General features: G+C 68.4%; 84 protein-coding genes and 14 pseudogenes. 47 read left to right on the forward strand and 51 right to left on the reverse strand.

The window, feature by feature from the left end; all coding sequences use genetic code 11:
- Positions 1 to 123: 123 nt before the first annotated feature.
- On the reverse strand, positions 124 to 1,092 hold the full coding sequence (locus NP777_RS37585) for a LysR family transcriptional regulator (RefSeq protein ID WP_256654675.1): 969 nt from the start codon (positions 1,090 to 1,092) through the stop codon (positions 124 to 126).
- Between the two features lie 137 nt (positions 1,093 to 1,229).
- On the opposite strand from NP777_RS37585, the gene NP777_RS37590 reads away from it, so the two are divergent.
- From NP777_RS37590 to NP777_RS37635, 8 genes and pseudogenes are all read left to right on the forward strand, one after another.
- On the forward strand, positions 1,230 to 2,390 hold the full coding sequence (locus NP777_RS37590; protein ID WP_256654676.1) for an iron-containing alcohol dehydrogenase: 1,161 nt from the start codon (positions 1,230 to 1,232) through the stop codon (positions 2,388 to 2,390).
- A 25-nt stretch (positions 2,391 to 2,415) separates the two neighbouring features.
- Positions 2,416 to 2,793: an aldehyde dehydrogenase family protein gene (locus NP777_RS48280; protein WP_256654677.1), complete on the forward strand. Its 378-nt coding sequence runs from the start codon at positions 2,416 to 2,418 to the stop codon at positions 2,791 to 2,793.
- Between the two features lie 69 nt (positions 2,794 to 2,862).
- A complete protein-coding gene (locus NP777_RS48285) occupies positions 2,863 to 3,171 on the forward strand; it encodes an aldehyde dehydrogenase family protein (protein ID WP_256654678.1) in 309 nt (102 codons plus the stop codon).
- Positions 3,172 to 3,286: 115 nt separating this feature from the next.
- Positions 3,287 to 4,027 (forward strand): class I SAM-dependent methyltransferase, encoded by a 741-nt coding sequence (locus tag NP777_RS37605; RefSeq protein WP_256654679.1) that lies wholly within the window; start codon positions 3,287 to 3,289, stop codon positions 4,025 to 4,027.
- A 258-nt stretch (positions 4,028 to 4,285) separates the two neighbouring features.
- Positions 4,286 to 4,786 carry a TetR/AcrR family transcriptional regulator gene (locus NP777_RS37610; protein ID WP_256654680.1) on the forward strand — a complete coding sequence of 167 codons (501 nt, stop codon included), beginning with the start codon at positions 4,286 to 4,288 and terminating at the stop codon, positions 4,784 to 4,786.
- A gap of 13 nt (positions 4,787 to 4,799) precedes the next feature.
- Positions 4,800 to 5,191, forward strand: a pseudogene (locus tag NP777_RS37615) (hypothetical protein).
- Positions 5,164 to 6,191, forward strand: a pseudogene (locus NP777_RS37620) (alpha/beta hydrolase family protein). The pseudogenes NP777_RS37615 and NP777_RS37620 overlap by 28 nt, the downstream one beginning before the upstream one ends.
- Before the next feature lie 534 nt (positions 6,192 to 6,725).
- Entirely contained in the window at positions 6,726 to 7,529 is an 804-nt protein-coding gene (locus NP777_RS37635) for an SDR family NAD(P)-dependent oxidoreductase (protein WP_256654683.1), read from the forward strand.
- Between the two features lie 124 nt (positions 7,530 to 7,653).
- Here NP777_RS37635 and NP777_RS37640 read toward each other — a convergent pair.
- Positions 7,654 to 7,941, reverse strand: a pseudogene (locus tag NP777_RS37640) (IS5 family transposase); the annotation flags it as partial.
- A gap of 36 nt (positions 7,942 to 7,977) precedes the next feature.
- Positions 7,978 to 8,580 (reverse strand): annotated as a pseudogene (locus NP777_RS37645) (aldo/keto reductase); the annotation flags it as partial.
- Between the two features lie 228 nt (positions 8,581 to 8,808).
- On the opposite strand from NP777_RS37645, the gene NP777_RS37650 reads away from it, so the two are divergent.
- Complete coding sequence (locus NP777_RS37650; RefSeq protein ID WP_256654684.1) at positions 8,809 to 9,501, forward strand: GntR family transcriptional regulator; 693 nt, start codon at positions 8,809 to 8,811, stop codon at positions 9,499 to 9,501.
- A 470-nt stretch (positions 9,502 to 9,971) separates the two neighbouring features.
- Here NP777_RS37650 and NP777_RS37660 read toward each other — a convergent pair whose 3' ends face one another.
- The 9 genes from NP777_RS37660 to NP777_RS48290 all read right to left on the reverse strand — a co-directional run bounded on the left by NP777_RS37660 (position 9,972) and on the right by NP777_RS48290 (position 22,076).
- Positions 9,972 to 10,961 (reverse strand): TIGR03619 family F420-dependent LLM class oxidoreductase, encoded by a 990-nt coding sequence (locus tag NP777_RS37660; RefSeq protein WP_256654685.1) that lies wholly within the window; start codon positions 10,959 to 10,961, stop codon positions 9,972 to 9,974.
- Between the two features lie 46 nt (positions 10,962 to 11,007).
- On the reverse strand, positions 11,008 to 12,348 hold the full coding sequence (locus tag NP777_RS37665; RefSeq protein WP_256654686.1) for an amidohydrolase family protein: 1,341 nt from the start codon (positions 12,346 to 12,348) through the stop codon (positions 11,008 to 11,010).
- A 446-nt stretch (positions 12,349 to 12,794) separates the two neighbouring features.
- Positions 12,795 to 13,928 carry a serine hydrolase domain-containing protein gene (locus NP777_RS37670; protein ID WP_256654687.1) on the reverse strand — a complete coding sequence of 378 codons (1,134 nt, stop codon included), beginning with the start codon at positions 13,926 to 13,928 and terminating at the stop codon, positions 12,795 to 12,797.
- A 206-nt stretch (positions 13,929 to 14,134) separates the two neighbouring features.
- Positions 14,135 to 14,854, reverse strand: a complete 720-nt coding sequence (gene cofC, locus NP777_RS37675; protein ID WP_256654688.1) for a 2-phospho-L-lactate guanylyltransferase — start codon at positions 14,852 to 14,854, stop codon at positions 14,135 to 14,137.
- A 2-nt stretch (positions 14,855 to 14,856) separates the two neighbouring features.
- The gene (locus NP777_RS37680) at positions 14,857 to 17,427 is read right to left on the reverse strand and encodes a bifunctional FO biosynthesis protein CofGH (RefSeq protein WP_256654754.1); all 2,571 of its coding nucleotides are present in this window, start codon (positions 17,425 to 17,427) and stop codon (positions 14,857 to 14,859) included.
- Positions 17,428 to 17,649: 222 nt separating this feature from the next.
- Complete coding sequence (locus NP777_RS37685; protein WP_256654689.1) at positions 17,650 to 19,176, reverse strand: class I adenylate-forming enzyme family protein; 1,527 nt, start codon at positions 19,174 to 19,176, stop codon at positions 17,650 to 17,652.
- Between the two features lie 160 nt (positions 19,177 to 19,336).
- Entirely contained in the window at positions 19,337 to 19,885 is a 549-nt protein-coding gene (locus NP777_RS37690) for a nuclear transport factor 2 family protein (RefSeq protein ID WP_256654690.1), read from the reverse strand.
- 33 nt (positions 19,886 to 19,918) lie between these two features.
- Positions 19,919 to 20,773, reverse strand: a complete 855-nt coding sequence (locus NP777_RS37695) for a fumarylacetoacetate hydrolase family protein (protein WP_256654691.1) — start codon at positions 20,771 to 20,773, stop codon at positions 19,919 to 19,921.
- A gap of 10 nt (positions 20,774 to 20,783) precedes the next feature.
- Positions 20,784 to 22,076 (reverse strand): quinone oxidoreductase family protein, encoded by a 1,293-nt coding sequence (locus NP777_RS48290; protein ID WP_256654692.1) that lies wholly within the window; start codon positions 22,074 to 22,076, stop codon positions 20,784 to 20,786.
- Between the two features lie 67 nt (positions 22,077 to 22,143).
- On the opposite strand from NP777_RS48290, the pseudogene NP777_RS48875 reads away from it, so the two are divergent.
- Positions 22,144 to 22,334: pseudogene (locus tag NP777_RS48875) on the forward strand (transposase); the annotation flags it as partial.
- 1,366 nt (positions 22,335 to 23,700) lie between these two features.
- On the opposite strand, the gene NP777_RS37715 reads toward NP777_RS48875, so the two are convergent.
- A complete protein-coding gene (locus NP777_RS37715; RefSeq protein WP_256654693.1) occupies positions 23,701 to 23,982 on the reverse strand; it encodes a (4Fe-4S)-binding protein in 282 nt (93 codons plus the stop codon).
- A 31-nt stretch (positions 23,983 to 24,013) separates the two neighbouring features.
- Positions 24,014 to 24,322 (reverse strand): GNAT family N-acetyltransferase, encoded by a 309-nt coding sequence (locus tag NP777_RS37720; RefSeq protein WP_256654694.1) that lies wholly within the window; start codon positions 24,320 to 24,322, stop codon positions 24,014 to 24,016.
- Between the two features lie 385 nt (positions 24,323 to 24,707).
- Between NP777_RS37720 and NP777_RS37725 the strand changes: the two genes are divergently transcribed.
- The gene (locus NP777_RS37725; protein WP_256654695.1) at positions 24,708 to 25,175 is read left to right on the forward strand and encodes a MarR family winged helix-turn-helix transcriptional regulator; all 468 of its coding nucleotides are present in this window, start codon (positions 24,708 to 24,710) and stop codon (positions 25,173 to 25,175) included.
- Positions 25,176 to 25,433: 258 nt separating this feature from the next.
- On the opposite strand, the gene NP777_RS37730 is transcribed toward NP777_RS37725, so the two are convergent.
- The 6 genes from NP777_RS37730 to NP777_RS37755 all read right to left on the reverse strand — a co-directional run bounded on the left by NP777_RS37730 (position 25,434) and on the right by NP777_RS37755 (position 29,275).
- A complete protein-coding gene (locus tag NP777_RS37730) occupies positions 25,434 to 25,787 on the reverse strand; it encodes a hypothetical protein (protein ID WP_256654696.1) in 354 nt (117 codons plus the stop codon).
- Entirely contained in the window at positions 25,784 to 26,632 is an 849-nt protein-coding gene (locus NP777_RS37735) for an ABC transporter substrate-binding protein (protein ID WP_308405335.1), read from the reverse strand. Before NP777_RS37735 ends, NP777_RS37730 begins: the two co-directional genes overlap by 4 nt.
- Positions 26,517 to 27,173, reverse strand: coding sequence for a hydrolase (locus NP777_RS37740; protein ID WP_256654697.1), 657 nt, complete (start codon positions 27,171 to 27,173; stop codon positions 26,517 to 26,519). The genes NP777_RS37735 and NP777_RS37740 overlap by 116 nt, the downstream gene beginning before the upstream one ends.
- A 404-nt stretch (positions 27,174 to 27,577) precedes the next feature.
- A complete protein-coding gene (locus NP777_RS37745; protein ID WP_256654698.1) occupies positions 27,578 to 27,976 on the reverse strand; it encodes a hypothetical protein in 399 nt (132 codons plus the stop codon).
- 155 nt (positions 27,977 to 28,131) lie between these two features.
- Positions 28,132 to 28,524 carry a hypothetical protein gene (locus tag NP777_RS37750; RefSeq protein ID WP_256654699.1) on the reverse strand — a complete coding sequence of 131 codons (393 nt, stop codon included), beginning with the start codon at positions 28,522 to 28,524 and terminating at the stop codon, positions 28,132 to 28,134.
- Between the two features lie 109 nt (positions 28,525 to 28,633).
- Complete coding sequence (locus NP777_RS37755) at positions 28,634 to 29,275, reverse strand: hypothetical protein (protein WP_256654700.1); 642 nt, start codon at positions 29,273 to 29,275, stop codon at positions 28,634 to 28,636.
- A 159-nt stretch (positions 29,276 to 29,434) separates the two neighbouring features.
- Between NP777_RS37755 and NP777_RS37760 the strand changes: the two are divergent.
- Positions 29,435 to 30,037 (forward strand): annotated as a pseudogene (locus tag NP777_RS37760) (helix-turn-helix domain-containing protein); the annotation flags it as partial.
- A 234-nt stretch (positions 30,038 to 30,271) separates the two neighbouring features.
- On the opposite strand, the gene NP777_RS37765 reads toward NP777_RS37760, so the two are convergent.
- Positions 30,272 to 30,967 (reverse strand): MmyB family transcriptional regulator, encoded by a 696-nt coding sequence (locus tag NP777_RS37765; RefSeq protein WP_391858659.1) that lies wholly within the window; start codon positions 30,965 to 30,967, stop codon positions 30,272 to 30,274.
- Between NP777_RS37765 and NP777_RS37770 the strand changes: the two genes are divergently transcribed.
- Together NP777_RS37770 and NP777_RS48700 are read left to right on the forward strand one after the other, a co-directional pair.
- The gene (locus NP777_RS37770; protein WP_391858654.1) at positions 30,853 to 31,710 is read left to right on the forward strand and encodes an SDR family NAD(P)-dependent oxidoreductase; all 858 of its coding nucleotides are present in this window, start codon (positions 30,853 to 30,855) and stop codon (positions 31,708 to 31,710) included. The two genes, NP777_RS37765 and NP777_RS37770, sit on opposite strands and share 115 nt — an antisense overlap.
- A 94-nt stretch (positions 31,711 to 31,804) precedes the next feature.
- A pseudogene (locus tag NP777_RS48700) lies at positions 31,805 to 32,057 on the forward strand (telomere-associated protein Tap); the annotation flags it as partial.
- A 184-nt stretch (positions 32,058 to 32,241) separates the two neighbouring features.
- On the opposite strand, the gene NP777_RS37780 reads toward NP777_RS48700, so the two are convergent.
- The 3 genes from NP777_RS37780 to NP777_RS37790 form a co-directional block, all read right to left on the reverse strand.
- Entirely contained in the window at positions 32,242 to 32,493 is a 252-nt protein-coding gene (locus NP777_RS37780; protein WP_256654703.1) for a hypothetical protein, read from the reverse strand.
- Positions 32,494 to 32,546: 53 nt separating this feature from the next.
- Positions 32,547 to 33,761 carry an SGNH/GDSL hydrolase family protein gene (locus NP777_RS37785; protein WP_256654704.1) on the reverse strand — a complete coding sequence of 405 codons (1,215 nt, stop codon included), beginning with the start codon at positions 33,759 to 33,761 and terminating at the stop codon, positions 32,547 to 32,549.
- Between the two features lie 70 nt (positions 33,762 to 33,831).
- Positions 33,832 to 34,554 carry a DUF998 domain-containing protein gene (locus NP777_RS37790; RefSeq protein WP_256654705.1) on the reverse strand — a complete coding sequence of 241 codons (723 nt, stop codon included), beginning with the start codon at positions 34,552 to 34,554 and terminating at the stop codon, positions 33,832 to 33,834.
- 296 nt (positions 34,555 to 34,850) lie between these two features.
- On the opposite strand from NP777_RS37790, the gene NP777_RS37795 reads away from it, so the two are divergent.
- A complete protein-coding gene (locus NP777_RS37795) occupies positions 34,851 to 35,441 on the forward strand; it encodes a TetR/AcrR family transcriptional regulator (protein WP_256654706.1) in 591 nt (196 codons plus the stop codon).
- Here the strand turns inward: NP777_RS37795 and NP777_RS48705 are convergent.
- A complete protein-coding gene (locus tag NP777_RS48705; RefSeq protein WP_391858655.1) occupies positions 35,401 to 35,595 on the reverse strand; it encodes an aromatic-ring hydroxylase C-terminal domain-containing protein in 195 nt (64 codons plus the stop codon). The two genes, NP777_RS37795 and NP777_RS48705, sit on opposite strands and share 41 nt — an antisense overlap.
- Before the next feature lie 184 nt (positions 35,596 to 35,779).
- On the opposite strand from NP777_RS48705, the gene NP777_RS37800 reads away from it, so the two are divergent.
- The 4 genes from NP777_RS37800 to NP777_RS37815 are packed head-to-tail and all read left to right on the forward strand — an operon-like array spanning position 35,780 to position 37,168.
- Entirely contained in the window at positions 35,780 to 36,052 is a 273-nt protein-coding gene (locus tag NP777_RS37800) for a hypothetical protein (RefSeq protein ID WP_256654707.1), read from the forward strand.
- A 48-nt stretch (positions 36,053 to 36,100) separates the two neighbouring features.
- Complete coding sequence (locus NP777_RS37805) at positions 36,101 to 36,430, forward strand: integrase (RefSeq protein ID WP_256654708.1); 330 nt, start codon at positions 36,101 to 36,103, stop codon at positions 36,428 to 36,430.
- The gene (locus NP777_RS37810) at positions 36,346 to 36,588 is read left to right on the forward strand and encodes a helix-turn-helix domain-containing protein (protein ID WP_256654757.1); all 243 of its coding nucleotides are present in this window, start codon (positions 36,346 to 36,348) and stop codon (positions 36,586 to 36,588) included. The genes NP777_RS37805 and NP777_RS37810 overlap by 85 nt, the downstream gene beginning before the upstream one ends.
- Positions 36,482 to 37,168: an integrase core domain-containing protein gene (locus NP777_RS37815; protein WP_256654709.1), complete on the forward strand. Its 687-nt coding sequence runs from the start codon at positions 36,482 to 36,484 to the stop codon at positions 37,166 to 37,168. The genes NP777_RS37810 and NP777_RS37815 overlap by 107 nt, the downstream gene beginning before the upstream one ends.
- Positions 37,169 to 37,261: 93 nt before the next feature.
- On the opposite strand, the gene NP777_RS37820 is transcribed toward NP777_RS37815, so the two are convergent.
- The gene (locus tag NP777_RS37820; RefSeq protein WP_256654710.1) at positions 37,262 to 38,038 is read right to left on the reverse strand and encodes an alpha/beta fold hydrolase; all 777 of its coding nucleotides are present in this window, start codon (positions 38,036 to 38,038) and stop codon (positions 37,262 to 37,264) included.
- A 111-nt stretch (positions 38,039 to 38,149) separates the two neighbouring features.
- Between NP777_RS37820 and NP777_RS37825 the strand changes: the two genes are divergently transcribed.
- Positions 38,150 to 38,977, forward strand: coding sequence for a helix-turn-helix domain-containing protein (locus tag NP777_RS37825; RefSeq protein ID WP_256654711.1), 828 nt, complete (start codon positions 38,150 to 38,152; stop codon positions 38,975 to 38,977).
- Between the two features lie 656 nt (positions 38,978 to 39,633).
- Here the strand turns inward: NP777_RS37825 and NP777_RS37830 are convergent.
- From NP777_RS37830 to NP777_RS37870, 8 genes and pseudogenes are all read right to left on the reverse strand, one after another.
- Positions 39,634 to 40,662, reverse strand: coding sequence for an IS3 family transposase (locus NP777_RS37830; RefSeq protein WP_256654712.1), 1,029 nt, complete (start codon positions 40,660 to 40,662; stop codon positions 39,634 to 39,636).
- A gap of 274 nt (positions 40,663 to 40,936) precedes the next feature.
- On the reverse strand, positions 40,937 to 41,488 hold the full coding sequence (locus tag NP777_RS37835; RefSeq protein ID WP_256654713.1) for a GNAT family N-acetyltransferase: 552 nt from the start codon (positions 41,486 to 41,488) through the stop codon (positions 40,937 to 40,939).
- Positions 41,489 to 41,542: 54 nt separating this feature from the next.
- Entirely contained in the window at positions 41,543 to 41,959 is a 417-nt protein-coding gene (locus NP777_RS37840) for a hypothetical protein (protein ID WP_256654714.1), read from the reverse strand.
- 198 nt (positions 41,960 to 42,157) lie between these two features.
- Positions 42,158 to 42,369, reverse strand: a pseudogene (locus NP777_RS37845) (IS5/IS1182 family transposase); the annotation flags it as partial.
- Complete coding sequence (locus NP777_RS48710) at positions 42,356 to 42,907, reverse strand: mycothiol transferase (protein ID WP_391858656.1); 552 nt, start codon at positions 42,905 to 42,907, stop codon at positions 42,356 to 42,358. The pseudogene NP777_RS37845 and the gene NP777_RS48710, both read right to left, overlap by 14 nt.
- A gap of 482 nt (positions 42,908 to 43,389) precedes the next feature.
- Positions 43,390 to 44,487, reverse strand: a complete 1,098-nt coding sequence (locus NP777_RS37860; protein ID WP_256654715.1) for an alkene reductase — start codon at positions 44,485 to 44,487, stop codon at positions 43,390 to 43,392.
- Between the two features lie 122 nt (positions 44,488 to 44,609).
- Positions 44,610 to 45,572 (reverse strand): Lrp/AsnC family transcriptional regulator, encoded by a 963-nt coding sequence (locus NP777_RS37865; protein WP_256654716.1) that lies wholly within the window; start codon positions 45,570 to 45,572, stop codon positions 44,610 to 44,612.
- A 359-nt stretch (positions 45,573 to 45,931) separates the two neighbouring features.
- A complete protein-coding gene (locus NP777_RS37870; protein ID WP_256654717.1) occupies positions 45,932 to 46,669 on the reverse strand; it encodes an SDR family NAD(P)-dependent oxidoreductase in 738 nt (245 codons plus the stop codon).
- A 93-nt stretch (positions 46,670 to 46,762) separates the two neighbouring features.
- On the opposite strand from NP777_RS37870, the pseudogene NP777_RS47880 reads away from it, so the two are divergent.
- Positions 46,763 to 47,480: pseudogene (locus NP777_RS47880) on the forward strand (LysR family transcriptional regulator).
- A 317-nt stretch (positions 47,481 to 47,797) separates the two neighbouring features.
- Positions 47,798 to 48,121 (forward strand): hypothetical protein, encoded by a 324-nt coding sequence (locus tag NP777_RS37885; protein ID WP_256654718.1) that lies wholly within the window; start codon positions 47,798 to 47,800, stop codon positions 48,119 to 48,121.
- 141 nt (positions 48,122 to 48,262) lie between these two features.
- On the opposite strand, the gene NP777_RS37890 is transcribed toward NP777_RS37885, so the two are convergent.
- The 4 genes and pseudogenes from NP777_RS37890 to NP777_RS37905 all read right to left on the reverse strand — a co-directional run bounded on the left by NP777_RS37890 (position 48,263) and on the right by NP777_RS37905 (position 51,071).
- On the reverse strand, positions 48,263 to 48,589 hold the full coding sequence (locus NP777_RS37890; protein WP_256654719.1) for a hypothetical protein: 327 nt from the start codon (positions 48,587 to 48,589) through the stop codon (positions 48,263 to 48,265).
- 16 nt (positions 48,590 to 48,605) lie between these two features.
- Positions 48,606 to 49,031: pseudogene (locus NP777_RS37895) on the reverse strand (hypothetical protein); the annotation flags it as partial.
- 10 nt (positions 49,032 to 49,041) lie between these two features.
- Positions 49,042 to 50,130, reverse strand: a complete 1,089-nt coding sequence (locus NP777_RS37900; protein WP_256654759.1) for an integrase core domain-containing protein — start codon at positions 50,128 to 50,130, stop codon at positions 49,042 to 49,044.
- A 242-nt stretch (positions 50,131 to 50,372) separates the two neighbouring features.
- Entirely contained in the window at positions 50,373 to 51,071 is a 699-nt protein-coding gene (locus tag NP777_RS37905) for a FadR/GntR family transcriptional regulator (RefSeq protein WP_256654720.1), read from the reverse strand.
- A 238-nt stretch (positions 51,072 to 51,309) separates the two neighbouring features.
- Here NP777_RS37905 and NP777_RS37910 point away from each other — a divergent pair, with 238 nt between their 5' ends.
- From NP777_RS37910 to NP777_RS37935, 6 genes are all read left to right on the forward strand, one after another.
- A complete protein-coding gene (locus NP777_RS37910) occupies positions 51,310 to 52,554 on the forward strand; it encodes an aminotransferase class V-fold PLP-dependent enzyme (protein ID WP_256654721.1) in 1,245 nt (414 codons plus the stop codon).
- 85 nt (positions 52,555 to 52,639) lie between these two features.
- Positions 52,640 to 53,941 (forward strand): ABC transporter substrate-binding protein, encoded by a 1,302-nt coding sequence (locus NP777_RS37915; protein ID WP_256654722.1) that lies wholly within the window; start codon positions 52,640 to 52,642, stop codon positions 53,939 to 53,941.
- 2 nt (positions 53,942 to 53,943) lie between these two features.
- Positions 53,944 to 54,933: a carbohydrate ABC transporter permease gene (locus NP777_RS37920; RefSeq protein ID WP_256654723.1), complete on the forward strand. Its 990-nt coding sequence runs from the start codon at positions 53,944 to 53,946 to the stop codon at positions 54,931 to 54,933.
- Positions 54,930 to 55,766, forward strand: a complete 837-nt coding sequence (locus NP777_RS37925; RefSeq protein ID WP_119986427.1) for a carbohydrate ABC transporter permease — start codon at positions 54,930 to 54,932, stop codon at positions 55,764 to 55,766. Before NP777_RS37920 ends, NP777_RS37925 begins: the two co-directional genes overlap by 4 nt.
- Before the next feature lie 5 nt (positions 55,767 to 55,771).
- Complete coding sequence (locus NP777_RS37930; RefSeq protein WP_256654724.1) at positions 55,772 to 57,397, forward strand: hypothetical protein; 1,626 nt, start codon at positions 55,772 to 55,774, stop codon at positions 57,395 to 57,397.
- 62 nt (positions 57,398 to 57,459) lie between these two features.
- The gene (locus NP777_RS37935; RefSeq protein ID WP_256654725.1) at positions 57,460 to 57,720 is read left to right on the forward strand and encodes a hypothetical protein; all 261 of its coding nucleotides are present in this window, start codon (positions 57,460 to 57,462) and stop codon (positions 57,718 to 57,720) included.
- A gap of 335 nt (positions 57,721 to 58,055) precedes the next feature.
- Here the strand turns inward: NP777_RS37935 and NP777_RS48300 are convergent, their stop codons facing one another.
- The 3 genes and pseudogenes from NP777_RS48300 to NP777_RS37950 form a co-directional block, all read right to left on the reverse strand.
- Positions 58,056 to 58,256, reverse strand: a complete 201-nt coding sequence (locus tag NP777_RS48300) for a hypothetical protein (RefSeq protein ID WP_256654762.1) — start codon at positions 58,254 to 58,256, stop codon at positions 58,056 to 58,058.
- A 49-nt stretch (positions 58,257 to 58,305) separates the two neighbouring features.
- Positions 58,306 to 58,929, reverse strand: a pseudogene (locus tag NP777_RS48305) (APC family permease); the annotation flags it as partial.
- 25 nt (positions 58,930 to 58,954) lie between these two features.
- Positions 58,955 to 59,359 carry an amino acid permease gene (locus NP777_RS37950; protein ID WP_256654726.1) on the reverse strand — a complete coding sequence of 135 codons (405 nt, stop codon included), beginning with the start codon at positions 59,357 to 59,359 and terminating at the stop codon, positions 58,955 to 58,957.
- A 177-nt stretch (positions 59,360 to 59,536) separates the two neighbouring features.
- Between NP777_RS37950 and NP777_RS37955 the strand changes: the two genes are divergently transcribed.
- The 6 genes and pseudogenes from NP777_RS37955 to NP777_RS37980 all read left to right on the forward strand — a co-directional run bounded on the left by NP777_RS37955 (position 59,537) and on the right by NP777_RS37980 (position 64,798).
- Positions 59,537 to 59,806 carry a hypothetical protein gene (locus NP777_RS37955; protein WP_256654727.1) on the forward strand — a complete coding sequence of 90 codons (270 nt, stop codon included), beginning with the start codon at positions 59,537 to 59,539 and terminating at the stop codon, positions 59,804 to 59,806.
- Positions 59,803 to 60,156 carry a hypothetical protein gene (locus tag NP777_RS37960; RefSeq protein ID WP_256654728.1) on the forward strand — a complete coding sequence of 118 codons (354 nt, stop codon included), beginning with the start codon at positions 59,803 to 59,805 and terminating at the stop codon, positions 60,154 to 60,156. Before NP777_RS37955 ends, NP777_RS37960 begins: the two co-directional genes overlap by 4 nt.
- A 220-nt stretch (positions 60,157 to 60,376) precedes the next feature.
- The gene (locus NP777_RS37965) at positions 60,377 to 61,078 is read left to right on the forward strand and encodes a class I SAM-dependent methyltransferase (RefSeq protein WP_256654729.1); all 702 of its coding nucleotides are present in this window, start codon (positions 60,377 to 60,379) and stop codon (positions 61,076 to 61,078) included.
- A gap of 131 nt (positions 61,079 to 61,209) precedes the next feature.
- Positions 61,210 to 61,857, forward strand: a pseudogene (locus NP777_RS37970) (integrase core domain-containing protein); the annotation flags it as partial.
- A gap of 152 nt (positions 61,858 to 62,009) precedes the next feature.
- Positions 62,010 to 62,831, forward strand: coding sequence for a YbfB/YjiJ family MFS transporter (locus NP777_RS37975; protein WP_256654730.1), 822 nt, complete (start codon positions 62,010 to 62,012; stop codon positions 62,829 to 62,831).
- Positions 62,832 to 63,136: 305 nt separating this feature from the next.
- Positions 63,137 to 64,798 (forward strand): ABC transporter substrate-binding protein, encoded by a 1,662-nt coding sequence (locus tag NP777_RS37980; RefSeq protein WP_256654731.1) that lies wholly within the window; start codon positions 63,137 to 63,139, stop codon positions 64,796 to 64,798.
- Here the strand turns inward: NP777_RS37980 and NP777_RS37985 are convergent.
- The 4 genes from NP777_RS37985 to NP777_RS38000 are packed head-to-tail and all read right to left on the reverse strand — an operon-like array spanning position 64,771 to position 68,361.
- Positions 64,771 to 66,006 carry a C45 family autoproteolytic acyltransferase/hydolase gene (locus NP777_RS37985; RefSeq protein ID WP_256654732.1) on the reverse strand — a complete coding sequence of 412 codons (1,236 nt, stop codon included), beginning with the start codon at positions 66,004 to 66,006 and terminating at the stop codon, positions 64,771 to 64,773. The two genes, NP777_RS37980 and NP777_RS37985, sit on opposite strands and share 28 nt — an antisense overlap.
- Entirely contained in the window at positions 66,003 to 66,764 is a 762-nt protein-coding gene (locus NP777_RS37990) for an SDR family NAD(P)-dependent oxidoreductase (RefSeq protein ID WP_256654733.1), read from the reverse strand. The genes NP777_RS37985 and NP777_RS37990 overlap by 4 nt, the downstream gene beginning before the upstream one ends.
- Complete coding sequence (locus NP777_RS37995; protein ID WP_256654734.1) at positions 66,761 to 67,573, reverse strand: SDR family NAD(P)-dependent oxidoreductase; 813 nt, start codon at positions 67,571 to 67,573, stop codon at positions 66,761 to 66,763. Before NP777_RS37995 ends, NP777_RS37990 begins: the two co-directional genes overlap by 4 nt.
- Positions 67,570 to 68,361, reverse strand: a complete 792-nt coding sequence (locus tag NP777_RS38000; RefSeq protein WP_256654735.1) for a polysaccharide deacetylase family protein — start codon at positions 68,359 to 68,361, stop codon at positions 67,570 to 67,572. Before NP777_RS38000 ends, NP777_RS37995 begins: the two co-directional genes overlap by 4 nt.
- Before the next feature lie 269 nt (positions 68,362 to 68,630).
- On the opposite strand from NP777_RS38000, the gene NP777_RS38005 reads away from it, so the two are divergent.
- Together NP777_RS38005 and NP777_RS38010 are read left to right on the forward strand one after the other, a co-directional pair.
- The gene (locus NP777_RS38005) at positions 68,631 to 70,088 is read left to right on the forward strand and encodes an APC family permease (protein ID WP_391858657.1); all 1,458 of its coding nucleotides are present in this window, start codon (positions 68,631 to 68,633) and stop codon (positions 70,086 to 70,088) included.
- A gap of 57 nt (positions 70,089 to 70,145) precedes the next feature.
- Positions 70,146 to 70,376: pseudogene (locus NP777_RS38010) on the forward strand (oxidoreductase); the annotation flags it as partial.
- A gap of 159 nt (positions 70,377 to 70,535) precedes the next feature.
- Here NP777_RS38010 and NP777_RS38015 read toward each other — a convergent pair.
- Positions 70,536 to 71,144 carry a TetR/AcrR family transcriptional regulator gene (locus tag NP777_RS38015; protein WP_256654737.1) on the reverse strand — a complete coding sequence of 203 codons (609 nt, stop codon included), beginning with the start codon at positions 71,142 to 71,144 and terminating at the stop codon, positions 70,536 to 70,538.
- Positions 71,145 to 71,276: 132 nt separating this feature from the next.
- Between NP777_RS38015 and NP777_RS38020 the strand changes: the two genes are divergently transcribed.
- Complete coding sequence (locus tag NP777_RS38020) at positions 71,277 to 72,206, forward strand: alpha/beta hydrolase family protein (RefSeq protein ID WP_256654738.1); 930 nt, start codon at positions 71,277 to 71,279, stop codon at positions 72,204 to 72,206.
- On the opposite strand, the gene NP777_RS38025 is transcribed toward NP777_RS38020, so the two are convergent.
- Positions 72,159 to 72,953: a hypothetical protein gene (locus tag NP777_RS38025; protein WP_256654739.1), complete on the reverse strand. Its 795-nt coding sequence runs from the start codon at positions 72,951 to 72,953 to the stop codon at positions 72,159 to 72,161. The genes NP777_RS38020 and NP777_RS38025 overlap by 48 nt on opposite strands.
- A gap of 248 nt (positions 72,954 to 73,201) precedes the next feature.
- Between NP777_RS38025 and NP777_RS38030 the strand changes: the two genes are divergently transcribed.
- Together NP777_RS38030 and NP777_RS38035 are read left to right on the forward strand one after the other, a co-directional pair.
- A complete protein-coding gene (locus NP777_RS38030) occupies positions 73,202 to 74,092 on the forward strand; it encodes an alpha/beta fold hydrolase (RefSeq protein WP_256654740.1) in 891 nt (296 codons plus the stop codon).
- A gap of 803 nt (positions 74,093 to 74,895) precedes the next feature.
- On the forward strand, positions 74,896 to 75,072 hold the full coding sequence (locus NP777_RS38035) for a hypothetical protein (RefSeq protein ID WP_256654741.1): 177 nt from the start codon (positions 74,896 to 74,898) through the stop codon (positions 75,070 to 75,072).
- Between the two features lie 634 nt (positions 75,073 to 75,706).
- Here the strand turns inward: NP777_RS38035 and NP777_RS38045 are convergent.
- Positions 75,707 to 76,537, reverse strand: a complete 831-nt coding sequence (locus tag NP777_RS38045) for an oxidoreductase (RefSeq protein WP_256654742.1) — start codon at positions 76,535 to 76,537, stop codon at positions 75,707 to 75,709.
- 92 nt (positions 76,538 to 76,629) lie between these two features.
- Here NP777_RS38045 and NP777_RS38050 point away from each other — a divergent pair, with 92 nt between their 5' ends.
- The 6 genes from NP777_RS38050 (at position 76,630) to NP777_RS38075 (ending at position 81,606) form a co-directional block, all read left to right on the forward strand.
- Entirely contained in the window at positions 76,630 to 77,205 is a 576-nt protein-coding gene (locus NP777_RS38050) for a TetR/AcrR family transcriptional regulator (RefSeq protein ID WP_256654743.1), read from the forward strand.
- A 344-nt stretch (positions 77,206 to 77,549) separates the two neighbouring features.
- Complete coding sequence (locus NP777_RS38055) at positions 77,550 to 77,864, forward strand: TetR family transcriptional regulator C-terminal domain-containing protein (RefSeq protein WP_256654744.1); 315 nt, start codon at positions 77,550 to 77,552, stop codon at positions 77,862 to 77,864.
- A 19-nt stretch (positions 77,865 to 77,883) separates the two neighbouring features.
- Positions 77,884 to 79,077: a sensor histidine kinase gene (locus NP777_RS38060; RefSeq protein WP_308405338.1), complete on the forward strand. Its 1,194-nt coding sequence runs from the start codon at positions 77,884 to 77,886 to the stop codon at positions 79,075 to 79,077.
- Positions 79,064 to 79,735 (forward strand): response regulator, encoded by a 672-nt coding sequence (locus NP777_RS38065; protein ID WP_256654746.1) that lies wholly within the window; start codon positions 79,064 to 79,066, stop codon positions 79,733 to 79,735. The genes NP777_RS38060 and NP777_RS38065 overlap by 14 nt, the downstream gene beginning before the upstream one ends.
- A gap of 279 nt (positions 79,736 to 80,014) precedes the next feature.
- Positions 80,015 to 81,241: a serine hydrolase domain-containing protein gene (locus tag NP777_RS38070; protein WP_256654760.1), complete on the forward strand. Its 1,227-nt coding sequence runs from the start codon at positions 80,015 to 80,017 to the stop codon at positions 81,239 to 81,241.
- Positions 81,238 to 81,606, forward strand: coding sequence for a hypothetical protein (locus NP777_RS38075; RefSeq protein WP_256654747.1), 369 nt, complete (start codon positions 81,238 to 81,240; stop codon positions 81,604 to 81,606). Before NP777_RS38070 ends, NP777_RS38075 begins: the two co-directional genes overlap by 4 nt.
- 26 nt (positions 81,607 to 81,632) lie before the next feature.
- Here NP777_RS38075 and NP777_RS38085 read toward each other — a convergent pair.
- Positions 81,633 to 83,200 (reverse strand): annotated as a pseudogene (locus NP777_RS38085) (NRAMP family divalent metal transporter).
- Positions 83,201 to 83,486: 286 nt separating this feature from the next.
- Between NP777_RS38085 and NP777_RS38090 the strand changes: the two are divergent.
- Positions 83,487 to 84,581 (forward strand): integrase core domain-containing protein, encoded by a 1,095-nt coding sequence (locus NP777_RS38090; RefSeq protein ID WP_256654750.1) that lies wholly within the window; start codon positions 83,487 to 83,489, stop codon positions 84,579 to 84,581.
- Positions 84,582 to 85,513: 932 nt separating this feature from the next.
- Here NP777_RS38090 and NP777_RS38095 read toward each other — a convergent pair.
- Positions 85,514 to 85,900, reverse strand: a complete 387-nt coding sequence (locus tag NP777_RS38095; RefSeq protein WP_256654751.1) for a hypothetical protein — start codon at positions 85,898 to 85,900, stop codon at positions 85,514 to 85,516.
- 81 nt (positions 85,901 to 85,981) lie between these two features.
- Positions 85,982 to 89,281 carry an ALF repeat-containing protein gene (locus NP777_RS38100; RefSeq protein ID WP_256654752.1) on the reverse strand — a complete coding sequence of 1,100 codons (3,300 nt, stop codon included), beginning with the start codon at positions 89,279 to 89,281 and terminating at the stop codon, positions 85,982 to 85,984.
- A 530-nt stretch (positions 89,282 to 89,811) separates the two neighbouring features.
- Between NP777_RS38100 and NP777_RS38105 the strand changes: the two genes are divergently transcribed.
- On the forward strand, positions 89,812 to 90,849 hold a 1,038-nt coding region (locus NP777_RS38105), incomplete at its 3' end, for a trypsin-like serine protease (protein ID WP_256654753.1).

The raw sequence follows: 90,849 nt of genomic DNA on the forward strand, positions 1-90,849 counted from the left end.
TAGCGGAATGGCTGGACGCCAAGCCTTGCCCCCAGGGGCAACGTCAACAGGTGTGCAGGGAATAACCGCGCTGGAAAACGGTTGGTGACCGGTGAGCCGGCGCGGCCGGGGAATCCGGCCGGGCTATTCGGGAAGCAGTTCCGCGGCGCGGTCGGCGACCTCTTGATGCAGGGCGTCGCGCACGGCCCGTACGGCGGGATGGGTGATCGCTTCCCGCCGCACGGCCAGCGTGATCGGCAGTCGGATGTCGACCTCATCGGGCAGCAGCCGCCGCAACTGGGCCCGATGGGCGAGGAAGGCGGGCAGCACGCCGATACCGGCCCCCAGGCGGGTGGCTTCGACCTGAGCGAAGACGTTCGTGGAGGAGAACGCGGGGGTGACTCCCGGCAGATGGCGTTCGATATCCAGGTCGCCGACCTGGAGCATCGACTCGATGTAGAAGATCAGCGCGTGTTCCCGCAGGTCGGCCAGGGCCTCGGGCGATCCGCACCGGGCAAGGTACTCGTCGCTGGCGTACAGCCCCAGCGCGTAGTCGGTGAGGTGTTCGGTGACCAGACGGCTCCCCGGCGTCCGGCCGATGGCCAGGGCGAGATCGAAGCCCGACGGGTGCAGGGTCAACTGCCGGGTGGCCGTGATCAGCTCGGCCTGCAGCCCGGGATGGCGTCGGCGCACCCGGGCCAGGGCGGGCGTGGCGAAGACGGTGCCGAAGCCGTCCGGGGCGTTCACCCGCACGGTGCCGTGCAGCGACGGCGCGTCCTGGCCGGACACCGCGTCGACGACGCGGGCCAGGGCGTCCTCGATCGCGCGTGCGTTCTCCGAAACGGCCTTACCGGCGTCCGTCAGGGCCCAGCCCTCGGAGCCGCGCTCCATCAGCCGCAGACCGAGGCTCTTCTCCAGCGCGGTGATGCGGCGGGACACGGTGGTGTGGTCCACGCCGAGTGCGTCGGCCGCGGCCACCAGACGTCCCGTACGGGCGACCGCGAGCAGGTAGCGAAGATCGTCCGCGCGGAGCCTGCGCGGATCGAGCCTGCCGCGGTCCGCCCGCGGAGGCGGGGCCGGATCCTCGGCGGCCGGGCGGGAAGCGGAGTGCACGGGACCCAAGGTATCTGCATTTCTGCACATCGCATCTGCACCATTGGCGATTGAACGCAGAACCTCGCGGGCGGCACAGTCGAACAGCCCCGGCCGGAGCACCCAGCCCCCTTCCTCCCACCGTTGAGAGGTTCTCCATGGTCGCCAGTCTGTCCCTGCCGCGGATCATGCATGTCGGCCGCGGAGCCGCCGATGAGCTGGGCGACGTCATCACGAGCCTGGGGCTGAGCCGCCCGCTCCTGGTGACGGACGCGTTCCTGGCCGGGACGGGCGCGGCGGAACACCTGAAGACAACGCTGCAGAAGGCCGGACTGCACCCGCGACTGTTCTCCGACACCGTGCCCGACCCGACGACCGACTCGCTGGCCTCGGGCCTGAAGGCGTTGCACGACCACCGGGCGGATTCGGTGATCGGCTTCGGTGGCGGCAGCCCGATGGACACCGCCAAGGCACTCGCCCTGCTCGGCGTCCAGGGCGGTCACATGCGCGACTACAAGGCCCCGCGGGTGAACCTCGGCCCGGCGCTCCCGGTGATCGCGGTCCCCACCACCGCCGGCAGCGGATCGGAAGCGACCCAGTTCACCATCATCACCGACAGCGCCACGGACGAGAAGATGCTCTGCACGGGCCCGGCGTTCCTGCCGCTCGCCGCCGTGGTCGACGCCGAACTGACCATGTCGATGCCGCCCCGGCTGACCGCCGACACCGGCATCGACGCCCTCACCCACGCCGTCGAGGCATATGTGAGCCGCAAGGCCAACCCGTTCTCCGACAGCCTCGCCCTCACCGCGATCGGCACCATCGGCCGCCAGCTCCGCCGCGCCTACGCCGACGGCGGCAACACCGAGGCCCGCGAGGCCATGATGCTCGCCGCGACCCAGGCCGGTATCGCGTTCTCGAACTCCAGCGTCGCCCTCGTGCACGGCATGAGCCGCCCCATCGGCGCCCACTTCCACATCGCCCACGGCCTGTCGAACGCCATGCTCTTCCCCAGCGTGACCGCCTTCTCCGTCCACGCGGCGCCCGACCGGTACGCCGACTGCGCCCGCGCCCTGGGAGCCGCGACCACCGCGGACGGCGACACCGCGGCCGCCAACAAGTTGGTCGACGCACTCGGCGGCCTGTGCCGTGACCTGGCCGTACCCACGCCCCGCGACTACGGCATCGACCAGGACGCGTGGAACCGCCTGACGCCCCTCATGGCCGAGCAGGCCCTCGCTTCCGGCTCCCCCGCCAACAACCCCGTCGTACCCACCGCCGAGGAGATCGAAGAACTCTACTCCCGGATCTACGCCTGATTCCCCGCCACCTCGAGGAGCCGCGATGACCACGACAGCAAACGCCCCCGCACACATCGACCACTACATCGACGGCCGTCTCGACGACCGCGGCGCCCAGCGCCGCGGTGAGGTGTACCACCCCGCCACCGGCCAGGTGACCGGCCGCGTCGCACTGGGAACGGCCGCAGACGTGGACGCCGCCGTCCGGGCCGCCGCCGACGCGTTCGAGACCTGGTCCGTCACCCCATCACACGTCCCCGCCCGCGTCCTGTTCCGGTTCCGGGACCTGGTGGAACGCGAGACGGATCGCCTGGCCGCGATCATCACGGCCGAGCACGGCAAGGTGCTCGACGATGCCAAGGGCGGATCGTCCGTGGGCTCGAAGTCGTCGAATTCGCCTGCGGCATCCCCCAGCAGATGAAGGGCGAGTTCTCCGAGAACGTCGCCCGCGCGGTGGACGGACGCGGTATCCCTCCGCCAGCCGCTCGGGGTGGTCGCCGGCATTTCGCCGTTCAACTCGATCCTCGCGCACGAAGACGTCGAGGCGGTCAGCTTCGTCCGCTCGGCTCCCATCGCCAGGTACGTCCACAAGACGGCTTCCGCCAACGGCGCGCGGGTCCAGGCACTCGGCGGCGCCAAGAACCACATGGTCGTCATGCGACACGGCGGGCTGAGAACGGTGGACCTCACTCGGCCCTGTCTCGCGAATAGTGCGCGGAACGAGAACGCTGGAGGAACTCACATAGCGACACCGTCTCTTGGCTGGGTCCTCCATCCAGCTCAGCCAGGGTCTTGGTGAGTGGAGCGGGCTCGTCCGGCGGATCATGGGCCGAGCCAGGGCCGGACCGAGGCGAGGGCCGGCCAGTGCCCTAATCGTGTTGACCGCCCCCGGCAGGCAGTGCTGGAGTCGGCACGTGGACAGCATCCCCGCCAACCGGCGGCTCTGGAACCAGATCAGCAGCGCCTACCAGCACGAGCACGACCCGCGAATCGGCGCCACACCCCGGCTGTGGGGCATGTACTCCATCCCCGACGCGCACCTGCACGCCCTGGGCGACGTCACCAGCAAGCGCGTCCTCGAACTCGGCTGCGGCGCCGGCCAGTGGTCCAGGGCGCTCGCCGCCGAGGGCGCCACCGTGGTCGGGCTCGACCTGTCCGAAGCCCAACTCGCCGCAGCGGCCCGCGCGATGGGTGCGGCCCGCTATCCGCTGGTGCAAGGCGCCGCCGAACAACTCCCCTTCGCCGCCGACAGCTTCGACCTGGTGTTCTGCGACTTCGGTGGGCTCAGCTGGGCGCCCCCGCACCTGGCCGTCCCGGAGGCCGCACGCGTCCTGGGCCGAGGCGGGCGCCTGGTGTTCAACGTCGCCAGCCCATGGTTCGAAGCTTGCTACGACGAAGCCGCCGGCCGCGTGACCACGACGCTGCAGAAGGACTACTTCGGGCTGAACACCATCGCCGAGGACGACGGCGCGACCAGCTATCAGCTCACCTACGGCGACTGGGTCAAGGTCCTGCGAGGCGCGGGTCTCATCATCGACGACCTCATCGAGCCACGGCCCGAACTCGGAACACTCAACGGCTACAACGAAACCGACCCACCCGACTGGGCACACCGCTGGCCGGCGGAACTGCTCTGGGTAACCCACAAACCGTAAGTTCCGCCGCGCCGAGACGTGAAGGCATCCCCTCGCCGGGTTATCGGGTCTGAGGCTGTTGACCTGGGTGTCGCCGGGTGCTGGGGCCGGCGTTGTTCTCTCCGGCTCCGTATCCGGAAGTCATGCGGCACCTGGCGGAGGGACTGCGGTGCCAGGGGCTGTCCCACAACTGCTGGAAGAGCGGACCTCGAAGGGGATCGGCGATTGAGGAACGATCGTTCTTGACTGATCGTTCCTCAACTGCCTACTGTGGCGGTCATGGGCAGGCCAAGAGCATTCGACGAGGACGAAGCGGTACGTGCCGCCGTGGGTCTGTTCGGCGGACGCTCGTATGACGGTGTGTCCGTTGACGATCTCGTCAGCCACCTCGGCGTGCACCGCAACAGCCTGTACAAGACGTTCGGCAGCAAGCGCGGGCTCTACCTGATCGCCCTGCGCCGCCACCTGGCCGACGACGTCCGCCCTTTGCTCGACGCGCTCGCCGACGCACCGGATGCCGGGGCCGCACTGCGGCTCGTCACATCGGCCGACCTCGGCCTGCTGCTGCTCGCGGCGGTCGAACGCGCACCGGTCGACGAGGAGGTCGCCTCCGAAGTGACGGCCGCTTTGGCCGCCGTGGACCAGGCGATCGCCCACGCGCTCGGCGTTCCCGCCGACCTGGCCGCCGCGCTCACCGCCGCCGCACTGGGCCTCCTCCTGCGCGGCAACTCCGACGGCGCCACCACCGCGCTGATCCAACGCCTCGCCCCTCTCACCTGAAAAGGGAACCGACATGGCACTCGTTCGCATCGACGGCGACGACCTCGTCGTCGTGATCGAGGCCTCAACAAGCTCTGGGCCTTCAAGAGCAGCCTGACCATCCCGCTGGCCAACGTCCGTGGCGCGACCGCCGACCCGGGCATCGCCACCGAACCCAAGGGAATCCGCGCGCCGGCGGCCCGCGTCCCCGGTGTGATCACCGCGGGAACATTCCATCAGGACGGCGAGAAGATCTTCTGGGACGTCAGGGATCCGTCGAAGGCCGTCGTGGTCGAACTCGCCGACGAGCAGTACGCACGCCTGATTCTCCAGGTTGACGACCCCCGCGCGACTGTCGCCCTGGTCGAGAACGCCCTTGTCCGAAGGGAGGTAGGCCAATGTTTCGCCACTTGGCAGCGGCTTTGATGGCACTGGCCGTCGTCACCGCCACTCCGGCCGAGGCGACGCCCGGTCTCGTGCCTGCCGCCGACCGCGAGGTCGTCTTCACGGCCGACGGCACGACCGCGTACGGCACCCTGCACGTTCCCGAGCATCGTGCCGGGCAACGGCTGCGGGCGGCACTGCTGCTGCCCGGCAGCGGACCCACCGACCGCGACGGCAACCAACCGCCCGGGTCCGCACCGCACACCCTGGCACAGTTGGCCGACGCGCTCGACAGGGACGGAATCGCCACGCTGCGGTTCGACAAGTACGGCACCGGGCGCACCGGACTCGGCGCCTACCGGGACCGCCCGGAAGAACTCGCCTACCCGGCATTCGTCCGCCAGGCACGGGCCGCCTACGAGTCGTTGCGCGATCAGCCGGAGACCGATCCGAGTGCGCTGCTGGTCGTTGGACACAGCGAGGGCGCGATGACGGGACTGCTGCTGGGCGGCACCGTCCGCCCGCGCCCGGCCGGCCTGGCGCTTCTGCAACCGCAGGCGATCCGCCTGCTGGACCTGGTCGCGCTCCAGCTCAAAGCCCAGATCGCCGAAGCGACCCGGCAGGGCCAGTTCACACCGGAGCAGCAACGCGCTGTCAACGCGGCCATCGACGCCGCCGTCACTTCCCTGCGCGAACACCGACCGGTCGACACCACCGGCCTGCCCCCGCGATCGCCCAGCTCTTCGAGGCGTTCCACGGCCCGAGCGCCCGGTTCGTGGAAAGCGACGACGCCGTCTGCCCACCGGACACCGCCGCCGCACTCCGGCCGGGGACCAACGTGCTGCTGACGTGCGGCACGAACGACGCCCAGGTCCCTTGTGTCACAACGACCGCCCTGATGACCGCCCTGCATCACGCGCATGCTGGTGGACCGGGCCGCGTGGCGCTGCCGGGAGTGGACCATCTGCTGCACAACGCCGACCACCCGCACACGCTCGCGCCGCCCGTACTCGACGCCCTGCGCCGGTTCGCTCGACACTGACGCCGGCCGAGGACGTCCCCCGACTTCCAGTGCTCTGACCGCACAGGCTCGCCGGATCCGGTCAGGCTGCGCCGGCGAGGGGGCGGCCGCCCCAGCGAATTGCCTGACCAAGACCGCGGCTGCCGGGCACGGTTCATGGTCCGGGACCGGGACGGGAAGTTCCCCGTCCTCTTCGATGCCGTCCTCAAGGACGCAGGGATCGAAGTCGTCCTCAGCGGCATCCAGACGCCCAGAATGAACTCGATCGTGGAAAGCCGGCCCGGCGGGCCACCGTTACGGGTGGGTCGACGCCCTGGGCCGCGAAGACCTCTCGTGCGGCCTTCAGGACGCGTTCGCGGTGGCGGCGGGCGTCGGCGCGCAGGTCCGCGGAAGGCTTACGGCCGTTCCCAGGGGCGCCGCCGAGGCGGGATCGTCCGCGTTATGAGAGATCCCATCAGGCGTGTTTCTCACTTGCCGGCCAAGTGGATGGTGCCGCCCGCTGACGTGGTTAGCGTGAACGAACCAAGCCTATCGGCCTCCAGTCCGAGGAGAATCATGCACGACCTGTCTCGTCTGTCCGGTACCACGGCGCTGGTTACGGGGGCGTCGGGTGGTATAGGCGCCGAATTCGCCGCCAGGCTCGCCCAGCGTGGTGCTGACCTCGTCCTCGTGGCCCGATCGGGCGACAAACTGGAGGCGCTCGCCTCGTCCCTGCGCTCCGCACACGGAGTGCGCGTGCTGACGGAGAAGCTGGACCTGTCCGAGCCCGAGGCGCCTCGGGCAATGTTCGAGTGGACCGTCGAGCACGGGCTGGAGGTCGGTTTCCTCGTGAACAACGCAGGCGGCGGTGTCGGCGGGGCAGCGGCGAAAGCCGATCCGGCGGTCGTCGCAGCGATGGTGAACCTGAACGGGCAAGCCGTGGTGGAGAACACGATCCGCTTCCTGCCGGGTATGGTCTCCCGTGGCCGCGGAACAATCGTGAACGTCACGAGCGCTTCCGCGTTCATGCCCACGCCCTACCTGGCCGCCTACGGCGGGAGCAAGGCGATGGCGCAGTCATTCACACTGGCGGTCGGTGCCGAGGTCGCCGACGCGGGCGTCCGGGTGCTGGCGGTCTCTCCCGGGGTGACCGTCACAGGGCAGAAGTCCGAGGACATCCTGCCCGCGATGGCGAGACTGGGTGGGCTGCGGCAGCCGGAGCACGTCGTCACCACCGCTTTCCGCGCACTGGACTCGCGCAAGGCGTCGGTGGTCGACGGCCGCCGCAACGCGCTGTTCGCTCGACTGGTCCAACGCCTGCCGCATCGGACGACCCGCGCGCTGGGACGCCGGCTGGCAGCGAGGCTCACCGGCTTTTGACCGACGGGGCACGCGCCGATCACTACCGCTCGCCCTCGTGACTACGACGACGCCGCGGCCACGCCCGCCCTGCACGACCGCGCCCGCCCCGCACGACCGCGCCCGCCCTGCACGACCGCGCCTGCTACACCGGCGGCCGCGCCGCCCACCCTGGGCGGGCATTCTCTGTCAGGCGGCGGGTCATGAGGTTGATCATCGCGAGGTGAACCATGGCTTCGGGGTGGTGGGGGTGGGTTTCGTAGTCGCGGGCCATGCGACGGTGGTTCATCAGCCGGCCCAGCGTTCTCTCGACGGCCCATCGCCTCGGCAGGACGGTGAATCCTCTGGTGGCGGGGTCGCGGCGGACGATGTGCATGTCGATGCCGAGGGCCGCGGCGTGCTCGACGAGGTGCCGGCGGCAGCCGCCGCCGACCTTTCCGATCGGTCCGGACTACCACTTGGGGTGGGGTCAGACCCAGTCGGGGACGTGCCCTTCGGCGTAGCGGGCGCCGAAGCCGCCGGTCGGGAGGATCTCGTGGATCGCGGCGAGATCGGCATCGGTGAGGGCGACGTCGGCGGCGTGGGCGTTCTCCCGCACGCGGGCGGCGCTACGGGTGCCGGGGATCGGGACGATGTGCTCGCCTTGGGCGAGCAGCCAGGCCAGGGCGAGCCGGGAGGCGGTGATGCCCTTGGCGGCGGCCGGCTTGCCGAGTCGGCCCACGGCTTCGATGTTCTTCTCGAAGTTGCCAGGCTGCCAGCGCGGGTCGGTGTTGCGCATGTCGGTGGCGTCGTACTGGCCGGCGGGCTTGGCGGTGCCGGTGATGAAGCCGCGGCCGAGCGGTGAGTAGGCGACGAAGCCGACGCCGAGCTCCTGCAGAGTCGGGAAGAGCCGCTCGACGTCGCGCTCGAAGAGCGAGTACTCGGTCTGCAGAACCGAGACCGGCTGGACGGCGTGCGCGCGGCGGATGGTCCGCGGGCCCGCTTCGCTGAGGCCGAAGTACTTGACCTTGCCCGCGTCGATGAGGTCCTTGACGGTGCCGGCGACGTCCTCGATCGCGACGGGCGAGTTAATCGGCCTCGGGCATCCGATCGCCGCATCCACACCGTATGGGAGATCCTGAACGCTACGGGCATCGATCCGGCCCCACGCCGCGCCGAGGGGCGCGCCTGGTCCTCGGCAGACAGGCGGGGCTGAGTGCAGCGACGCGGACGCGTGCTTACATGTCCGCGTTTGGTCGATATGCACTAAGGTTTCGAAAGTCGCCGCAGCTTACCCATAAGCCAGGTAAAATGATGGACCATGGCGAAAGAAGGTCGATCGGCGACACGCGCGGCCGCTGTGCATCAGAGGCTGAGGGACGACATCCTAGGGGGACGGTTCCGCCCTGGTGAACGTCTGAAGTTCCAGCAGATTTGTGAGGATTACAAAACCTCGGTAGGTGCCGCGCGCGAGGCACTGACCCGACTGACATCAGAGGGATTCGTCCGCTCGCAGCCCAATCTTGGCTACATGGTGACACCGCTGTCCCTCGAAGATCTCGAGGATCTCACGGCTGCACGCGTGGAGCTGGAGTGCATGGCTCTGCGCATGTCGATCGAGAAGGGTGACCGGCAGTGGGAGGCCAACGCGGTCGCCGCACATCACCTGCTTGCCCGGACCCCCTTCACCTCACCTGAACAGCCCAGCCGCCCGACGGACGAGTGGGCGCGAGTTCACACCGAGTTCCATTTCGCCCTGATCGCAGGGTGCCCGAACCGACGCATTCTGCAGATGGCCCGGAGTCTTCGCGAGGAGGCGGGCCTGTACCAGCTGTGGTCGGTTTCCTTCCAGCGGAAGCCGGACCGCGACGGTGCGGCCGAACACCGGGCACTCCTCGAGGCGTGCGTCGACCGGGATGCCGAGCGCGCCGCACTCCTGCTCCGCGAGCACCTCCAGCACACGGCACGCCTGCTGCAAGCAGACGGCCTTCACGAGCTGCACGCCGGAAGCTGATCGCAGAGGTCGACAGGCCACTACCGGAACGGATTGCCGGCCCTCGCCCTTCAGGGCCACCTCGGAGTGGATCGCCGTGGGTCGGTGATCGCGCTCGTGTGGTCATGATGCGAGGGCGGGGTTGTGCAGGTGAGTGCTGTTGGAAGACACCGTCGCCGACATCGGCCCGCCGGGTAACGTCGAAGTGCATGCCGTGAATGGCTCCACTGAGCAAACCCAGTACGACGAGGTTGTCCTCGAACCCCTGATCGCCCGCTCGACGGTGTTGCGCTTCTTGTACCGCTCCTCGTTGGGTGCGGTCCGCGCGCCGTCCACCCGTGTTCAATCAGGGAGCGGGCGGCGGCGGCCGTCGGCGCTCAGGTGGAGCTTGCTCGTGAGCCCGCCGCGCGAGCGGCCCAGGCCCTCATCTCCCATACCACCTCCGGTCGGCCTCCTCCTGAGAGAGGGAGACCGAGCTGAGGAACCGCTGGTCAGACCGTCGGCGCGACCTCGGTCATGAAGGTCTCCAACATCCCGATGAGCTCCTTGACAGAGCGAAAGACTGGCTTCACGTCGATCACGCTGGCCCCGGCGTCGCGATACTCCTGGCACCGTGCGGCGATCTCGTCCGGTGTGCCGACGAGGTTGCGAACCGGCAAGTGGTCGCCGAAGGAGTCCTCCAGGGTCCCCCGGCAGGCCGCCCGTGCTGCCGCCGCAGTGTCATCCATGCGCCAGAACACGTTGAGCACACACTCGGGCGGTCGGTAGCCCAATTCGGCGAGCGACGCCAGGCCGCCGACGACCTCAGCAGGGGTGGCGTGGTTGGGCAGCCATGAGTAGCCGCCCCGGGCGGTGCGTCGCAACGCGGCCGGCGTGTTGCCGGCGATCAGGATCGGAGGCCCCCCGGCCTGTGCGGGCTTGGGGAATACGTCAATCCCGTTGAACCGGATCAACTCCCCGTCGTAGGAAGCGGTGTCGTCGGTCCAGATGCGCCTGAGCGCCGCGAGTTGCTCGTCGGCGAGTCGGCCACGGCTTGTTACGTCCACTCCGAGCGCAGCCATCTCCACAGCGGCGTTGCGCGAGAGCGTTTCGAGGACCTGCGGGTCGCGGTCGGTTCCGGACAGGCCAACACCGACCCCCACGACCATCCGCCCGCCGGAGAGCTGGTCGAGCGTCGCGACCTGTTTGGCCGCGAGGATGGTCTCGCGCGCCGGCAGCAGCATGACGCTGGTCATCAGCCGGATCGTGGACGTGGTCCCGGCCACGTAGCCGAACGTGGTGAGCTGCTCGAACACGGTTCGACGGTCACTTCGGCCTTCGTCGTCCTCAGCACCGCAGCCGAGCCACATGCCATCAAAGACGATGTGGTCGTGCATCGACACGGCCCAGAACCCGAGTTCCTCGGCAGCCTGGGCGACATCGCGAATCGCCGCAGTGTCCCCGACGCGGTTGGACTGTGGTAGCGCCACTGAGAATTTCACGGTTGCATCCTCCAAGTCGTGGATGGGCTGTGGTGACGAAAATCGTTCAGTTCTGCTGCAGCCAGGGCGGAGTCATGCCGCTCGAACGCAGCACGTGGTCACGGGACCGCTCCGCGTCGGCCCGGAGACGGGCGAGGTCGACCCCGACAAGCTTCCCGGCCCGCTTGCGGATCTCACCGCGGACGATCACGGTGTCGACATTCGCCGTGTCGGCACTGGTCACAACGGTGGCGACGGGGTCGACCAATGGCATCGTGTTTATGTCGTCCGCCCGGATCAGGACGATGTCCGCGTCCTTGCCAGGAGCCAGGGTCCCGATGCGATCGGCGAGCCCGCAGGCCTGGGCACCAGCGAGGGTTGCGAAGCCGAGCACGTCCGCATGGGTGAGTGTCGGCGCGAACGCGACATCAACGTCGTCCCCGAACGAGGAGATACGGCCTTGAGCGAGTGCGGTCCGCATCTGGGTGAACATGTCGCCGGGAACCGAGGTGGCGACGTCGATGCTCAGCGACGGCGTCACCCCTTGTGCCAGCATTCGTGTGATCGGTGGATGGCCGTGCCCCATCAGCATCTCGACGTACGGAGCGACCGAGGCAGAACCACCGGTGCGTTTGATCATTGCGAGCTCGTCGTCGGTACTGGTGTTGGCGTGGACGTAGGTGGTGTCCGCGCCGAGCAACCCTATGCGGTCGAGTTCGGCGATCGCCTGCCCGTGCACCCCCGTGATCCGCATCCCGACGTGGACGGAGATCCTGGCTTCCAGCTCGCGAGCGAGCCGCCAGTCGTGCACGCACACGTCGGGGCGGCTCACTCCTGGCCCGCGGACGGCAAGGGCGAAGGTGAGGAGGTCGTCCTCCGATGAAAAGTACTGCTCGCGGACACGGCGGGCGTCCGCTGGGTGGCCGAGTTCGCTGTAGGCCCACCATTCGCCACCCGCCGGCGTCCCATGGGCGTACATCGCACGGATACCGGCTGCGCGCAACGCTGCGATGCCGGCGTCCGCGTGCTCGGGCGTGTTGTTGCAATGCGACCAGTCAACGATCGTGGTGATGCCCGCGTTGAGGGCCTCGAGCGCGCCGAGCAGGTTCCCGGTGTGGACGTCCTCGGGGCGGTAAGCGGGGCCGATGGCACCGATCACCTGGGCGAGGTAACCGTCCAGCGTGCACGCCGGCAGTACGCCGCGCAGCACGGTCTCCCACATGTGCCGATGAGTATCGACGAACCCCGGGACGACTACGGTTCCGGCGGCGTCGAGAGTTTCCGCGTCTGTCACGGGCAGGTCCGGACCGATCTGAGCGATCTTCCCGTTCTCGACGAGTACGTCAGCACGGGGTAGATCACCCAGTGCAGGGTCGAGGGTCAGGACGAATCCGTTCTTGAGCAACAACCTTGACGGCATTGTTCAGCCTCCGTTGTTTGGTGTGCAGATGGGCAACGGGTCCCGGCGTTGGCCGATCGACGCTGAAGGGAGGTTCTGACAGCCGGCCGATGGCGAAGGACCGTACGGAACGTTCAAGGTTTCTGGGGCAGCGGAACCGGTCGGCCGTGCGCCCCTTGCTCAACTGTCGTGTACGCATCGGCGGCCCACTCCAGCGGATGAGTCGCAATGACCGGGTGAGCGCGCCGCCGACCGCGTCCACCGCCGCGGTCGCACCCTCCGCACCCGCTGCCCGGGTGAGTTGGTGTCATCACGAAGCTCTCCCGCCGTCGGGGTGACAGGCCGTTCTGCCACAGCTAAATTTGTTTATAATCGCTCACTAGTAGCATGTCAATGCTACTTTCGAAAATGACACCGCGGCGAGCACACCGGGGCTCAACCCGCGCGATCAATGTCTACGGCTGGAGTAACTGAGAACGCGTCCGGCACAGTTCCTGACCCACGAGTGTGGTCATGGCCTGCTGCGTGTCCTGGCCGCCGTCACGGGTGACGTACACCACGGCGGTCCGGGTCCCGTCTCGGGTGGCGCCGCCCCAGGTGACGTAGCCGAGAAGCTCGCCCCGGTGGCCGAAGTAGCTGCCGCCACAGGGCAACGGGATCTCGGCCAGACCGAGCCCGTACCTCACGCCCAGCCCGGGCGCGGGCATGGTGGTCGTCATCTCGTCGAGCTGCGCCGGAGCCAGCAGACGGCCGCCGAGCAGCGCGGCGTAGAACCGGTTCAGGTCGTGCGCGGTGCTGATGATCGAGCCGGAGCCGACGGCCATAGTCGAATTCAGCTCCGTGACGTCGATGCTGATGTCGGTGCCGAACGCGGCGTAGCCCTGGGCGTGCGGACCCAGGATGGACGGGAAGACGCCGGGCGTACTGGTGTCCCTCAGATCCAGGGGGCGGATGATCCGGTCCTTCACCTCCCGTGCCCAGCTCCGGCCGGTGACCTTGTGGATGATCATCGCGGCGAGAATGTAATTGGTGTTGGAGTAGGACCAGCCGGCGCCCAGGGCGAACTTGGGAGAGTGCCGCATCGCCAGACCCACCAGCTCCTCGGGGGTGTACGTGCGAAACCGCTCGGCCCGATAGCCGTCCGCACTGTTCAACGCGGGTATCTCCGGCCCGACATCAGGGATGCCGCTGGTGTGCTGCAGAAGCTGCCGCACGGTGATCTGGCCGCCGTCGATGCCGCTGCCCCGGACCACTCCCGGCAGCCACCGCTCGACGGTGTCCTCCAGGGACATTCGCCCCTCGCCGACGAGTTGCAGCACAACCGTGGCGGTGAAGGTCTTGGTGGCACTGCCGATCCGGAACCTGCCGTCCCGCGGCATCGGCCTCCCTGTGTGCATCGCGGCCGTCCCGGCGTACGCGCTGTCGCGTGCGTCCGGTGACATCACCTCGGCGTGCACACCGACCGCCCCTGTGTCGTGGATCGCCTCCACCTGCCGTTGGAGCGGATCGGCCGGCCGCGGCTTCGCCGCCGCATTGGGTGCGGTCGATGCGGCGAGGACGGCTGTAGCCAGGCTGGTCAGGACGACCATGCCTCGCCGACGCCTTCTTAACCCATGCATGACGACCCCTTCTCTGTTCAGGTTGCACGCCTTCAGGGACCGCTCAGGCTGTGGCCCGCGACTGTGTCGCCCCCGGAGCCGACGGTCCGCAACCATCCCACCAGCAGAGGGGGGATCGCCCCACCCGGCTTTCCCCCTGACGTACCGATGCGCTGTCCCCAGGGCGGTGCCGGGGGCTACCCGGATGCCGAGGCTCCCGAGGGCGCGCCATGATCATCGAAAACTCGGCCCGGTACCTGGCTGGCCGGGGGCAGTTCGCGCATGTTCGATCGCAGAGCTGTGGAGTACGGACCGACGCCCAAGCTCAGCGCTGCACCCAGGTCCATCGGTGTGTCAACGTCCAGTCGGGCGCCGGGAACGTTGGCGATGGTGAGTTCGTGGGCCCCCGTGACAGCGTGCTGGGTGCGGGAGGCGCCCTCGAAGCGAGGGAGGAGCATTCGCGGTGTGCTCGCTGTCAAGATCGTGGTGCCAGAGCCCGTGTGGTCGGCGAGGAAGGCTCGGGGGTGATGCCGCGCGTCAGTCAAGACCTGCATGAGTTCCGCAGGCCGCAGGGCCGGCAGATCCGCGGTCAAGACCGCCACGGGGCCCCCTGTGGGGCTGCTTGCAGCGTGGGTAGCGCCACGGTGGACAGCGGCGTTGAGGCCACGGACAGGGGTGTCGTCGGCGACCTTCGCTCCGGCCCGGACAGCCAGAACGTGTGCCTCGCTGTCGGCCGTCACGACGATGACCTGTCGCACCAGCGGGGTATGGAAGACCGCGTCCAGGGTGTCCAAGTAAAAGGCCCGCGCCCATTCCGCCCGGCTCGCACCAGACCACATTGCCAGGCGGCTCTTGCCCAGGGCGAACGGTTTGACCGGCAGCAGCACGGTCCAGCGGGTGCTGTCAGTGTGGGACACGATCACTCTTCCAGGACGGGCAGCAGCTCGGGCAGGCGCCCGTCGGACGCCGCCGCGGCCCGCCGCCGTTCCTCCGGCACCTCGCCGTACAGCGTCGTACGCGGCCTCGCGGGCCGGCCGGCCGCCTCCGCCACCGCGATCAGGTCCCGCACCGACTTGTAGGAGCCGTAGGAAGAGCCCGCCATCCGGGAGATCGTCTCCTCCATGAGAGTGCCGCCCAGGTCGTTGGCGCCGGAGCGGAGCATCTCCGCCGCGCCCTGGGTGCCCAGCTTCACCCAGCTCGTCTGGATGTTGGGGATGTGCGGGTGCAGCAGCAGCCGCGCCATCGCCGTAACCGCCCGGTTGTCCCGCATCGTCGGGCCCGGACGGGCGATGCCCGCCAGATAGACCGGCGCGTTGGTGTGGATGAAGGGCAGGGTCACGAACTCCGTGAATCCGCCGGTGCGTTGTTGGATGCCGGCCAGCGTGCGCAGGTGGCCGAGCCAGTGGCGGGGCTGGTCGACATGGCCGTACATCATCGTCGACGACGAGCGGATGCCCAGCTCGTGCGCCGTCGTGATCACCTCGATCCAGGTTGCCGTGGGCAGTTTGCCCTTGGTCAGGACCCAGCGGACCTCGTCGTCGAGGATCTCCGCGGCCGTGCCGGGGATCGAGCCGAGGCCCGCCTCCTTGGCGCCGCTCAGCCACTCGCGGACGGACATCCCGGTGCGGGTCGCGCCGTTGACGACCTCCATCGGGGAGAAGGCGTGCACGTGCATCCCCGGCACGCGCTCCTTGACCGCCCCGGCGATGTCGAAGTACGCCGTGCCCGGCAGGTCCGGGTGGATGCCGCCCTGCATGCACACCTCCACCGCGCCCACGTCCCAGGCCTGCTGGGCGCGGTCGGCGACCTGGTCCAGGGAGAGGGTGTAGGCGTCGGCGTCGGTACGGCGCTGGGCGAAGGCGCAGAAGCGGCAGCCGGTGTAGCAGACATTGGTGAAGTTGATGTTGCGCGTGACGATGTACGTGACGTCGTCGCCGGCCACCGACTTGCGCACCTCGTCCGCCACCTGGCACAGCGCGTCCAGCGCCGGGCCGTCCGCGTGCAGCAGGGCCAGGGCCTCGGCGTTGGTGAGCCGGGTGGGGTCGTCGGCCGCCGTCGCCAGGGCCTGGCGGACGTCGGTGTCGATGCGCTCGGGGACCATGCCGGGGGCGGCCGCGGCGCGCAGTTCGGCCCAGTCGCCGTAGACCTCGTCGAAGTCGTCGCGGCGGTCGGAGGTGCGGCCCTCGGTGTCGATCGCGGTGTGCAGATCCGTACGGCCGGAGGGCACGAACACCTCCTCCGGCTCCTGCCAGGGGTGGCCCTCGACCACCGCGTCCGGGCGGGCGAGGCCGGTCTGCGCGTCGGCCAGGGCACGCACGTGCGGGCGCAGCCGCGGGTCCAGCCAGGGCTCGCCGCGCCGCACGAACTCGGGGTAGACGCACAGGCGTTCACGCAGCTCCAAGCCGGCCGCCGCGGACCTCGCCGCCAGTTCCTCGATCTGCGGCCAGGGCCGCTCGGGGTTGACGTGGTCGATGGTCAGCGGGGAGACCCCGCCCCAGTCGTCGATGCCGGCGCCGATCAGCCGCTCGTACTCGGCATCGACGAGGTTGGGCGGGGCCTGCAGGCATGCGCTCGGGCCCATGATGTGCCGGGCGACGGCCACCGTGGCCACCAGCTCGTCCAGTTCGGCGTCCGGCATGCCGCGCATCGCGGTGCCGGGCTTGACACGGAAGTTCTGGATGATCAGTTCCTGGATGCCGTGGTACGCCCGCGCCACCTTGCGCAGCGCGAACAGCGACTCCGCCCGCTCCTCGTAGGTCTCCCCGATACCGATGAGGATGCCGGAGGTGAAGGGGACGGAGGAGCGGCCCGCGTCCTCCAGCACCCGCAGCCGGACGGCCGGCTCCTTGTCCGGGGAGCCGTGGTGCGGGCCGCCGGGCTCGGACCACAGCCGGGTCGCGGTCGTCTCCAGCATCATGCCCATCGAGGGCGCGACCGGCTTCAGGCGCTGGAGGTCCGTCCACGACATGACGCCCGGGTTGAGGTGGGGCAGCAGGCCCGTCTCCTCCAGGATGCGGACGGAGATGGCGCGGACGTAGGCGATGGTGTCGTCGTAGCCGTGCGCGTCGAGCCACTCGCGCGCCTCCGGCCAGCGCTCCTCGGGCTTGTCGCCGAGGGTGATCAGGGCTTCCTTGCAGCCGAGGGCGGCGCCCTCGCGGGCGATGTCGAGGACCTCGTCCGGCGACATGAACATCCCGTGCCCGGCGCGGCGCAGCTTGCCGGGCACGGTGGCGAAGGTGCAGTAGTGGCACTTGTCCCGGCACAGCCGGGTCAGCGGGATGAAGACGCTCTTCGAGTACGTGATCACGCCGGGGCGGCCCGCCGCGTCGAGGCCCGCGTCGCGGACCCGGGCGGCGGACTCCGCGAGGCCGGTTAGGGCCTCGCCGCGCGCCTGGAGCAGGACGGCGGCCTCGGTGACGTCCAGGGCGACGCCGTCCCGGGCGCGTTTGAGAGCGCGACGCATGGAGTTCTCGGTGAGGGCCACTGGTATTTCTCCAGATTGCGATCATGTCTGCTGTGAAGGGCACTGTTCCTGCCGGGTGAAGCGCCGGCTGCGAATGATCTTTACTGAGGTGCAGGCGGTTTGGCTGACATCACCGGCCTGCCTTTCCGGCTGCGAGCTAGTCCCGGTCGGGGCGCGGAAGCGGCAGCTCGTGGTATCTGGTTTCAGGTGTTCAGGGGCCCGGTCGTGCTGAGGTGTTTCCCCGTGGTGTCACCGAATGATCTGGCGGTCAGCCAGGTGTGTCTCCTCGCGGAGTTGCCTTTTGACGATCTTTCCGGTGGCGTTCTTCGGCAGATCGTCGACGAAGACAACCGACCTCGGCTTCTTGAACGAAGCGAGGTGCGCTTTGCAGAGCCCGACCAGCTCATCTGCGCCCAGGGTTCGGTCCGTTACGACATAAGCGACGACGGACTCTCCCCACTCGCTGTCCGGAACTCCGACAACCGCGACTTCACGCACTGCCGGATGGGTGAGCAGGACCTCTTCGACCTCGCGCGGATAGACATTGGATCCGCCCGTGATGATGACGTCCTTCGCACGGTCGGTCAGGTAGAGGTACCCGTCGTCCGGGTCGAGATGACCGATGTCACCGGTGTGCAGCCAACCGTCCACGAGAGTCTCCGCGGTGGCTTTCGGGTTCTTCCAGTAGCCGTTCATGACCACGGCGCCCCGGACGATGACCTCACCGTCACTTCCGTCGGGGACGGGAGAACCGTCCTGCGCGACAATGCGGAGGTCTATTCCACCGAAGGGGCGGCCACAGGAGCCGGGATGAGCGAGGGCGTCCCCCGGGGGCATCACCGTGATGGTCATGGGAGCCTCTCCCTGACCGTACATCTGGGTGATGATTGGTCCGAAAGCGTTCACCGCGGCGCGCAAGTCCTCCTGGTAGAGGGGGGCGCCGCCGACGACGATGCTGCGCAGGCCCGACAAGCCGTACTTTGCGAACTGAGGGTCGCGCACGATCCTGTTCAACATTGTCGGCGCGAGGAACGCCGCGTGTGTGATCTTGTGCCTCTCGATCTGCCCGAGATAGTCGCCCGGCGAGAAGTTGCCGGAAGGCGAGATCACGTTCGTCGCCCCGCGGCCGATCGCGGGGAGGAGGTAGAGGCCGCTGCCGTGGGTGAGCGGGGCAGCATGCAGGAAGGAACTGCCGGGAGCAACCGGATCTATATCGGCGTGGTAGGCGGCGGTCATCGCAGCCAGGTTGCGGTGACTCAACGTGGCACCTTTGGGCCTGCCGGTGGTGCCGGAGGTGTAGAACAGCCATGCTGGATCCGCGTCGTCGACGGCCGCCATGTCGAGCGGCCGAGCGGCGGCTACGGCTGAATACGCGGTGCTCGCGTCCGTCCCCTCGGCGGCCGTGGCGCGAATGATCCGGACTTGCGGCGGAAGCATGTCCGCCGCGGCAGAAGTCTCCGCCGAGACGAGGATCGCCGCGGCGCCGCTTTGCTCCACCACGTAGGCGATCTCGTCGGGGTGGAGGTGCCAGTTCAGCGGGACCGCGACGAATCCGCCCCAGAAACACGCCCAGAGCATCTCGACGAGTTCGGGCCGGTTGGGCAGGAGCAGCGCGACCCGATCACCAGGACGCAGACCGAGCCGGCGCAATCCGGCCGCCACTCTTGCTACCCGATCGACAAGTTCGGGATAACTGGTCCTGCGGCCCTCGAAGACAAGGGCGTCGGCGCCGCCGGCGCGGCGGCTGCCGTCGACGAGCAGGTGGGCGACGTTCAAGGCGTTCTCCGTGGTTTCACTGTGTGATAGCCGAATGGATCGCCGTCAGGCCGGCGAGCCCTCAGATTCGAGGGCTCGCCCACGTGCAGTCAGCTTGACGAGATAACTGGTGATTTCGCCCTGAAGGCGGAGAGCGGCCGAACGGGTGACAGAGCCGATCTCACCACTGCCCGTAGTGCGGGCCGTCGGGGTAGTCGGTGACGACAGCTCCTTCAGGAATGTCGTCGGCATCGCGGGGACCGCGGAACTCCCGGGACATCTCGTATGCGATCTCCCGCGCGATCCGGCCACCGCGCATCTCGAAGCAATGAACGAGGCGCATGCTCACCCGGTCACCGGGCTTGAATCCGAGGTTCGGCATTCCGTCCCCGACCACGGTGAGGTCGCAGATCTGGTCGTCGAAGACGTAGTCCTCGGTGGCGAAGCGGCGAAGCGTCGTGGTCCGGTTGAAATGCACTGTCTCGAAAATCGCCAGGTAGGCTTCTTTCACGGTGGCGGCGTCTTTGTACACCTGACCACGGAACGGTGCTTCCCAAACGATGTCGTCGGTGTAAAGCGCGATCGCTTTGTCGACACTTTCCGGGTTCTCGTTGTGGAAATGCGCCTCGACGACCCGGAGATTGTGTGCAATAAGCTCCTCGCGGCTCAGAGTCGATACATCGACCTCGAGAAGACTGCCGGTGTAGGCGGTGTCTTCGCTCGTCGTCATGGTCTTTCCTCCTTGCGATGCAGTGTGGGCAGTTCAGCGATCGGCGGTGAAGACCTGACGGATCTCGCCGATGCCTTCGGCCCAGCTACGGAGTTCCTCCCCGGGCTGGAGGTAACGCTGCGGTTGACGGGCGAGGCCGACTCCCGCGGGTGTGCCGGTGAAGATCAGATCGCCGGGATAGAGGGTCACGCCGTGCGACAGCGATGAGATCAGCTCCGGCACGTCGAAGATCAGGTCGCTGGTGCGGCCTCGCTGGACCACGTCGCCGTCGATCGCGCAGCCCAGCTCGAGGTCGTCCCGATCGGACAGCTCGTCCGGCGTGACCAACCACGGGCCGACCGGTGCGAAACCCGCGTACGACTTGCCGAAGCTGAACTGCGGTGCGGGTCCCTGCAGCTGAGAGATCCGTTCCGAGAGGTCCTGTCCGACGGCGAGTCCCGCAACACTGCCCCAGGCTTCGGCCTTACCGACCCCCTTGGTTTCCCGCCCGATCACGACGACGAGTTCCACTTCCCAGTCCGTGTTCCCGCCGGCTGGAAGCGTGACGGTCGTGTCGGGTCCTGTCAGCGACGACTGGAACTTGGTGAAGACCGGGGGCAGCCGGTCCGGAAGGTCGAACCCGGACTCCGCGGCGTGGTCGCGGTAGTTCAGGCCGATCGCAAAGATCTGCCGAGGCTCCGGGGAGGGGGCTCCCAGACGCGACCGATGGAGTGTCAGGACGCTGTCCGTGGGGTTCACAGTGGCTGCCCAGTCGACGAACACGTCCCAGACGCCGTAGACCGACGCGGGGTTGGACCCGAACTTGCCTTTGCTGGCCGATTCGACATCGATGCCCGTGGTGTCGTTCAGGACGATGGTGGCTCGGCCATCGTGGTTGGCGAAACGCATGGATCTCCGATCATTTGGTGCCGGTGCCGACGGTGTCGGCACCGGTCGGACCGTGGGGAAGCAGCACCGGCCGTCCGCGTACGCCACGCTCGGCCGCGGCGAACGCCTGTGCTACCTCTCCCAGGGAGTAGGTGGCGTGGACAGGCGTTGGCCGAAGGCCGCCGTCCCCGAAACCGGGGGCGAGTTCGCGCAGCCGGGCGGCTGCCGACGCCGGAGTCAGCCGGCCGGTGTTCAGGCCGAGCAGGTGCAGTTCCCTGCGGTAGAAATCCAGCAGATCGATGGCGGCGACTGAGTCCTGTGGCGGGCTGCTGAGCAGGCAGATCTTGCCCCGTGCGCCCATGGCGCGGGTGATGTCCGCCGCCAGGGGGCCACCCACGACGTCGACGGCGGATGTGGCGCCTGCCGGTCCTGCGGCGTCCACAAGACGATCGCCCAGTGACAGATCGGCGTCGATCACCGTGTCGATTCCGGCGGCAACTGCCAGGCCGAGTTCGTCGGCCCCTTTGACGACGCCGATCACGCGTCGTGCGCCGCGCCAGCGGGCCACATCAGCGGCGGCCGCTCCGACTCCTCCCACGGCACCGGTCACGATCACCGTCGACTCGCGTCCGACCGGACCGGCCAGCCGTAGGGCGGCAGCGGCAGTGAGGTAGGACAGCGCGGAGGCCGCGGCCTCGGCGAAAGACAGCCCTGCCGGCATCGGGGTCACCGCTGTTCTCGACGACGCGAGGTACTGGGCGTAGGCGCCGTCGCAGGACAGGCCGATCTCGCCACCCGCTCCCCAGACGGAACGGCCAAGGAGTTCGCGCGTGCCCGCGACGACAACGCCGGCGAAGGCTCGCCCGAGAACGCGAGGGAACGGCCCCGGCAGGATTCCGCGGCAGGCGAGTGCGTCGCTTCGATTCACCGCGGCGGCACGAACTTCGATCAGTACTTGGTCCGGACCGTCGATGCTCGGTACCGGGATGTCCTCGACCTGGAGCAACGCCGGCTCCATCGAGGAAGCCGGTCGGACTCCGAGCATCACACCGGCGGGCGCCCCGGCCGAGGGAGCCTGGTCCGCGCCGGAAGCACGGGCGGCCTGCCGTCCCATCGTCAACTGCTTCTCCCGTCGTTGGGAGAGCGGCGGCTCCGCTCTACTCATATGTTCATACGCTTCCAATGCGAGCATGTCAATGTAATTTTCGAAAGTTGCTTCGGCCTGCGGCCTGCCGCTGCTGGGTGAGCCGGGTGGGATGGCGTTCGCGGGCGACGGACCGGCCGCCGTGGTGACCGTGCGCGGCTGGTGGTAGCCGTTGCGCACGACCAGGCGGTGGCCCTTCTAGGCCGTGGATCGAAAGTGGCTCTTGAGCTGTGAATGATCACGGTTCATGGGGCGGGGAGATCTCACGGATGAGCAGTGGGCGGTGTTGGAGCGGTTGTTGCCGAAGGGGGCGAAGGCGGGGCGCCCCTCTGGCCCCGGCGGCTGCTGATCGACGGCATCCGGTTCCGGGTCCGGACCGGTGCACCGTGGCGGGATGTGCCCGTCGAGTACGGTCCTGGGGACCGGATCTACGGACTCGGCGGCCTCATCCACGAATACACGCAGATCGCACAGGGTGACACCGTTTCCGGCACCCACAGGCATCCGGGCCCACCAGACCCCGACACACCGTCAGACACCCATGCCCCGACAACGTGACAGCGCCGGTATGCGGTCTCCCCCGACCACCGACCCAGCGTCTGCATTCATCGGTACCATTACTTCCACCCGCTTGGCACACTATTTATTCCGACAAGGCCCCGCAAGGCTGTCTCGTTACACGCTCCAGAACCGGATACAGCACTCACACCCTGCGAACTGCGGCTGACCACCGTCACCAATCCCCAGGGCCTGACCTGGACCTACACCTACGGCGGGGCCGGACGGCTCACCTCCGGAACCGACTTCAACGGTTGCACCCGCACCTACGAACACGACGCCACCGGCCGTCTCACCGCCCGAACCAACCCACTCGGCCAAACTCTCCGCTATACCCTCGACCCAGCGGGACAGCCCATCACCCAGCGGGACGAGACCACCGGTGAAGAGACGACCTACGCCTACGACGCCCACGGCGCCCTCATCCGCGCCACAAACGCGGATGCCGAACTGATTCTGAAACGCGACCTGTTGGGCCGCCTCGCCGCGGGGACCGTGAACGGCCGCACCACGACCTACGGCTACGACGCGGTGGGCCACCAAACCCATCGTTCTATGCCCTCGGGCCTGATCTCCACTCGGACCTACGACCCCACAGGCCGCCCCCCTGTCGGCGCCCCCACTGAACTCCTCACCCCGGACGGTCGTTTGGCCTGGCAACACCGCACCACCCTCTGGGACACCCCTCCCCACCCCACCCCTCGGTGATAAGAGCGTCGACTGCCCCCTGCGCTTCCCCGGCCAATACGCCGACCCCGAAACCGGCCTTAACCACAACCACTTCCGCTACTAGCATCCCGAAACCGCCCGGCGTGCACATCGTCGTGCACGAGTACGACGTCGACAAACCGGCGCACGCTCATGTCACCGGTGGCGGGGGCCGCGAGGTGCGGATCGGGCCGAACGGCCACCCCCTCGACGGCCAACCAGAGCTCACGCGCACGCGGCGACAAGCGGTGGAACATTACAAGACGGAGATCAGGAAAGCCGTCAGGAAGTTCGGCAGGCGAATTCGGCGGGAGGAGCAGGCTGACCGGGAGCGGCGCGAGGCCGCCAAGAACAAACCTTGTGACAAGGGATCTTGTGGGCTCCTTTGCGGGGAAACGGGCACGACGGCGTCACTGAACGCAGGGCCCCGCGTGGTCACGGTACGGCTGGAGGCCGCTCCGCCCACAGCCTCATAGCACGCCTCTGGTCCCGGCGCGCGGGCCTTCCGGGTGTCCACACCCCGCTCACCCGCGCACGGTCAGCTGCCCGGTGGGACCGCGGGTGATTGCGGTAGGCCGGTCGGGGTCTGCGTCCCGCCGTCCACGAGTTCGTACTGCAGCGCACCCGAGGGACAGCGCCGCACCACCTCCGCCAGGCGCTCGGCCGTGGCGTTGTCCGGCTGGATCCACGGGCGCTTCGCTATGTCGAACACCTCAGGCAGGCCCCGGACGCATTCGGCGGCGTGCAGGCAGCGCCTGGCTTCGAAGGTCACCGTGATCGACTGCGCCTGGTACGCCTTCTTCTCGGATCCACCGCTCATACCTGCCTCCGTCACTGCCGTGCTCGGCTCTTCAGTCACTGACCCTGCTGCGGGACTGGTACAGCAGGTCCTGGTACTCGGGGTGCCGGCTGATCCAGCCCGCGAAGAAGGGACAGGTGGCCAGCACTCGCAGGTTCGCGGCGCGTGCCTCGTCAAGGGCGGTGCGGGCCAGCGCGGACCCGACTCCCGCGCCCTCGTACTCCGCCTCGACCTCGGTGTGCACGAACGCGACGAGTTCGGTCGTACGAATGTATTCCGCGACGCCCGCCACCTTGGACTCTCCATCGACGCGGGCCTCGTAGCGCTTCGCCTCGGGCACGTCGCTCACTTCGACCGTCATGTGTCCTCCTCCTGGGCCTGATCCCGCTCAACTCGGCAGAATCCCGTCAGTCAGGGCATCAGCCTAACCCCACCAGGTTGATGCATCAACTTAACCGCCAGTAAGCACGCTCGTACCACAGAGCGAGAACGAGGGTCAGAGAATGCGGCACCACGTCCCGACATGACCGCGGTCTACCCCCTTCATTCTGCGGTGAGAGCTTCCACACAGGGAGAGGCGAGCAGGAGAATTGCCGGCTATGAGGTCGAGTGGCGCCAGAACGGGTCGCGGCAGATCGTCTGTCACCACCGGGATCGTTCCTCCGAGGGCGGACGCGGCCTCGCCGAGGGTGCATCGCCGCCATCGCGAGTAGATGAGCTGTCAACGATTTCGTTAGACTGCCCCTATGGACGCACCGCCACGCTGGCTCGACCGAGAAGAGAAGGCCGCCTGGGACAGCTTCATCCGTATGCAGGAGACGCTCATCGGACGGCTGTCCCGCCGTGTCCAGACCGACTCCGGAATGTCCGCCTCCGACTACATCGTGCTCGTCAGCCTCACCGAAAGAGGCGGCGGGCGGATGCGCTTCTTGGATTTGGCCAAACTCGTGGAGTGGGAGAAGAGCCGAATGTCCCACCAGGTCACGCGGATGGCGAAACGCGGACTCGTGGCCAGGGAGGATTGCCCCGACGACGGACGCGGAGCATTCATCGTCGCCACCCCGGCCGGGTACAAGGCGATCGAAGAGGCCGCACCCCAGCACGTCGAGCACGTCCGCCGCCTCTTCATCGATGCCCTGACCCCGAACCAGCTCAGCACACTCGGCCGGCTCTCCAAGCGCGTCCTGGACCACATGGAGAAGCAGCCGGACTGACCAGACGGGGGGCGCGACTGTCTGGATCACGAGAGGTCGGCCCTGCACTGACCCGAAGGGACGTCCTGGTGCGCGGGGCCGCCAACAATGACGGCCTCCGCCCTCTCCTCCCACACCGGGGCCGAAAGGGCGCAGGGCTGGCTGCGCTTTCATCCAGAACCCCAGGGCAACATGGTTGACGTGTCCACCTCTGATGAGGATCAGGGTAGAAGTAGCCACACCCTGCATCACGTCCGCCGTTGGCATCAGCCTCCATCCCTATCTTGGACGTGAGCGCGGGTGATCGCCCGTTCGGGGGCAGCGATCACTTCTGATCTGTATTGCGCAGCCGTATCGGCTCAGCATTGGATTCCCGCCGGCGGTTTGGTCGTCCGGCACGTACGACTGGTCGAAACCGTCTGTCGCTTCAACGGCTTGGGCGACCACCTGCAGCTGCGCATAGGCGAGTGGAGCCATGTAGTGTCCCAGGAGGTCGACACCGGCTTGGGCGGACTGTTCCTGGTAGGTGTTCAGCAGTTCCTGAACGGCCGGGAACATCACCATTTTGGGCACCGGCGCCCAGTACTCGTAGTTCACGAAACCGTTGAGCAGCGGGCCGAGTTGTGTCCTCACCGCCGTGTTCTGCGTCCGATCATGGCACCGCCGACCATCTCCGGCCGGAAGCGATGAGAACGGATGGTGCGGGCCAGGCCTACCGAGTCGGCCAAGTAGGAACACAGGAGCAACAGATCACTGCCGCTTCGGGCGACCGCGTCGATCACGGGAGCAAAATCCCCGGTCGACAGCGGACACGTGGCTTCGTGGACCACCCGTATGCCGTAGTTCTCGGCATTCGCCTTGGCGCCGAGAACGGGATTACGCGAGAACTCGGCGTCGGCAGACACGAGCGCCACGGTTTCCGGCCGGGGAGTCTGCTCCGCAGCGAGCGCGAAGAACCCCTCCGTGAGTGCGGCGTTCGGATCCGGACCGGCGGGAATCACGGCGAAGTAGTTCGGATAGAGGAGCGCGTTGTTGACGCCGAGGCCCATCAGCCCGACGAAGAAGCGCTCCCGCTCCACTATCAACGGCATGGCCGGCAGCAGGGTACTGGTGCCGTATCCACCGATGACGAGATCCACGTCGTGCTCGTCGATCAACCGCTCGTAGATCCTGGGAGCGTTGTCGGCATTCCCTTCGTCGTCGTTACCGGACGAACTCCACAGGGCGGCCGGGCCGCCCCGGCTGTTGACGTCCTGACGCCAGATTTCATGGGCCAGACGGGCCGACCGGCCGTTGTCCGCGAGGGAACCGGTTAACGACAGGCAGTACCCGATACGAATCGGTGCCGGGGCGGCGGCGATGTCAGCCCTCGTTTCCGGTGGGCGTGGCCAGGAGCTGCGTCTCCCAGGCGTAGGCCACACCGCTGGCACCGCCGTGCTGCGCCTGGACCTCGACGATGCCCGGCACGGTCTTCTCACGGGCCCAGTCGCGCTGCCACTCGGCCATCACGGCAATCCAGGTGATCGGGGTCACGCCCGCCTGGATCATGCGCCGCACCGCCATGTCGTGGGCCTCCTTCGAGGCACCGCCCGACGCGTCGGTGACGACGAAGACGTCGAAGCCCTCGCCCGCCGCCTGTATCGCCGGCATGGCCACACAGACCTCCGTCCAGAGGCCGGCGATGATCAGCTTCTTGCGTCCTGTCGCCTTGACGGCATCGACGACGCGCTCGTCCTGCCAGGTGTTGACGAAGGTCCTGTTGATCGGCTTCTGCTCCGGGAACACATCCTGCAGACCCTGGAGAAGAAGGCCGCCGCGCTCCTCCAGGACGGTTGTCAGAATGGTCGGAACGTCGAACACCTTGGCGGCCTTGGCGAGCCCGACGGCGTTGTTGATGACCATCGTCGGTTCGTGGCTGTGCAGGTTGGCGACCTGGAACGGCTGGTGGTCGATGAGGGCGAGCACACTCTCCTCGGGCGTCAGCAGCGCGCCAAGTCCGGCCTTGTTCTCAGTACTCACGAGATTCCCCTTCTGGAACTTTGCGTCCGCGGGTCTCCGGCAGCGCACCGACAACTCGATGCCCCGCAGTGAGGCAGATACGGGATGGCCGGGCTGGCGACCCCCAACCATTTGGTTGACGCATCACCTACGTTAGATGCTGATGATTGACGCGTCAACTAGCGTCGGTCTTGGGCGTTCAGGCGAACTGGTCGGGCATGGCCATCGGCGTTCTCGCCCGCACCAGCGCAGCCCTGAAGGGGGTCAATATTCCGACCAGGCCGCTGAGCTGGGCGTTGCCTGTGGGTGGTGAGGCGGTCGGGGTGGCGTGGTGTGGTACTCGTTGAGCAGTCCGCACCAGGGGCTTTGCGGTGGCCCGGATATGGGCGTGATCGCTGATCGCTGATCGTGGGTCTGAGACTGCTCTACCTGATCTTCTGCCGACTGCTGGCATACCTCCTCCTGCTGGGACGTTCGTCCGCCGTGAACAACTCAAGCGCCTTTACGTCTTCTTCGTCATGGAGATCGCCACCCGGCGCGTCCACGCCCTGGGCGTCACAGCCCGTCCCACCGGCGCATAGGTTGCCCAGCTCGCCCGCAACCTGCTCATGGACCTCGGCCACAGGGCCGGATGCTTCCGGTTCCTCATCCGTGACCGGGACAGCGAGTTCACCACCGCATTCGACACCGTCTTCGCCGGCAACGGCACAGCCGTCATCCCGACACCGCCGCAAAGCCCACGCTCCAACGCGTTCGCCGAACGATGGATACGCACAGCCCGCGCAGAGTACACCGACCGCGTCCTCATCACCGGCGAACGGCACTGCGCACGGTCCTCAACCAGTACGCCGAGCACTACAACGCCGGACGAGCCGACCGCAGCCTCGGCCTACGAGCACCCGACGGCGACGGCCAGGGTCTCCCGGTGTGCGTGCGGGTGCTGGCCTCTATTGTGCCCGCGCGCCATGGGCGGCCCCGGCTACCCGGGCAGCTTGGCGGCGGCCGGGTTGTCGAACACCTCGACCGCGCCGCCGAGTTCGACGTCGCCCGGCTTGAATCCGGAGGCGTCCGCCTTCTGCACCCGGGAGTCGGCGAACGTGACCTTGGACGTGTACTGGCCTGGTCTGCCGAGGAGGTGGTTCGGGTCGTTGGCGGCGGTGATGGTGCTGTTCTGCGTGGCGGTGCTCACCGTGGCGGAGATGGTTTTCAGCGCCGTGGCGGCGTTGACCTGTGGGGTGGCGCGGGCGGGCTTGTCGTCGGTCTTGGTGCCGCTGGTGTCGTCGCTGCTCCCGCAGGCGGTGAGCGGGAGGCAGAGAATGGCGGCAAGGCGGCGGTACGGGTACGGGCGGCCGTTACGCGGGTTGCTTGGCACAGTGTGCCTCCCGCCTGTTGGGGCGGTGCCACCCGGGCCGCAGTGTGCGTTTGTGTCCGGGCACGCCGGGCTTGAGGTCAGTCTGCGGCATGATCGACCGCTCGCTCAACTACTGCTGTAGTGCGATCTGCCAGTGGCCTTCGCTGTCCTGGACCATGTGCCGTCCGCATCCCTCGCAGAGCGCGGTCGGGTGCGCGTCGTCCATCGCTGTGGTGTCCACCGGGCGGTGCTCGAAGCAGCTGCCGGTCTTCCGGAGGGCGATGGTGAGCGCTGCCGGACTGCCGGGCTCGGGTCGGATGCCGAGCAAGTCGTGTTCGAGGACGGCGATCTGGACCGGGTTCGCACGCGGGCGCTCAGGGGCAGATGTGGCGCGTCGGCGGGGTCGCTTACCGATGGCGACTCGCTCACTGCCCAGCAACGCCGTATGCGTCGCCGCTGTCACTATCAGCAAGATCAGCAGAAGCCCTGAGAAAGCGTCCTCGTCAGGCTGCACGGTAACCATGACGAGGACCGTCACGTTGACCGCTACATACAGGATCGCGACCCATGGCCTGATGACCCTCTTCACAGCGGCAGTGACAAACGGGACTGCCGCCGCGAAGCCCAGGGTGACGATCGGGACAATGGTCCAAAGGATCTGCGCGGCTCTGCTGTTGAACATCCTCGGGCGGCCGCCAGGCGGCATCGGCTCCGCCCCGTCGGGGCTGGGGCCCGGCTGGTCATTCACGAAATCCCCCCGAGGTTGCAGCATTTAGGCATTTCAGCATATGCAGACCGATGTGGGCCAGGTGTGAGCGTCTGGAGCGGGCAAGTGGTGAGGCCCCGTCGCGACGGGGGGCGCGGCGGGGCCTCGGTGCCGGGCGCTACCCGGCGTGAGCCTCCAGTGTGCAGTGCCCTTGCCGGAAACCTCATCCGTCCTGATGGGAGCCGGTGCATCGGGCTTCGCCAACTCGGCAAGGGCAAGATCCGGTTCACGCCGAGCGATCGAGCGTACCTGGCGGCGCTGCCGCACCGGCTGCCACTGCACGTCCTGCGAAGATCACGGCTACTCGTCCGCCCCGACACGGTACCGCGTTGGCACCGCACCCTCGTCGCACACCACCATGCCGCCTCCTGCCGGCCCAAACGCCCGGGACGGCCACGCACCGTGCGCTCGATCCGCATCCTGGTGCTGCGCCTGGCAAAGGAGAACCCGAGCTGGGGGTGCCGACGACTGCACGGTGAGCTGCTCGTGCTGGGAGTGAGGGTGGGCGCGTCCACCGTCCGGGAAATCCTGAAGGAGGCCGGCATCGATCCTGCGCCCGAGCGGAACTCCGTTACCTGGGCCAGTTTTCTGCGTTCCCAGGCTGAGGCGCCTCTGGCCTGCGACTTCATGGAAACAGCCACCCTGTCGGGGGTACGGGTATACGTGCTCGTGGTGATCGAACACGGCAGTCGCCGGATCCGCGTCCTGGGCGCCACGACGCATCCGAGCGCCTCCTGGGTAGCGCAAGCGGCGAAGAACCTGGTCATTCAGCAGCGCCGGAGGCAAGGAAGCGGAGTCAGGAGGTCGGGCGGTCTGGGCCGCAGGCCGTTGAAGGCTCGGCTCACGTAGCGGCGCCACAGGCCGGAGGTCCGCGTGGCCCAGGGGGCCGGCGCTTGGGAGACGGCGTTGGGCAGCAGCACGATGTCGGGGCCGGTGGCGTTCTCGCACACCGCGCCTTCGCTGCTGGTTCGGGCGGTCAGCGCGGGTGATGGCTGGGGCCGTTCAGCCGGGTATGTCCATGCGCTGTGTGCCGATCACCGACAGCAGCTGCAGTGCCTCCTCCGCGGGGGAGCCGGGCTCGGCCGTGTAGATCACGACGCGCTGGTCCCGGTCGGTCAGGTCCAGGATGTCGCAGTTGACGGTGATGGGACCGATCAGGCGGTGGTGGAAGGTCTTGACCAGCATGGGCTCGGCCGACACCTCGTGCGCGGCCCACAGCCGGGCGAATTCCGCACTGCCGGCCAGCAGGTCTCGCACCAGTGCGGTCGTCGCACCGTCTTCGGGGTAGCGCGCGGAGGCCGCCCGCAGGTGCTGGACCGCGGCGCGGCCGAAGGTCTCGCGGTCGATGAGGCCGTACCACTGCCGCTCCTGCGGCGGTGGCGGGACGAGGAAGGCGCGGCGGATGAGGTTGCGGTCGCGCCGGGGCAGGACGGAGAAGTCCTCCAGGAGGGCGGCCGCCAGGTCGTTGTGGGCGAGCACCCCGTAGGTCGCGGAGAGCACGAGCGCCGCCGCGTGCGGCAGCCGGTGCAACAGGTCCTGGACGCTCGGCCGTACCTCGCGCGAGGGGCCCGGTGGCGGAGCGGGTGGGGCGCCGGCTAGGTGGTGCAGGTGGTTACGCTCGGTGTCCGACAGACGCAGGGCGCGGGCCAGCCCGGACAGGACCTCACGCGAGGGGCGCGGGGCGCGGGCCTGTTCCAGCCGCGCGTAGTACTCGGTCGACCGGTCGCGGCATCGGCGCCGCGGCGGCGCGGCTGTTCGCCCGCGAAGGCGCAAAAGTGCTGCTCGCGGCCCGCACGGAGACCCAGCTGAAGACGGTGACCGAGGAGATCCGGGCGGCGGGCGGCATCGCGGAGTACGTGGTGTGCGACCTGGCCGACCCGGCGAGCGTGCGCGTGGGCGTGAAACGCGCCCTGGAGGTGTACGGCCGGCTCGACGCCGCCTTCAACAACGCGGGGGCCGGTCATCAGCCCGGCCCCCTGGACCAGACACCGGAGGCGGACTTCGATCATGTCTACCGGGTGAACCTCAAGGGCGTCTGGCTGGCCATGGCCGCCCAGGTCGCCGCGATTCGGACCACCGCCGGCACGGGTGCCATCGTCAACACCTCCTCGGTCGGCAGCCTCGCGGGCAACCCCGCACTGCCCGCCTACGGTGCGATGAAGCGGGCCGTCAACAGCCTCACCGAGTCCGCCGCCGTCACCTACGGACCCGAGGGCATCCGCGTCAACGCCATCGCTCCCGGCACCACACTCACCGAGATGATCCAGGACTGGGAAGCGCAGACCCCGGGCGTCGTCGACCAGCTCAACGCGCACACCCCGCTGCGTCGCGCGGCCGAACCCAGCGAGATCGCCGAGGCCGCCGCCTGGCTGCTGAGCGGCCGCGCCTCCTACGTCACCGGAGTGGTCCTCTCCGTCGACGGTGGCATGCAAGCCGCCTGAGCCGGCCCCGGCCACCTCCCGGGCGGACGCCGGCCAACGCACCACGCCTCCGGCCCAGGCGTCCGCCCGGACTCCATCAATACGCACCTAAAACATCGTGGAGTGGACGTTGCGGGACGCGGGGGCCGGGTGCGTCCCGGCTGCACCGGCACGGCAAGGACTCCGACCCGCTGGTCGCCCTGACCCGCGAGGCCGCCGTCAGGTTCGGTCTCCCCGAGCGTCTGGAGGACCGCCGCGGACTGCGCCTGGAGGAAGGCCACCCCGTCCTGAAGCAGCCGGCCAAGGCCAAATGGCAGCTCACCGAGCGTGGGTTCGGGCCGTGGGCGCGGATCTACCGGCCCGCGCGGGAACACGTACTTCGACGTGCGGGCCCGGAGATACTGCGCGACCGGTTCCTGCGCGGAGCGCGAGGTGTTTCCCTGGTCGATCCGCTGGCCCGCTCCGACCTCCACCCAGATCATGTACTCGCGGAAGGCATTGCTGGGGTCGCGTGGTCCTTGATCTGGTCGAAGGCCCTGCGACCCTGCGGGGCTATTCGGCGGCGGCGAGGAGCCGAAGGCGGGTCAGGGTCTCGCGGATGACGTCCCGCAGGTCGCGGTTCTCGGTGGCGTCGCCCCATTGGCTGAAGGCGACGCGGAACACGGCGCTGCCGGTCTCGGCGGCCAGGCCGGCTTCGATGTTGCCGACACCTCGCTGCCGCAGGGCGTCGGTCAGCGCGGCTGTCAGGGCCGCCTGCTTGATCAGCTCGCGTTCGCGGAGATCGGTGTTGGCCGCGACCGGCATCGACGCGTTCCAGGAACCGGCGAGCGGAGAAGCAAAGCCGCCTCGGTCAGGAATCAGTCGAAGAGGGTGAGGTCGATGGATTCCGCGAGGGCGGCGTAGCCCGCGTCGTTTCCGTGGAGGCTGTCGCCCATGTGCAGGTCGCTGTGGATACGGCTGGGATCGGCGGGGTCACGCCAGGCGGCATCGAAGTCGAGTACGCCGTCGAAGGCGCCGCTGGTGCGGATCCATGCGTTGATCTGCTCGCGAGCCTTGTCTCCCTCGGGTGTGTACATGTCCGAGCCGCCGTAGGGGGCGATGGTCGCGGCGTACGCCTTCGCGCCGTGTGTGCGGGCTCGCGCCGCCAGCTGGAGGTGGGCGGCGATGATGTCGTTCACGCCGACGGGTTCGCCGGGGAACATGTCGAGGAATCCGGCCGTCTCCTCGGTGTGCGGGGCGAAGGAGGAGATGAGGTCGTTGCCTACCGCGATCACGACGTGGCCGAGGCCCGGCGTGGTGAGGACGTCGCGGTCGAAGCGGGCGAGGGCGGCGGTGCCGATGCCGTCGGTGAGCAGGCGGTTGCCGCCGATGCCCTGGTTGACCACGCAGGTGGTCTGTCCGCCGCGGGCTGCCAGGCGCTCGGCGAGCAGATCGGTCCAGCGCCGGTCCGTGCCGGGGGTGGAGCCGATGCCGTCGACGCGGGAGTCACCGATCACGGCGATGGCCCGGGTCGGTGTGTCGGGCTGCACTTCCACGGCTGTGATCAGGGCTTGCGCAGGCAGGAGGGTGGCGTCCGCGGGAAGCGATGTGAGCGTGGTGGCGTCGCCGGGGATGAGCCAGCCGAGCGTATGGAAGGTGCCGTGGCACGTTGCGGTGTCGACGCGATCAGGCAGGTAAAGGCTGATGGCCAGCCGTGACAGCCCGGGGGCCGGCAGATCGATGGGATCGCTGAGGATCGGCGCGCCCGCCGGTACGGTGGCGGTCGGCTGGCCGTCGAACGTCACCGCGTGGTCGCTCCCGTCCTGGTTCTCGGCGTCGGTGTCCGTGATGGCGACCCGGGCGGCGCCGATAGCCAGCGGCGCGGTTGCGTACTCATTGCTGATGCGGATGCGGATGCGGTGTCCGCCGCCGCTGATGCGGACAATTTGCCGCAGCGTCGCGTTCTCGAAGGGCTCGATGAAGCTGACGGAGTTGTTGGAGGCCTGCGGGGAGGCGCCCCAGGTGCGAACCCAGGCGGCCGCGTTCGGGGTGGAACCTTCCTGGCCGGCAGGGGTGTTGACGGCGCTGTTCATGGGGGTTGCCCTTCGGTTGTCGGGTGTCACGGTTGGTGCTTGAGGTCGGTGGTGCTCGAACAGCGCGGTGTCAGGCGGTCTTGCCCGCGATAGCGGTGGGAGCAAGGGGCTCGTCCGTGGGCTTCCGCTTCCAGAGCGAGGCGCCGGCGCAGAGGAGGCCGATCAGGAACGGGTGGACGGCGCCGCGTTCGATGAGGCCGATGATGCCGATGGGGTTGTCGCCTGCGGCGACGATCATCCCCAGGTAGAGCACCATCGAGATCAGGCCGATCACGCCGACCGTGATCAGCGCTCGCCCCATGCGCGCGGAGATGCCGATGCGCTGCCGCCGATGTCCGAGAACGATGGCGAGCACGTTCCCGCCGATGAAGCCGGCGAAGGCTCCCATGCTGTGGTATTCGCCGGTGCCATTGTTGAGGGCCTCGCCGGATCCGGGATACAGCCCGAGCAGGACGCCGCCGAACGTCAGCAGGCTTGCGGGGATGAGCGTTGCCCAGCGGCGCCTTCCCGACAGATCGCGCAGCGTGGCCACTCCGGCCAGGATCGTGATTCCGAAGAGGAAGAATCCGGTGTTCATCACCCAGGCCAGCGGCGAGTACATGTACTGCCCGAACAGGGTCGAGGGCCCGTGGACGCCGAGGTTGCTGATGAAGTGGTGCGTGTAGCTGTAGGCGGGGTCGGTCCACGCCGCGGCGGAGATGAGCTCCCCGAGCAGGAAGATCGCCGGCCCGGCGATGAGCAGCGCCCCCGCCACTCGCCGCTGCGCCGGCTGGTGCGCGCCGGAGGCGGGCACCTCGCGCTTCTTGGGTCGCGAGTCGATGGTTTCGGACATGGTTGTGTCCCTTTCTGATAGCCGGGTTGGCGTCTGGGCCGCCGAAGAAATCGGAGCTCGGGGACGACGGCGTGCCGGGCGCTGGGGATGTCGAGACGACTGAACTGGGGACCTCTCCTGGAACCCAGTAGCCGTCGAGTGACCAGAGGCGCCGAGTTCGTCGCATCCACGAACACATTAACTACACTCACTCACTTAGGATACCGAGACTCCTTTTTTAGTCAATGTGGTTAGCGCTCGGGGGTAGAGTGCGGAGCATGGTGGATGCGGCGACGGCGGGGCGACGTGAGCGCAAGAAGGCGGCAACGCGGGCGACGATCTTGGAGGCGGCGACGCAGCTGTTCCTGGCGCGCGGCTTCGATGCGGTGACCGTGCGCGAGATCGCGGACGCGGCCGATGTGTCACCCAAGACGGTGTTCACGCACTTCCCGCACAAGGAGGCGCTCGTCTTCAGTGACGAACGTGAGCGGCATGAACGCCTGATCGCTGCGGTGAGTGGCCGCCCGGCGGGGACCTCGATCTCTGACGCGCTGAAGGCCCACTATCTGGCCGAGATCGCCGCACTCACATCTGAGCCGCAGAGCCGGATCCTTGCCCTCATGGAGGACACTCCGGCTCTGATCGACTACGCGGAGAAGATGTGGTTGCGCCACGAGGATGCCTTGGTCTCGGCGATCACCGAAGATTTCGGGCTGCAAGAACCGAGCGAAGAGATCCGCTTCTACGTCCGGTTTGCCCTGCAGATTCAGCTGGTGGCGGTCCGCGAGCCTGTCCCGGCGGCAGCCATCGACGCAGGATTCCGCCTCCTCAACCAGGGGTGGGCGCCCTACGGCGAAGCCAAGCGCTAAACCACTGGGCGGCGGCCTGTTCGAACGCGTCGGGGGTGTCGTTTGCCCAGGCGACGACGCCGTCGGGCCGGACCAGGACCGCTGCCAGCCCGCGGCCATTGCGCACCGGACCGGATGCGCACCGGATCCGGTCCGGTGCGCCCCTGGGCCGCACCCGCCGGTGCGTCGTCGGCAGTGAAGTCGAGCGCGACGCCCTGGCGTTGATGCATCAGGTCTGTGCTTGCCGAGAATGTCATCCGCCCTGGTCAGAAGCCTGCACCTGGACTGGCGGTCGTCGGCCTCGTCGCTCGAGTCGGTGCTCTCGCGTAGCCGGTGGGGACGCGTCATGGTGATCGACCGTGCTGCTGCGACTGGCCTACCCGGGCGTGACCAACGCGTTCGCGCTGCTGCGTCTGCTGCGTCTGCTGCGTCTGCTGCGTCTGCTGCCGACGAGCGACCGGGACAAAGGTGCGGAGACCCTGGCCCTCCGCCACCAGATCACAGTGCTCCTCCAACGCCAACTCGGAGACGCACGAGTACGGTTCACTCCGGACGATCGGGCGTTCCTGGCTGCGCTGCTGCACCGGCTGCCGTTGCCCCGTAGCGCTCCAGAACCTCTTCACCGGACCTGACCTGGAATAACGTACGTGACCACCAGGTGTTCAACATGATCAGTCCTTGTGCTGGTACGACTCACCTACCTGATCGCCACACGGATCTTCGCGTGGCTGTTCCTGATGACTCGATCCTCTGGAGCCAAGAATGCGGAGATACTGATCCTGCGGCACCAACTCGCGGTTCCGCGTCGGCAGGTCACCACGCCCAAGCCCGGATGGCCGGACCGTGCACTGCTCGCTGCCCTGTCCCAACTGCTCCCACGCGCCTTGCGCGAACACCGGATCGTCTCACCGCGCACCCTGCTGGCCTGGCACCGGCGCCTGGCGAAGCAGAAGTGGACGCACTCGCCGTCACCGGGCGGCCGCCGCTGCCCGAGGAGATCCGCGACCTGATCATCCGTCTCCGCGCTGAGAACCCCCGATGGGGATTCCGGCGCGTGCACGGTGAACTCCGCCGCCTCGGGCTCAAAGTCAGCCCCGCCACTGTCCGCCGGGTGCTGCGCGCGACCGGTCTCGGTCCCGCGCCGCGCCGCCCAGCCGACGCGCGGTGAGTGGGCTGTCTTTCTCAAGGCCCAGGCCCGCGGCCCGCTCGCCACCGATCTCTTCCATGTCGACGCCATCACCCCGCAGCGGCTCTACGCCCTGTTCGTCATGCAGGTGCGCACCCGCACCATCCACATCCTCGGCGTCACCGCCCATCCCACCGCCGCATGGGTCACTCAGCAGGCCCGGCAGTTCCTGTGGCAACTCGGCGATCGCGCCGCAGATTTCACTCACCTCATCCGCGACCGGGACGCGAAATTCACGGCCGCCTTCGACGCCGTATTCGCCAGCGAGGGCATCACTGTGGCCCAGATCCCTCCACGCAGCCCCAACTGCAACCCATACGCAGAACGCTTCATCCGCTCGGTGAGGGAAGAGTGCACCGACCGAGTCCCGCTCTTCGGCCGTGGTCACGCCGAGAAGATCCTCCACGACTACGCACGCCACTTCAACAACCACCGGCCCCACCAAGGCCGAGACCAGCTCGCGCCCAACGACAACCCGAACGTCATGCCCCTGTCAGCAGCCAGGATCACACGCCGACAAGCCGTCGCCAGCCTCATCAACGAGTACCACCGAGCCAGCTGACCATAGGAAAAAGCCCAGCTCACAACCGATGAAACAATTCTGAAGCGCTACGGGGTGATCAGGGGCACAGCCCGTCGTCGGGTCGCGGGACGGTCAGGTTGCCGGCGCGAATGCGGTGATGGCGTCGACGAGGTCGGCCGGGGCTTCCAGCGGGATCAGGTGACCGGTGTGGGGGATCACCACGAAGTCTGCTTGGGAGAGGTAGGGCACCAGGTTGTCGCGGAGCACGCCGACGGGCTCCACCTGGTCGTGTTCTCCGGCGACGACGAGAGCGGGCACGCTGACCATGCGCGTGTGCTCGGTGATGTCCTGCGCGATGCCGCGCAGCGGCCACTCGGTGCGGGCGGCGTCGGTGACGGTCCGCGAATCGGTCACGATCTGCGCCTTGACCGGAGCGGGCAGCTCGGTCGCGGTGAGAACGTGATCCCGTGCCCCGGCCACGGACTCGGCGGAGTCGTAGGCGTGCGACAGGGCTTCCTGGTACTCGGGAGTGACCTGTGCGGCGGGCTTCGCCGGGCCGGGGCCGACGAGAACGATGCCGCGCAGGCCGGCCGGCCGGGTGGCCGCGACCAGCTGTGCGACCTTACCCCCCATCGAATGCCCCACCAGGACGTAGTCTGTGACCCCCGCATCCGCGAGCACGGCGAACGTGTCGTCGGCGAGCTGACCGAGCGTATAGGGACCGGGCAGAGCGCTCGACCGGCTCCACCCGCGGAAGTCGACCGTGAGCACGTCACGGCCCGCCAGCCGGTCGACGACGAGGTCCCAGGTGCGGGCAGAACCACCCCAATAGTGCAGGAACACCAGAGTCGGCCCGGTCCCCGGCCGATGGTCGTAAGCGGGCAGAAGCGTCTGCTGCGTCGTGTTCATGATGGCTCTTCCGGTCGATGCTCCAGGCGATTGCCCTGTGTATTCATGGAAACTTCTGCACCCGGACGGGGCATCGGCGTGACTGGTCGCCCGATGGTGAAAACTGGACACGTGAACGTGATCCGGCAGATGACCTACCAGCCCGCAGGACGCCGCGCCGCCTCGGTCGAGACGATGACGTTCGGCCGCCTTCGCGAACTGAACGACGGCGGCACGCAGCGCGCCGACTTCCACGTCCTCGCCGTCATCGACACCGGACCCGGCTCAGTCACGGTCGATTTCCACCTCCACCCGCTCCAAGACCGGTCCGCGGTGTGGATTCCACCCGGCGCGGTGCACCGGTGGGACGACATCGCCGAAGTGGCAGGGCACCTCGTACTGTTCGTGCCGACCGCGCCGGTCACCCACAACACCCGAGAACTCGTCGCCTCCCCGGACCTGGCCGCGCACTGGAGCATCCCCGACGCCGACTGGCCCTTCGTCGACACGGCGCGCAGCCATCTCCTCCTCGAAGCATCCGCCCCACCCAGTGACTCCTCGACGGAACTGCCCGAAATCCTGCTCTCCGCGCTCATCACCCGGCTGCACCCACCACACGCCGAAGCACGGCTCACACATCCGGTGTTCCGGTTGTTCCGCTCCAGCGTCGAAGCGCACTTCCGGCAACACCACGACGCCGGCTACTACGCCCGTGCGCTGGGATACGCGCCCCGCACCCTCTCACGAGCGGTGCAGCAGGCCACCGGCCGCACCGCGAAGGCGTACATCGTCGAACGGATCACCTTGGAAGCCAAACGGCTCCTCGCACACGACCGCCTCACCGCCGCCCGCTGCGCCGACGTACTCGGCTTCCCCGACGCATCCAACTTCTCGGTGTTCTTCCACAAGGCCACAGGCAAACGCCCAGGCGCGTGGCAGGCGACGGTGGCCGCCGAGTGAGGAGGTGCCCACAAGAACACTCACATCCATGATCACGTGGCGTCACAACCCCATGATCACCGGAACTCCGTGCCCGCCTCTCTGTATCGGTGCGCCACCGTGCCTCTCTGCGCGAGTTCTAAGCACCGCCCGCGCCCGTCAATCCAACCGCGGGCCAGATGCCACCCAGACTGTCAGTCCTCCCGGTGCTATCCAGGCCGGATGCGTCAACGACCAGACGCTTCCACCCAACGACACCGCACTCGTGCGACACGTAGGTAAGCAGTGCTCGTCGACCACCATGTCAAGCGCACCCACCAGTGCCGCACCCTCGCTCGCTTGGCACACTTTTTCTTCTGACCAGGCCCCGCAAACAGGCTCGATACGGCGCTCCAGAACCGGCTACGGCGCTCACGCCCTGGGAGTGCCCCATCTGCCGGCAGACGCCAAGGGGCTTTACTCCCCCTTGGCGCTGGCCGTCCGCTGCGACAGGACGCCCGCACACGGCCTGCCTGCGGAAACCGGCCCGGAAAGATCACCCGCAGTCCCCTGCTCCCCTGTCGCATGGGGAGCGCGACTCCGTGCTCCCACCCCGGAAAGGGGGCCAGGAGCCGACAAGGGCCCTTATGCCTCTTGATGCAGAGAGCATCCGAATCCGATGGGGTGATCGCAGGAGCCTACGATTGACGACGGCGCACGAGTTCTTCGTACGGCGCTGCAGATCTACCAGATCGGGTGACGGACGAACCGGACACCGTTGACACGTCCGCGAGTTGGGAGCACGAGGGCTCCCCATCACTCCCTGCCCAGACACGACAAAGGCCGCCCCCGCCACCCGAGGAAACGGCCTCCGACCTGCGAAAACGCTGGTCGGGACAAGAGGACACCGCTCCCGCGCGGTGATGGTCGGCCATCGCGTAACCGACGACCTCGCGAGTGGCCAGGTCCAGCCAGCAGGCGAGATACAGCCAGCCTTCCTGGGTGGGCAGGTACGTGATGTCTCCGACGAGCCGGGTGCCGGGCCGGGCGGCGGTGAAGTCACGGCCCAGCAGGTCGGGGGCAGGCCGTGCCTGCTTGGCGGGACGAGCCAGCGAGCGGCGTCTTCGACGTGTGACGCCGGCGATCCCGCGTTCGCGCATGACCCGCTCGACCCGTTTGCGGTTGATCGTACGGCCCAGCCGCCGCAGCTCGGCGTGCACGCGCGGAACACCGTAGGCACCTTTCGAGGCCAGGTGGATCACGGTGATCTCGTGAGCAAGGGCGTCATCCGCCCGAGTCCGGGCCTGCCTGACCTCCTCCGCCTCCAGCCAGGCGTAGAACGAGGAGCGGACCACGCCCAGGACACGGCACAGCAGCGCCACCGGGTAGGCGGCCTTCTCCGCGGCGATGAACCGGTAGACCTCGCTCACCGGTCGCTGTCCTTGGCGAAGAAGGCCGCCGCTTTTTTTCAAGATCTCGATCGTCTTCTGCTGCTCGGCGTTCTGCCTGCGCAGCCGCTTCAGCTCCTCGCGCTCCGCGCTCGTCAGCTCGCCCGGCCCGCCCTCACCGCGGTCGATCCGGTCACGCTTGACCCAGCCGCGCAGACTCTCCGGACTCACCCCCAGATCCCGCGCGACCTCCGTGATCGTCTTGTCGGAGGAACGCGCCAACGCGATCGCGTCCCGCCTGAACTCCTCCGAATACCGCTTCGAGTACTGACTACCCACCTGGCACTACTTCCTCTGGAACCTCGTCCCAGTCTCCAGGTGTCCACGATCACGGGGGAGCTTCAAGACGCAGCAGCGCGAACGCGTTGGTCACGCCCAAGTAGGCCAGTCGCAGCAGCACGGTCGATCATCATGACGCGTGGACTACCCGCTACGCGAGAGCGCCGACTCGAGCGACGGGGCTGACGACCGCCAGTCCGGGTGCATGCCTCCTACCAGGGCGGATGACATTCTCGGCAAGCGCAGGGCCAGCCAAGTCGTTCGGCAGAGCAGGTCACCCGTCCGGAGCGGTGCTCTGCGCAGTGGGGCGCCATTCCTCTTCGAGGAGGCTGAAGATCAAAGAGTCTCGCCAGCCGTCGCGAATCAGCTGTGTGTGACGCAGACGTCCCTCATGCGTCATACCGAGCTTGGCCAGCACCCGGGCGGAGCCGAGATTCCGCGGGTCACAGGTTCCATAGATCCGGTGGAGCCCCAACTCGCCGAAACCACAGGCAAGAAGCCGCCGCCCGATCTCTGTCCCGATGCCCTGGCCCCAGACTCGCGGATGCACGACATAGGAGACCTCCGCCTGACGCTGGATGTCACTACGAACACGCAGTTCCCCCATGCCCACCACCTCCTGCCCGAGGCGGGCCACATAGGAAAACCGGCGCCGGGGGTTGTCCGACCAGGCTTTGACCGCGCCTTCCACGAAATCCCGCGTCTCGTCCTCTGTGTTCGGCCCCCACGTCTGATAGCGACAAGTCTCCGCCAGACACGCCCACGAGTGAATGGCAGGCCAATCCTCCAAAGTGACCTTGTCCAGGGTCACCGAGCGTTGATTCATGAGGCGATCATGTCCACTTCAGCACCGATTCTCCCACCGAAGAACCAATTGAGACTACGTCCTGGCGATCTCCTGCCGGAGTTGATGGGTAAAGCGGCGCAGGAGATCCTCCGTTTCCCTGTGCTCGGCCCTGCGATCGTCCCTGCCCTCGCTGGGCCGGGAAGTCCAGACCCGACGCGCGAGAGCGGCGGCGAGATCGACGGTGTCGTCGGCACACAGTAGATAGAGGGCTGACCGGGCCTCCTGCATCCGGCTCGCCAGTTCGTTGGCCCCGGCACCGTCGTCACTCAGCCGTGTTTCCCGAAGGTAGTCGATGAGCTGGACCACGGCGGTGTTGAAGCCGACCCCGGCTTTCAGCTTCTGTTCACGCAGCCACATGCGGTCCTGCCGACGCGCAGTGAACCAAGACCCGAACACGGCCCCTATGAGGCCGAGACAAGCCCCGACGGCCACGGACAGGATGTTCTCCACGTCAGCTCCCCCCGACACACAGCTGACGGCAGGCTACAGAAGCCGTCAAGCACCCAACTCGCTGGGTGCCCGTTCGAATCTGAGCCGGGCGAACTCCACCGGGAGACTTCAAAACAGGCACAAAGGCGTTGTTCGTGCCGTCCGCCGGACGCCGAAAGCGGGACGGTGTGCCCGGCTGTCACCAAACACCCCGCGCGGGGAGTCGGCGGACGCCTCCACATTCTGTCCGGCGACCAGGGCCAGCAGGCCGACCGCGTTCGCCACGCTTCGCACCCAGCTCCTGCTCAGGCAGATGGCCCAGCAGCCGTAGTGCGTCACCGACCAAGGCAATCGACGAGATCACCGCGGGCATACTCATCATTCCAGGCGATGCGGGGCTTGCCCGGGTCGCCGTAGTCACGCGCGGTGCACCAAACACCGGCCAGGCGGGGCTGTGACCGACTGGACCTGGGAGTACAACCCGAGTGAGGAGTACGTCGCCGACGGACTTGCGCCAGGTGTCGTAGCAGAGGTCGAGCGACTGGCGACCGAACTCGCCGCGATTGGAGTCGACGCGGCAAAGTGGGTCGACCATTCGACCGAGAAGGCGGACTCCGAGAATTCGACATTCTCGGCGGACGCGGCTTCATCAGCTTCCTCCAGGTCGGCGTGGCCGTTGTGCCGCGCGTACTCCTCGATCATGTGCGTGAGGACGTAGCGAAGCGAGATGGTCACGCCGCCGCAGTTGACGGTGTCGTCGAGGGAAGCGAAGGAAGAAGCGACCGCGCGGGCACGGACGCACTCCTCGTGCCGGACTCCGAACGCCTCATCCACGTCGGCGTCCTCGACGTGGAACTCGGCGGACGTGCCGTCGACCTCGCCAGGCCAAGGCGACCTGACATCCTCGGCGTTCAGGGCGAAGCGGAACCAGCTTCGCTCGATGGAGGCCGCGTGACGTACCAGGCCCAAAAGTGTGAGCCCTGAAGGTCGGGATCGCCTTCTGTTTCAGCTGCTCGCGGGTCAGCCCCTGGCACTTCATGGCCAGGGTGGCCCGTTGGTAGTCGAGGAACGAGGTGAGCGACGCACGGTCGCCGGCCACCTTCGAAGGGTGTATGCGCTGGTCACCGTTCACCAAACGATGATGGCAAGGGCCCCCTCCCGCAAGCCACCCCGCGTGCCAAGAGCCGGATAGCAACGCTCAGCCTTCCCTTTGCCACCCAGTGATCTTGGTTGCTGCGGGGCGGGGCGGCACGGCTGAGGGCGGCCCCGATCTGACCGGATCGGCGACCACCCTCACGCTGCGGTCACTGAGCGAGTAGAGAGCTGGAACAGCGAGGCTCGGCCCCCGCGCGCGGTCGGCCGGTCGGCAAGGGTGAGCCTGCGGCGTTTGCGAGGCTGATGCGACTGCTGGCACCGGTGAACCATGGCGATCGCGCTGCGGAGGACAGCGGTCACGAGAGGACTTCCCCCAGGCAGGGGTAGTCGGTGTAGCCGCGGTGGTCGCCGCGGTAGAACGTGGTCTCGTCGGCCTGGGCGAGCGGCGCGCCGAGGCGGAGGCGGTGCACGAGGTCGGGGTTGGAGATGAACAGCGTCCCGAACGAGAGGATGTCCGCCAGCCCGTCGTCGACCAGGCGCAGTTGCCGGGGGCCGGCGGGCCAGTCGTGGTGGGTCTCGTGCGGATTGAGCATGAACACTCCTGCCCAGTGCTCCCGCAGTTTCACCGTGAGGTCACGGTGGCCCGGAAACTCGAATACATGCAGGTAGGCCAGGTCGCGTGGCAGACCGTCGACCAGGGTCAGGTAGAGCTCGTGCAGGTCCGGCTCGTCGAGGCCGAACGCGGTGCAGCCAGGGGAGATCCGCAGTGCGAGCCGCTCGGATCCGATGCGCGCGGCGACGGCATCAACGAGGTCGAGCGGGAACCGGACGCGCCCGGCGACGCTGCCGCCGTAGCGGTCGGTGCGGCGGTTGGCGTTGCCGGAGAGGAACTGCTGAATGAGGTAACCGTAGGCTCCATGCAGTTCGACACCGTCGAAGCCGGCGTCGACCGCGTTCGCGGCCGCATCGGCGAAGTCGGCGATGGTATCCGCGATGCCCCGCATGGTCAGGACTTGCGGTATCGGGTACGGCTTGCGCACGGCCGGTTCGCCGCCGTGGACGCGCACGACGCCTTCGGCGGCACACGCGGACGGCGCGAGCGGGTGCAGCCCGCCGCCGAGGAGTTCGGGGTGGCTGTTACGGCCGGCGTGCATGAGCTGTGTGTAGATCCGGCCGCCCGCCTCGTGCACGGCGTCGGTGACCGGGCGCCAGGACGCGACCTGCGCCGTGTCGTGCAGGCCGGGGGTGTCGGTGTAGCCCTGGCCGACACGACTGGGTTGGGCGGCTTCGGCGACGATCAGCCCGGCGGTCGCGCGCTGCCGGTAGTACTCGGCCATGAGCGGGGTCGCTGACAGGCCGTCGCCGTAGGCGCGGCGGCGGGTCAGCGGGGCCATGGCGACGCGGTTGGGCAGGGTAAGCGGTCCGATGGTGATCGGGTCGAATGCGTTGGGCATCGGGAGTTCCTTCTCGGAGCGATGTATTTTCGTGCCCCGCCACAATCGCCTCGCGCTGAGCCCCGCGGCAGGAACACCGTCCCAGTGGGCGCTATCCGACACGAAGGGCCTCGTACGCGGCGCTACCCGACGATCGGAGACGCCCCCTTGACCACCCGCATACTCGGCGCGGTCTCCACCGACAGCAGGCCGGGCAATGCCGCCACCGGGCCCGTCAGGTACTCGTACAGCGCCGTGCCAGTGGGGCACTGCACGCTCGCGTACAGGTTGGACACACCGGTGGTGGCAGCCGCGAAGCTCACCTGCGGATGCTCCGCCAGCGCCTCACCCGCAGCCGCCAGCTCACCCGGCGCGACCGTCAGCCACAACCCCGCCGACGTCCACAACCCCAGCAACGCCGGGTCGACATCGACGTCGAAGTACACCACCCCGCCCGAGCGCAGCTCCGCCAGCCGCCGCCGCACAGTCGTCTGCGACCAGCCCGTCGCCGTGGCCAACGACCGGAACCCGGCCCGCCCGTCCAGCGCGAGCGCCTCCAGCAACGCGTTGTCCTCCGTCGACAGTTCCACCGGCCCGGTCACGCGTTTCGCCGCCGGCGGCGACAGTCGCGCGCACTGCTCCGCCGTGAGCTGCCCGTTCTTCGTCAGCGGACTCTCACTTCCACCGAAGAACGGGTGCAGCACGCGGTGCGCACTCACCCCGGTGACCCGGGGCGTGCGGGGCAGGCGAGACAGCACGGTCGACTCCGCGGCCGGCGTGTCCGTCACCGCCTGAACCATGCACAGGACCTCCGCGCCGCCCGAGGCGATCTGCACCCACGTCGTCTCTGCCTGCTTCGCCAGCGCTCGCGCGAGCCCCGCCACCGCCTCCGGTACACACCGCACCCGCACCAGCCACAACTGCCGTCCCACCGCCTCCGGCCACACCGCACCGATCACCCGAACGCCCGCCTCGTTCCGCAGCCGCGCGTATCGGCGCGCCACTGTCTGGTCCGAAACCCCCAGCACCGCACCGACCAGCGAGAACGCGACCCGCCCATCGATCTGGAGCGCCTGCAGCAGCCCGCGTTCGACCGCGTCCAACATGTGCCCCGTCCTACCGATCCAAACTCATCCGGCGCGCCCCGTGTGCCCTGTGCTTGCCGGGAGAAGCCGGGAGACCCTGCGGCGCGGCGCCTGGCGGCCAAGCCACGTGGCGCCTGGCGGCCAAGCCTTGGCGCCTGCGGGCCACCTACAACCGCTAGCGGCGGGGTGATTCACACGCTCGCAGCCCTCGAGGCTCCTGGCTGAACCGGATCGAGTCCGAGTTCGCCACGCTGCGCCGCATCGCTCTCAATGGCATGGACCACCAAACGTACGACGAGCAGAACGCCGCCATCGCCGCCCACACCCGCTGGTACAACGCCCGCGCCGAGCCGAAGAACCGAACGCATCCGAGGGTCAGGTCACCAGGGGACGACCCCGTTGTCGTCGAAAAGCCGACCGGTCGGGCCGTCGTCCGGCAGGGCCGCCAGCCTGATGGCGATCGCCGCGCCCTGCTCGGGGGTCCGGGTCCCGCTGAATCCGTTGAGGTCGGTGGCCACGTAACCAGGGCAGGCGTTGTTGATCAGGATGCCGGTGCCGCTCAGCTCCTTGGCGTACTGGATGGTGACGGCGTTGAGGTAGGTCTTCGTCGGCGCGTACGCCCCGCTGATCCCCCCGAGGTCGACACCAGGCGTGGTCTGCAGGGCCAGGGAGCCGACGTGGCTGGACTGGTTGACGATCCGCGGGTGCGCCGAACGGCGCAGCAACGGCAGCATCGCATTGGTGACCCTGATGACGCCGATGACGTTGGTCTCCACCAGTCGCCGCACGGTGTCCAGGTCGATGGTCGTGGGTTCCTCCGGCCAGCCGCCGGCCACGCCGGCGTTGTTGACCAGTACGTCCAGCCGCCCCGCACGCTCCTCGATCAGTTGGACCGCGGCGATCACGCTCCCGCCGTCGGTCACGTCCAGGGGCACGCCGAACGCGTCGGCACCAGCCGCGCGCAACTTCGCCACGGCGTCCTCCCGGCCCTGCTCGTCCCGGGCGCCGACACCGACACTCCAGCCCCGCGCACCGAGCCCGGCCGCGATCTCGTACCCGATTCCCTTGTTCGCGCCAGTGACCAGCGCGATCGTTTTCTCGTTCACGACAGCGAGCATGCCCGCGCTGCGGCCGGGCACCAACACCCTCTCGGGAGTGCAGCAATACCCGGACGATATCGATCAGCCGTGAGCCGTCATTAGCCTGGGCGCATGGAAATACGCGAGCCGCGGTACTTCGTCGCCGTCGCCGAGGAGCCGCACTTCGGCAAGGCCGCCCAGCGCCTCGGGATAGCCCAGCCGCCCCTGTCCCGCACGATCACCCAGCTCGAACGGCGGCTCGGAATCGCACTGCTGGAACGCACCAGCCGCAAGGTCACGCTCACCGCGGCCGGAGCCGTGCTGCTGGCCGAAGCACGCGCGATCCTCAGCGCAGTGACCGCGGCCGAGCGGCGTACCCAACGGGCCGCGACAGCACACCCCGGTCTCGTCCTCGCCGTCAAAACCGGCACCGCCGGCGAACTGCTGACGAAACTGCTCGACGCCTACGCCGCGGAACCCGGCGCAGCCACCGTCGATCAGACAGGTCGCGATCCTGCCGGCCTCACACCCGCTCGCCGGCCGCTCCCCGGTCCGGATGGCCGACATCACCACCCTGCCGACGCTCCCGATGGCCCGCCGGCCCGGTCCCGGCGGCAGTTGCCCAGAAGGACCGGGCGCAGAGGTACGGAACCTGGCGCAGCTCTTCCAGCTGATCGCGCTTGGCCGTACCACCGTGGTCATTCCCGAGTCCGCCGCCGCCGACCTGCGCCGGGACCTCGCCGCCGTGCCGGTCCTGGGTGCTCCGCCCGTGACGACGGTGATCGCCTGGCCGCCGCGCAGCCGCCTTCGTACAGTTGCCGACCTGACCCGCGTGGCAACACGTCTTTGAACGATGCGTGACGCTGAGCAGGCAGCGGGCGGAGCACGGCCGTACTGTCTGCCAGCTGCTGGTGTAGGCGCATCTTGCTGTCCGGGGTGCCTCCGCGGGCGCGGCCCTTGTCGCGGTCGTGGTTGTGGCGGTCGGGGCGCGTGATGTTCGCACATGACGGCTGGCAGCGGACGAGGCTCGGGGCGTCGGTGACATCAAGACGGTGGCACAGGGCGCGGTCGCGGTTGCAGACGCACATCAGGAACGAGTGCGGGTTGTCGTAGACGGTCAGAGCCGGGTTGCCCAGCGCCGGTCGGGTGGGCGGTGACGCCCAGGACGTGAACGCGGCCGCTCGCGGTCTCCATGACGAAGAAGATCCAGAGGCGTTTGAGGAAGACGGTGTCCACGTGCATGAAATCGCAGGCCAGAAGCGTGTGGGCCTGATCTCGGAGAAAGGTACGCCAGGCCTGCTGGGATGCGCGCTGCGATGCGGGCGGCAGGCCGGAGCGGCGCAGGACGCGCCGGATCGTGGCGGCGGCCACCCGATGGCCAAGCCGTCGCAGTTCACCTTGGATTCTGACGTATCCCCAGGTCTCTCGCGCCAATCGCTGGACGAGCGCCGCAATCTCTTCCGCCGGCGGCGGCCCCTCGACCACCCCTGATACACGCACGGCACCGGCGGCGGATACCAGGTGTCCGCCGCCGTTGCCGTCATCTACTGCCGTCAAGCCGCGGAACGGCCCCTATAGGCGACACCGACAGGGGCCGCATCTTTGCGCTTGGATGCGTAGTGAATCGGAAGCCTAAATCGGCTCGCCCGCCACTCCGCTGAATCCGACGAGGCCGTTCTTCTTCGCCATGTCAAGAATCTCAGGGAGATAATCCAGTTGGCGAACCGAGAGGGTCAGGAGGACGTACTTTCCGGCGTCATCCGGTTCCTCTTCCAGGTCAAATCTGGATGGCTCCAGAACGTCGTCAACATCTGGCCACCTAGTCAGCAACTCCTCCCGGAACCGCAATACATCAGGGCTCACGACAAGGTCACTGGTGTCGCCCTCGGCAAGGTTGTCGAAGACTTCCTCATCAGGGTCCCCGGCAGAGCGCTTCCAGAAGGCGAAGTCGCTACTCACAGGCCATCCTCTCAGGTTAGGGGTTGCAGATTGGACACTCTGTACCGCGCTGGACGACCGAGGTTTCAAACCCGTACGTCTTCGCTAGCCATTCATCCTTCCTTCGCTGACCCCTGGTGTAATTCGATTTATTCACCTTCACCTCATAAAGGTGAATGTTTCCGTCTGAGTTCCTGACTGCGATATCCATTTGACGCCTACCGTAAGGGGTCCACAAATCAAGTCCATTCCCGTAGCTTTCGCTGTAGATATCAGACTTGTTGTAGAATTTCTCAAACGTCTCCGTCATTTCATCGACACCGGCAGCGCCACGGGCTTTGTCATGTGGGCGAATGCCGCAGTTGCTGTTGTGAACCAGGACCGGCGTAGCCCCCGCCAGCACATAGTACGTGTGGATTCTGCTGACTGTGAGGTCGTAGGTGCGTTGCAGCTTCGTGAAGTGGCGCGTGCGGTCAGGCAGCGTGTCGGTATTCGTTTATCAGGCCGCCGAAAACGGGTTGTCGCCGAATGCGATGGGCCTGGAGGTCGGTGACAGTGACCGGAGCAGGTGGTTCGGTGCTGCCTGGGGGTAGTTGCTGTCGGGACTGGTGGGGGCGGTGCTGGTTGTAGTGCCTGATGTAGGCGGTGAGCACTGCTTGGGCGTGGGCCTCGTCGTAGATCAGGATTCGGTCGAGGATCTCGCGGCGGAGGGTGCCCACGGCTCTTTCGCAGATTGCGTTCGCTCTCGGTGCCCGGGGTGGGCTGAGCAGGACCTCCACGTCGTCTGCCTCGAAGACGGTGTCGATGGACCGGGTGTACTTCGAGTCCCGGTCCCGGAGGAGGAAGCGCAGTGAGTCCATCCGGCAGCCCAATGTCATGGCGAGATTCCTCGCCTGCCGCGTGGTCCACTCGGCGGTGGGGTGGGCGGTAACGCCGGCGAGGTGAACGCGTCGGGTGCCGTGTTCTATGAAGATCAGGGCGTACAGGCGCTTGAGTGACACGGTGTCGAGGTGCAGGAAGTCGGTGGCGATGATGCCGTGGGCCTGGGCGGAGAGGAACTGGCGCCAAGTGGGGCCGGAGCGTTGAGGGGCAGGGTCGATGCCGGCAGCGTTCAGGATCTCCCAGACGGTGGATGGGGCGATCGAGCAGCCGAGGCGGGCGAGTTCGCCCTGTATTCGGCGGTGACCCCAGTTGCTGTTTTCGCGGGCCAAGCGCAGGCTGAGCTGCTTGACGGTCGGCGCGGTGGGTGGTCGGCCGGGGCGGCGGCGGTGCCGGGTGAACGTCCATTTGTGCTTGACGAGTTCCTGGTGCCAGCGCAACAGCGTTGTCGGGGTGACCGCAAAGACCTCACGCCAGCGATCGCGAGGGACCAGGCGCGACAGCACGGCCCGCCAGATCCGGTCGGCTGGCTCGTACCTGACCCGCGCGGTCTGACGGCGCAGCACTGCATTCTCATGCCGGAGCGCCAACACCTCCGCGTCCTTGGCCACGCGTCTGCGCAGCACAGCGGTGGGCACCATGACCAGGTTCCTGGCCAGCGCGGTGACGATCGACAGCACCATCGAAGGATCGTCCCAGATGCTGTGCGCGCTCTGGCGGAGAAGCTTGCAGGTCACGCCCAGAATCGTGTTTCCGAGCGGGACAGGCATGAACTTTCCACAGATCGACATACGGCGCCAGCTATCCATCAGGGACGCGACATACGTAGCGGGGCATTCAGGACCGCGTGTTCCTAAAGTCTCGAACACCCACAGGCGCATTGCGAACGCGCAATGGTCTGACGCGTCAAACGCAACGCAACGCGTCAGGCCGGGGAGACCTCCTCCATGGGCGGCATGAGGGCGCGCAGCCATCGCTCCGTCTGGGCGACATGGGCCTCGGCCGCTCCGGCGGCGGCGCGCGGATCGCGGTCGGCGATCGCGGTGGCCAGCACGCGGTGATCCTCGTCGCTCTTGCGCCGCATCTGCTCGCCCTCGGGGAGGGTGAAGATCTGGTACTTGCGGGAGCGGGCGCGGAAGACCGAGAGCAGGGAGCCGAGGGCGGGGTTTCCGGCCGCGGTGGCGATCTCGGCATGGAAGCGGTGGTCGAGGTCCGATGCCTCGGTGGGGTCGTCGGTGGCGTCCATGGCCTCGATGAGCGCGAAGAGTTCCCGCACCGTCTCCGGGGTACTGCGGGCCGCAGCCTGCGCCGCGACGTGGGACTCCAGGACACGCCGGATCTCGTACACCTCCAGCAGACCGGAGAGCGGAAGCAGTTCCAGGGTGAGCGACAGGCTACCTATGATGTCCTCCGGCCTGAGCTGGGAGACATAAGTACCGGAGCCGTGCCGCGGCTCGATCACCCCCAGGGCCGCGAGCATCCGTACGGCCTCGCGCAACGACCCCCGGGACACGCCGAGTTCCTCGCACAGCTCGCCCTCGGGCGGAATACGCCCTCCGGCGCTGAGGCGCCCGGTGGCGATCATGTGGCGTAGGCCGTGGAACGCCTTGTCGACTGCGGACATCCGATTCCTCCCGAACGGGCGGGGCGCGGTCCCGCGCCCTTCGCCGCACTGTACCGACTCATCAGATATGTCAGAGGTATCGATCGGAAGTCATCTGATGATCCGCGCTGCTGCACCCCTTGATTGCATGGGATCCGTCATGCAGGATGCCGAGTCATCATACGTGTTCTGGTCGCGATCAGATCTCTCGTTTCTGACGCCCCTCGGAACACCCGGACCCCGGCAGATCAGGACTCATGTGAGCGAGACCGATGTCATCGTGGCGCCACGCCCCCTGTTGCTGGCCGACAGCCGTCCCGCCGACCAGGCGTGGACGCTGGACCCCGCCATGAGACACCTGAACCACGGTTCCTTCGGCGCGGTTCCCCTGGTGGCACAGGAGCGGCAGAACCAGCTGCGGGTGGAGATGGAGCGCTCCCCGGTGGTGTGGTTCCCGGCGCTGCCTCAGCGGATCGCCGACACCAGGGTCGAGATCGCCGACTTCTTGGCGGTGGCCGCCGACGACCTGGCCCTGGTGCCGAACGCGAGCGCGGGCATCAGCACCGTGTACGCCGCCCTCGACCGCCGCCGCGGCGGGGAGATCGTCGTCACCGACCACGGTTACGGCGCCGTGACCATGGGCGCCGAGCGGCTGGCGCGCGACCGCTGGGATGGCGGGGTCCGCACCGCGCGGGTACCCCTCGACGCAGATGAGGAGCAAGCGTGCGAGGCCGTGTTCGCCGAACTGTCCGAGGCGACGGACCTCATCGTGGTGGACCAGATCACCTCGGCGACCGCCCGCCGGCTGCCGGTGGAGCGGATCGGCGCGGAGGCTCGGCGGCGCGGGATCCCGCTGCTCGTGGACGGTGCGCACGCACCTGGTCTGCTCCCCGCCCCGCTCTCGGGGCTGACCTGTGATTTCTGGGTCGGAAACCTGCACAAGTGGGGATGCGCGCCCCGGGGCACCGCGGCGCTCGTCGCCCGTGGTCCGCTGCGTGAGCGGCTCTACCCACCGATCGACTCATGGGGTGCAGAGGACCCGTACCCCGACCGCTTCGACCAGCAGGGCACGGTGGATGCCACCTGCTATCTGGCGGCACCGACGGCGTTCGGCTTCATCGAGCACACCTGGGGCTGGAGGCGCGCCCGCCGCTATATGGACCACCTGGCCGGTTACGCCGCGCAGGTCATCGGTGCCGCGTTCACCGAGCTGACCGGCGCCGACAGCAGCGTCGACGTCGGCATGCCGGTCCCCGGGATGCGTCTGGTGCGGCTGCCCGAGGGGCTCGGCGCCACCCGGGTCGAGGCCGACGCGCTGCGCGACCGGGTCGCCGGGGAGCTGGGTGTCGAGGCGGCCTTCACCAGCTTCGGCGGCATCGGCTATCTGCGGGTGTCCGCCCACGTCTACAACACCGCCGCCGACTACGAGTACTTCGCCGAGACCTGCGTCCCCGTCCTGGCTGAGTGGGCCCGCGCGGTTCGCGGGCGGCACGGCGCGCCATAGCGGCACGACACCGTACTCCCCTCCCCACCCTCGACTCCCCAAGCCGCTCCGAGCGCGGCCCGCACCCAAGAAAGAGGTCAGCACGATGAGGAGAAGGACGGCAGCCCTCGCCCTCGGCACCGCCGCAGCGATGGTCCTGACCGGCTGTTCCGCCATGAGTTCGAACGCGAACGGCACGGTCACGCTCAACATGGTCGAGAGCCTGACCAACCCCGCCCGCACCGATCTGCTCAAGGGGCTCATAGCCGACTTCGAGAAGCAGAACCCCAAGATCAAGGTCAACCTGATCTCGCCGCCCACCGAACAGGCCGATCAGAAGATCCAGCAGATGCTCCAGTCCGGCAGCGGCGTGGACGCGCTCGAGGTACGGGACATCACGGTCGGCCCGTGGTCGAACAACGGCTGGCTGTACGACATGGAGAAGGACCTCAAGGGCTGGCAGGGCTGGAACGCCATGACGGAGAACGCCGCCAAGGCGTCCGAGGACGCCAAGGGCCGTACCTTCTTCGTCCCCTACGGCTTCTACGGGCTAAGCCTCTTCTACCGCAAGGACCTGATCAAGGACGCCGGGTTCAGCAAGCCCCCGGCCTCCTGGGACCAGCTGCTGAAGCAGGCGTCGGCCATCAACGACCCGGCGAAGCGCCGCTACGGCTACGCGTTCCGCGGCGGGGCCAACGCCAACAGCAACGTCACCGCCATCATCGAGGCGTACGTGGCCGACAAGGTCGACCTCGCCAACGGCTACAAGCTGAAGAACGGGCGCACGATCTTCTCCGCGCCCGAGGCCCTGGACGCCCTCAAGACCTACCTCACACTCTTCAAGAAGGCATCGCCCAAGTCGTCCGTGTCCTGGGGCTATCCGGAGATGGTCGAGGCGTTCTCCAACGGCTCCACGGCCTTCCTGCTCCAGGATCCGGAAGTCATCGCCACGGTCTCCGAGTCCAAGTCGATCTCGAAGGAGCAGTGGGACACCGCTCCGCTGGTGGCCGGGCCCAGCGGGAAGACCGTCCAGCCGCTGGCCACCGCCGGTTGGGGCATCGCGAAGGGCAGCAAGCACAAGGCCGAGACCGTCAAGCTGATCAAGTTCCTGTCCCAGGGCAAGGCGTCGACGGACTTCACCAAGAAGAACAGCCTGGTGCCGATCCTCAAGTCGGCGACCGAGGACCCGTTCTACAAGACCGGCCCGTGGTCGTCCTACGTCACCATGACCGAGCACCCCGACACCTATCTCAACGTCAGCCAGCCGCGCGGCGTGACCTGGTGGAGCGAGTGGGAACAGAAGTCCGACGCCGACGTGCAGAAGATGGTGATCGGCAAGATGTCGCCCAAGGAACTGCTGACGGGCTGGGACGCGTACTGGACCAAGAAGTGGGAGCAGGAGAAGTAGGGATGCCCGCCACGTCCGCAACGACGACCGGGCCGAAGACTTCGCGCCCCGTCCGGAAGCAAGCCGCCCCGCGGGCCCGGAACGGGCCGCGGGGCGGCCGGAAGCGGGAGTTCACGACCCGCCGGGGCCTGCTCATCGCCGCCTTCATGGCGCCTGCCGCGATCTTCGTGGCGGTGTTCACGTACTACCCCATGATCGCGGGCAGCCAGATGGCCTTCCGCCACTGGGATCTGAACGATCTCACCGACACCTCCTGGGTGGGCCTGGACAACTTCCACCGTGTCTTCGCCGACCCCAACTGGGGCACTGTGCTGGGCAATACGGGCGCCTGGGTCATCGGATCGATCGTGCCCCAGCTCGTGATCGGTTTCGCGCTCGCCCTGTGGCTGCGCCGCCGGTTCCGCTTCCGCGGCGTCTACCAGGCGCTGATCTTCTTCCCCTGGGCGATCTCCGGGTTCCTCATCGGCATCCTGTTCCGCTGGATGTTCAACAGCGAGTTCGGCGTCGTGAACGACCTGCTCCAGAAGGCGGGGCTGATCGACGAGCCGGTGGCGTGGCTGGCCGATCCGCACAAGGCGATGATCGCCGTGCTGATCGCCAACACCTGGTACGGCGTCACCTTCTTCGCCATCATGATCCTGGCCGCGCTCCAGTCGGTCCCCGACGAACTGTACGAGGCCGCGGCGCTGGACGGGGCCGGGAAGGCGCGCACGCTCTTCCAGATCACCATCCCCTATATCCGGGTCACGCTGGTGCTCACGGTGCTGCTGCGGGTCATCTGGATCTTCAACTTCCCCGATCTGATCTTCGGGATGACCGGTGGCGGGCCGAACAACGAGACGCACATCGTGACCACCTGGATGATCAAGATCACTCAGCAGGGCGACTACGGCAAGGCGTCGGCGCTCGGTCTCCTCGTGATCGCGGGGCTGCTGCTGTTCACGGTGTTCTTCCTGCTGGCCACGCGCGAGAAGCGAGAGGTGAGGTCGTGATCGGCAAAGAGACCGCGGCCGGCCGGGCCGTCCGGATCGTCTTCCTGGTGCTGTGGCTGGCCTTCACCGTCTTCCCGCTGTACTGGATCCTCATCACCTCGCTGAAGGCGCCGGGCGACATCTTCTCCTTCCCCCTCGCCTACTGGCCCGAGCACTTCTCGCTGGAGAACTACCGCCAGCTGTTCAACAAGGCCGACTTCGGGACCTATCTCACCAACAGCCTCATCGTCGCGACCGTCGCGGGCGCGGTCGCCACCGCCATCTCGATGCTGTCGGCGTATGTGCTGGCGCGCTTCGAGTTCCGCACCAAGTCCGCGCTGCTGACGGCCGCCCTGGTCACCCAGATGATCCCGGCCTTCATCGCGCTGGGCCCGCTGTATCTGCTGATGACCGACCTGAAGCTGGTCGACAACCGGCTCGGGCTCATCCTCGTCTACATCGCCGTGTGCATCCCCTTCTGCACAGTGATGCTCCGCGGCTTCTTCGAGAACATCCCCGACGCGCTGGAGGAGGCAGCGATGATCGACGGCCTCTCCCGGTTCTCGGCGCTGTTCCGCGTACTGCTCCCGGTGATGCGTCCGGGGATCGTGGCGGCGTTCATCTTCAACTTCGTCAACTGCTGGAACGAGCTGTTCCTGTCGGTGACCCTGATGAACAGCGACGCCAACAAGACCGTCCCCACGGCCCTCAACGGATTCATCTCCAGCTTCAACATCGACTGGGGCTCGATGTCGGCTGCGGCCGTGTTCACGATCCTGCCGACCATGGTGCTCTTCGCCTTCGCGAGCCGCCACATCGTGCAGGGGCTCACCTCCGGCGCCGTGAAGGGGTGAGGGCGATGGCCACGATCGCCGTTCCGCTGCCCGACTCCGTCCATGTGCTCACCGGTCCGTCCGGTGACCCGCGCACCGCCGCACCGGCGGGGACGGGCCGCTGGACCGTGCCCGGCGCCGAGGTGACGGCGCGACACGATCCGTACGGCGCCCTGCGGCTGACGCTCGCCGCGCCGGGTCCGGAGGGCCTGTCGACGGTGGCGCTGCGCTGGCGCCACCACCCCGGCGGCCACCGCCCCGCCCTGGTGCTCGGCGATGCGTGGGAGCGCTCGTACGGCGAGTTGCAGTGGCGCAGCGTCCAGCCGGAACGCCCCCTGCCCTGGTACTGGCTGGGCACCGGCCCGGCCACCGGCACCAGTGCCGGGCTGGGCGTGCGGACCCGCGCCGGGGCGCTGTGCTGCTGGACGGTGGACGAGGACGGCACCACGCTGTGGCTGGACGTACGCTCCGGCGGCCTGCCTGTGCTGCCGGGCGACCGGGAGATCGCCGCCGCCACGGTGGTCGGGGTGGCGACGGGTGCGGACACCACCCCGTACGCGGCGCTCCAGGAGCTGTGCGCCGCCATGTCCCCCGATCCGCTGCTGCCCGCGCAGCCGGTGGTCGGCTGCAACAACTGGTACTACGCCTACGGCCAGGACTTCGGCCCGGACGCCGTACTGCGCGACGCGGCCACCATCGCCGAGTTCGCCGGGGACCATCCAGTGCGGCCGTTCTGTGTCGTCGACGACGGTTGGACGGAGGGCGGGGGAAGCGCCCCGGGAGGGCCGTGGGACACCGGCCTGCGCGGGCTGTTCGACGACATGGCGGGCCTGGCCGCGGGCATCGCCGACCGTGGCGCCCGGCCAGGCCTGTGGTTCCGGCCGCTGCTGTCCCGGGTGCCGACGGAGGGGATGCGCACGGACACCGGCGCTCCCGGCCGGATCCCCCTGGACCCGTCGCTGGACGCGACGCTGGCGATCGTCGCCGCCGATGTCGCCCGCTTCCGCTCCTGGGGTTTCGAGCTGATCAAGCACGACTTCAGCACGTACGACGTCTTCGGCCGCTTCCACCCGGACACACCGCACGAAATGGCCGGTGCCGGATGGCGGCTCGCCGACCGCACCCGCACCACCGCCGAAGTGCTGGTGGGCCTCTACCGGACCATCGCCGAGGCGGCCGGGGACGCCGTGGTGCTTGGCTGCAACACCGTCGGGCATCTGGCGGCAGGTCTGGTGCAGGTGCAGCGAACCGGTGACGACACCTCGGGCCGTCACTGGGAGCGCACCCGACGGATGGGCATCAACACCCTCGCCTTCCGGCTGGCCCAGCACAGCCGCTTCTACGCGGTGGATGCCGACTGCGTGCCCTGTACCCCGGCCACCGAGTGGCGGCTGAACCGTCAGTTCCTGGACCTGGTGGCCCGTTCCGGCACCGCGCTGTTCGTCTCCGTCGCCCCGGCCGCCCGTACCCCGCAGACCGATGCCGACCTCGGCGCGGCCGTCCGGCTCGCGCTGGACGGCGGATCGCCCGGCGGCGTCGAACCGCTGGACTGGCTCGGGACCACGGCCCCGCGCCGCTGGCGGACGGACAACGCGGAACGCACGTACACGTGGTCCCAGCCCTGGGGTGCGTGGCCGCCGCTTCCGCTCTAGACAGCGGTAGACGGCCCTGGCCATTGGTCAGGCGCGGGTGGATTCGCGACACCGCCGGACGGGTGGACGACCTGATGAACTGTCTCACCGCGAATTCGATATCGACCTCTCGTGGCAACCCGATCGCGATGGCCACAGGCAACGCCGTACTTGACTTCATCGATTCGCACGAGTTGCAAGCCAACGCCGTCGAGGTCGGCCGCTTTCTATTTGACGGACTGCGAGAACCACCGCCCACATCTACAGCCACCGCACCCACCAAGCCGACCACGACACCAGTCGCCGCCCTTGGCCTGCCTGGCTGCGACCACACCGCGACGTGAGACACCGGGCGGCCAGGTTGGGGGAGCCATCGAGGGCAACCCTACGAGAGCCATACCCGGTGTCTCTGGGCCTCCAGACCCTGCAAGTGGCCTTGATCAACCCGGTCAAGAAGGCCGGTCAAGAAGGTAGGAGCCTACGAATGGCTCGGTCAACCCGATCAAGAAGGTAGAGCCGCCCTCCGCGTCGTCATCTCTCAAAGCCTCATAGCCTCGTAGCCGCGTGTACCGTCAAACACCTCCACCGCCTGGGAACGTCCTCGCTGGCCGAGAGTGCTTGTGCGCGCGGAATCCCGCGACCGCTGAGGACGCAGCGGCCGCGGGTTCGGAAGGGATGCTCAGAGGTGCTGCTCGGTGGACCGAGTGCGCTGGTACTCCTCCTGCCGTTCGTCCGTGATGTACTCCGGAACTGGGAAGTCCCACCAGCCGGGGACCCAGGGACCGGCGGCGTCGCGGTCTGTCGGGATCTCCACCAGCGCGGGCTCGCCCGACTGGACGGCCTTGCACAGCGTCCCCTCCAGGGAGTCGGCGTCCGACACCTTCCACGATTCGATGCCGTAGGTGGGCGCCGGGGAACATGTCGTCGCGGGCGAAGGAGAACACGATACGGCTCGCTGCGGCCTGCTGGCTCATCACGCCGGCGAGGAAGGAGGTGAGGGTGACGACCAGCACCAGCTTGGTGCCGACGGTCCCGATCGAATTCTGGAGGATCGCGGGGATGGGGTTGGCGTCCTTCCCCGCGAGGATCGACGGCAGGTCCGGTGCGGCGAGCGCGTAGCCGACGAACGCGAAGATCGCCGCCAGCCCTCCGACGACCACGGTCAGCTGCATGGCGCGGGGGATGCTGCGCGCGGGGTCAGGCACCTCCTCGGCGACCTCGCCGCATGCCTCGAATCCGTAGTAGAGGAAGAGGCCGACGAGCGATGCGGCCATGAACGCCCCGAAGTAGCTCCCGTTGTGGTCGATACCGCCGCTGTCGAAGAACATCGAAAGGGAGTTGTGCCGCTCGAAGACGAGCAGGTAGAGGCCCACGAGGATGATGCCGATCAGTTCCGCGGCGAGACCGATCTTCGAGATCAGGGCCAGTGTCCGGGTGCCGAAGCTGTTGAGCACCAGACAGACGGCCGTGATGGCGACCGCGATGAGCAGACGCCGGCCGGGCGTCGAGGTGACCCCCGGCCGGTCGGCGGTGCCGACGAAGAGACTGGCCACGAAGTCAGAGCTGAACAGCGCCGTGCTAAGTGATGCCGATGGTGATGCAGCATATGTAGGTCCACGCGGTGAACCAGGCGTAGCGCCCGTTCCACAGCCGCCGGACCCACTGGTAGAGGCCGCCTGCGAGCGGGAACTGCGAGACGACCTCGCCGAAGACCAGGGCCACCAGGAACTGCCCGAGGCCGACGATGGCTATCCAGAAGATGGACGGTCCGCCGCCGGTGGACAGTCCGACCGCGAAGAGGCACCGTTGACACGTCTGCGAGTTGGGAGCACGAGGGCTCCCAGAGGGCTCGCACTCGCTCCCTGCCCGGCAACGGCTAAGGCCGCCCCCGCTACCCGCGAAAACGGCCTCCGACCTGCAATGATGCTGGTCGGGACGACAGGATTTGAACCTGCGACCCCTTGCCCCCCAGCGGCGTGGCAACTCTCCGCAACGATCCGTACCGCTCTGCCGCAGTCCGTCGGGGGCCGTAAACGGCTATACCAGGCAGGAGCGCGAAGTCGTCAGTCACCACCCCAGAGAACGCCCATACCGCCAGCACACTCCTATATTCTGGCCGCTGTCGGCCCTGGTACCCGAGATCACGAAGGAGGATGAGCTATGAGGCCAGCCACCGCCGCGAAGCTCCGCGCCAATGCCGCGACCATCCGCCAGCTCGGGCGTCAGCACGGCTTGCACTCCTTCGCGCTCAGCACCGAACCCAGGGAACTCGTGGCAACCCTGGACGCCGACCGCTCTTATTTCGACATCACCAGCTTCGAAACAGATCTGTCCACCATCCTCGGCGCCCTCGTGGAGGTCGTCCCCCGAGGCCCCGGCGTGGACATCGACGAAACCGAACCTCTGAACGATCTGCGCGGGGCAGCGTGACCACACGCGCCGACCGGGAGCGCCAGGAACCGCTTCGCCCGACCGACGCAATGGCAGCACTCGACCAGGCTCGCTCAACCATCCGCAATGGAACACCGAAACCAGGCGACCAAGGCCTCCTCGCCCTGGCCTATTGCATGCTCACCTTCGGCGAAATGCTGAAACAGGCATCTCACGGCCTTGTCACACAGGCATACAGCGGCCCCATCGCGCTGCGCGACAAACTCGCTCACCTGCCGCACCGCAAGCTCAACGCGGAAGTGCTCGCCGCCTCCGTCGAACGAGCCACCGCCGAGGTCCTCCCCCTGATACAAGCCCGCATCCAGGACCTCAGCAACACCAGCGCCTGAGAGACCGTGAGTTCGCCGTTGAGCATTCAGCCACGGGTCCCTCCGTGGGCGACTCGCGACGCCTGCCGAAGCTGTACGAATTGCGCGGATGAGGTGTTCGGCAAGGACAGGGCCGCATGACCCTGTCGTCACCGCAGTTTCCCGAGACGAATGCCCGCAGGTTCGTCTCCCCTCCTATGGTGAGGGTGAGGTGCTGCCTTACCGCCGAGGAGTAGCCGACATGACGTACACGGATGACCGTGCGACGCGGGTGCGCGAGGTGCGTCGCCGACTCGCGCAGGAGGGGCCGCCGCGGACGCGAGACCAAGAGGGAGACTTCGAGACCGTCACGGTGCCCGAGAAGTATTGCGACCAGCTGCGCGATCTGATGGTCTCCGAAGGGGCCGAGAAGGTTGTCGAGGTCGGTCTCGCCTACGCCAGCTCTGCGCTCGCCATCGGTGAGGCCCTGGCGACCGTCAACCGTCCGCTCCCCCGACACGTCATCATCGACCCGTTTCAAGACCGCGAGTACTCCAACGCCGGCTGGGATCTGCTGCGCTCTGCGGGGCTGGACTCGATCGCGACGCTCATGCTCGCTCCTTCGTCGATCGCGCTCCCGAGGCTCCTCACCGAAGGCTTCGTCGCCGACGCGGCATTCGTGGATGGCAGTCACCGGTTCCACGAAGTCTTCGTCGATCTCTATTACTTGCGCAAGATCGTCCGCCCCGGTGGCCTGATTGTCATCGACGACGACTGGTGGCCGTCTGTGCACACGGCCGGGCAGTACTACGAGCGGAACCTGGGATGGACGGTGATCCCCGACGCCTTCTCCGGCGAGACGATCGGCGTCGGACCTCATGGTAAACAGGGGGCCCGGTGCAAGGCATATCGCTTACCCGCCCCCTCGTTCGAACCTTTTTTCGAGGACTTTCGCGCGTTCTGACCCTGTACGTGCCAGAAACCTCGTCCGTGCCGGTCAGGGAGCCTGAGCACTGCAGCGGGACCCTGTGCCGCTCGAAAAGTCATCGCCGCAGGTGAGCTGGATGCGGTCAGCCCGCTGGGATCATGTCCTCCGTGATCGTGTCCTTGCCGCACAAGGTGACCCGGAAGCTGCTGACCGTTCCATCGGCGCTCCTCCGTCGCGGGACGGCGAAGGATGCGGAACTTCTGGTGCTGCGGCACGAGAACGCGGTCCTGCGCCGCCAGTTGGCCGGACCGGTCCGTTATGAGCCCGCCGACCGGTTCTGGTTCGCCGCCCTGTCCGGGCTGATACCCCAGCGCCACTGGCTCAAGATCTTCCCTGTCACCCCCGGCACCCTGTTTGCCTGGCACCGCAGATTCATCGCCGCAAAGTGGGACTACACCGCGCGCCGGGGCACCGGCCGCCCACCCACCCCGGCAGCGATCAAGAAACTCGTCCTGCGGCCGGCGAGGGAGAATCCCACGTGGGGGCACCGGCGGAGCCAAGGGGAACTTGCCCAACTCGGGTATCGCATCGCCGCCTCGACGGTGTGGGAGATCCTCAACGCGGCCGGTATCGACCCCGCGCCACGTCGCTCAGGCCCCACCTGGCGCGAGTTCCTGACCGCGCAAGCCGCGGGCATCATCGCAGCGGACTTCTTTCACATCGACACCGCCCTCGGCAGGCGGTTGTACGCGCTGGTGTTCCTCGAGCACGGCACCCGGCGGCTGCACATCACCGGGGTCACCGCCCGCCCGACTACAACCCGCCGCGGCGCATGGCCTCAGCACCGGCGTAGTCCTACGCACCCGGATCCTCGGCGGCCTCATCAACGAGTACAGATACGCGGCATGACATGCAGCGATGACTTTTCGAGCGGCACAGGGTGGGCCGCTTCGCCTACACCCCGATCATGCCGCTGATGCATGCCCAGGCCGGGACGTCGGACAGTCTGGGGGCGTCGCCGGCCATCGCCAACTACATCGGCTACCTGGCCGGCGCCCTGATCGGCATCGCCGCCCCCGGGCTGCTGCGCTCGGCGGCCGCCCTGCGGACCGGACTGCTGGTGCCGGCCGCATCCCTGGCCCTGATGCCGCTGACTCACGAGGGCGGCGCCTGGTGGGTGCTGCGGATGGCGGCGGGCGCGGCCAGCGCCCTGGTCTTCATGATCGCGACGAGCGCCATGCTGGCGTCCCTCGCCGCGCATGCCGAGCACATGACCGGCTGGGTCTTCGGCGGCGTCGGCGCGGGCATCGCCCTGTCCGGGCTGACCGTGGTGGCGGTGCAGCAGGCCGGCTCCTGGCAGCTGGCCTGGGCCGCGTGCGCCGCGCTCACCGTGCTGCTGAGTGCCGCCGCCTGGGGCCTTGCGCCATGCGCCGCGGCTGGCGCCGCCACGGGACCGGCCGAACGGCCGCGCACCCGGCGCTGGTTCACCGCCCTGCTGGCCAGCTACCTCCTGGAAGGCATCGGCTACATCATCGCCGGCACCTTCCTCGTCGCCGCCCTGCAGCAAGGTGCGCCCGGCTGGATCGGCAGCGGCTCCTGGATCGTGGTCGGCCTGGCCGCGCTCCCCTCCTGCGCCCTGTGGATGCGCCTGGCCCGCCGCGCCTCCCGCCCGGCCCTGCTGACGATCTCCCTGTCACTGCAGGCCATCGGCATCGCCCTGCCCGCCCTGTTTGCCGGCAGCGTCTCCGCCCTCGCCGCCGCCGTCCTGTTCGGCGCCACCTCTACCTGATCTTCTGCCGGCGCTCGCCCGGCGCCCCGGACATTCCGGGGGGCCGCAGGAGCGCTCGTCACAGGGCTGATGCGGATCACTCGGCCGTTGGTGGCCACTCTCCAGCCCCGCCGAGCAGCCTGCTGGAGGTTTCCACGACGGCGCGCAGGGTCCGGCGGGATATCCCGACGCCCCTGCCGTCCGGTTCCCCGTTCCATGCATACTTTGCAGGCAGCTCAGTGGCGTCCGGTTGGTCATCGGGGGGAGACGCCTGGCGAAGGGAGAAGCCGATGTCTGCGCCCCGCCCTACGGATGGATCCCGGCCGGTGGCCGAGGGAACCTGGGAGCTTGCGGCCGGCCCGGTCGGCGAACCCACCGGTTCCGCCGTCCACGACCCTGAGCTGCTCCGCCGCATCGCGGCCTTCGAGCGGTCGGATCTGGAGTCGGTCTCCTTCCTGTGGCACGGCGCCGGGCGGTGGGCGCGCTGCCGGATCCGGCGCGGGCCGGGGGCCGCGGGGTCGCCGGCCGCCACGGTCACCCTCCTCGCGCTGGACGGTCCGCCGGCCGGGCTGACGGCCCGGGAGGTGGACGTGGTGTCGCTGATCGCGCTGGGGTTGTCCAACCGGGAGATTTCCAGTCGGCTCGGCACCAGCGTGCGGACGGTGACCACGCAGGTGGAGCGGCTGTTGAGGAAGACCGGGCAGGAGTCCCGGGCCGGGCTCGGCGCGATGGCCGTCGACCGTGAGCTGGTGCGGTTGCCGCTGCCCGGCGGAGTGGACCGCGGGTCCGGCATCAGAGTGCTGGACCTGGAGAAGCTGGTCGCCGGCGAGCCGTCGTTCCCCTGGGGGCTGCGCCGGGTGAGCGGAGGCCGACGTCCGCTACGGGTGGGCACCATCGCGCTCGGCGGCCCGTTCGCAGCCGACGGTGAGGAGACCATCCGCGGCGCGTCGCTCGCGGTGCGGGACATCAATGCGCTGGCCTGCGAGCGGGGCCGGCCGGTGGAGCACGTGGTGGTGGCCGTCGACCCCCTGTCGCAGGAGTCCGTACGCGCGGGGCTTGCGGTGCTGGTCGAGCAGGACGTCGACGCGATCACCAGCAGCTACGCCAGCGCGTTCAACCCGGAAGTGTTCGACTTCGCGGCGGACTACGGGCGGATCTTCCTGCATACCAACTCCTGGACGCACAGTGTGGACATGGTCCGGTCGTCGCCGGCGCGCTACCGGAACGTCTTCCAGAGCTGCCCGTCGGAGAACGCCTACCAGGCTGCGCTGATCGCGTATCTGCGTGCGCACCCGGCGGGGCGCGGCGGGCGGGGGCGGCTGGCGGTGATCGAGCTGGACGGTTACGGCTGCTCGATCACCGGCGCCGGCTTCACCGCGCAGGTGAGCGAGGTGGGCTGGGCGGTCACCGCGGTCGCTCGGGTCGGATTGTCGGTGCGGGACACCGACGCTGTGGCGGCGGAGGCGCTGGGGGACGGGGCGGACCTGGTGGTGGTGTCGCACGTGTCCCCGGAGGCCGCCGCCCGGCTGCAGAACGCCCTCACCAGGGCCCGTCCGGGGCAGGAGTCATACCACATCTACACCCCGTCGCTGGCCGGGTTCGCCCGGCATCTGGAGCCCGGCGGCGGCGGGCTGACCTGGTCCACGGTGACCGGACGATCCGACGACGCGCTCGGCCGGAGGTTCGCCGAGGCGTATACCCGTCAGTTCGGCGTTCCGCCGGGATGGACCCAGGCCAGCGCCGCCTACGACCAGGTACGGATGCTGCACACGGCGGTGTCCGTGACCGGGTCGCTGCGTCCTGCGGTGACCGGTGACTACCTGCGGTCGGAGGCGTACCGGGGCGTGAACGGGACGTACCTGTTCGCCTCTCCCGGGCAGTTCGCGGCCGGTTACCCCTACGACTCAACCCATCTCGGCCTGGCGCAGCCGACCCTCACCTACCGGATGTCGGGCAGCCATCAGCATGTGGTTCCGATGTCTGCCTGAGCGGGCGTGGCCGCGGCCACGCCCGGGACGAGCACCCGGTCCGCTGCGCCGGCGAAGAAGTCACGGCAGTCCACGACCCGTCGGGGCGTGGAGCAGGGGCGACCGAGGGCGAGGTGCAGGACAGCGTCCTCGGGTTCCACGATCACGCTGGCCACCGTGGAGCCCCGGCCCAGTTCGGCGTCGCGCGGGTTCGGGTGGCAGCACAGGGAGTCCGGGTGTCCGGCGTGGTCGGCGAGGATCCGGTGCCAGCCGGCCACTGACGGCTCGGGGGTCGCGTCGGCCAGCGCCAGCGCCCGCTCCTGGCGGAACAGGGTGTCCGGCATCACCCGGGGGCCGTGGTCGCGGGCGCCGACCGGGGGAAGATCGTCGAAGTGGTTGGCGTGGACGAGGAGCCCGCCCGGCCCCACGTGCCGTACGCCGATCGCTTCCGGTCCGCCCGGCCTGGCCTCGACATCGGTGCCCTGACCCGCCTGGACCAGCAGGTAGTTGGCCGAGGAGGCCCGGGGGGCGGCGCGCAGCAGTTCCTCGCCCTCGGTGACGGATCCGGCGTCCAGCAGGGCGCGCAGCAGCAGGTGGTACGGCATGCCGGGCTCGCCCCGGTCGAGCGAGGTGACCAGCGCGTTGGTGAGGACGGTCAGGCCGGCCGCGTTAACGCCGAACTTGGCCAGCAGGCCCGCCTCGACCACCGAAACCCAGCGCGGGCCGGTGCCGGGCGCCGCCTCCAGGACGATGACGGTGTCGTGGGCGAAGGGGATCCAGTCCCAGTTCTGGCCGGCCAGGGTGCGTGGACCGCGCAGGTCGCAGAACGAGGTGCACTCGCCGCGCCCCGGCAGACCAGGGCCGGGGCCAGTGGCGCCGGCCGCGAGGGCGCGGGCCTTGCCGGAGAAGAGGATCTCGGTGCGCAGGTTGAGCGCCAGGATGTCGGCGAACCCGGCGCCCGCGCCGTCGGCGACGCCCTGGATCTCCTCCAGCAGCCGGGGGTCGAAGGCGTGGATCACGGGGACGAACCGTTCGGCGAGGTCGGCCGCTTCCTGCCAGGTGAGACCGGCGAAGGTGGCGTACACGCGTTCATATTGGGCGAGCGAGCGCTGCACCCGTCCGGTTGCCTGGCTCCCGTACTGCCGTCCTCGCTCGGCAGGGCCGCCGTGGACGCGGACGGTCGGGGGGAGCGGGGACGCGGCCGGTGTGTCGGTCGGTGGCGTGTTCATGCGGCGCTCTGGCCCCCGTCCACAGGGATGGCTGCTCCGTTGACGAAGGAGGCAGCGTCCGAGGCCAGGAAGAGGCACAGGCGCGCCACCTCCTCGGCGGTCCCGGTGCGTCCGGCGGGGATGCGGCGCACGACCTCACGGAAGGCGTCCGGGTCCTGGGTGACGGTCGTCATGGGGGTGTCGATGACTCCGGGCAGAACAGCGTTGCAGCGGACCTCGTCGGGGCCCCATTCGACCGCGAGCTGCCGGGCGAGGGAGACGACGGCTCCCTTGCTGGCGCTGTAGGCGGCGCTCGGCTCGCCCACCTCGCCGCGCACCGCGCCGATGCTCGACAGCAGCACCACGCTGCCCGGTCCGGGGGCGGCGGTCATTCGGCGGCCGCCGGCGGCGGCGACGAGCAGGGAGCCTCGCGCGTTGAGGGCGAGCACGGCGTCCCAGTCGGCGGCGGTGGTGTACACAGCGGGCTTGACGCGGTAGACGCCCGCGCAGTGCACGACGGCAGTGGGCGCCGCGCCCTCCCACAGCTCGTCGGCGGTGGCGAACGCGGCCGCGACCGACGTCTCGTCGCCGACGTCGCAGCGGATGCTGCGCACGCCGTTCCGGGTGGCGGGCTGTTCGGGTCCGGTCACGTCGAGGCCGACGACGGACCAGCCGGTGCGGGCGGCGAGCAGCGCGGTGGCCCGGCCGATCCCCGATCCGCAGCCGGTGACCACCAGCCGCCGGGGAGGCGGCGGAGCGGCGGCGTGGGTGTCGGTCATGAGGTGTACACGCCTCCGTTGACGTTGACGGTATGGCCGGTGATGTAGTCGGCCCGGTCGAGCAGGTAGTGGATCGCGTCGGCGACGTCCTCACCGGTGCCGTGCCGGCCGAGGGGGACGGTGGCCGCCAGGGCGGCGCGTTCCTCGTCGAAGGTGCGTCCATTGCGGCGGGCCCGGTTGTCGATCTCCTCGCGGTGCATCGCGGTCATGATGTAGCCGGGAGCGACGGCGTTGACCGTGCAGCGCGGGGCCATCTCGACGGAGAGAGTGCGCATCAGGGAGTGCGAGGCGGCCTTGGAGGCGCTGTAGGCGCCGGCGCCCGGGGTGGCGACCTGGGCGAACAGCGAAGCCAGGACGACGATCCGGCCGGGACGCGGTCCACGTTCCAGCTGAGCCCGAAGAGCGCGGACGCAGTTCAGGACGCCGAAGAAGTTGATGTCGAGGACCCGCCTGATCTCGGCGTCGGTGATGTCGAGCAGAGCGGTCTCGGGTCCGCCGACGGCCGCATTGGCAACCAGGGCGCCGGCGCCGTCGTAGGCCGAGGCGGCGACGGCGGCCAGCCGCTGGGCGTCCTGAGTGCGGGAGACGTCGGCGACGACCCCGGTGGCGTACTGACCGGAGGGGTCGAGGGCATGGGCCGCGTCCAGCACGTCGGGGCCGAGGTCGGCGAGGACGACCCGCCACCCCTCGGCGACCAGCCGGCAGGCGGTGGCGTGGCCGATACCGCGCGCGGCGCCGGTGACCACGACGGTCCGGCCGCGCGGGTGCCCCGGGGCTGCCCCGGCGATCGTGACGTCGTCATCGGTCATGAGGTCGCCGCCGGGGGCCGGGCCGGGGCTGCGGCGCGCACGCGGTCGGCGATCTCGGCGCCGCGCGCGAACCAGATCCCGCCGTCGGCGCGCCGCGCCGCCAGGAAGCGTTCCAGCATGCGCAGCCTTCCGGGCCGGCCGATGATCTGCGGGTGGACGGTCAGAACGGCGAGTCCGCCCTCGTCGTGGACGGCGTCGCACTCCTCCTGCCACAGCTCGGCGACCTCCCGGGCGGAGCGGATCGTCCGGTCCCAGCCGGAGGTGTCGAACCAGAAGTGAGGGGCGTCGTCGAGGATCCAGTGCACCGGCAGTTCGACAATGTCATGCGCCGGGTGCCGGTAGGGCACGGTCGCATCCATCAGCTGGGAGGTGAAGTCCATACCCTGTTCGACCAGCAGGTCCAGGGTGTTCGGGCTGGTTTCCCAGGAAGGGGACCGGTAGCCGCGGACCCGGGGAACGAAGCGGCGCAGCACGTCCAGGCCTCGGCCCAGTTCGTCGGCCTCCTCGTCGCGGCTCATCAGGTGCGGGGAGCGGTGCGTGAACCCGTGGTGTCCCAGTTCGTGGCCCCGTGCGACGATGGTCTCCACGGTGTGCGGGTGACGTTCCGCGTCACCTCCGCAGACGAAGAAGGTCGCCGGCACGTCCAGGCGGGACAGCATGTCGAGAATATCCGGGATCGCGCGTTCCACGCCGTAGCGCGCCTGGGACAGCACTCCGGGCCGGGCCGCGTTGGCCGGGTCCTCGGCGAGCCAGAGTTCCTCTGCATCGAAATCGACGGTCAGTGCCATCGCGGCGCTGCTGCCAGACGGCCACATAAGAAATCCTCTCGCTCTGCATGAACCATGTGCAGATTCGAGGAGGACACTAGTGCCCGGACCGGTTGCGGGAACTCCGTAATTTTACGTACCGGTGGCCGCGGGCCATCCGGTGCACGGCCCGGAGGGAAACTCCGGAAGGAGGCGTACGTAAAGATACGTATATGGCCCCGGCACGGGATTTGCCACCCTACGGGCATCCCCATGAACCCCCGCTGAAGCAACGGCGACGGAGAGCGACCATGCCGGTGTCCCCACCCACGAATCAGCAGCCTCATCAGGCACAGCTCACAAGAGTTCTGAGGCTTCCCGCGATCGTCCTGTTCGGCCTGACCTACATGTCCCCGGTTGCGGTCTTCACCACCTACGGGATCGTCGACGAGCAGACCCGCGGCCACCTTCCGGCAGCCTATGTGCTGGCCCTGGCGGTCATGATGCTGACCGCACACAGCTACGGCCGTATGGTGCGTGCCTTCCCCGAGGCGGGATCGGCCTACAAATACGCGCAACGGGCCTTCGGCGGGCACGTCGGATTCCTCACCGGCTGGGCCCTGATGCTGGACTACCTTTTCCTGCCGATGATTTCCTTCCTGCTCGCCGGGATCTATCTGCACGCGCAGTTCCCGGCGATTCCCCAGCAGGTGTGGAGTATCGGACTTCTCCTCGTTGTCCTGGTCTTCAACATCCTCGGCGTGAAATTCCTGAGCCGGGTCACCGCGGTCATCATGGGAGCCACAGCCGTCCTGCTGTTCCTCTTCATCCTCCTGGCCGGCACGAAGACGCACGCCTCTCCCGGCCAGATGTTTGACTCCTTTGTGCCGGGAGCGGGCCAGTGGACGCTGCTCACCGGAGGCGCCGCGATCCTCGCGCTCGGCTTCCTGGGCTTCGACGCCGTGTCAACGCTCGCCGAAGAGGCCCACAATCCCCGGCGGACCGTGCCCTTGGGAATCCTGCTGACCACGGTGATCGGCGGTCTGCTGTTCGTGCTGGTGGCCTGGCTCGGCGAGCTGGTGCGGCCGGGCGGCGGCGCCGATCCCGACGCCGCGGGTACCGAGTTGATGAGGTCGGTCGGCGGCGCTGCCCTGGGCACCGCGTTCACCTTCATCTACGTGCTGAACTGCTTCGGGTCGGCGATGGTCTCGCAGGCCAGCGTCGCCCGGATCATCTTCTCCATGGGACGTGACGGTGTGCTGCCGCGCCGCCCGTTCGGCAAGCTGCACCGGCGTTTCCGCACCCCCGTCGGGCCGCTGGTCGTGGTGTCGACGGTGGCCGTGCTGTCGGCGGTGCTGAGCCTGGACAACGCGGTGGTCATGGTCAACTTCGGCGCCCTGGCCGCGTTCTCCATGGTCAACCTCAGCGTGATCAAGCACTACCTGTACCGTCGCGGCCGCATCACGCTGCTGTCCTGGCTCCTGGACGGACTGCTGCCGGCACTCGGCTTCCTCACCACGGTCTGGCTGTGGACCAGCCTGACAGGTGTGACGTTCAAGGTGGGCCTGATCTGGATGGCGGCGGGTCTCGTCCTGTTGACCGTGATCACCCGGTGCTTCACCCGCAAGCCGCCGGAACTGCGCATGGACGAGAGCGAAACCGACCGAAAGCCGGACGCGGAGGCCGGCGCCCGCACTCTCGGCAGCACGGGCGCCGGCCTTCCCGCCGAGGACGCCCCGCGCGTGGACCGCACGGGCCCACTCGCCTGATCCCGTACGTCACGTGACCCGGTAGGTCCCCTTCCTGGAACGGAAAGCCGCACGCACATGAGCAACAGCCTGTTCCACTCCCTCATGCTGCGTTCCCTCACCGTCCCCAACCGGATCTGGATGGCGGCGATGTGCCAGTACAGCGCGGCACCCGAGGGTCCCGGGACCGGCGCACCGGACGACTGGCACTTTGCGCACCTCGCATCCCGCGCCGCCGGCGGGGCCGGGCTGATCCTCACCGAGGCCACAGCGGTGATGCCCGAGGGCCGTATCACCCCCTACGACCTACCGCCACCGACCACACTCGCGTCCTTCGACGCGATCGACTCGGCGGCCTCATCCACGAATACACGCAGGTCGCATAGGGTGACACCGGTTTCGACACCCACAGGCCGAGTATGAGGCCCTCGTCGGCCAGGCAATCTCGCGCCAACGGAGCGGGTGTGCTCAGTGTTCTTCGTGTTCTTGCGTGGTCGGGTCGGTGCGGGTAAGGCCGGCGAGCAGTAGGTCGATCATCTGGCGGGCGTGGTAGTCGGGGAACGCTTCGACTCCGATGCACAGGTTGCCGATGGCGAGCATGAGGTCGTACGCGCGGACGTCGGGGCGTGTCGAGCCCGCCGCGGCGGATGCCGTCAGCAGCCGGTCGAGGACGGGCAGGAGGCGTTCGACGAACTCGTTGTGCAGGGTCTCGAAGCCGGCCTGGTCGGAGCGCATGGCTTCGGCGAGGCCGTGCTTGGTGACCAGGAAGTCGGCGAATCGATGCACCCACGTGCGCAGGGCCTGGTACGGCGAGTCGGTGGCGGGGTCCGTGGGTGTGGTGGCGAGGGCGTCGACCTGGTGTTTGAAGACGGCGACCACCAGATCCGCCCGGGTGGGGAAGTGGCGGTAGATGGTGCCCATGCCGAGTCCTGACTCGGCGGCGATCTCCCGCACGGGGGCGTGGACGCCGGCACGTACGAACACGGCGGCCGCGGCGTCCAGCAGGGCCTGTTCGTTGCGGCGGACGTCGGCTCGCTTGCGGTCGGCGGGGGACGGGTCGGTCGGGGGTGTGGGCATCGGGGAGGGCCTCCGCTTGTAAAACGGAGCAACGCTCCGTACGCTGTGAATCGGAGCAGCGCTCCATATTTGTCATCTTCGCAGATGCCGCGCGCTTCGAGCCACTCGATGTCCCCTGAAAGGCGCCATCCCATGACCAGCACCACACCTGCCGGCGGCAGCGATTCCACCGTCCCGGTCGCCTCCGTCCGGCCGATCACGCTGTCCGCCCCGGACCGCGGCGAGGACCTGCGGGTACGGGTCACCGCGCCGACAACCGGTCACCACCTGCCCGTCGTGATCTTCTCGCACGGCATGAGTCTGGGCATGGACGACTACGCACCGCTGGTCGACTTCTGGGCCGCCCATGGGTTCGTCGTCATCCAGCCCACTCACCTCGACTCACTGGGCCTGCCCCCCGACGACCCCCGTGCCCCGCTCATCTGGCGCATCCGCACCGACGATCTGACCGGCATCCTGGACCAGCTCGACGCCGTCGAAGCCGGCGTACCCGGGCTGGCCGGCCGTATCGACCCAGACCGCATCGCGGTCGCCGGACACTCCTGGGGCGCACAGACCGCCAGCACCCTTGCGGGCGCACAGGTGGCCGACGCTGACGGCACGCCCGGTGAGAGCATGGCCGATTCGCGGGTGAGGGCGGCGGTGCTGCTGTGCCTGCCCGGTACCGGCGGCGCCGACCTGAGCCCGCTGGCCGTCCAGTACTTCCCGTTCATGAGCCCTGATTTCGCCGAGCTGAAGACTCCGAGCCTCGTGGTCGCGGGCGACGCGGACCAGTCCCCGCTGACGGTGCGTGGTCCGGACTGGTTCACCGACGGCTACCGTCTGGGCCCGGGTGTCACCGATCTGCTGACCCTGTTCGGCGCGGAACACGGACTCGGCGGCATCCAGGGATCCCACGACACGCGGACCACCGACGAAAGCCCCGAGCGTGTCGCGGTCGTCCAGCAGACGACCCTCGCGTACCTGCGCACCGCGCTCGGCCTCGACGACGACGCCTGGCCCACCGCCCGACGGTCACTGGCCGAGGCCGGCGAACCGCTGGGGAAGATCGACTCGAAGTGACCGGTCGCCGACGAGCTCCAGCGCGAGCTCACCCACGATGGCCGACACACTGCCGAAGCCAAGGGCATCGAGGGCGGGCACCGCCCAGCCGTCCCGGCGGCGAAGACCGACACGGTCCGCACCGCCTACCTGGAGGGCCGCTCGATCGCCGACCTCGCCCGCGTCCACGGCGTCAGCCGCGGCGCCATCCGCACGGCCGTCGCCGACCTCCTGCCCGACCACGCCGCCATCGAGCAGGAAGAGACCCCGGCCCCGGAACTGCCGGTCACCCTCAACGTGCTGGGCAAGGTCACCGGCTTCCTCCGCTCGGCGGACCTGGAGTCCGCCGAGCGGGCCGCGCTCGACCAGGGGGTGACCGTACGGCGTGTCAGGGGTACACCCTGCGCGGTGGCGGGATTCCTCGAGGACGTCCTCGACGAGCAGACGTCGTCGGCCACCGCGCGGGCGGCGATGGTCATTGGCCACCGCCTGTCGTGGAACCACGAGACGATCAAAGACACGGCCGTCGACCACGCTCACCCGACCGTGAACCAGCACTCGGCCGCCGACTGACCACCGCGCTGGCCGGGCCTCTCGGCCGTCAGGGACGGCCCATAGGACAGGAACCTCTTCCAGGCGGACCGGCTGATACATGCCATCGACCACCATCCACACCGTGTCGGGTATGAACTGGTGCCCCGGTACGACCTCGAACGCCCGCCGTATCCATGGGTCGGCGAAGTTCAGCGGCGTCAGCCCGTCGGACATCGGCTGTCCTGGGCCGCCACCACGGCAGGGGCTGCGACCGAGTGCCTGGCACCGCTTTCACGGTTGCCGGGGGTTAACCCCACCGTTCCCGGTGGCCTCACTGGTACCACTGATCGGCGGGTTGCCGGATGTCCTCCAGTCCGGTGAAGGACGAAGAATTCTGCTTGTCCGAACACAGTCGCAGCATCGTTTCCCAGGGGTCACTCATGGCACGTCTTCGCCTTCCCGGCCGACATATACACCGCGCGATGTCCGGCATCGCCCTGCTGGCGGTCACCGCCGGTGTCGTCACGGCTTGCGGCGACGAGGGATCCCCTGCGCCCGCCTCGACCTCCTCGGCTTCCACCTCCGCGGCCCCCGGGGCGCGCGGGGCGGCGAAGACGGAGCTGCACATGGTCGAGAACGACGGTCACCGCCTCGCCTTTCACGTCACCGACGGGAGCGGTCCCGTCATCGTCCTGGACGCCGGCGGCGGCGAGGACTCCTCCTACTGGAAGGACATCGTCCCCAAGGTCCGCACGGCCACCGGCGCCAAGATCATCACCTATGACCGGGCCGGCCTGGGCCACAGCGAGACGGTCGCCGGGCCGTGGCAGGTGGAGAGCGCCGTCAGTGACCTCAAGACGGGTCTGCACAAGCTCGGGGTGACCAAGGATGTGATCCTCGTGTCCCACTCGCAGGCAGGTGAGATCGCCACCTACCTCACCAAGGAGAACCCCGGGCTGGTGTCCGGCTCCGTGCTGGTCGACGCGAGCCTGCCCCCGCTGTACACGGACGAGGAGATCGCCCGCATCGTCGCCGCCAACCAGCCCGCGGTCGACGCCGCCAAGAAGGATCCTTCCAAGCCGCAGAACAGGCAGCTGATCTCCACGGCGGAGAGCTACACCCCGATGCACAAGGCGTACCACCACATCTCGTGGCCCGACACCGTCCCCACGACCGTCATCGTGTCGGAGAAGACCCCGTTCGACGGATCGCCCGAGGACGCCCAGCGCTGGCGGGACGCCGCCGCGACGTTCGTGCGCCAGGGGCCGGACCGGACCCTGATCACCGCGAAGCGAAGCTCGCACGACGTTCCGAAGGACCGGCCCGCCCTCGTGCTCAAGGAGATCGAGAAGATGGTGAGTGCGCAGGGCTGACACGGCGACGTCCGTGGTCGCGGCACAGCGTAAGGCCCGCTGCGAGTACGCGAACCGCGCCAACGCCCTCGGGACCACCCTCTGATGGCAGAGTTCGACTACTTCTTGTCGAGCGCGGCGAGCTCCTGAGCATCCTGTTCGAGGAGAGCCGCCAGGCGCTCAACCTGGTCGTCCGACAGCGTTAACCGAACGGGGAGTGCTACCGGGTGCGCGCATGGGTGCGCCCCGCCGACGGGGAACACGGCGAGATGTCACGAGCAGTCCGGCCGCGATGTCTCAGGTGGGGTTCAACGGGGTGATGCCGCTTCCCGCATAGAGCTCGGGTTCGAGGGAGAGGACTATGACCGGCTCGCCCGCTTTGGCCGCCTGCCAGGCGATCGCCGCGGGGTGTGTCACGGGCCAGTCCAGACCCGGCCAGGCCGTCGCTTCAGCGGCATGACCGGTGGTGAAGGGGACGGCCTCCGCGAAGCGCAGGGCCGCGGCATGTGCCCCGGCCCCGGACAGCTGTCGCTCGGCAGCCAGAACCGAAAGCGATGGGATCAGGACGCGGCCCGTGCCGCGTGAGGCTTCGATATACAGGCCGGTGAAGAAAGAGTCTGCCCGGTATAGGGCCGGTCAGCGCGGTGTGGTCCAGGACGGCCGTCAGGCTCATGCGGCGGCGCCGCCCTGGTGGGCGCGGAAGGACGCTGTGCGTGATCTCCCACCGCGGGTACAGCCGGCGCCGCGCAGCAGCTCGGAGATCTTCGATTTCGCGTACCTGGTCCGGGCCCCGTCAGACGCATGGCACGAAGGGAAGTATGAGGGTGACCGCACAACCAGTCCACCCGTACCAGCCGGAACCGAGGGTCCCGCGCACCATCGGCGGTATTTCCGAGGCGCTGCGCGGCGCCCGGCGGGCGCAGTTCTTCGCCGAGGTGCTCGCGGCCGAGCAGGGCGCCGAACTCGATGCGACGCTGACCGATATTCGCCCCGGGTGCTGAACGGCTTATGCATCCAGGACCGCGCACCCGGGCCGTCCGCGCAGCCGACCGGACCGGGTGCGCGGCGACAAGGCGTACTCCAGCCGCGACAACCGCGACTACCTGCGACGGGGCGCATGAAGGCCACCATCGCGCAGCCCGACGGCCAGTAGGCCCACCGCAAGCGCCACGGACGCTCCGGCGGTCGACCCCCGGCCTTCGACAAGGCCCAGTACCGTCGCCGCAACGCGGTCGAGCGGTGCGTGAACAAGTGGAAGCAGTTCCGCGCCGTGGCCGCCCGGTACGGCAAACGCGACTACATCTTCAACGGCATCCTGACCGTTACCGCGATCGTCATCTGGCTCCGCGACACCGTCCAAGAGCCCGGATCGAAGTCGAGGTCAGACACACGAAGAGGTCGCAGGAGCAGCCGCTCAGTCTCGATCAGGCGGCCGAGCATAGATCTCAGCGTCAATCGAGCCGACGCAGTCTCAGCCACATCACCGAGCGTGAACGCACCACAAGAAATGGACCAGAGCCATGAGTTGCGACAGCGTTGGCAGGGGGTTCGGGAGGCACCTGAGCGGTCACTGCGAATCGAACAGTTCACAGGATTCGACAGCGCCCAGCGTGTCGCGAGCGCCTCCCGGACAGTTCAGCGGGGCATGCCGACGGCACGGGAGATGACGGCGTCGAAGGCGCGGTCGGGCATGATGCGGCGCAGGGCGATGAGAGGGCGAGCGCCGAAGCCGGTGGCGTGGCGGGTCTTGGAGCGGCGGGCGGTGACGGCTTTGCCGATGGCGTCGGCGATGACGCTGGGCGGGGAGTTGCGCTTGGTGTTGGCCTCGGAACGCAGGGAGGCGGCCACAGCGGCGGCCTGCGGGGCATAGGCGCCGTTGGCGGAGGACTTCTCCAGCTTGTCGGCGGCAATACCGCCCCACTCGGTGGCGATGCCGCCGGGTTCGATCACGACGACGCCGACGCCGAAGGCCTTGGCCTCCAGCCGCAGACAGTCACTGAGGGCTTCCAGTGCGAACTTGGTGCCGTGGTACCAGCCACCGAGCGGAGTGTAGATCTTGCCGCCCATCGAGGTGACGTTGACGACGGTGCCGGATCGCTGGGCGCGCATGCAGGGCAGAACGAGCTGGGTCAGGCGGATCGCGCCGAAGACGTTGACCTCGAACTGGTAGCGGGCCTCGTCAAGGGGGACGTCTTCGAGGGCGCCGTAGGAGCCGTATCCGGCGTTGTTGACCAGCACGTCGATGCGGCCGGTCTCGGCGGTGATCTGCTCGATGCCGGCGCGCATGGAGTCGTCGTCGGTGACGTCCATCGCCAGCGGCCGGATGCCGCGGTCAGCCAGCTCCTGCAGCCGGTCGGTGCGGCGGGCGGCCCCGTAGACGGTGTAGCCGAGCTCGTGGAGCTTGACGGCGGTGGCCTCGCCGATGCCGGAGGAGGCACCGGTGACGAGGGCGGTCTTGGCAGGCATGGCGGAGTCCTCACGAATAAGATGAACCATGGTTCACCATCTATACTGAACCTTGGTTCACATTGATGCAAGTGGAAAGGCAGGCACCTCCCGTGACCCCAGCCAGGGCGCCGCGCGCCGACGCGGTCCGCAACCGCAAAAAGATCCTCGCCGCCGCCGGAGAGCAGATCACCGCGCACGGCCCTGAGGTGGGGATGGACGAGATCGCTGCCGCAGCGGGCGTGGCCGTGGGAACCCTGTACCGGCACTTCCCCACCAAGACGGACCTGGTCGTGGCGGCCGTCGCCGCATACGTCGCCCGCGTCGCCGACGACGCCGAGACCGCGCTCAGCCGTGTCCAGGCCGGCGCCCATGCCGTGGATGAGCTGACCGCGTTCCTCGGCCGCGTCGTCGAGGCGTCCGTGACCGACCGCGCGGTCAAGGCCGCCGCCCAGACCCTGGGCGCGGAACCGGGCGACCGCGGCGATGAGGACCGCGCCGGTACCGCTGTCGCCGCCCTCATCCGAGCCGGCCAGGCCGACGGCGACATCCACCCCGACGTCACCGTCAGCGACATCTACCTGCTGTTCTCCACCGCGCCCACCGACCAGCCATCCGCGGCACGCGCCCGTTGGCTCGCCCTTGTCACGCCCGGGCTGACCACCCGGGCCCGGCAAGCAGGCAACTGACGCAGGGAGGCTCGGACATCGGGTCAGACGGGTGCTGCCGCTTCTCGTGAACATCGAACACGGTCGCGCCAGGGCGCTGTTCAAAGTCGCGTCATCCGCTGTCGCAACTCGTGAACAAAGCCACATCGCGGTCGTCCACTTCGTCCGGGGCCTGCCCATTGGTGCCACGCCTGCGACTCGGCAAGCCGGCGAGCGGCCCGATGGCGCGGCTGCGCCCGAGGCGCTGGTCCGCACGATAGACATCTGGCCGCGGGCCCCGGGCTGTGCGTGAGCCAGTGCGGGATGCCGCGGGGACGCTCGGCCAGGGCGAGAGCGTCCCGCAGCGGCTGTAGCGGTGCTGGGATGTGCCCGTCGGGACCAGTCAGCAGCTGCTGGAGGCGGGCGGTGAGGACGCCTCCCGCGACGCGGGACTGGTCAGGGCCGACGTCGACCCCGACGCACTGGGCCGCGCGCTGGTTGCCTGCGCGGACGGTCTGACGACCCAGTGGCTCATGGACCCCACGTTCGACCTGGTCGAGCACGTTCGCGAGCACTTCGACCTGCTGATGCGAAGCGTCGTCACCGAGGCGGACCGACACCGCCCTGAGACCGCCCCCGCTGGGCCGGCCGGCGTGCGAGTGGCTCTTTGGAGTGACGAAGACCGGCGTGCGAGGTCATAGTGTCGGACGGATGAGAGTGATGGACGGCAGGTGGCCCCGGTGGGGCGCCGACGCCGGGCTGGTCGTACTGACGTTTCTGCCGGCGCTGCTGTCGCAGCCGTACGTGGACACCTCCGGGCCGGCCTGGGCGTCGCTCACGGTGTACGAGGCGGTGGGCGTGGTGGCCCTGCTGCTGCGGCGAAGGCTGCCGGCCACCGCCTTCGTCGTGGTTTTCGCGGCCCTTCTGGCGGCGCTGGTGGGCAGTGCGGGCGCGGGAGCCAAGCTGTCGCCGCTGGTCTTCCTGCCGCTGGCGGTGCTGCTCTACAACCTGGGCAACCACGGCACGAGCTGGCGACGGACCGTGTCGGCGGTCCTCGGCGTCACCGTGCTGAGCGTGGCCGGTCTGTGGCTGAACCGGATGACGACCGACTCCAGCGACTTCCAGGGCGGTCTGGACGTCCTCGCCGCGCTGGCCCCGATGCCGCTGGCGTGGGCGATGGGGTTCGCCGCGCGGACCCGGCAGGAACTGCTGGCCGCGGCCGAGCGCCGGGCGGCCGACGCGCGCCGGGCACAGGCCCTGGAGGCGGCGCAGGCCACGCAACGCGAACGGACACGGATCGCCGGAGAGATGCACGACGTGGTCGCGCACTCGCTGACCCTGCTCGTCGTGCACGCGGAGACCCTGCGCGCCCGCGGCGGCGAGCTGCCCGACTGGGCCCGTGCCCAGGTCGACGGGCTGGCCGCGGCGGGCCGGCAGAGCAGCGGCGAGCTGCGTGACCTGCTGCGGATGCTGCGCGACCCCGCGGACGCCGTCCCGCTCCAACCCGTACCGGACCTCGGCGAGCTGGACGCGTTGCTGGACAGCCACCGTGCCGCGGGAGGAATGGTCGAGCTGACGATGGACGTCGCGCCGGAGTCCGTGCCGGAACCGGTGCAGCTGGCGGTGTACCGCGTCGTGCAGGAGGCACTGGTAAACGCCCGTCGGCACGCGCCCGGGGCGCCCGTCCAAGTGACCGTCGATGGCGGAAATGGCGGAAATGGCGGAGAGCTGCGGTGCGAGGTCGTGAACGGCCGCGCGGTACGGCAGGCCACGGCCGGCGCGGGCATCGGGCTCGGCCTGGTCAGCATGGAGGAACGGGTGAGCGCGCTGGACGGCGAGCTCACCGCGGGCCCGACCCGTGACGGCGGCTTCCGCGTCACGGCCACGATGCCGTGGGAGCATGCGGATGCCTGAGCAGATCAGCGTGCTCGTCGTGGACGACGAGCCGATCATCCGCGCCGGTCTGAGCGCGATCCTGGACAGCCAGGCGGACATCACCGTGGCGGGCACCGCGAACGACGGTGAGGAAGCCGCCGAGGTATGCGCGCGGCTGCGGCCGGACGTGCTGCTGATGGACATCCGGATGCCACGCCGCAACGGCCTGTGGGCGCTGGCCGAGCTGGGCCGCCGGGGACTGCTCGGGCCGGGGCGCAGCCGAGTACTCATGCTGACCACGTTCGACTTGGACGAATATGTCGACGACGCGCTGGCGGCCGGGGCGTCCGGCTTCCTGCTGAAGAACAGTTCGTACGAAGAGCTGACCGGGGCCGTGCGTGCCGCGGCGGCCGGGCACAGCGCGCTGAGCCCCGCGGTGACCCAGCGGATCATCGAGGGCCATCTCAGCGGCCGGCGACAGCCCAGCGACCAGGAGCTGGCCCGACTGCGGGACCTCACCGAACGGGAGGTCGACGTACTGCGTCTGATCCGGGACGGGCTGAGCAACGCCGAGATCGCCGACCGGCTCGTGGTGAGCCTGCACACGGTCAAGACGCACGTCAGCCGCGTGCTCACGAAGACCGGCTGCCAGAGCAGGGCGCAGGCGGCGGTACTGGCCAGGAACACCCTGTCCTGACCCGCCTCCGATTGACCACCGGGCCGACGGGGCGCCATACCCCCGTGGGGTCATTCCTTGGAGTGACCCCACGCCGGTGGGAAGCCCACCATGGAGCGATGTACCGGGTGCGCGTCACTGACTGAATGGATGTTGTGCGCGGGACCCGCCGAACGGCCGCTCATCAGGTGAGTGCCCGGTCCCTCGACGCACACAGCAACTGTCACGCGCCGAAGGGAACTCGCTATGTCCGCACACACCCTGTCCCGCCGTCACCGGATCTGCCGGGGAGCACTGACCATGGCCCTGGCGACCTGCGTGGGCGCGGCGCTCGTGAGCTGCTCGGACGAGGTCGAACCGGCGGCCGGGCAGAGCGCGGCGAGCCCGGCGGCCGATGCGCGGCTGGCCCGCCTCGCGCAGCAGGCGGCGGTCACCGGCTCCCTCGGCGTCATCGTCCGGGTCGACTCCGGCAACGGGAAGCCCGTCGAGATCGCCGAGCAGGCCGCCTGGACCAAGGACGACCACACCCTCGCCGTCGGCGACCAGTTCCGTGTCGGCTCCAACACCAAGACGGTCACCGCGACCCTCGTCCTGCAACAGGTCGCCGAGAACAAGATCAGCCTCGATGACACGGTTGAGAAGTGGCTGCCCGGAGTGGTCGAGGGCGGCAAGGACATCACCGTACGGATGCTGCTGAACCACACCAGCGGTCTGGGCGACTTCCTGCTGACCCCGGAGTTCCTGCCCTCTCTCACGGGCCAGGAGAGGCGCACCTGGACGCCGGAGGAACTGCTCGCCATCACGCCCGAGCAGGACCCGCCGGCCGAGCCCGGCGAGACGTACTCCTACAGCAACGCCAATTATGAAGCCCTCGGCCTGATCCTGGAGAAGGCCACCGGGAGCAGCCTGGCCGAGCTGATCAAGGAGAAGATCACCGGGCCGCTCAAGATGAAGGACTCGTACCTCGTCACGGACGCCGACTGGGACACCGGCCGGCAGCACGTGACCGCCTACGAGCCGAACGCCGAGCGGCTGAAGAAGATCCTCTCCGGGACCGTGGACCTGCCCGACGGCGTCGGGTTCGCCGGTCCCGAACGTCCCGACGACAACGTCGACACCTCCGCCATCGACCCGAGCTGGTCCTGGGCGGCAGGCGGCATGGTCTCCACCGCGGCCGACTGGCAGACCTTCCTCACCGCGCTGAGCTCCGGCGAGCTGCTGCCGAAGGCCCAGATGAAGCAGATGCGGACCACCGTGGACGCGCCCGAGGAGGGCGGCGGCTATGGGCTCGGCCTGATGAAGGTGGACACGGCCTGCGGCACCGTCTGGGGGCACACCGGCGGACTGCCCGGCTACTCCAGCGAGATCTACACCGACGCCACCGGCACCCGTAGCGTCGCCGTCTTCAGCAGCACGAACTTCGGCATCAAGGACAAGGTCGCCGCGACCGCGAACAAGGCCCTCGTCGAAGCGGCCACCTGCCAGATGCTCGGCAAGCCCCAGCCCTCGGACAGCCCGGCCGGATGACGGCCGCGGACACCAGCCGACGCGCCGTCTCCGCCTTCGCCGGCGGCGCGGTGGGTGCCGCGGCAGCGGCGTTCGTCCTCATCACGGTCCTGTGGCACCACCACCGGAAGGCCGAGCCAGGCGCCCGCAGGGTCGTACCGGACGACCCGGGTGAGGAATGGTTCACCTCCGAGGTCCTGCGGGGATTCCCGATGGAGGCCGTGCGCCCGCTGCTGCTCGGCCCGGACGCCCCGAGCCTGAACCGCCTGTACATGGCGTGGCTGTTCGCCACCCAGGGGCACGACTGTGCGTGGATCGCCCGCCACCTCGACCTGTCTGCCGAGGTGGTGCGAGTGCTGGTCGACGCAGCCAGGAGCCGGGGCTGATCTTCAGCACATGACATCGCCCCGGGTCAGGCGCCGCCGAGCCGGATCGCCTTGATGAGCAGGAGCAGAGCGCTGAGTACCAGGTAGCCGCGCAGGGCCATCATGCCCAGCCTTGTGCCGGCGGACCACTGCACGGGCTTGAGGAGGGCCAGGGGCGGCATGCGCCAGGCCAGTTTCTCGGCATGCGGCATCACGGGGGCGCCGATGGTGGCGGCATCCTGCGGCAGGCGATGCGCAGTGTGACGGCGGACCCGGCCAGCCCGGCGGCGAGGGCGATGCCGAGCCAGAGGGTGAGCCGGGTGACGTTGACGGAGGGGAAGAGGGTGGTGGCCATCAGTGTCCCGGAGAGCGTGAGCAGGACGGCGATGATGACGGTGGCCAGCACGTTCAGCCAGCGTGGGTTGACCCAGGGACCGAGGACTTGCGGGTCGTTGCACAGCAGGAGCAGGAACACGCTCGCGGAGGGCAGCAGCAGCCCGGCGAGCGCCTGGACGGCCTCGGTGATCAGTCCCAGCGGCGCACCGGGAAGGAGGACGATGGCGGCGGCGACGAGGACGAGCAGGCTGTAGGAGGCGTAGAACTGCTTGGCTTCCCGGAAGCCCCGGTGGAGGGAGTGACGCAGGTTGAACACGTCGCCGAAGGCGTAGCTGGTGGCCAGGGTGACCGCTGTCACTCCGATGATGCTGGCGACCAGCAGGACAAAGGCGAAGAGCACGCCCAGCAAGGGGTCATGGCGGCCAAGAGCTTCGGCGACTCCGGCGGCGTCGGTGAAGCGGCCGTGGATGCTGGTGCCGCGGGCTGCGAAGTCGGCGATCATGATCAGTGCGGCGGCGCCCACGACGACCACAACGGAGCCGATGACGGTGTCGGCGCGCTCGTAGCCGATGAAGCGCGGGGTGATGCGCTTGTCGATCACGTTGGACTGCTGTAAGAACAGCTGCCAGGGGGCAACGGTGGTGCCCACGATCGCGATGATCAGCAGGACGGCCTCGCTGGTGGCGCCGCCCTGGATGCCGGGCACGACGAAGTCGTGTGCCGCGTGGCCCCAGCGGGGGTGGGACATCAAGGTCAGCGGGACGAGCAGCAGACTGGCCAGGATGAAGACGAACATGGCCCGTTCCCAGCGGCGGAAGGAACCGCTGGCGGCCACCCCGATCAGTACGACGGCGGCGATCGGAACAATGACGTACTGCGAGACACCGAGATACCCGGCGGCCAGTGAGATGCCGATGAACTCGGTGACGATGGTCAGGAAATTCAGCAGGAACAGGTCGCCGACACTGAACCACCCCCAAAAGCGCCCGAACCGTTCCATGATCAGCCGCGCATGACCGACGCCGGTGACCGCTCCCAGCCGCACCACCATCTCCTGATTGACGATCAGGACGGGGATGAGCAGGAGCAGGACCCACAGCAGCGAGTAGCCGTAGTTCTGGCCGGCCTGGGCGTAGGTGGCGACCCCGCCCGCGTCATTGTCGCCGACCATCACGATGATGCCGGGCCCGACGATCGCCAGCAGGGTCAGCAGCCGGGCCTTGAAACCCAGACGCCCCTGGGCGCCCTCGCGGGGGACGCGGCCGAACGCGCCCTTGATCTCACCGAGGTGGGCCTCGTCGGGTACGGCGCTGGGCCGCTTCGGACGGGCCGCTGCCGCAGGACGGGCAGCGGCCCTCTTCGCCGGGCGCTCGGCGGGACGCCCTGGTGGCGCCGGCGGACGCTTCCGCTCCGCCGGGCGGGCTTCCCCGGGCTCCACCGGACGGTGCGGGTGCCGATAAATCATCCACCCAGGTCGGCAGACTGATCACGGATCTTTGGTTCTCCTCGACGTTCACCCCCAGGGTCTTCACCTGCGCGGGGCCCCGGCGGCATCATGATCTGTCGTGCTGCTGCGTCTGGCCTACCTCGCCGCGACCAACACCCTGGCGTTCCTACGTCTCCTGCCGATGAGCGACAGAGAAAAGGACGTCGAGATCCTGGTACTCCGGCACCAACTGCTGGTCCTGCAACGCCAGCAGGTCGGCAAGCCGACCTTCACCGACACAGACCGTGCCACCCTCGCCGGCCTGCTCCACCACCTCCCCAAAGACAGACTGCAGCACCTTCTGCTGCTGGTCCGGCCCGACACGGTCCTGCGCTGGCATCGTGACCTGCTCAGGCGGCGCCATGCCGCAACCTGCGTACCCAGACGACGCGGACGCCCACGCACGATCCGATCGATCCGCGCCCTGGTCCTGCGCCTGGCCAGGGAGAATGCCTCGTGGGGGTATCGCCGGATCCATGGCGAACTCGCAGCGCTGGGTATCAAGGTTGCCGCCTCCACGGTCTGGGAGATCCTCCGCGAGCACGGCATCCCACCCGCACCCGAACGGCAGAGCACCACCTGGGCAGACTTTCTCCGCAGCCAGGCCAAAGCTCTACTGGCTTGCGATCTCTTCGAAGTCCGCACGCTGACCGGGGCACGCCTGTACGTCCTCGCCGTCATCGAGCACACCACCAGGCGCGTCCGGATCCTCGGCGTCGCCGCACACCCCACCGCGGACTGGATCCTGCAACTCGGACGCAACCTCCTCATGGACCTCGAGGACGCGGGCAGCAGGGCACAGTTCCTGATCCGCGACCGGGATTCCAAGTTCACAGCCGCCTTCGACACCCTGATGACCGATGCCGGTCTCAAGGTCGTCACCACCGGCATTCGGATGCCGCGGATGAACTTCCTCATGGAACGCTGGATACAGAGCTGCCGCAGGGAGCTGCTGGACCGGACCTTGATCTGGAGCCAGAGCCACCTTCTCCACGCCCTGCGCGAGTATGAATCCTTCTACAACGAGCACCGCCCGCACAGGGCTCTGAAGCAAGCCGCCCCGCGCCGCCCGCTACCCACACCCATCACCCAACAAGCCCAACTCGCCCACCTGGAAGTCCACAGACGAGACCGACTCAGCGGAACCCTCCACGAGTACCAGCACGCCGCCTGAGCTGCGTGGATGATTTATCGGCACCCGCAGTGCCCGGAACCGATCTACGACCACCCAACGACCACCAACCGAAAAGGCCGCCCCCGCCTTCCGGCGGAAACGGCCTCCGACCTGCAATGACACCGTCGGGACGACAGGATTTGAACCTGCGACCCCTTGACCCCCAGAATTCCCCGGAATTACGGCGCTTTCCGTACGCGAAATGCGTGTGGTAACACCCAATTTGTGCGGGGCCGCGCACACCGTGTGGTCCCCAAATGGTCCCCACGAAAACGCCTCCGTTGGCCAGCTTCGCATTCACTTCCATCATGCACCGCTTGGTGACATCCGACAAGAACCCACCACTATCAGAGACGCATCAGGGCAATCCCCGTGGCCGTCCGGGTATGCAGCGGAATACCGCATGACCGCATCGCACCGCCTCACTCCGGCTGCGCTAGCTGCCCGCAGTGTGTGTGCTACCGCAGAACTACACCGCACCATCACACGAGGCGGCCGGGAGGTGGTCAAGCGGTAAGAGAAGACCAACGAAGGAGGTGACAGCCGTTCGCCCGGCCATGACACCGATGCCCGCTGGTCCACCAAACGCGACGTATTCTGGAACGGGTACCAGCTCCACATCAGCCAAACCTGCACCCTGCACCCGCAGCACACGCACACGTCCGGCCTGATCAGGGACATCGCCACGATCAGCTCCACAATGCCGGACAGCAAGGCTCTCCTCGGAGACTACCTATCGGCGCAGCCTCCCCAACGGTCGTTACGCCAAGCCGACCTGCTTCCCGTCCCGTTGCTGCGCGGACCTGGAACACGTACAACTTCACCACCCTCTGGGCCAGCATGACCACAAGGCGGGGACCTGGACCTCGCCTCCGGCCTTATCAGACCCAGCATATTGAGGCGCCCTGCGTTTCCGGACAGGCGTCTGACCGCTACGACAGGAGGATGCCCAGGAATGTCACGATGATGACGGATGAAACCACGGCAACTTGATAGCGTGCGGGGAACTCATATTTCTCTCGCTTGACTCCTTCGTTGATCTCAGTGGCGTACTCATGCATGAGTTTTCTAGATGGGAAGAGACCGATCGTGAGCCCGGCCCATCCGAAGGAGTACAGAACCAACATGTCCTGCACGGACCACTGCTGGGGCTGGAGTCGCCCGACCAGGATCATACCGAGGCAGCATACTCCGCATATGAGAGGCCATGCCACTCTGCCCTTTCGCACCGGAACCCACTTGGTCATGGCGAAGCAGAAAAGGAACGTCGCCACGAGGGCCATGAGTAATAGGTATGCAAGGGGGAGCGAAGCGAGCATGAGAAACTCCTTTGACATGCGCAAGGGCTGGCGGTCATTTCGTGCCGCCAGCCCTTGAAGTGAATCATAGCAAGGTTGTACTTACAGGCCGAGTAACCCGGTGATCGGCGATACAAGATCGTGACCGAACTGCGTGATCTTCGTTACGATCTTACCGCCGCCCAAGGCGCCGATCCACTTGGATTGCCCATAGGTGATCAATGCCAGGCCGGCGCTTCCCACGGACGCCCAGAATTTCTGGCTCGTGAATCCATGCTCGATTCCGGTGAACACCGCACTGATTCCTCCGAGCGCCAAGGAGACGTTGGCGAATAGGCCGGCGGCAGCTGCGGCCGGTGGGAAGATCAGACTGGAGATGCCCAGACCGGCGGAGATGAACCCGGTGGTGATGCTGAGCTTGTTGGTTGCGTCCGCCCACCATCCAGCGTCCCTCCACCACGGAGTGCCGCCGCCGCTGACGCTGTCGTTGTCGGAAGAGTCGACCGGGTTGGTCCCGCTCTCCCTGGCCTTCCGTGCCTCCTCAGCCGCCTTCTTCGCCGCCGCCGCGAGTTCGGCTTTCCGTTTCGCCACAGCGGTCTGGTGAGCCTGACTCGCCGCCTTCGCCGCGGTCTTGGCGTCTTGGCCCGCCTGGACGGCGGAAGCGCGGGCGTGGGTGGCAGAGGCTTGCGCGCTGTTGGCGGAGGCCACGGCTCGGGTCGCAGCGTTCTGGGCGCGGTTGGCGGAGAAGTTCGCTGACCGCGCGGCCGAACGGGCGGTGGTGGCTGCCTTCTTCGCCTTGTCCGCGGATGCCTGCGCGGCCGCGGCCGACTTGTCGGCGGCATCCGCGTTCGCCTGCGCCTCCTTCGCGGACGACAGCGCCTGGTCGGCCGACGCCTGGGCCTTGCCCGCCCACTCCGCCGCCTCCTTAGCCGCGTCGCGTGCCTTGGCCGCCGCTTCCTGGGCGCGCGCCGCGTCTTCCTGCGCCTTGTACGCGATCTTTGCGGCGGCGGCGTTCGCGCCCTGGATGGCGGCGATGTGGGTGGCGGAGTCGTGGTCCAGCTGGGCTGTCTTGTGCTGCACCGTGGCAACGAAATTGCGCCGCATCCACGCGGGGCCATCCAGCGCTGCTTGCGCGTGGGCCTTGGTGTAGGGACCCGCGTTGGCGAGGATGGTTGCGGTGGCGACCGCGTCGTCCTCTTTCAGCGCTTCCTGGTAGGTGGTGTTGAAGAATGCGTGCAAGGCGGCGGCGGTATCGGCGTTGATCGCGTCAGTCGCTGCCTTATTGACCGCCTTGCCAGGGCTGTTGGCGAGGATACGGAAAATTTGAACGCGGTTGTCCATCGCGGCCGCTTCGATGGCGCCTGTCTCCAGAAACGTGGCGACGGCGTCCGGCGTATCGCTCTCCAACGCTTTCTGAGCCGCCTCGGCGATGGCCGGGCTGGAAATTTGGGCGAGGTAGAGGACGGTCTCGTGGTCGTCCTGCTGCTGCGCGAGGGTCCGGTCGGTGTCGATCCAGGCGTGGATGTCGGCCTCGCCTCCCGACAGGGCGAAACGGGCCGCCTCCCTGCTCCAGGTGCCGTGCGAGTCGAGGAGGGCGACGGCGGCTTGGCGGCCCATAGTGGTGGCCAGGCCGAGGTCGTTCGCCTTCAGCGCCGCTTCGGCCCGGGCGATGAGGTCCTTCGTGGCCTTGTCGGTCTGCTCCTCCTGTGTACGCTTTTCAGCAAGTTCAGCAAGCTCCTGCGCTTCGATCTGCGCGAGCTGTCGGGCCTCTTCCCGGGCCTGCTTCATGTCCTCGTCCAGGCGCTGCCATTCGGCCTCCCGGGCCTTCTTCTCCACCTCGACGGCCTTGATGACTGCTGCGGTGGCGGTGTTAGCCGCCTCGGTGGCCGCGTTGGCAAACTCCCTGGACTTCTTGGCGTATTCGAGGGCCTGCCCCGCGTACTTGGCGGCCCACTCAGCGGCTTCGGCGGCCTTCTCGGCGTGGCTGGCTGCGGAGTTCGCGTGATCGCGTGCGTCGCGGGCTGCCGAAGCTGAGGTATTGGCCAGGGTCTGGGCCATCCCGGCCGCGTTGGTGGCGAGAGTGGCGTTGGCGTTGGCGATGTTCGCCTGCCGTTTGGCTTCGGCTGCCTCTGCCTGTGCCTTGCCTGCCGCGGAGGCCGCCGTGGCGGCACTGCTGGCTGCGGAGGCGGCATTGCGGGCGGCGTTGGCGGCGGCGGAGCCGGCGGAGGCGGCCTGCGCGGAAGCGGTGGCAGCGTGGTCGGCCGCCGTCGCGGCGCTGCGGGCCTTTGCGGCAGCGTTGCGCGCGGCGATCGCCGCGTTCTTCGCGGCGCTCGCCTGCGAGGCGTCTTTGGAGGCGGCGATGGCGGATTTGTAGGCGCGGGCGGCGGCGTTGCCGGCGGTGGCGGCGGCCTGGCTCGCCGCTGTTGCCGCGTAGGCAGCGCGGCTGGAGGCGGCAACAGCGGCATGCGAGGCGCGGATGGCAGTGCGGGCGGCATCCGCCGCGCCCTTGGCTGCACTGGCTGCCTTCCGGGCCGCCTTGCCGGACCTGGCCACGTCGTCCTTCGCCGCCTCGGCCTCGGCAGCTGCCTTTTGCGCGGCTTCCTTGGCCTTCTCAGCTGCCGTGACGGCGCGGGCGGATGCCTCCTCGGCGAGCTTGGTCTTCGCGTCGGCCCGTTTGCCCTCGCGCTCGACTACCGCGACGAGTTCCTCGATCGTCGCCGACTCCTGGTCGCGGGCCCGGGCGATGTGCTGGCCGGTGTCGAGGAACCACTCGACGTCCTGGGCGGTGCCGGAGAGGGCGCGGGAGGCGTACTTATGCACCTCCGGCCCAGCCTCGACGAGCATCTTCGACACCTCCACCCGCATGTCTTCCAGGCGGGCGCTGTACTGGCCTTCAGTGAGGAAGGCTTCAAACGACGGCTGGGTGTCGGTATCGAGGGCGGCGCCTGCCTCCCGGCGTACGGCCTTGTCGCCGGTCGCCATCACCGTCGCCGTGGCCACGCGGAGGTCTTCCATGATGGCAGGCTCGTAGCCGTCCTTGAGGAACGCGGCGATGGCCGCGTCGCCACCGTCGATCGCCTCGACGGCCTCGCGGCGGGTGCCCTTTCCGGCCCTTGCGAGAGCGGTCATGATGGCCACCCGGTTGTCCTCCACCGTCGCTTTGGACAGCTCTTGATCGAGGAACGTTTGGACGTCGGCATCGGAACCGAGGAGGGCGGATTCCGCAGCGGCTCGGGTGGCTTTGCCCCCGGTCATCCACGACTTGACGGCCTTGGCCCGGTCGGTGTCGGGCAGGGTGAGTGGATCGGTGTCAGTGCCTTCGTCCGCGGGGGCCGCTACAGCCGCCAGGGGGTTGAGAACGAGGCTCGAGGTGGCAGCGGCGGTGGTGGTGGCCGCTGCCACGCCGAGTAAGCGCCGTCTGCTCCAGTAACTGGTGTCCAAAGTAGTCCTATCGGGTGATGCGTCCAGCGGCAGGCGCACAGACGACGGCATGCCGACGGGCACGTTCGTGTGGGGTCATCATGCGCATGTCCCGGTAGCGGTACGTGTGTTGGCCAGGGACATACGAAGACACGTTGCGTGACCATATGCCCGCAAAGGGTTCGTTGGGTACCTGTGCGCTAGCTGTGAACTTGTGAGAAGGATTACAGATGCCTTATGTGTCGGATTAACGGTACTTCACCTGACTTGTCATATAGCAGGCGGCACAAACATGTGTTTGGATTCGGCGTCGCCGTGCCTGTACCGCCACCGCACTTGGCGAACACTGCCCGGGCAGGGCGGGCGCGGATCAACTCGCCTTTACGCAGAGGACTTACATGAAGCTCGCTCGGCGGACCCTCGTCACGGGTGCGGCAGCGGCGGCATGCGCGACCGCCGCCATCGCCCCCACTTCACCCGGGTCCTTACCCAGCCCGCCGATGATGGCGGTCGTGGACCCCCAGACCGGCTATGCGATCGAGGACTTCGTCCACCCGGACGCTGACAAGATCAAAGAGGAAAAGGGGATCACTCTCAAGCGCGGTGACGGCCAGATCATCCTTGCCGAATGCGGCAGCTCCGCGGGGCTGATGGAGGTGTGGTCGCGGACGAACGACAAGGTCTGTTTCCGCATCACAGGCGCTTCTGGTTACCTCACTATGGAGATCCCGGCCGTATTCTCGGTCATGGGCAGCGCCGACCACGCTGCCGACATCACCCTCACCACACCAGACAGCAAGAAGGTGGAGGTTGAGGTCCCCAAGAACACGTGGACACCGGTCGGAGAATCCACCGACCCACAAGCGCGCGAACACCTCCTGGTCGAGATCAGTGTCGGCCAGGACAAGCCAACGCCGCCGAAGCTGTCCGGTGATGCCGATCGCCCGTGGCTGGCCCGTGTCACCATGAACAAGCCGGGCTATGACGGCGGCCGAAGCTGCAGTGGTGCACTGGTTGACAGGACGTGGGTGCTGACCGCCGCAAGCTGCCTCACGGAGAATCAAGCGCGTCCGCTGCGGACCGCGGCTGCGCCGACGTTCGACGCCACCGCCACCTTCGCCGGGCAGGCACCGGTAAAGATCGATTACTTGATACCCCGGAGCGACCGGGATGTGCTGCTCGCCCGGTTGGCCACCCCGGTCACTGGCATCACTCCCGCCACACTTGCGGGAAGCTCCTCCGCTGATGGAGCTGCGCTGCTGGCTGCAGGATTCGGCCGTACCGACGCCGAGTGGGTACCCAACAGCCCTCACCACAGCACCGTGGCCCAGAAGAGCGTCACCGCCACCACCATGGAGCTGACGGGCGGTCGGATCTGTAAGGGCGACACCGGTGGTCCTGTTCTCGACGGCAAGGGACGCATCGTGGCGGTGCAGAGCCGCGCCGACCATATCGGCTGCTTTGGGCAGTCCGGAAAAGGTACAGACGCGCTCGCGGCCCGCACCGACAACATCTCCTCGTGGCTCGGCGGCAGCACCTTCAGCGGCAAG

Source organism: Streptomyces rugosispiralis, from assembly GCF_024505145.1.
Classification (GTDB): domain Bacteria; phylum Actinomycetota; class Actinomycetes; order Streptomycetales; family Streptomycetaceae; genus Streptomyces; species Streptomyces rugosispiralis.

Coding starts and splice junctions, on each gene's coding strand:
- NP777_RS37590 (WP_256654676.1), top strand. CDS start 1,230: ATGGTCGCCAGTCTGTCCCTGCCGCGGATCATGCATGTCGGCCGCGGA.
- NP777_RS48280 (WP_256654677.1), top strand. CDS start 2,416: ATGACCACGACAGCAAACGCCCCCGCACACATCGACCACTACATCGAC.
- NP777_RS37610 (WP_256654680.1), top strand. CDS start 4,286: ATGGGCAGGCCAAGAGCATTCGACGAGGACGAAGCGGTACGTGCCGCC.
- NP777_RS37635 (WP_256654683.1), top strand. CDS start 6,726: ATGCACGACCTGTCTCGTCTGTCCGGTACCACGGCGCTGGTTACGGGG.
- NP777_RS37650 (WP_256654684.1), top strand. CDS start 8,809: ATGGCGAAAGAAGGTCGATCGGCGACACGCGCGGCCGCTGTGCATCAG.
- NP777_RS37670 (WP_256654687.1), bottom strand. CDS start 13,928: ATGGTCGTCCTGACCAGCCTGGCTACAGCCGTCCTCGCCGCATCGACC.
- NP777_RS37690 (WP_256654690.1), bottom strand. CDS start 19,885: ATGACGACGAGCGAAGACACCGCCTACACCGGCAGTCTTCTCGAGGTC.
- NP777_RS37695 (WP_256654691.1), bottom strand. CDS start 20,773: ATGCGTTTCGCCAACCACGATGGCCGAGCCACCATCGTCCTGAACGAC.
- NP777_RS37715 (WP_256654693.1), bottom strand. CDS start 23,982: ATGAGCGGTGGATCCGAGAAGAAGGCGTACCAGGCGCAGTCGATCACG.
- NP777_RS37720 (WP_256654694.1), bottom strand. CDS start 24,322: ATGACGGTCGAAGTGAGCGACGTGCCCGAGGCGAAGCGCTACGAGGCC.
- NP777_RS37725 (WP_256654695.1), top strand. CDS start 24,708: ATGGACGCACCGCCACGCTGGCTCGACCGAGAAGAGAAGGCCGCCTGG.
- NP777_RS37755 (WP_256654700.1), bottom strand. CDS start 29,275: ATGCTGCAACCTCGGGGGGATTTCGTGAATGACCAGCCGGGCCCCAGC.
- NP777_RS37780 (WP_256654703.1), bottom strand. CDS start 32,493: ATGCCGGTCGCGGCCAACACCGATCTCCGCGAACGCGAGCTGATCAAG.
- NP777_RS37785 (WP_256654704.1), bottom strand. CDS start 33,761: ATGAACAGCGCCGTCAACACCCCTGCCGGCCAGGAAGGTTCCACCCCG.
- NP777_RS37795 (WP_256654706.1), top strand. CDS start 34,851: ATGGTGGATGCGGCGACGGCGGGGCGACGTGAGCGCAAGAAGGCGGCA.
- NP777_RS37820 (WP_256654710.1), bottom strand. CDS start 38,038: ATGAACACGACGCAGCAGACGCTTCTGCCCGCTTACGACCATCGGCCG.
- NP777_RS37835 (WP_256654713.1), bottom strand. CDS start 41,488: ATGAATCAACGCTCGGTGACCCTGGACAAGGTCACTTTGGAGGATTGG.
- NP777_RS37860 (WP_256654715.1), bottom strand. CDS start 44,487: ATGCCCAACGCATTCGACCCGATCACCATCGGACCGCTTACCCTGCCC.
- NP777_RS37865 (WP_256654716.1), bottom strand. CDS start 45,572: ATGTTGGACGCGGTCGAACGCGGGCTGCTGCAGGCGCTCCAGATCGAT.
- NP777_RS37870 (WP_256654717.1), bottom strand. CDS start 46,669: ATGCTCGCTGTCGTGAACGAGAAAACGATCGCGCTGGTCACTGGCGCG.
- NP777_RS37900 (WP_256654759.1), bottom strand. CDS start 50,130: ATGGTGCTGTCGATCGTCACCGCGCTGGCCAGGAACCTGGTCATGGTG.
- NP777_RS37905 (WP_256654720.1), bottom strand. CDS start 51,071: ATGTCCGCAGTCGACAAGGCGTTCCACGGCCTACGCCACATGATCGCC.
- NP777_RS37915 (WP_256654722.1), top strand. CDS start 52,640: ATGAGGAGAAGGACGGCAGCCCTCGCCCTCGGCACCGCCGCAGCGATG.
- NP777_RS37920 (WP_256654723.1), top strand. CDS start 53,944: ATGCCCGCCACGTCCGCAACGACGACCGGGCCGAAGACTTCGCGCCCC.
- NP777_RS37930 (WP_256654724.1), top strand. CDS start 55,772: ATGGCCACGATCGCCGTTCCGCTGCCCGACTCCGTCCATGTGCTCACC.
- NP777_RS37955 (WP_256654727.1), top strand. CDS start 59,537: ATGAGGCCAGCCACCGCCGCGAAGCTCCGCGCCAATGCCGCGACCATC.
- NP777_RS37965 (WP_256654729.1), top strand. CDS start 60,377: ATGACGTACACGGATGACCGTGCGACGCGGGTGCGCGAGGTGCGTCGC.
- NP777_RS37975 (WP_256654730.1), top strand. CDS start 62,010: ATGCCGCTGATGCATGCCCAGGCCGGGACGTCGGACAGTCTGGGGGCG.
- NP777_RS37985 (WP_256654732.1), bottom strand. CDS start 66,006: ATGAACACGCCACCGACCGACACACCGGCCGCGTCCCCGCTCCCCCCG.
- NP777_RS37990 (WP_256654733.1), bottom strand. CDS start 66,764: ATGACCGACACCCACGCCGCCGCTCCGCCGCCTCCCCGGCGGCTGGTG.
- NP777_RS37995 (WP_256654734.1), bottom strand. CDS start 67,573: ATGACCGATGACGACGTCACGATCGCCGGGGCAGCCCCGGGGCACCCG.
- NP777_RS38000 (WP_256654735.1), bottom strand. CDS start 68,361: ATGGCACTGACCGTCGATTTCGATGCAGAGGAACTCTGGCTCGCCGAG.
- NP777_RS38005 (WP_391858657.1), top strand. CDS start 68,631: ATGCCGGTGTCCCCACCCACGAATCAGCAGCCTCATCAGGCACAGCTC.
- NP777_RS38015 (WP_256654737.1), bottom strand. CDS start 71,144: ATGCCCACACCCCCGACCGACCCGTCCCCCGCCGACCGCAAGCGAGCC.
- NP777_RS38020 (WP_256654738.1), top strand. CDS start 71,277: ATGACCAGCACCACACCTGCCGGCGGCAGCGATTCCACCGTCCCGGTC.
- NP777_RS38025 (WP_256654739.1), bottom strand. CDS start 72,953: ATGTCCGACGGGCTGACGCCGCTGAACTTCGCCGACCCATGGATACGG.
- NP777_RS38030 (WP_256654740.1), top strand. CDS start 73,202: ATGTCCGGCATCGCCCTGCTGGCGGTCACCGCCGGTGTCGTCACGGCT.
- NP777_RS38045 (WP_256654742.1), bottom strand. CDS start 76,537: ATGCCTGCCAAGACCGCCCTCGTCACCGGTGCCTCCTCCGGCATCGGC.
- NP777_RS38060 (WP_308405338.1), top strand. CDS start 77,884: ATGGACGGCAGGTGGCCCCGGTGGGGCGCCGACGCCGGGCTGGTCGTA.
- NP777_RS38065 (WP_256654746.1), top strand. CDS start 79,064: ATGCGGATGCCTGAGCAGATCAGCGTGCTCGTCGTGGACGACGAGCCG.
- NP777_RS38070 (WP_256654760.1), top strand. CDS start 80,015: ATGGCCCTGGCGACCTGCGTGGGCGCGGCGCTCGTGAGCTGCTCGGAC.
- NP777_RS38075 (WP_256654747.1), top strand. CDS start 81,238: ATGACGGCCGCGGACACCAGCCGACGCGCCGTCTCCGCCTTCGCCGGC.
- NP777_RS38095 (WP_256654751.1), bottom strand. CDS start 85,900: ATGCTCGCTTCGCTCCCCCTTGCATACCTATTACTCATGGCCCTCGTG.